The 115343-nt window shown below is 44.7% G+C and carries 89 protein-coding genes and 35 pseudogenes (2 of these 124 running past the window's edge); 57 read left to right on the forward strand and 67 right to left on the reverse strand.

Annotated elements, in window-relative coordinates:
• Together clpB and HFV01_RS05580 are read right to left on the reverse strand one after the other, a co-directional pair.
• Positions 1-2159 carry the 5' portion of an ATP-dependent chaperone ClpB gene (gene clpB, locus HFV01_RS05575; protein ID WP_008052989.1) on the reverse strand. 460 nt of this gene lie to the left of the window's left edge, so only the first 2159 of its 2619 coding nucleotides appear in the window; it begins with the start codon at positions 2157-2159; its stop codon lies off the left edge, out of view.
• A gap of 217 nt (positions 2160-2376) precedes the next feature.
• Complete coding sequence (locus HFV01_RS05580) at positions 2377-4098, reverse strand: sensor histidine kinase (protein WP_006624101.1); 1722 nt, start codon at positions 4096-4098, stop codon at positions 2377-2379.
• 368 nt (positions 4099-4466) lie between these two features.
• Between HFV01_RS05580 and HFV01_RS05585 the strand changes: the two genes are divergently transcribed.
• The 5 genes from HFV01_RS05585 (at position 4467) to HFV01_RS05605 (ending at position 8958) form a co-directional block, all read left to right on the forward strand.
• Positions 4467-4991: a DUF937 domain-containing protein gene (locus HFV01_RS05585; RefSeq protein WP_006624102.1), complete on the forward strand. Its 525-nt coding sequence runs from the start codon at positions 4467-4469 to the stop codon at positions 4989-4991.
• Positions 4992-5012: 21 nt separating this feature from the next.
• Positions 5013-5306, forward strand: coding sequence for a TIGR03792 family protein (locus HFV01_RS05590; protein ID WP_006617175.1), 294 nt, complete (start codon positions 5013-5015; stop codon positions 5304-5306).
• 262 nt (positions 5307-5568) lie between these two features.
• Positions 5569-6384 (forward strand): hypothetical protein, encoded by an 816-nt coding sequence (locus tag HFV01_RS05595; protein ID WP_006617174.1) that lies wholly within the window; start codon positions 5569-5571, stop codon positions 6382-6384.
• Positions 6385-6392: 8 nt separating this feature from the next.
• Positions 6393-7382: a nucleoside hydrolase gene (locus tag HFV01_RS05600; protein WP_006669215.1), complete on the forward strand. Its 990-nt coding sequence runs from the start codon at positions 6393-6395 to the stop codon at positions 7380-7382.
• Between the two features lie 505 nt (positions 7383-7887).
• On the forward strand, positions 7888-8958 hold the full coding sequence (locus tag HFV01_RS05605; protein WP_006669216.1) for an IS4-like element ISAtsp3 family transposase: 1071 nt from the start codon (positions 7888-7890) through the stop codon (positions 8956-8958).
• A gap of 30 nt (positions 8959-8988) precedes the next feature.
• Here the strand turns inward: HFV01_RS05605 and HFV01_RS05610 are convergent.
• From HFV01_RS05610 to HFV01_RS05665, 11 genes and pseudogenes are all read right to left on the reverse strand, one after another.
• A pseudogene (locus HFV01_RS05610) lies at positions 8989-9864 on the reverse strand (IS630 family transposase).
• 271 nt (positions 9865-10135) lie between these two features.
• Entirely contained in the window at positions 10136-10429 is a 294-nt protein-coding gene (gene gatC / locus HFV01_RS05615; RefSeq protein WP_006624110.1) for an Asp-tRNA(Asn)/Glu-tRNA(Gln) amidotransferase subunit GatC, read from the reverse strand.
• A 20-nt stretch (positions 10430-10449) separates the two neighbouring features.
• On the reverse strand, positions 10450-10971 hold the full coding sequence (locus HFV01_RS05620) for a photosystem I assembly protein Ycf3 (protein ID WP_006624111.1): 522 nt from the start codon (positions 10969-10971) through the stop codon (positions 10450-10452).
• Positions 10972-11100: 129 nt separating this feature from the next.
• On the reverse strand, positions 11101-12237 hold the full coding sequence (locus HFV01_RS05625) for an RNA-guided endonuclease InsQ/TnpB family protein (RefSeq protein WP_231296530.1): 1137 nt from the start codon (positions 12235-12237) through the stop codon (positions 11101-11103).
• Positions 12173-12781: pseudogene (locus HFV01_RS05630) on the reverse strand (IS607 family transposase). The gene HFV01_RS05625 and the pseudogene HFV01_RS05630 overlap by 65 nt, the downstream one beginning before the upstream one ends.
• A 272-nt stretch (positions 12782-13053) precedes the next feature.
• Positions 13054-13464: a hypothetical protein gene (locus HFV01_RS05635; RefSeq protein WP_006624113.1), complete on the reverse strand. Its 411-nt coding sequence runs from the start codon at positions 13462-13464 to the stop codon at positions 13054-13056.
• Positions 13465-13558: 94 nt separating this feature from the next.
• A complete protein-coding gene (locus HFV01_RS05640; RefSeq protein WP_006624114.1) occupies positions 13559-14788 on the reverse strand; it encodes an ATP-binding protein in 1230 nt (409 codons plus the stop codon).
• Between the two features lie 36 nt (positions 14789-14824).
• Entirely contained in the window at positions 14825-15127 is a 303-nt protein-coding gene (locus HFV01_RS05645; RefSeq protein WP_006624115.1) for a histidine kinase dimerization/phospho-acceptor domain-containing protein, read from the reverse strand.
• A gap of 12 nt (positions 15128-15139) precedes the next feature.
• The gene (locus tag HFV01_RS05650; RefSeq protein WP_006624117.1) at positions 15140-15460 is read right to left on the reverse strand and encodes a GAF domain-containing protein; all 321 of its coding nucleotides are present in this window, start codon (positions 15458-15460) and stop codon (positions 15140-15142) included.
• Between the two features lie 108 nt (positions 15461-15568).
• A pseudogene (locus HFV01_RS05660) lies at positions 15569-16042 on the reverse strand (GAF domain-containing protein).
• A complete protein-coding gene (locus tag HFV01_RS05665) occupies positions 16043-16552 on the reverse strand; it encodes a response regulator (RefSeq protein ID WP_235720200.1) in 510 nt (169 codons plus the stop codon).
• Positions 16553-16843: 291 nt separating this feature from the next.
• On the opposite strand from HFV01_RS05665, the gene HFV01_RS05670 reads away from it, so the two are divergent.
• Positions 16844-18064: an HhoA/HhoB/HtrA family serine endopeptidase gene (locus tag HFV01_RS05670; protein ID WP_006669221.1), complete on the forward strand. Its 1221-nt coding sequence runs from the start codon at positions 16844-16846 to the stop codon at positions 18062-18064.
• Positions 18065-18231: 167 nt separating this feature from the next.
• On the opposite strand, the gene HFV01_RS05675 is transcribed toward HFV01_RS05670, so the two are convergent.
• From HFV01_RS05675 to lpxC, 7 genes are all read right to left on the reverse strand, one after another.
• Positions 18232-18411, reverse strand: a complete 180-nt coding sequence (locus HFV01_RS05675; protein WP_228116376.1) for a hypothetical protein — start codon at positions 18409-18411, stop codon at positions 18232-18234.
• A 9-nt stretch (positions 18412-18420) separates the two neighbouring features.
• Complete coding sequence (locus HFV01_RS05680) at positions 18421-19053, reverse strand: DUF4435 domain-containing protein (protein ID WP_006624122.1); 633 nt, start codon at positions 19051-19053, stop codon at positions 18421-18423.
• Positions 19054-19097: 44 nt separating this feature from the next.
• Entirely contained in the window at positions 19098-20447 is a 1350-nt protein-coding gene (locus tag HFV01_RS05685) for an AAA family ATPase (protein WP_193520903.1), read from the reverse strand.
• Positions 20448-20465: 18 nt separating this feature from the next.
• On the reverse strand, positions 20466-21623 hold the full coding sequence (gene lpxB / locus HFV01_RS05690) for a lipid-A-disaccharide synthase (RefSeq protein WP_006624124.1): 1158 nt from the start codon (positions 21621-21623) through the stop codon (positions 20466-20468).
• Positions 21620-22432: an acyl-ACP--UDP-N-acetylglucosamine O-acyltransferase gene (gene lpxA / locus HFV01_RS05695; protein ID WP_006617111.1), complete on the reverse strand. Its 813-nt coding sequence runs from the start codon at positions 22430-22432 to the stop codon at positions 21620-21622. The genes lpxB and lpxA overlap by 4 nt, the downstream gene beginning before the upstream one ends.
• A 118-nt stretch (positions 22433-22550) precedes the next feature.
• Positions 22551-23045, reverse strand: a complete 495-nt coding sequence (gene fabZ, locus HFV01_RS05700) for a 3-hydroxyacyl-ACP dehydratase FabZ (RefSeq protein ID WP_006624126.1) — start codon at positions 23043-23045, stop codon at positions 22551-22553.
• Between the two features lie 10 nt (positions 23046-23055).
• Positions 23056-23901, reverse strand: coding sequence for a UDP-3-O-acyl-N-acetylglucosamine deacetylase (gene lpxC, locus HFV01_RS05705; RefSeq protein WP_006624127.1), 846 nt, complete (start codon positions 23899-23901; stop codon positions 23056-23058).
• Between the two features lie 628 nt (positions 23902-24529).
• On the opposite strand from lpxC, the gene HFV01_RS05710 reads away from it, so the two are divergent.
• The 7 genes from HFV01_RS05710 (at position 24530) to HFV01_RS05740 (ending at position 29234) form a co-directional block, all read left to right on the forward strand.
• Positions 24530-26125 (forward strand): sensor domain-containing diguanylate cyclase, encoded by a 1596-nt coding sequence (locus tag HFV01_RS05710; RefSeq protein ID WP_006624129.1) that lies wholly within the window; start codon positions 24530-24532, stop codon positions 26123-26125.
• Between the two features lie 480 nt (positions 26126-26605).
• Complete coding sequence (locus tag HFV01_RS05715; RefSeq protein ID WP_006669223.1) at positions 26606-27718, forward strand: CAP domain-containing protein; 1113 nt, start codon at positions 26606-26608, stop codon at positions 27716-27718.
• Positions 27719-27729: 11 nt separating this feature from the next.
• On the forward strand, positions 27730-28041 hold the full coding sequence (locus tag HFV01_RS05720; RefSeq protein WP_318286179.1) for a hypothetical protein: 312 nt from the start codon (positions 27730-27732) through the stop codon (positions 28039-28041).
• A 127-nt stretch (positions 28042-28168) separates the two neighbouring features.
• Positions 28169-28306 carry a hypothetical protein gene (locus tag HFV01_RS05725; protein WP_193520904.1) on the forward strand — a complete coding sequence of 46 codons (138 nt, stop codon included), beginning with the start codon at positions 28169-28171 and terminating at the stop codon, positions 28304-28306.
• Positions 28303-28638, forward strand: a complete 336-nt coding sequence (locus HFV01_RS30210; RefSeq protein ID WP_318286180.1) for a hypothetical protein — start codon at positions 28303-28305, stop codon at positions 28636-28638. The genes HFV01_RS05725 and HFV01_RS30210 overlap by 4 nt, the downstream gene beginning before the upstream one ends.
• Before the next feature lie 94 nt (positions 28639-28732).
• The gene (locus HFV01_RS05735; protein WP_193520905.1) at positions 28733-28870 is read left to right on the forward strand and encodes a hypothetical protein; all 138 of its coding nucleotides are present in this window, start codon (positions 28733-28735) and stop codon (positions 28868-28870) included.
• A gap of 118 nt (positions 28871-28988) precedes the next feature.
• On the forward strand, positions 28989-29234 hold the full coding sequence (locus tag HFV01_RS05740) for a hypothetical protein (protein ID WP_050786903.1): 246 nt from the start codon (positions 28989-28991) through the stop codon (positions 29232-29234).
• 211 nt (positions 29235-29445) lie between these two features.
• Here HFV01_RS05740 and HFV01_RS05745 read toward each other — a convergent pair whose 3' ends face one another.
• The 4 genes from HFV01_RS05745 to HFV01_RS05760 all read right to left on the reverse strand — a co-directional run bounded on the left by HFV01_RS05745 (position 29446) and on the right by HFV01_RS05760 (position 33086).
• Complete coding sequence (locus HFV01_RS05745) at positions 29446-29964, reverse strand: hypothetical protein (protein WP_006624132.1); 519 nt, start codon at positions 29962-29964, stop codon at positions 29446-29448.
• A gap of 16 nt (positions 29965-29980) precedes the next feature.
• Positions 29981-30154, reverse strand: coding sequence for a hypothetical protein (locus HFV01_RS05750; protein WP_190594005.1), 174 nt, complete (start codon positions 30152-30154; stop codon positions 29981-29983).
• A gap of 72 nt (positions 30155-30226) precedes the next feature.
• Positions 30227-32095, reverse strand: a complete 1869-nt coding sequence (locus HFV01_RS05755) for a 3'-5' exonuclease (RefSeq protein ID WP_193520906.1) — start codon at positions 32093-32095, stop codon at positions 30227-30229.
• A 430-nt stretch (positions 32096-32525) separates the two neighbouring features.
• Positions 32526-33086 carry a hypothetical protein gene (locus HFV01_RS05760; protein ID WP_006624135.1) on the reverse strand — a complete coding sequence of 187 codons (561 nt, stop codon included), beginning with the start codon at positions 33084-33086 and terminating at the stop codon, positions 32526-32528.
• Positions 33087-33947: 861 nt separating this feature from the next.
• Between HFV01_RS05760 and HFV01_RS05765 the strand changes: the two genes are divergently transcribed.
• Positions 33948-35669 carry a glycosyltransferase family 39 protein gene (locus HFV01_RS05765; RefSeq protein WP_006624137.1) on the forward strand — a complete coding sequence of 574 codons (1722 nt, stop codon included), beginning with the start codon at positions 33948-33950 and terminating at the stop codon, positions 35667-35669.
• A gap of 176 nt (positions 35670-35845) precedes the next feature.
• A complete protein-coding gene (gene dxr, locus HFV01_RS05770; RefSeq protein WP_006624138.1) occupies positions 35846-37036 on the forward strand; it encodes a 1-deoxy-D-xylulose-5-phosphate reductoisomerase in 1191 nt (396 codons plus the stop codon).
• 85 nt (positions 37037-37121) lie between these two features.
• Here dxr and glgA read toward each other — a convergent pair whose 3' ends face one another.
• Positions 37122-38549, reverse strand: a complete 1428-nt coding sequence (gene glgA, locus HFV01_RS05775; RefSeq protein WP_006617251.1) for a glycogen synthase GlgA — start codon at positions 38547-38549, stop codon at positions 37122-37124.
• A 483-nt stretch (positions 38550-39032) separates the two neighbouring features.
• Positions 39033-39701: pseudogene (locus HFV01_RS05780) on the reverse strand (group II intron maturase-specific domain-containing protein); the annotation flags it as partial.
• Positions 39702-39763: 62 nt separating this feature from the next.
• Between HFV01_RS05780 and HFV01_RS05785 the strand changes: the two are divergent.
• Positions 39764-40707, forward strand: a pseudogene (locus tag HFV01_RS05785) (IS630-like element ISAtsp7 family transposase).
• Here the strand turns inward: HFV01_RS05785 and HFV01_RS05790 are convergent.
• Positions 40703-41852, reverse strand: a pseudogene (locus HFV01_RS05790) (reverse transcriptase domain-containing protein); the annotation flags it as partial. The pseudogenes HFV01_RS05785 and HFV01_RS05790 sit on opposite strands and share 5 nt — an antisense overlap.
• A 150-nt stretch (positions 41853-42002) precedes the next feature.
• On the opposite strand from HFV01_RS05790, the pseudogene HFV01_RS05795 reads away from it, so the two are divergent.
• Together HFV01_RS05795 and HFV01_RS05800 are read left to right on the forward strand one after the other, a co-directional pair.
• Positions 42003-43069 (forward strand): annotated as a pseudogene (locus tag HFV01_RS05795) (IS630-like element ISAtsp4 family transposase).
• Between the two features lie 18 nt (positions 43070-43087).
• Positions 43088-43357 (forward strand): annotated as a pseudogene (locus HFV01_RS05800) (transposase); the annotation flags it as partial.
• A gap of 20 nt (positions 43358-43377) precedes the next feature.
• On the opposite strand, the pseudogene HFV01_RS05805 reads toward HFV01_RS05800, so the two are convergent.
• Positions 43378-43912 (reverse strand): annotated as a pseudogene (locus HFV01_RS05805) (IS630 transposase-related protein); the annotation flags it as partial.
• A gap of 235 nt (positions 43913-44147) precedes the next feature.
• Between HFV01_RS05805 and HFV01_RS05810 the strand changes: the two are divergent.
• Positions 44148-44564 carry a hypothetical protein gene (locus HFV01_RS05810; RefSeq protein ID WP_193520907.1) on the forward strand — a complete coding sequence of 139 codons (417 nt, stop codon included), beginning with the start codon at positions 44148-44150 and terminating at the stop codon, positions 44562-44564.
• A gap of 214 nt (positions 44565-44778) precedes the next feature.
• On the opposite strand, the pseudogene HFV01_RS05815 reads toward HFV01_RS05810, so the two are convergent.
• Positions 44779-45721 (reverse strand): annotated as a pseudogene (locus HFV01_RS05815) (IS630-like element ISAtsp7 family transposase).
• 889 nt (positions 45722-46610) lie between these two features.
• On the opposite strand from HFV01_RS05815, the gene HFV01_RS05820 reads away from it, so the two are divergent.
• The gene (locus HFV01_RS05820; protein ID WP_039932918.1) at positions 46611-46916 is read left to right on the forward strand and encodes a reverse transcriptase N-terminal domain-containing protein; all 306 of its coding nucleotides are present in this window, start codon (positions 46611-46613) and stop codon (positions 46914-46916) included.
• Here HFV01_RS05820 and HFV01_RS05825 read toward each other — a convergent pair.
• From HFV01_RS05825 to HFV01_RS05855, 5 genes and pseudogenes are all read right to left on the reverse strand, one after another.
• Positions 46893-47963 carry an IS4-like element ISAtsp3 family transposase gene (locus HFV01_RS05825; protein ID WP_006669216.1) on the reverse strand — a complete coding sequence of 357 codons (1071 nt, stop codon included), beginning with the start codon at positions 47961-47963 and terminating at the stop codon, positions 46893-46895. The two genes, HFV01_RS05820 and HFV01_RS05825, sit on opposite strands and share 24 nt — an antisense overlap.
• A 165-nt stretch (positions 47964-48128) precedes the next feature.
• Positions 48129-49279: pseudogene (locus tag HFV01_RS05830) on the reverse strand (reverse transcriptase domain-containing protein); the annotation flags it as partial.
• Positions 49280-49777, reverse strand: a pseudogene (locus HFV01_RS05845) (IS4-like element ISAtsp3 family transposase); the annotation flags it as partial.
• 17 nt (positions 49778-49794) lie between these two features.
• Complete coding sequence (locus tag HFV01_RS05850) at positions 49795-50670, reverse strand: IS630 family transposase (RefSeq protein WP_006669238.1); 876 nt, start codon at positions 50668-50670, stop codon at positions 49795-49797.
• Between the two features lie 63 nt (positions 50671-50733).
• A pseudogene (locus tag HFV01_RS05855) lies at positions 50734-51141 on the reverse strand (transposase family protein); the annotation flags it as partial.
• Between the two features lie 59 nt (positions 51142-51200).
• On the opposite strand from HFV01_RS05855, the gene HFV01_RS05860 reads away from it, so the two are divergent.
• A complete protein-coding gene (locus tag HFV01_RS05860) occupies positions 51201-52076 on the forward strand; it encodes an IS630 family transposase (protein ID WP_006669240.1) in 876 nt (291 codons plus the stop codon).
• Positions 52077-52081: 5 nt separating this feature from the next.
• Here HFV01_RS05860 and HFV01_RS05865 read toward each other — a convergent pair.
• Positions 52082-52264, reverse strand: a pseudogene (locus HFV01_RS05865) (IS4 family transposase); the annotation flags it as partial.
• A 165-nt stretch (positions 52265-52429) separates the two neighbouring features.
• Between HFV01_RS05865 and HFV01_RS05870 the strand changes: the two are divergent.
• The 9 genes and pseudogenes from HFV01_RS05870 to HFV01_RS31950 all read left to right on the forward strand — a co-directional run.
• A pseudogene (locus tag HFV01_RS05870) lies at positions 52430-52771 on the forward strand (HNH endonuclease); the annotation flags it as partial.
• Between the two features lie 107 nt (positions 52772-52878).
• A complete protein-coding gene (locus HFV01_RS05875; RefSeq protein ID WP_006624144.1) occupies positions 52879-53169 on the forward strand; it encodes a hypothetical protein in 291 nt (96 codons plus the stop codon).
• A 306-nt stretch (positions 53170-53475) separates the two neighbouring features.
• Positions 53476-53868, forward strand: coding sequence for a hypothetical protein (locus tag HFV01_RS05880; RefSeq protein WP_006624145.1), 393 nt, complete (start codon positions 53476-53478; stop codon positions 53866-53868).
• A pseudogene (locus HFV01_RS05885) lies at positions 53865-54808 on the forward strand (IS630 family transposase). The gene HFV01_RS05880 and the pseudogene HFV01_RS05885 overlap by 4 nt, the downstream one beginning before the upstream one ends.
• Positions 54809-54869: 61 nt before the next feature.
• The gene (locus HFV01_RS05890; protein WP_006624147.1) at positions 54870-55514 is read left to right on the forward strand and encodes a hypothetical protein; all 645 of its coding nucleotides are present in this window, start codon (positions 54870-54872) and stop codon (positions 55512-55514) included.
• A gap of 12 nt (positions 55515-55526) precedes the next feature.
• Complete coding sequence (locus tag HFV01_RS05895; RefSeq protein WP_006624148.1) at positions 55527-56495, forward strand: OmpA family protein; 969 nt, start codon at positions 55527-55529, stop codon at positions 56493-56495.
• A 4-nt stretch (positions 56496-56499) separates the two neighbouring features.
• Positions 56500-56991 carry a Rab family GTPase gene (locus HFV01_RS05900; protein WP_193520908.1) on the forward strand — a complete coding sequence of 164 codons (492 nt, stop codon included), beginning with the start codon at positions 56500-56502 and terminating at the stop codon, positions 56989-56991.
• 128 nt (positions 56992-57119) lie between these two features.
• Complete coding sequence (locus HFV01_RS05905; RefSeq protein ID WP_006669242.1) at positions 57120-57341, forward strand: hypothetical protein; 222 nt, start codon at positions 57120-57122, stop codon at positions 57339-57341.
• A 186-nt stretch (positions 57342-57527) separates the two neighbouring features.
• Positions 57528-58587: pseudogene (locus HFV01_RS31950) on the forward strand (adenylate/guanylate cyclase domain-containing protein); the annotation flags it as partial.
• A gap of 27 nt (positions 58588-58614) precedes the next feature.
• Here the strand turns inward: HFV01_RS31950 and HFV01_RS05920 are convergent.
• Positions 58615-59604, reverse strand: coding sequence for a hypothetical protein (locus HFV01_RS05920; protein WP_006669243.1), 990 nt, complete (start codon positions 59602-59604; stop codon positions 58615-58617).
• A 410-nt stretch (positions 59605-60014) separates the two neighbouring features.
• Positions 60015-60176 (reverse strand): hypothetical protein, encoded by a 162-nt coding sequence (locus tag HFV01_RS05925; protein ID WP_193520538.1) that lies wholly within the window; start codon positions 60174-60176, stop codon positions 60015-60017.
• 520 nt (positions 60177-60696) lie between these two features.
• Between HFV01_RS05925 and mnmG the strand changes: the two genes are divergently transcribed.
• The 7 genes and pseudogenes from mnmG (at position 60697) to HFV01_RS05960 (ending at position 67614) form a co-directional block, all read left to right on the forward strand.
• On the forward strand, positions 60697-62610 hold the full coding sequence (gene mnmG, locus HFV01_RS05930) for a tRNA uridine-5-carboxymethylaminomethyl(34) synthesis enzyme MnmG (RefSeq protein ID WP_193520909.1): 1914 nt from the start codon (positions 60697-60699) through the stop codon (positions 62608-62610).
• Between the two features lie 173 nt (positions 62611-62783).
• Positions 62784-63278: a DUF1269 domain-containing protein gene (locus HFV01_RS05935; RefSeq protein WP_006624156.1), complete on the forward strand. Its 495-nt coding sequence runs from the start codon at positions 62784-62786 to the stop codon at positions 63276-63278.
• A gap of 82 nt (positions 63279-63360) precedes the next feature.
• Positions 63361-63573, forward strand: a complete 213-nt coding sequence (locus HFV01_RS05940; protein ID WP_006624157.1) for a hypothetical protein — start codon at positions 63361-63363, stop codon at positions 63571-63573.
• A gap of 3 nt (positions 63574-63576) precedes the next feature.
• Entirely contained in the window at positions 63577-64800 is a 1224-nt protein-coding gene (locus tag HFV01_RS05945; RefSeq protein ID WP_006624158.1) for a glycosyltransferase family 2 protein, read from the forward strand.
• 57 nt (positions 64801-64857) lie between these two features.
• Positions 64858-65565, forward strand: coding sequence for a Uma2 family endonuclease (locus tag HFV01_RS05950; protein WP_006624159.1), 708 nt, complete (start codon positions 64858-64860; stop codon positions 65563-65565).
• A gap of 70 nt (positions 65566-65635) precedes the next feature.
• Positions 65636-66029, forward strand: a pseudogene (locus HFV01_RS05955) (hypothetical protein); the annotation flags it as partial.
• Positions 66030-66738: 709 nt separating this feature from the next.
• Positions 66739-67614, forward strand: coding sequence for an IS630 family transposase (locus HFV01_RS05960; RefSeq protein WP_108614760.1), 876 nt, complete (start codon positions 66739-66741; stop codon positions 67612-67614).
• Between the two features lie 18 nt (positions 67615-67632).
• Here HFV01_RS05960 and HFV01_RS05965 read toward each other — a convergent pair.
• From HFV01_RS05965 to crtD, 3 genes and pseudogenes are all read right to left on the reverse strand, one after another.
• Positions 67633-68295: pseudogene (locus tag HFV01_RS05965) on the reverse strand (IS630 family transposase); the annotation flags it as partial.
• A gap of 375 nt (positions 68296-68670) precedes the next feature.
• A protein-coding gene (locus HFV01_RS05970; protein ID WP_108614679.1) for an IS630-like element ISAtsp1 family transposase occupies positions 68671-69547 on the reverse strand; the annotation gives its coding sequence in 2 pieces (ribosomal slippage) (positions 68671-69216 and positions 69218-69547; 876 coding nt in all).
• Positions 69548-69607: 60 nt separating this feature from the next.
• Entirely contained in the window at positions 69608-71173 is a 1566-nt protein-coding gene (gene crtD, locus HFV01_RS05975) for a C-3',4' desaturase CrtD (RefSeq protein ID WP_006624164.1), read from the reverse strand.
• Positions 71174-71535: 362 nt separating this feature from the next.
• On the opposite strand from crtD, the gene HFV01_RS05980 reads away from it, so the two are divergent.
• Positions 71536-71835 carry a hypothetical protein gene (locus HFV01_RS05980; RefSeq protein ID WP_006616243.1) on the forward strand — a complete coding sequence of 100 codons (300 nt, stop codon included), beginning with the start codon at positions 71536-71538 and terminating at the stop codon, positions 71833-71835.
• Positions 71836-71844: 9 nt separating this feature from the next.
• The gene (locus tag HFV01_RS05985; protein WP_006616244.1) at positions 71845-72267 is read left to right on the forward strand and encodes a heavy metal-responsive transcriptional regulator; all 423 of its coding nucleotides are present in this window, start codon (positions 71845-71847) and stop codon (positions 72265-72267) included.
• A gap of 18 nt (positions 72268-72285) precedes the next feature.
• Here HFV01_RS05985 and HFV01_RS05990 read toward each other — a convergent pair whose 3' ends face one another.
• Positions 72286-72480, reverse strand: a complete 195-nt coding sequence (locus HFV01_RS05990; protein ID WP_006669249.1) for a hypothetical protein — start codon at positions 72478-72480, stop codon at positions 72286-72288.
• 157 nt (positions 72481-72637) lie between these two features.
• On the opposite strand from HFV01_RS05990, the pseudogene HFV01_RS05995 reads away from it, so the two are divergent.
• A pseudogene (locus HFV01_RS05995) lies at positions 72638-73082 on the forward strand (IS630 transposase-related protein); the annotation flags it as partial.
• A gap of 84 nt (positions 73083-73166) precedes the next feature.
• Positions 73167-74817: pseudogene (locus HFV01_RS06000) on the forward strand (IS1634-like element ISAtsp2 family transposase).
• 40 nt (positions 74818-74857) lie between these two features.
• Here the strand turns inward: HFV01_RS06000 and HFV01_RS06005 are convergent.
• Positions 74858-75338 (reverse strand): annotated as a pseudogene (locus tag HFV01_RS06005) (IS630-like element ISAtsp1 family transposase); the annotation flags it as partial.
• A gap of 50 nt (positions 75339-75388) precedes the next feature.
• Here HFV01_RS06005 and HFV01_RS06010 point away from each other — a divergent pair.
• Positions 75389-75647, forward strand: a pseudogene (locus HFV01_RS06010) (transposase); the annotation flags it as partial.
• Positions 75648-75733: 86 nt separating this feature from the next.
• Here HFV01_RS06010 and HFV01_RS06015 read toward each other — a convergent pair.
• Positions 75734-76804: an IS4-like element ISAtsp3 family transposase gene (locus HFV01_RS06015; protein ID WP_006669216.1), complete on the reverse strand. Its 1071-nt coding sequence runs from the start codon at positions 76802-76804 to the stop codon at positions 75734-75736.
• A 164-nt stretch (positions 76805-76968) separates the two neighbouring features.
• Positions 76969-77106, reverse strand: a pseudogene (locus tag HFV01_RS06020) (MerR family DNA-binding transcriptional regulator); the annotation flags it as partial.
• Positions 77107-77567: 461 nt separating this feature from the next.
• Here HFV01_RS06020 and HFV01_RS06025 point away from each other — a divergent pair.
• Positions 77568-78194, forward strand: coding sequence for a hypothetical protein (locus tag HFV01_RS06025; RefSeq protein ID WP_006668366.1), 627 nt, complete (start codon positions 77568-77570; stop codon positions 78192-78194).
• Positions 78195-78300: 106 nt separating this feature from the next.
• Here HFV01_RS06025 and HFV01_RS06030 read toward each other — a convergent pair whose 3' ends face one another.
• Positions 78301-78930, reverse strand: coding sequence for a M23 family metallopeptidase (locus HFV01_RS06030; protein WP_006620192.1), 630 nt, complete (start codon positions 78928-78930; stop codon positions 78301-78303).
• A 130-nt stretch (positions 78931-79060) separates the two neighbouring features.
• Between HFV01_RS06030 and HFV01_RS06035 the strand changes: the two genes are divergently transcribed.
• A complete protein-coding gene (locus tag HFV01_RS06035) occupies positions 79061-79483 on the forward strand; it encodes a hypothetical protein (RefSeq protein ID WP_006620193.1) in 423 nt (140 codons plus the stop codon).
• Here HFV01_RS06035 and HFV01_RS06040 read toward each other — a convergent pair.
• From HFV01_RS06040 to trpS, 3 genes are all read right to left on the reverse strand, one after another.
• The gene (locus tag HFV01_RS06040) at positions 79431-79946 is read right to left on the reverse strand and encodes a methylmalonic aciduria and homocystinuria type D protein (RefSeq protein ID WP_006624169.1); all 516 of its coding nucleotides are present in this window, start codon (positions 79944-79946) and stop codon (positions 79431-79433) included. The genes HFV01_RS06035 and HFV01_RS06040 overlap by 53 nt on opposite strands.
• Before the next feature lie 361 nt (positions 79947-80307).
• On the reverse strand, positions 80308-81198 hold the full coding sequence (locus HFV01_RS06045; protein ID WP_006624171.1) for a methylenetetrahydrofolate reductase: 891 nt from the start codon (positions 81196-81198) through the stop codon (positions 80308-80310).
• A 44-nt stretch (positions 81199-81242) separates the two neighbouring features.
• Positions 81243-82253, reverse strand: a complete 1011-nt coding sequence (trpS, locus tag HFV01_RS06050) for a tryptophan--tRNA ligase (RefSeq protein ID WP_111894153.1) — start codon at positions 82251-82253, stop codon at positions 81243-81245.
• 324 nt (positions 82254-82577) lie between these two features.
• Between trpS and HFV01_RS06055 the strand changes: the two genes are divergently transcribed.
• Positions 82578-86753 carry a PAS domain-containing protein gene (locus HFV01_RS06055; RefSeq protein WP_193520910.1) on the forward strand — a complete coding sequence of 1392 codons (4176 nt, stop codon included), beginning with the start codon at positions 82578-82580 and terminating at the stop codon, positions 86751-86753.
• A 20-nt stretch (positions 86754-86773) separates the two neighbouring features.
• On the opposite strand, the gene ilvA is transcribed toward HFV01_RS06055, so the two are convergent.
• The 8 genes from ilvA to HFV01_RS06095 all read right to left on the reverse strand — a co-directional run bounded on the left by ilvA (position 86774) and on the right by HFV01_RS06095 (position 96771).
• On the reverse strand, positions 86774-88285 hold the full coding sequence (gene ilvA / locus HFV01_RS06060) for a threonine ammonia-lyase, biosynthetic (RefSeq protein ID WP_006668368.1): 1512 nt from the start codon (positions 88283-88285) through the stop codon (positions 86774-86776).
• 37 nt (positions 88286-88322) lie between these two features.
• Entirely contained in the window at positions 88323-89231 is a 909-nt protein-coding gene (locus HFV01_RS06065; RefSeq protein ID WP_006624175.1) for a polysaccharide pyruvyl transferase family protein, read from the reverse strand.
• Positions 89232-89326: 95 nt separating this feature from the next.
• Complete coding sequence (locus tag HFV01_RS06070; RefSeq protein ID WP_006624176.1) at positions 89327-90730, reverse strand: ferredoxin:protochlorophyllide reductase (ATP-dependent) subunit N; 1404 nt, start codon at positions 90728-90730, stop codon at positions 89327-89329.
• Between the two features lie 177 nt (positions 90731-90907).
• Positions 90908-92395 carry a DUF5331 domain-containing protein gene (locus HFV01_RS06075; protein ID WP_108614762.1) on the reverse strand — a complete coding sequence of 496 codons (1488 nt, stop codon included), beginning with the start codon at positions 92393-92395 and terminating at the stop codon, positions 90908-90910.
• Between the two features lie 35 nt (positions 92396-92430).
• Positions 92431-93297 (reverse strand): ferredoxin:protochlorophyllide reductase (ATP-dependent) iron-sulfur ATP-binding protein, encoded by an 867-nt coding sequence (gene bchL, locus HFV01_RS06080; protein ID WP_006624178.1) that lies wholly within the window; start codon positions 93295-93297, stop codon positions 92431-92433.
• A 465-nt stretch (positions 93298-93762) separates the two neighbouring features.
• Positions 93763-93951, reverse strand: coding sequence for a hypothetical protein (locus tag HFV01_RS06085; protein WP_193520911.1), 189 nt, complete (start codon positions 93949-93951; stop codon positions 93763-93765).
• A gap of 95 nt (positions 93952-94046) precedes the next feature.
• Positions 94047-95822 carry a ShlB/FhaC/HecB family hemolysin secretion/activation protein gene (locus tag HFV01_RS06090; protein ID WP_006624182.1) on the reverse strand — a complete coding sequence of 592 codons (1776 nt, stop codon included), beginning with the start codon at positions 95820-95822 and terminating at the stop codon, positions 94047-94049.
• 100 nt (positions 95823-95922) lie between these two features.
• On the reverse strand, positions 95923-96771 hold the full coding sequence (locus HFV01_RS06095; protein ID WP_006668371.1) for a DUF928 domain-containing protein: 849 nt from the start codon (positions 96769-96771) through the stop codon (positions 95923-95925).
• 121 nt (positions 96772-96892) lie between these two features.
• Between HFV01_RS06095 and HFV01_RS06100 the strand changes: the two genes are divergently transcribed.
• Together HFV01_RS06100 and HFV01_RS06105 are read left to right on the forward strand one after the other, a co-directional pair.
• Positions 96893-98584: a transglutaminase-like domain-containing protein gene (locus HFV01_RS06100; protein ID WP_035759293.1), complete on the forward strand. Its 1692-nt coding sequence runs from the start codon at positions 96893-96895 to the stop codon at positions 98582-98584.
• A 17-nt stretch (positions 98585-98601) separates the two neighbouring features.
• Positions 98602-98739 (forward strand): hypothetical protein, encoded by a 138-nt coding sequence (locus HFV01_RS06105; RefSeq protein WP_006624191.1) that lies wholly within the window; start codon positions 98602-98604, stop codon positions 98737-98739.
• Between the two features lie 457 nt (positions 98740-99196).
• On the opposite strand, the pseudogene HFV01_RS31955 reads toward HFV01_RS06105, so the two are convergent.
• Positions 99197-100840 (reverse strand): annotated as a pseudogene (locus HFV01_RS31955) (IS1634-like element ISAtsp2 family transposase).
• A 209-nt stretch (positions 100841-101049) separates the two neighbouring features.
• Between HFV01_RS31955 and HFV01_RS06115 the strand changes: the two are divergent.
• Positions 101050-102117, forward strand: a complete 1068-nt coding sequence (locus tag HFV01_RS06115; RefSeq protein WP_006668373.1) for an IS630-like element ISAtsp4 family transposase — start codon at positions 101050-101052, stop codon at positions 102115-102117.
• 79 nt (positions 102118-102196) lie between these two features.
• Here the strand turns inward: HFV01_RS06115 and HFV01_RS06120 are convergent, their stop codons facing one another.
• From HFV01_RS06120 to HFV01_RS06135, 3 genes are all read right to left on the reverse strand, one after another.
• Positions 102197-102424, reverse strand: a complete 228-nt coding sequence (locus tag HFV01_RS06120; RefSeq protein WP_228116374.1) for a short-chain dehydrogenase/reductase SDR — start codon at positions 102422-102424, stop codon at positions 102197-102199.
• 118 nt (positions 102425-102542) lie between these two features.
• Complete coding sequence (locus HFV01_RS06125; RefSeq protein ID WP_006624200.1) at positions 102543-103157, reverse strand: retropepsin-like aspartic protease family protein; 615 nt, start codon at positions 103155-103157, stop codon at positions 102543-102545.
• 1070 nt (positions 103158-104227) lie between these two features.
• The gene (locus tag HFV01_RS06135; RefSeq protein ID WP_008050473.1) at positions 104228-104407 is read right to left on the reverse strand and encodes a hypothetical protein; all 180 of its coding nucleotides are present in this window, start codon (positions 104405-104407) and stop codon (positions 104228-104230) included.
• A gap of 1116 nt (positions 104408-105523) precedes the next feature.
• Between HFV01_RS06135 and HFV01_RS06140 the strand changes: the two genes are divergently transcribed.
• Positions 105524-105937 (forward strand): DUF4278 domain-containing protein, encoded by a 414-nt coding sequence (locus HFV01_RS06140; RefSeq protein ID WP_006616915.1) that lies wholly within the window; start codon positions 105524-105526, stop codon positions 105935-105937.
• A 431-nt stretch (positions 105938-106368) separates the two neighbouring features.
• Here the strand turns inward: HFV01_RS06140 and HFV01_RS06145 are convergent.
• Together HFV01_RS06145 and HFV01_RS06150 are read right to left on the reverse strand one after the other, a co-directional pair.
• Positions 106369-106698 (reverse strand): annotated as a pseudogene (locus HFV01_RS06145) (transposase); the annotation flags it as partial.
• Between the two features lie 17 nt (positions 106699-106715).
• A pseudogene (locus tag HFV01_RS06150) lies at positions 106716-107015 on the reverse strand (transposase); the annotation flags it as partial.
• Positions 107016-107077: 62 nt separating this feature from the next.
• On the opposite strand from HFV01_RS06150, the pseudogene HFV01_RS06155 reads away from it, so the two are divergent.
• Positions 107078-107955: pseudogene (locus HFV01_RS06155) on the forward strand (IS630-like element ISAtsp1 family transposase).
• Positions 107956-107973: 18 nt separating this feature from the next.
• Here the strand turns inward: HFV01_RS06155 and HFV01_RS31960 are convergent.
• From HFV01_RS31960 to HFV01_RS06170, 4 pseudogenes are all read right to left on the reverse strand, one after another.
• Positions 107974-108744 (reverse strand): annotated as a pseudogene (locus HFV01_RS31960) (IS630-like element ISAtsp4 family transposase); the annotation flags it as partial.
• 48 nt (positions 108745-108792) lie between these two features.
• Positions 108793-109350: pseudogene (locus HFV01_RS31965) on the reverse strand (IS630 family transposase); the annotation flags it as partial.
• Positions 109351-109368: 18 nt separating this feature from the next.
• Positions 109369-110312: pseudogene (locus tag HFV01_RS06165) on the reverse strand (IS630 family transposase).
• Positions 110313-110378: 66 nt separating this feature from the next.
• Positions 110379-110576, reverse strand: a pseudogene (locus HFV01_RS06170) (helix-turn-helix domain-containing protein); the annotation flags it as partial.
• A gap of 99 nt (positions 110577-110675) precedes the next feature.
• Between HFV01_RS06170 and HFV01_RS30225 the strand changes: the two are divergent.
• Positions 110676-110942, forward strand: coding sequence for an RRXRR domain-containing protein (locus HFV01_RS30225; protein WP_006668380.1), 267 nt, complete (start codon positions 110676-110678; stop codon positions 110940-110942).
• On the opposite strand, the gene HFV01_RS06180 is transcribed toward HFV01_RS30225, so the two are convergent.
• Complete coding sequence (locus tag HFV01_RS06180) at positions 110830-111705, reverse strand: IS630 family transposase (protein WP_006668381.1); 876 nt, start codon at positions 111703-111705, stop codon at positions 110830-110832. The two genes, HFV01_RS30225 and HFV01_RS06180, sit on opposite strands and share 113 nt — an antisense overlap.
• Positions 111706-111838: 133 nt before the next feature.
• Between HFV01_RS06180 and HFV01_RS06185 the strand changes: the two genes are divergently transcribed.
• The 6 genes and pseudogenes from HFV01_RS06185 to HFV01_RS06210 all read left to right on the forward strand — a co-directional run.
• Positions 111839-112177 (forward strand): hypothetical protein, encoded by a 339-nt coding sequence (locus tag HFV01_RS06185; protein ID WP_162198543.1) that lies wholly within the window; start codon positions 111839-111841, stop codon positions 112175-112177.
• Positions 112178-112420: 243 nt separating this feature from the next.
• A pseudogene (locus tag HFV01_RS06190) lies at positions 112421-112576 on the forward strand (IS1/IS1595 family N-terminal zinc-binding domain-containing protein); the annotation flags it as partial.
• Positions 112577-112656: 80 nt separating this feature from the next.
• A complete protein-coding gene (locus tag HFV01_RS06195) occupies positions 112657-113853 on the forward strand; it encodes an IS4-like element ISAtsp5 family transposase (RefSeq protein WP_006668385.1) in 1197 nt (398 codons plus the stop codon).
• 22 nt (positions 113854-113875) lie between these two features.
• Positions 113876-114205 (forward strand): annotated as a pseudogene (locus HFV01_RS06200) (IS1-like element ISArma2 family transposase); the annotation flags it as partial.
• Positions 114206-114266: 61 nt separating this feature from the next.
• A protein-coding gene (locus tag HFV01_RS06205; protein WP_108614764.1) for an IS630-like element ISAtsp1 family transposase occupies positions 114267-115143 on the forward strand; the annotation gives its coding sequence in 2 pieces (ribosomal slippage) (positions 114267-114596 and positions 114598-115143; 876 coding nt in all).
• 2 nt (positions 115144-115145) lie between these two features.
• Positions 115146-115343, forward strand: a pseudogene (locus HFV01_RS06210) (zinc ribbon domain-containing protein); its annotated part runs 54 nt beyond the window's last position; the annotation flags it as partial.

Raw genomic sequence — 115343 nt, forward strand, 5'->3', positions numbered from 1 at the left:
ATGATAGTATTTTTGAAATCGACAGTACGACCTTGAGCATCAGTCACTCGACCATCATCAAGAATCTGAAGCATGACATTAAAGACATCAGGATGAGCCTTTTCTATCTCATCAAACAGAATGACAGCATAGGGACGGCGGCGGATCGCCTCAGTGAGTTGTCCTCCCTCATCATAACCTACATATCCGGGAGGAGCGCCCAAAAGGCGGGAAACGGAGTGTTTCTCCATGTATTCAGACATATCAACACGCACGATCGCCTCTTCGGTGTCAAATAGGTAGGAGGCTAAAGCCTTAGCTAGTTCGGTTTTACCGACTCCGGTTGGTCCGAGGAAGATAAAACTAGCCACAGGTCGGTTAGGGTCGGACAGACCAGCGCGCGATCGCTGAATAGAGTCAGCGACGGCTGTTACAGCTTCATCCTGTCCCACTACCCGTTGATGTAACTCATCTTCTAAATGCAGTAATTTCTCCTTCTCAGATTCGACTAATTTACTAATAGGAATCCCCGTCCACTTAGAGATAATTTCAGCAATATCAGACTCGGTTACTTCTTCCCGGAGGAGAGTTTTCCCTCCGGTTTGAGTATCTTGTAATTGTGACTCAGCTTGATGGAGTTGTTTTTTGAGAGCTTCCAGGGTCCCATATTTCAACTCAGCAGCGCGGTTGAGATCGTAATTACGTTCGGCTTGTTGAATTTCAATGTTAACCCGATCAATCTCTTCTTTGAGGGACTGAATATGGGTAATTGTATTTTTTTCCGACTCCCACTGAGCGCTGAGGGTGCGTTGTTCTTCCTTCAGGTTGGCTAAGTCTTTTTCCAGTCGTTCTAACCTTTCTTGGGAGGCGGTATCACTTTCTTTTTGCAAAGACAGTTTTTCCATTTCTAATTGGAGGATTTTCCGGTCGATTTCGTCTAGTTCCTCCGGCTTAGAAGTGATTTCCATTTTCAACTTAGCAGCGGCTTCGTCTACCAAGTCGATCGCCTTATCAGGAAGGAAGCGATCGCTAATATAGCGAGTAGACAGAGTAGCCGCCGCCACCAAAGAACTATCAGAAATCTTCACCCCATGATGAACCTCATAGCGTTCTTTCAAGCCTCGTAAAATCGAGATAGTATCAACCACATTAGGCTGATCAACGTAAACCTGCTGAAAACGTCGCTCTAAGGCTGCATCTTTCTCAATATACTTACGATATTCATCTAAGGTTGTGGCACCAATACAGCGCAACTCACCCCTAGCTAACATAGGTTTCAGGAGGTTTCCCGCATCCATCGCACCTTGGGTAGCTCCCGCACCAACAACGGTGTGAATCTCATCAATAAATAGGATGATTTTACCTTCCGAGTCCGTCACTTCTTTCAGGACTGCTTTTAAGCGTTCTTCAAATTCTCCCCGAAACTTAGCCCCCGCAATAAGTGACCCCATATCCAGTGCTATTAGTTTTCTTTCTTGGAGAGATTGAGGCACATCTCCGGCGATAATACGTTGAGCCAATCCTTCTGCGATCGCAGTTTTTCCAACTCCTGGTTCCCCAATTAAAACCGGATTATTTTTAGTGCGCCGACTCAAAATTTGAATAGTGCGACGGATTTCTTCATCCCGACCAATTACCGGGTCTAATTTCCCCATACGCGCCGCTTCAGTTAAATCGCGTCCATATTTCTCCAAGGCTTCATATTTGCCTTCCGGGTTCTGATCTGTCACAGTTTGATTTCCTCGAATTTGGGTAATAATTTGTTGAAGTTTCGCTTCATCTAGTCGAAATTCTTGATAGAGAGTTTTACCAAATCTAGCATCTTTAGTGTAAGCCAATAACAGATGCTCAACCGATATATATTCGTCTCCATATTGTTGGCGGTAGGCTTCAGCGTTGTCTAACAGCGTATCTAAAGTGCGACCTAAATATACGTTGGTGCTGTTTCCTTTAATTTTCGGTTGACGATTAATAAAGTTTTCCGTACTTTCCCGGACCTTAGCTACTGATATTCCCGCTTTGTTAAATAAACTATTAGCCAGTCCATCTTGCTCTAGCAAGGCTTTCATCAAATGCTCAGTTTCGATTTGTTGTTGTTGAGCCTGTTTGACTATATCGGGAGTTTGTGCTAAGGCTTGCCATGCTTTTTCTGTAAATTTACTCGGATCTGTGGGTTGCATAATTTATAACCTCCTATACTGATTTTATCTAATAATTGACTGCTATTAACCATGGGGGACCTTTGGCGGAAGATTTTGATAAGAATGCCATCATTTTCTCAAGGTTTGAGTCTGTCCGACTATTTATAGACTTTAGCTTAATTGACTAGGGGCATTAGTTCTCTATTCCTAACCTTCGGGGTACGGATCACCGAAGTGATCAGCAGAGCTATGGTGGCTACAAATACTGACCAGAGACGTGGACTGGCAGCCAAACGACAAAGGTCGAGCCTACTCCTTCACGGCTTTTGACATAAATGCCGCCGCCTAAAATCTCACACAGTCGTTGGCTGATAGCGAGTCCTAAACCAGTGCCACCAAATCGTTTAGTTGTGGAAGCGTCAGCTTGGATAAAGGCTTTAAAAATGTGTTTAACCTGTTCTTTATTCATACCAATTCCTGTGTCTTTGACCTGAAAAACTAAATACTGAGTTTTAGCACTGGCAAATTTTTCGGCATTCAAGGTGTCTTTTTTCCACTCATTGGGAATTTTGGTTACTCGCTGCACTTGCAGGGTAATGGTTCCTTTATTGGTAAATTTGGAAGCATTACTTAATAGGTTTAATAGCACTTGTCTGACTTTGGGTAAGTCGGCATACATGGTGCCGAGGTCTTTGGCGGTTTTGACTTTCAGAGCGTTATGATTTTTTTCGGTTAAGGGGGTGGCGGTGGCTACGACATCATCAATTAATTGTTGTACGGCAAAATCTTCGAGATACAGGGTGACATGACCTGCTTCGATTTTGGAGATATCCAAAATATCACTAATCATGTCTAAGAGGTGTTTCCCGGCGGTTTGAATCCTCTCTAAATCGGGTAAAAAATCATCGTAGCCTAAATCTTTTGATTCTTCGTGCAGCATTTCGCTATAGCCAATAATGGCGTTTAAGGGGGTGCGAAGTTCATGGCTCATGTTGGCTAAAAATACGCTTTTTGATCGGTTGGCTGCTTCGGCGGCAATTTTGGCTTTTTGGAGTTCTTCGGTGTATTGTGCCACTCGTTTAATTAGTTGGTTAAGGGTGGTTGTGAGTTTGCCGATTTCTGTATGCTGGTCTTCCATTAGGGGAATTCTTAGGGCAAAATCGGAATCTTCTCCTACTTGATCAGCAATGTCAATCATTTTTTCAATCGGATCGGCGATCGCTTTACCTGTATATTTGGCTAGTAACCAACCTAAAACTATAGCGGTTAATAAACTTATTAATATAATGTTACGAGCGATACTTTGTCCGGTTTGTAATTCAACTAAGGCTAAGTCGGCGCGATCGCGGAAATTAACCGCTAACCGCAATGCTTCCCCAGACAAATCATAGAGGTTAGTGGCGGCGGGGCTGTTGTTGAAGTTGTTTAATGATTGTTGGATTATTTGTAGATTTTCTGGGCTATTATTACCAGTTTCTGTAGCTGGAAATATGCGGTTTATTTCCTCTGTATATACAGCGATCGCACTGCTATAATCCTGCAAAATTTCTTGTAATCTTTGATAGTCTGGCTGGATTTTAGGGTCCGTGGTGCTAGGCACTTCCTGCCAATTGTTCAGAGCCAGTTGTAATTGAAAAATTTCTGACCTAATTTGGGAAATTATGATTAATATTTTGTCGGGGTTGTTGATATTATTAACCAGCTTTTTTTGCTGGTCTTTTAGGTCAAAAATATTCGTATCTAAGTTAATTAAAAAATGGGCTTGGTTGTGATTAATCTTAAACTGTTTATTACTGTTATTGGTGAGAACTGTGTTAACTACAAATCCGGTTAACACACCCCCGACGGCTACACCGAGAACAATCATATAGCCACTACTAATTTTTTGCCGAATTCCCAAATTATTGAAAAACGGCAGAGACAACCCCCAAGGAGTTAGGGTATTTGAAGAATTGGGTTTGGGTGAGGTTTGAGGCATCCGTTGCTTTACAATTAGCCAGGAAGGTCTACAAAATACCAGGCGTAACCCTCGGTTCTGATGGCTGTCAGAATTTTAGATTTTGGGGATGTCTGATATTATTATCGGTATCTATAATTCAGGCGGCACATTCAGGATCAAGTTGAGCAGAAGGTGAGAACCTACTGGACAAGTATTCTAGCATTTTAATAAGTCAATTTTGATCAACCTTTGATAAACTTAATGAAGTTGGGAGATGCACGCTCAACAGTGTGCATGGGTCAAGGAACTTTGATAGTCCCCAGGCTATCTGCAAATTTTGGTTTTGGCATGGTGATGGCGCTAGGGGTACACTAGAAGTAAATTTAGTGAATGACGGGTAATTGTCCATGAAACTATTTGATCAAATTGTCGGTGCATTGAATAACCCAGCACTGCAAGCCAACATTAACCAAATTAATGATCTCATAAATACGGCACAACAGCTAGGGGTTAACTTTGGTGGGTCTCCGGAAACCACCCAGGCGGTGATGTCTGTGGTGGGGGACTATGTGCGATCGGCACTCAAGGAAAAGTGCAACCAGGAAGGCAAGGAGTCAGTACAATCCTTTGTTAATCAGTATAGTGGTATCCAAGCGAATCCTGCTGTGGTACAATTGCTATTTTCTCCCCAAACGCAAAATCGACTGATTGAAGCGGTCGAACAGCGCACCGGAGTTAATGCTCAGACTATTAGAAGTTTGCTGCCCCTATTGGTTCCTGTGGTTTTGAACTTTTTGCAAACTGGGACTAATAGCCAAGATCCACAAAAAGGCGAAAATCCGGTTTTGACGAGTTTCTTAGATAGTACCGGTGATGGAGAGGCTGATATTGCGGGTGTGCTGCGACTAGCTAGTAGCTTTTTTAAGCGCTAATCTGATAATTGGTCTAATGATATGGTGATTGAATGGTTACGGTTTAAGGTTCCCCCAACACTGTGGGAAGCCTTTATTCAGAAGGATGAACAGGTTTGGACAGAAGGACTGAAGCAGTTTCCGGGTTTTATTGGTAAGGAAACTTGGGTTGACCCCAAACTCGAAGAGGTGATCCTAGTAATTCGCTGGGAAACTCGCGAACAGTGGAAGTCCATTCCCACAGAAGCCTTAGAAAAGCTAGACCTAGCCATGGGTGATCTGAAAATGCCGATTATTGAAAGCTATGAGTATCAGGTGCGTAAGTTCCTACATTAAGGATTGAGGAAGATTAGCTGAATTTGTCAATGAGGGCAAACATAAGGTTAAGGGTCAGTAAACCTACCCCAATCAGGAGTCCGATAAACGTGGCAATACTCAAAAATGGACGAATTTTGGCGAATCCCTGGTTTGGTTTTGGTTCCATAAAACGGATAACTCCTGCTAGGCAACATATCGGACAATTACGGATTAGACTGGGATTATAACATAATTGCTTGTAGCATAATCGACCTGCTCACTTTTAACCTAAATTGAAATCATGGCTATGTTTTCTCCGATTTCTCACCCAAATCAATCTGTACTTAACCATAATCACAGTGCTGCCATGCCCAAACCTAATTCGTCAGAGTCTGATCTGTTAGCCTCGTCTTTACCTCAGCGCCACTGGTTGGAGTGGGCAGAATATATTTCTTTGGCAAGTTCTGCTATTGGGTCGGTGGTGGTGGCGCTTTCGGGTCAGGCTTTCTATGGGGTTGCGCCTCTGACTGTGGCTCTCTCTCTTAATGTTGCTAACCGACATCGCCTACAACAGTCTATGGGGGAAACTCAGGCTGATGTGGTTGAGGTTCGGGAGTCGGTGGAGGTTTTGGAACAAAAGGCGGTGCGGGCAATTTTGGGGTTGCGCCAACAACTAAGGGGAGATATTGAGGCACTACAAAGCCAATTACCAGAGCCTGTAAGTGAGGATGAATTGATGAGGGTTCGTGGGTCAAAACAGGTGGCTGTGTTAACGGAGTCTGTGGCTTCGTTTCAGAGTGAAATGTCTCAGGCTTTGGATGAGATGGAACAGCAGTTTCACCAGGAAATTGCCCCTTTACAGGGTAGTGTGATTGAGTTACAAAATGCGATCGCATTATTACAAAATCAACAGGGTAAATTGACAACTCCTGTTCAGCGGCAGGCGGGTGATGTGTCTCAAATTCAGGCTGAAATAGAACGCATATCTAATGAAAACGAGACAATTATTAAACCTCATATAAAACGTTTGCTTTTGGTAGTTAAACAAATGCAAAAAACTGAGAGTAATAATTATTTACCTCGTCCACCCAAACCCAATTCTAATAATAAGAATTAGCTGGCAATATGACATTAACAATAAAGCCGAGAAAAATTCTCTTAGATACTGACCCAGGTGGGGATGATGTGTTCGCTTTGCTATGGTTGCAAAGTTTGGTTAGCCAAGGTATGGCTGAATTGGTGGCGGTGACAACTGCAGAAGGAAATGTGGAGGCTCAACGCACTTTTACCACGGCTAGTCAGGTTCTGGCTTGGACTGGAATGGATGGGGTGACGGTGGGTCGTGGGGTGATGGGGGTTAATTCTTTGGTGGGAAATGCTAGTCATATTCACGGGGATGATGGTATCGGGAATTTGTCGGATACTTTACCGCCGCCTACCCATAATTTTGAGGAGGCTTTGGGTTCGCCACAGGTGATTATTGACTGTTTAGAAAAATATCCAGGGGAAATTACTATAGCAGCGATCGCCCCTTTAACTAATTTAGCCGCCGCAGAACAAATACGCCCAGGTATTCTCAAGTTAGCGCGGGAAATTGTGATTATGGGGGGTTCTTTTCATTTGGGGGGAAATGTTACCCCCCATGGAGAGTTTAATATTATTTATAACCCGGAAGCGGCGGCTACTGTTTTCGCCAGTCGTCATGATTTGGTGATGATTTCCTTAGATGTTACCCAGCATTTAATTTTCACCCCAGAAATTAGCGATCGCATAGCCGCAGTTAATCCCCAAAGTGCGATCGCAGAATTTATAGTTGATTTAGTCAAGTTCATGGTAACAACCGCCTTAAAAAACCGCCGCACTCGTGGGATTCCCGGTTTTTTAGTGCATGATGCCGCTACTATCGCTTATATATTCTACCCGGAATTATTCAAGTTTTACCGGGCGAAAGTTGAGATAGAAACCCAAGGAATATCAACTCGCGGTCTCACCTGGTTTGACCGCACCCATAAACCCAAATTAGATGTTAATAGTTGGGTAATTTCCGAGGTAGATGATGATATGTTTTTTGCGATTTTAGTCGAAGACTTGAAACAATTAATAATTAATAATTAATAATTAATAATTGATAATTGATAATTGATAATTAATTACCGATTACCGATTGTCCATGGCCGATTATCGATGGTTGAAAGGATTAATTTTCGTCGCTGAGAATTTGAGGAACTCGGAAGAAATCCCCTAACAATTAATAATTAATAATTAACAATTAATAATTAATAATTAATAATTAATTACCGATTACCGATTGTCCATGGCCGATTATCGATGGTTGAAAGGATTAATTTTCGTCGCTGAGAATTTGAGGAACTCGGAAGAAATCCCCTAACAATTAATAATTAATAATTAATAATTAATAATTAACAATTCATAATGGACAATTTATAATTGATAACTCAGTACAGGACAAAAAAGCTGAAAGTCTTAGCCAAAAGGGAATCTAGCCGAAAATTCTGAAGGGGGCGCTCCGGGCTGAGGTGAAAGTCGAGGGGTGGGGGGGTAGCGCCAAGTTGGGGTGAGAGGGTTACATCGGAATTACCACAAACCAAACTTCCCTCTCATGAACGAGCTTAACCGATTACGAGACACTTTGCGCCCTCACTTGCCCTGGCACGGGGCGAGATTAAACTTTGTCTGCCTGTTCCTGATGGCGCTATTCCAAACAAAGACGGTTAATCTGATGGAAATAGCGACTGTATTCGCAAATCCTGTGCAAATTTCCTCAAATTACCAGCGATTACAACGTTTTTTTCGGCAATTCAAATTTGACCGGGCAGAGATTGCCCGTTTCGTCGTTAGCCTCATTGACATTCCCCAACCTTGGACTCTTAGTCTCGACCGCACCTGTTGGTCTTTCGGTCAAACCCATTTCAACATCTTGATGTTGGCAGTCGTCCACGAGGGGATTGCCTTTCCCCTGCTGTGGACGATGCTTGACAAAAAGGGCAATAGCAACAGTGGCGAACGCATGGACTTATTCGACCGCTTCGAGGCACTATTTCCTGACGTGGAGGTGGCTTGTCTGACCGCTGACCGGGAATTTGTGGGGCGAGATTGGCTCTCGTATCTTCTCATCGACCCCGAGGTTCCTTTCCGCCTACGCATCCGCCACAGCGAGCTGATTAGTCCTAAGTTAGGAGGAACTCGGCGTAGCGGCGAACGAATGTTTGATTCTCTGCGACCCGGAGAATTTCGCCAGCTTTCGGGTCGCCGTTGGGTTTGGGGACGGCAGGTTTACGTCATTGGCTCTCGTCTGGCTGATTCGGGGGAGTTGTTGATTCTCATCACTAACGCTTGCCCCGAAACGGCCCTCCCCGACTATGCTCGGCGTTGGGGTATTGAAAACCTCTTCGGAGCCTTGAAGACTCGGGGCTTCTGTCTCGAATCGACTCACTTTAAGGACCCTGAGCGCTTGAGCCGTTTATTGGCTTTGCTTAGCCTGGCTTTTACTTGGGCTATGAAGGTGGGTTTGTGGATTCACCAAGGTTCACCCATTCCTTTGAAGGCTCACGGACGACGCTCCCAGAGTCTTTTCCGCACTGGCTTCGATTTTCTACGCCGCACTTTCTCTAATCTGCCTTTGTTTTCAGGGCGGTTTCACCAGGCTCTACAACTTTTGTCCTGTACTTAGAATTGATAATTATAGCATTAGTCAAGGTGGTTAGGACGCAGCTTTGAGAACGGAATCCATGGCATCATGGAGAGAATCAAACTGCTCAATGCAGTGGCGAATACGGGCTTTCAGCCACGACCAACATTTCTCTATCTTGTTGAGGTCTGGCGAATAAGGTGGTAGATAGAGTAAACGGCATTGAGCTGCCTCCACCAGTTCAGCAATCCGCCCCCCTTTATGAAACGTTGCATTGTCCAATACTAGAGTCTGACCTGGCTTCAATGTTGGAATTAAGATGAACTCCAACCACAACTCAAACACTGTCCGATTACAACAACCCTCAAAGCTAAAGGGAGCTAAGAGTTGTTGATGACACCATGCGGCTATCATACTTACCCTGCCCTGCCTCTTCCCTGATTTGAGTGCATGGAAGCGTTTTCCTTCCTCGCAGTAACCATAAGGGTAATCCGAGTCCTGACTATTCATGGCGGCTTCATCGAGGTAGACCACTTCTTGTGGCTCCATCTGTTCAATCTGAGCCATAAACTCCTCTCGCTGTTGCTTCCAACGTTCTTGGTAGCCGTAAGTTTTTTTTCTGGTGAAGCCAATTTTCTTCAAGGCTCTGGATATGGTGCGAGGAGAGATGTCGTCATCCCAAAGTTCAGCCATTTGAGCGGAGGTTTTGTGGCCATGCTCTTGGGCAAAAGCCTTGAATTTCTGCCAGTCGGTAATTTTGTGGTTATTGCCAGGTCGGTGATGAGGTTTAGGGAGGAAGTCTCCGGTCTGTGCTTTTCTTTGCAGCCAGAGATTAATGGTGTTCCTGCTGACATGGAAAACTTGACTGGCTTATGTTTTGGGCATACCGTCTAGTTCAATGGCATCAATAACTTTTTGTCTGAGGTCGTAACTATAGGGGGCTGGCATTTTTGGTCTTCTTAGTCATCTCGTCCTCTCCATTATACGTCCTAAGTGTTCTGTCTTGTGCTATAATTACCGATTACCGATTGTCCATGGCCGATTATCGATGGTTGAAAGGATTAATTTTCGTCGCTGAGAATTTGAGGAACTCGGAAGAAATTCCCTAACAATTAATAATTAATAATTAATAATTAACAATTAATAATGGACAATTTATAATTTATAATTAATTACCGATTACCGATTGTCCATTGCCGATTATTGATGGTTGAAAGGATTAATTTTCGTCGCTGAGAATTTGAGGAACTCGGAAGAAATCCCCATCAGGTTCTGGGGCGGCGGCGAGTAAAGCGTCGCGATTTGGATAGGGTTCAAGTTGATCAGGACGGGTGATATTGCTGACATCGATCGCCCGCATAGTAGGGGCGACTTTTTCCGTATCCAGCTCCTTGAGTTGTTCAAAGTAATCCAAAATACCATTCAATTCCTTAGTAAACTTTTCCTCTTCCGAGGGCTGTAGTTGTAAGCGAGCTAAGTGAGCCACTTTGCGGACTTCTTCGCGATCAATCATGCTGGTAATCCAACTCCTATTTAGAAGTAAACATCAATATCACTGCGGCCTGTTGTTTTCAGCCAGTTCTGAGCTTCAATGTAGTTATTAGGAGCGAGACGAATAGCGCGTTTCCAGTATTCTGCCGCTTCCCGATAGGCTTGTTCTGCGGCATCCTCATCTCCCGCTTCTTTGGCGCGATCGCCACGATAGTGGAAAATCACAGCAATATTATTGAGAGCCTGGGGAAGGCGGGGGTTGAGATCAATTGCTTGATGGTAATAATCTAGTGCTTGGTCATGTTCGCCGTTGCTGGTGTGAATCAAACCAATGTTATAGAGGATATAACTGCGATCGTTAGGATCTTGTTCAAGTTTGAGAGCCTCATAATAGTTTTCGAGAGCTTCTGCATATTCTCCATCAGCTTGAGCCGACATTCCATCGCGATAGTAGGCGAAGGCTTCTTTTGCCTCCCGGCTGGTAGGTAGCATTTTCAGAAGCATATCAGCCGCGACCGTAAAAGTCTTATCAATGAAATTATCGTTACGTTGAGTTCTGGGCATATTATAGGAGTCTCCACAGTAGGGGGGCGATCGCTTGGAGTTACCGCATCAGGGGCAAAACCAATATTAAGTTTACACCTTCGTTAATTGCTAGAGCAATCTAACCGGGTATTCTTGTTTCTGATACATTTACGCGACATTTATCCGGCTATTGCCTGACAATGCGACGATAGCACTATTACCCGTTAAGGTAACAGAGGCGGTATCCCGCAAAGCTTTTAGAAAGATTCCAAAAGCACCGTTCCAGTCCCTGGGTAGAGTGAACCCACACTCAGGACATCGGAACACTTTTGAGCCACCTAGCTGGGAATGCACATGACCACAGTGAGTACAGGTTTTGCTGGTGTATTCTTCCGTCACATCTACAACTGTGGTTCCAGTTATTTCCCCTTGATGTCTCAGGGTTAGTTTGAATCGATAATGCGCCCATGTCAGCATGGCGCGGGCAGTCTTGGATTTGATTAGACGCTTCACCTTGGCAACCATGTTGGAAGTCTCGAAGGTCGGCAGAAAAATTATACTGTAGTTGTGAGTCAAGTAGTGAGCAATTTGTTTGTGGGCTTCATCAACTAGATTGCGGATTTTGGTTCTCATTCGTTGATCCGCTTGCCTCATCCGTCGCCTTCTTGAACGACAGGGTTCCTTGGCGATTCGGCTCATCAAATCATCCAAATGTTGACATAGCCTAGTAATGCCTCCAATATCCCCGGAGCCCAATTCCAGAAATCGTGAACCATCAAACCCAGTTATGAAAGTTCGGACGCCCGGGTCTAATGCAATTACGCTAGTAGCGTCAGTTGGGGTAACGGCAACTGGTTCAGGGAAAATCGCCAACCATCGACCTTTGGTAAACACCAACTGAGTCCCTTGCCCGCAAGTTTTAGGGATAGCTTCGGAAACCATGAAAGTTAATCCTTTCGTTAGTCTTGGATACCAACTCCCTGAAGAGAAATTAGCATTGTTAAACTTGATGGCTTGAGAACTATCCCGACAGCTCCTAAACCTGGCGCCTGGACTGGCTGAAAAGGCGAGATAGGCATCAAAGATAGCATTCTGCCGAATATGGCCGGGTGTTTCTTTGACCCATGCAGGCAAGTCGCTCTGCATCACTTTATTGCGTAACTTTAACTTGCTTAGTCGTTTACCACTCCTAGATAATGCAATTGCTTGGTTGTAGCAATACCGACAAGCAGCCAGCCATTTACGCCAGACTTGATTTAGCTCCGGGCTGGGGTAAATCCGGATCTTCTTTGACCTGAGTTTTATATTTACGCAGTCCGTATAATCGGGAACTGAAGCAGTGGAGGATGGCGAGGATGTCCTCAACCATTTCTCGTTCTGGACTGAGACTTGTCTGGTTGAGAACCATGAGTGAGCACCTGTTTTGCTCACAGAGCCATCGAAACAAGTCAAATCCAAACCTTGCCAATCGGTCTTGGTGGGCAATGACAACCATGCGGACATCTCCTGACAAATGATGTCCCAGTCAGGCCAGCATTTTCTTTCCCTTGAAGTTGAGCCCGCCTCCGATTTCTGAGACGACTTCTGCTTCGGGGTAGAGGTTGGACAGTGCGGCCACCTGTCGGTTGAGGTCGGACTGCTGGGCGCGGCTACTAACTCTGGCATAGATAACGACTTTGCGTTTGTCACTGCCTGATTTGGCAGCAGTATATCACTCAACGTTGTATCGTCGTTGCCCAGCGGGGGTTCTGATGGTCTCGATTGAGCCATTGTCGTCCCATCTGCGGAGTGTTCTTTCATGGACTCCAAGGATTTGGGCGGCTTCCTTGGGTTTGACATATCTGGCAATAGGTTTATCCTCAACTCTTCTCGCTTATTATACCCTATTGCCCTAAAATATTAACCTAATTTGAGATTAAATCATGCTCTTTACTGTAGCAATGATTGCCTTGCGATGCAGCCTACACCCATTCGCTTCCAGATCCTTGAGTTACTGGCCCAAATTCATCTTGTCTGCGGGGTGGCGGGAACCGTTTTATATTCCCAAGGTATGGCGGTGGGGGTTTAATCCGGTTCCCAGAAACTGAATTTACGATAACAGGGAGAAAATCGCCAAAATCCCTACGAGTCTGGATTGGCTCGTTTCAACAAATCAGAGCGAATTAAACCACCCATCCAAGTCCAGTTTGTGCGTTCTTCTTTTGGTATAAAATGAGCCATGACAGTATCTGGACTACTTTGATAGAAAGTCTTAATTTCTGCCCGTGCCCACAGTCCCCAAGGCGCTCTGACCAGAATATGATCTCCGACCACAAACACCTCACCCTCAGAATTGTCAGCCTGGGGAAGTTTCACCGCAACTTTCGGCTTATGTTTAATGGGTTTTGAAGGTTTCACGGTGCGACTAGGAATGTGTTTGACAGTCCCAGTAGACCGAGAATGTTCTTGGGTGTTGGTAGTGGGCGATTCGGAACTAGGCTCAGGGGGTTTGTTTGGTCTAGTAACTGCTAAAATTTTGTGATTGCTATTCATTGACACTCCTGGATGCTACATCTCACCATATCCTTTGTTCCTATTTTGGCATCCTTGTTCCGCAAATCCAAGATGATATTTGGAACTTAACCGCTCAAAGATCTGGGTTTCCGGTAATAAAAGCCAAAATTCGGTCAAATTCAAAATTATCAGCCCATCCCTTTAATAAATCAGCCCAAGCGCCATGATACTCTGGAATTTCAGCAATCAAGGCTAGAATTTCCGGTTCGTTGGTACACAAAACCGCTTGATGTAGTTGCTCTATCCAAGTCGTCGGCATCACTTGCAGGGAGTCCCTGTCAAGGGGGACAGCAGGCTGGTTTTGCAGATCGGAAGTTAATGATACATCCTCTACAGGACTTCCTTCGTATAGATAGCGCACCCCTAAGTATTGAGCCATCTTATCAAAAATCACTGCTTCTCGAAAGGGTTTACTGACAAAATCATCACAACCCATAGCTAAAATTTGCGATCGCTCCTCTTCAAAAGCATGAGCTGTCAGAGCGATAATGATAGGGGCGCGATCTGGTGGTATCGTGGCTTTAATCTGTTTAGTAGCTTCCAAACCATCCATAACTGGCATTCTCATATCCATCCAGACCAAATCAGGTTGCCACTGAGCGCACATTTTAATCGCTTCTAAGCCATTCTCAGCCGCCTGCACCTCAAAACCCACCTTAGACAGTAAACAGACCAGTACCTGGCGATTTTCTTGGGCATCTTCTACCACCAAAATCCGATAAGATGGTTGTCCGTCAGCTAAAGCAATCACCCGTTTTTGGATAGGTTGAGCCGGGATTTCTTGAGGGTCTGCTGCTTGTACGAAAATGGTAAATCTGACTATTGTACCCTTTCCCACCTCGCTGATAATCTCAATTTCGCCGCCCATCATTTGTACAAATTTCTGGCTAATTGGTAATCCTAAACCCGTCCCTTCATTAGACTTATGACCCGTTTCAGTTTGCCCAAATGGTTTAAATAGCATATCAATTTCATCGGGAGCAATTCCTAGTCCGGTATCTTCCACCTCAAAACTGAGGACAGTTAGATCAGGGGTTTCATAGTTCTGAGACTGAACTCGCAGGGTCACTCGTCCTGATTCCGTAAACTTAATGGCATTTCCCAATAAATTAATCAAAACTTGTCGCAGTTTATTTTCATCGGTTTTCACATAGGGGACAAAATTATGATGCACCTGAAACTCTAATTTTAAGCCCTTAGTTTTACTTCTTAAACCCAGCATTTCGTGTAAGTTTCTCAGAAGATAGTAAAGGTCAAAACTGATTTGATTAAACGTAATGCGACCCCCTTCAATTTTCGACATTTCTAGGACATCGTTAATCAGTTCTAACAGATGCTCTCACGAACGACCAATAATTTTGATATATTCCTGTTGAGCTAAATTTAACTGTTCATCCCTAGCCAGAATTTGGGTAAAGCCTAAGATAGCATTTAAAGGAGTGCGTAACTCATGACTAATTTTGGTGAGAAATTCACTTTTAGCTCGATTAGCCGCATCAGAGGTTTCTTTGGCTTTATGTAACTGTTTCATCAGTTCTACTTGTTGGAGAGCGACACCTAATTGATTGGCAATTTGAGCTAATAGACTCACTTCTCGATGCATCCACTCTCTGGGGAAATTGTGTTGATAGGCGGCAATCATTCCCCATTGAGTTTAGCCTAAAAATACGGGAGTAATCATATAGGATCTAATCATAAATTCATCGATGAGGACTTGATGAGAATTAGAAAGGGTGGATTTGTAAATATCATTAACTGCCTGTTGATTATAAACTTGATTGAGATTTCCTTGGGTCTCTTTCCAATGCCAAGACAACCAAGTATTAGGGTCAGTCATATTGATAAACTGGGGGCAGTTTGGGGCTACCGACTCAAACAAAAACTGGCCGTTTCCTTGGGGTAAAAGTCGGTAAACCACAACGCGATCGCATCTGAGAATTTGGCGCACAGCTTGAGCAGTAGCCCTCCAAATCATATCCATATCCAGGGTTGGGCGTATGGTTTCAATTCACCTAGATAAAGTCCTTTCCTGTTGAGCGGCTTTGGTTTGTTCTGGGGATTGTTTCTGCGCCTGGGTGAGCAATTATGCTTGTGGCAAAGCCACCACCAATTGTAGGGCTATTTTCTGTACAAATTCGACCTCAGAACTTTTCCAATTGCGAGAATATGAGCATTGATGAATACATAGTAAACCCCAGAGATGGCTCCCTTTTTGCCTGGGAATTACCAAATTTTCTCTCACCTAAAACTTAGCCAAAAGTTGAATATAGCAAGGGTCTAAATTTGCTTCATAAATATCAGCAATGGATTGAATGCGGGAGTTTTTGTATTCCTCCACAAATGAATTGGCGAAACAAGAATCATGAACTTGCCAATTTAAAGCTGATTCAAACTCAGGTAAAACATCTTCCGAGACAAAATTACCATCCCGGTAATTAGAGAGGGGATGAAAGCTAAATATAGCCACTCTGTCGGCGTTCAAAAGTTGACGGACTTCGGCGGTAGCTGTAGCCAAAATTGTGTTAATATCTAAGGTGCGCCTGATTTTATCAATCACTTAGGCTAAGGCTCGTTCTCGTTGGGCTTCCCTGGCTAAGTGTTCGGCTTGGCGACGTATTTGAGTTTTGACTCGCACTAGGACTTCTTCTACCTGAAAAGGCTTAGTAATATAATCTACTCCACCTATAGTAAAAGCCTTGACTTGATCAGGAAGTTCATCTAAAGCGCTCATAAAAATCACCGGAATTTCTGCCGTAATTTCATCAGCTTTCAGTTGCAAACAAACCTCATAACCGTCCATATCAGGCATTTTGATATCTAGTAGCACCAAATCAGGAGGTGACGCTTTAGCCGTAATCAAGGCCATTTTTCCTTTGGTCACTCTCCTGACATTGTAGCCCTGCTCCGTCAACATTTGGGAAAGCAGTCGCAAGTTATCCGGTTTATCGTCAACCAGTAAAATATTGCCAAATTGGGATGTGTTTGGGGGCCGCATCATTAGCGTGTCGGTAAACCGGATAGCTAGAATAGGTAGCCAATAGTCAAGGGAATTGACAAAATGCCTCAAAATCGAGGACAGTTGATATTTTCCCCCAATGGTTGCCTTGAGAGCAACCCTACCATTTACCTAGAAGGTAAGCAGGAGGGCTGTCTTGTTTATAGATATCCCGCCAGGTGAGGTGGGATGTCTCGCAGTTTCCTAGTTTACCATAATTGCTGTCCAGGGATAATTTTTGATAACCGCTCCTGTAGCGGGGTTGGTGCTGGTCGTTCACAGAGATGTCATATCAATGCTACAACTTCGCCAAATCTCTCATTTAATCTAAGAACTATCAAGCGATTAATGGGAGTGTTAACGATGCAAGATTCTCTAAAATCCTCTGTGCGTCCTATTCAGCCTGTGGCTTATTTATCGATGCTTTTGTTGGGTGCGGGGCTTACTTTTGGTGTTGTTTCCCTTACTCCTAATGCTGGTTCTTCCCGTGAAAGTACCGGTGAAACTAACAGTGGAGCGGCAGATATGAACCCTGGGATGGTTTCTCCGGGTCACGTTTTGGCACAAAATCCTAATGTAGTCAGTGCTGTGGTGGAGCGGGTGGGAGCAGCAGTGGTTCAAATTGATACAGCCAGAACTGTAGAAACTCAGATTCCTGATGTGTTTAATGACCCGTTCTTCCGACGGTTTTTTGGCCAACGACTCCCTAGTGGTCCGGGGCGGCGAGTTGTTCAGGGTTCGGGTTCCGGTTTTATTGTGGGTTCTGATGGTCGGATTTTGACTAATGCTCATGTGGTGGAGGGAGCCACCCGAGTGCGGGTGACTTTGCGCGATGGTCGCCAGTTTGATGGGGAAGTGTTGGGAACTGACCCGGTGACTGATGTGGCTGTGGTGAAAATTCCGGCGCAAAATCTCCCAACTGTGAGTTTGGGTAATTCTGACCGATTGAGACCGGGAGAAATGGCGATCGCTATTGGTAATCCCCTAGGCTTAGAAAACACTGTCACCATGGGTATTATTAGTGCTACCGGTCGCTCTAGTGGCTCTATTGGCGCACCGGATAAACGGGTGAGTTTTATTCAAACTGATGCGGCGATTAATCCGGGTAATTCGGGGGGACCTTTACTTAATCAAAATGGTGAGGTCATTGGTATGAACACGGCTATTATCCAAGGCGCACAGGGTTTAGGTTTTGCTATTCCGATTAATCGGGTTGGGAATATCGCTGATCAAATTGTGGCTAATGGTCACGTTGATCATCCATTTTTGGGTATTCAAATGGTGAGTTTAAACCCCGAAGTTAAGCAGAATATTAATAATGATCCCAACAGTGGTTTAAAGGTTGATACAGACCAAGGGGTGTTAGTTGTCCGTGTGGTTCCTAATTCTCCAGCGGCTCAGGCTGGACTCCGAGTGGGTGATGTGATTTCTCAAATTAATGGTCAAATCATTCGGGACGCAGCGGAGGTTCAACAGTTGGTTGAACAAACGGGAGTAGGTCATCAATTACGATTGGAATTACGCCGCAATGGTCAAAATCAAGGTTTCGCTGTTCGCACCGGAACTTTGAGAGAACAAAGTTAGGTTAACTTGACATTAACTACACCTGGGGACAATTAGTTGGGTTGTTGGCAACTCTCCTAAACTGTCCCCTCCATTTTATAATTGACAGGCTGTATTTAATTTCTGGGTTTCCTGTATGATAGTTGTGGGGATATGTCCGATTATATTAAGCACCTAATATCAAGATTTTAGGCTGGTGGTTCTAAAATTCTAAAGGGTTGGTTATCCCTTTCCCAACGGCAAATTTCAGAGTAGAGGTGGGTTTTATAAAAGTAGGCTTTTTCGTAAGCAAGTCGCAGACTGCGATCGATTATCTCAGGTTTAACATCCTGGGAATTATGAGAACCAATTGCTTTGCATAAAGCCAAAGACAATATTTATACTAAATCATGACCACAACAAATTTGCCAAGGATCGTCACTTTGACTATTTAAATTCGTGATTTTAGAGATAATATCTGGAGTGCTTAGATAGGACTTTTGGGATTTATTTTTCACAACATCAATTAGCTTTTTGTAGGCAATCTTGATTTGATTTTTATCAACAAACTTACTAAAATCAATAGCCTGAAAAGTTAAGTTTAATCCTTCCGTCTGGGAAATCCAACGCCAATATCCGACAGGCTTTCCGGCTGCTAGTAAAACCTCCCTAATATCTCCCGGAAAGCTAGATATTTTTGATTCTGAACCAAATTCATCCAAGACTTTATTAAAGGCTAGAGAGTTTAATAACATGGTTTCTAGGTCGTGGGTATCTGTCCTAAGTAAATTAGAACTATAACTGGGTAAATCATCAATTAAGTGATCAAAATCAGCGTCAACAATTGCTACAACTCCTGGAAAATCTGAATTTTCAAGTTTTTGGAGAACATCAATAACAAGCTGCTTGTTAGATGGCTTACCAGCAATGATGACAGATTGACAAACTGATTTATCAATAAGCCAATTATAAAAAATCCTGTCAGTATGACCTTCAACTAACAGAAAAGTACATTTAAAGGTACTTCGCAATAGGCGGACTTTATTAACCTCACGGTCTACGGAAATAAACTATCTCATTTGGGTCCCTGGAGTTCCACTGTCAAATCCCAACGGTCTTGAATGATATCTGGAGAATGAGTAGCCATTACAATATTGAGTTTGGCGAGTTTAGTGATTTCTTGCAAGTCTTTGATAAACTCAACTTGCCAGCCAACATGAAGGGATAATTCTGGTTCATCTATTAATACTAAAGAATCGGGTTTAACTTTAAATAGTAATTCATATATAAGGATTAACTCATGTTGTTCGCCTGATGATAAATCCGTTGGACAAAGTTCATGATTTAAAACTTGTTTATATTCAGATAATGATGATTTATAGGATGATGTAAAAATAAATCCTTGGTCTTTACTAAAGCCAATATTTTTATAAGAATAGGCGAACTTTTTGTTAATTATTTTACGAAACAAATCAATTTTGTCTGCTATATCATCGAAAACACTTAGTTTTTTATCCATGTCTTCTACATAAACAGATAAGATGTTTTTGGTTGTTTCGTCTATAGATGGTGGATGAATATCAACTTCTGAACTTTCATCTTGATTCAACAAACCCACTTCCATAAGTCGCGATCGCATTTTATCAAGATGGTCTAATTTATCATAAAGTTGCTCATCTGTTAAGTAAGTTGATGGCTGCTGCTGAACCACTCTGAGGGGAAAGGTTCTATCGAGAGATTGAGATATTGTGCCATATTCAGTAAATTTGTGTTGCATTTTTTGCGCTAATTCACGGGAATATACGGATACTGTTGATAAATCAGATAATCTTTTATAAGCGATTCTGCGTTCATAATTAGAGGCAATATTGAGGAGTCTTTGTGATTCTATAAGTCTGACATTAATCTGCCTCTGTAAATCTTGTAGCCACTCAGGTTGTTGTTCACATTTAATACCTCTCAATAAATCTGGGAACCTATCTACAATGTCTGATATTGAGAGCATTTCTTCCGTGGGTAAGTATCGCCACCTTTGAGGACCAACCCGCATAAGTTCAGGAATTAGATAGTCCAAGTCACTGATAGAAATTTCATCAATATCATTGATTTGGGACTTGTCTAAAATAAAGGTTTCGGAATTTTTAGAAAAATTAAACCTGATGGTATTTGATTGGTCTTGTCTGCCTGTTTTTTTATCGATTTCCAGAGAATTACCATCATCAAATTCTACTTTAAAAGTTTCAAAGGGAAGATTTATTAATTCTGAATACTGGCAATTAAATAAGCCGTTAAGTAGTTTCAAAATCACGGTTTTGCCAAAGCCATTAGGGCCGTGAATGATGGTCATTCTATCATTTAAATTAACAGGAATTTCGTGGTTAAAAATTCCAAATAAGCCGCCAACATAAACTTTAATGATTTGCATAAATTTACCTCGGATACCTCAAGTTTTACCAGCATTTAAAATTTCTATGGCTGCCCGATCGCCTGCTCCTTCTCCCCCCAATACCTGGCGCATTTGTCGATATTCAGTTAACATTTGTTCTCGTTTGGTGGAGTTGGGAAAAAGTTGGATAACCTGGTTGACAATGGCTTCTGGTGTAACTTCATCTTGTAGCAATTCTGGCACAATTTCCTTCATTTGGACTAAATTGGGAGGAGCCATAAAGGGGATGGAAAAATGGAGAAGGTGACGAGCGACCCAAGCGGTAATTTGACTCACTCGATAAACGACAACTTGGGGAACTTCCAGTAAAGCTAATTCAAGGTTAACGGTACCTGACTTGGCGATCGCCAAATCAGCGCCGGCTAGTACATCAGTTTTATTTTCTACTAAAGAAGCCCGGAGATTATATTGTAAAATACCCCGTTCAATATCTGCCCGATACTTTTCTAAAGATAATGGAATCCAAAAACGCACCAATGGAAACTGAGCCTGAAGAGTGGCGGCGGCTTGAAATATAATGGGCATTAAATAGCGAATTTCCTGCTGTCGGGAAGCGGGAAGTAAGGCGATCGCTATTTCCTCAGTAGCAATACCCAAATTTTCCCGGGCTTGGTGGCGGCTGGGGTAGGCTGTAATCCGGTCAATAAGCGGATGCCCTACCCAGGTCACTTTCGCGCCTTTAGCGGCAAAATAGCGGGCTTCCTGGGGAAAAATGGCAAGGATGCGATCGCTAAAATTGACGATTTGATTAGTATTGCGCGATCCCAGAGACCAAACCCACTCCTGGGGGGCAATATAATAGATAATGGGAATCTCGGGGAATCTGCCTTTAATCAGATTACCGATACCGATATTAGGTCCCATGTAATCAATTAAAATAGCGACATCGACAGGGTTTTCTTGCAGATAACGCCTGACCCTAGCCTGCATTTGCAATGTAGGGATAAAATAGGGCAAAGACTCCCAAATTCCGACCGCACCAATAGCGGTAGTATCCCCCAACAATTGGGCTCCGGCGGCTGCGGTTTGCGGCCCTCCCAAAGCGGTAATTTCCAAGCTATAACCTTTAATTTCGGCTTGTCGGCGCAAGGCTGCTACCAATAGCGCCGCCTGCATATCTCCTGAAACCTCCCCGGTGCTAATAAAAATCCTCATGGCGCTTCTGGTGTGACCCGTTTTCCCGGAATAAGACCGCGCCTTTCCGGTGTGAGTGAGAGACGGACAAAATTAATCAAATGGTCAAGATAGGAATTTTGGGGGAGTTGTTCCAATTGAGCGATCGCTTCTGAGAGACGGTGTGGGGTGCGGTATAAAATCCGAAATGCCTTTTTAATTAGTCCCAACTCCTCATTAGTCAAACCCGCGCGTTTAAGACCGACAGAATTAAGCGATCGCACTCGGGACGGGTTGCCTTCCACTAACATAAATGGTGGTACGTCGCGGTCAATGCGACTCATACCTCCAACCATAGAAAACTGACCAATGCGGACGAACTGATGGACTCCCAAAACGCCGCTCAACCGTGCTTTAGACTCAATATGAACATGACCCGCCAAAGCTACCCCGTTGGCAATTACCACTCCATCCTCAATGGTACAGTTATGGCCCACATGAACATAAGCCATAAGTAGATTACCATTGCCAATTTTAGTGGCTTCTCCGGCATAGGTAGCCCGGTTAATGGTCACATATTCCCGAATGCGGTTGTCGTCGCCAATGGTAACAAAACTCACCGCCCCCTCGTATTTTAAATCCTGGGTTTCCAACCCAATAGCAGCCCCCGGAAATATCTGGTTTCTGGCTCCTATTTCTGTCCATCCTTGAATGACGGCATGGGGGCCAATGGTAGTGCCAGGGCCTATTTTTACGTTTTCTCCAATAACGGCGTATGCACCCACCCGCACGGTCGGGTGCAACTGAGCACCAGGCTCGATCACTGCTGTCGGGTGGATTAAAGTGGTCATGGAAATCAAATATGTTACTGATTGACCAAATTGGTTTGCTGCCGCAATTATACGGAACTGTGGCAATTCCTGAACCTGATCTGGTGTAATTCCATTGGTCCAGTTTAAAGTTTAGGCTTTAGTCTACCAGGGAAAACATTAGTTCTCCTTCACAGGTTCTTAGCCCATCAACTTCGGCGGCTGCTTGCATATAAGCAAAACGACGGCGTTTGACGGACAGTAGTTGTACTCGCATGATTAACTGGTCGCCGGGAACTACTGGGCGGCGAAAGCGGACTTTATCAATTCCCGCAAATAGGAATAGTTTACCTTCCATGTCTGGCAGTTGGGTCAGTACAATGCCGCCGACTTGAGCCATGGCTTCTACGATTAGCACCCCAGGCATAATTGGCCGACCGGGGAAGTGTCCCTGAAAGTGGGGTTCGTTGATGGTGACATTTTTAATTCCGGTTGCTCGTTCTCCGGGAATATACTCGATAATGCGATCGACTAGGGCGAAAGGATAGCGGTGGGGTAGCAGTTTTTGGATTTCTGCGATCGCTAAAGTGTTTTCCGGTGCTAATTGTGAGTTGTTGTTATCCTGAAGATCGGCGGTCGTGTTAACTGTGGACATTCTTTAAATATTAAACGTTGCTGTTGGTAGGGGTTTGGCTAATGCGGCGCACTAACTCGACGTGCAAGTGATGACCAGCTTTATAGGCGAGATAGTGGGCGAGTGGGATAGTTCCCAGTAAACTGAGATCTCCTACTAAGTCTAAGATTTTATGACGCGCTGGCTCATTTGCAAATCTTAGGGGCGGATTTATCCAACCCGAATGGGAACAGACGATCGCATTATCTAGGCTTCCTCCCTTGATTAATCCAGCTTTTTGTAGGGCTTCTATCTGTGAGGCTAGGGTGAAAGTCCGGGCGGGGGCAATTTCTGTGATAAAGTTTTGCTCATCGGGACTCCAACTATGCCACTGGTTCCCGATAGCCGCCACTTCAAAATCAATGCCGTAGGTAAATCGGGTTTCGGTGGAGGGTATAGCCATCACGAAGGCATCTCCCTGACGCACAGAGATTTCTTGATTGAGGGGTGCACTAGGCTGTGGTTCAATTTCTTTCAGCCCGGCTGCTGCTATGGCTTCTGACCACGGTTTGGCGGAGCCGTCTAATAGGGGCAATTCTGGTCCGTTAACTTCTATGCGTGCGTGACTGACTCCCCCTGCGGTGAGGGCAGATAACAGGTGTTCTACGGTGCGAATACTGGCGCTATCACTATTTCCCAGTTCTGTTGATAGGGTGGTAGACCTTACTGATTCACAACTGGCTGTAATTATTGGGCATTCCGGTAGGTCAACTCGGACAAAGTGCCTTCCGCCTCTGGTGGCTGGCAGAATTTTTACGGTGGTGATTTCACCGCTATGGAGTCCGACTCCTGATTGGCTTATGGCTTGGGCTAGGGTGTATTGTTGAGCAAGACTCATGGGACTTTATGAATTTATGGCATTTATGACCGCTCATGATACAGTTTGACGCACCCTAGGCGCGGATCGTTCAGGGTATATGCACAAAATGTCGTTTTTGTCAAGAGGCGGATTTGGGGCGATCGCTTTTTCCTCAAAAACTCGTGCATCGGGATTTTTAAATTTTACTCGGATAATTTTATGAGGGGCGATATAATCAGGGTTTTAGCTGCTTTTTTGGCGTATAGACACAGCAAAGCCTTGGCAGCGATTTATATGATGATACTCTAACCCGCATCCTGTCGTCAAGTTTTTGAGAGAAGTTATCAACAAAAATTTATCAATCTTTGGAAAATCAAAAGTTTTTGCCGAAATACATCAGGGAAACTTAACTAAAGCCGGGATTCGTTGGAGTAGTTATGGCTATGTAGTTTTGTAGAGTCCCTGAAGGGATCAACTGATGGGTGGGCCATTAGCCAGGTAAAGATGGAGATATTTCGTCTAGGGAATAGCCCATCATAGCAGGGCTGTATCTACTGTTATATCAAGATTTGTATCACTAAGGAACAAAGTCGGAAAAACCAACTTATCCTAAAAGAAAGACCGTTTAATAATAACAAAAAGCTAATAAAAATTGAGGTAAACCAGAATGATGGATAAGTATTTGTGTCCGTGCTGTTCTGAGCCGCTTCTCATTCATATTATCGCCCATAAGAAAATTGGCTTTTGTATGAACTGTCATCAGGAAATGCCACTAATTGAGCAAAGTCGGCAAATGGCTACTGTGACCGAACCTGTAGATGTTAGCACCATAAACACAGAGCAACTGAGTCGGGATCAAGTCTCTCGGGGAACCCTCCAGACCACGGCGGCGGGAATTTGGATTTTGGATCGCCAGACGAAGACGGCATTTGTTAATCCGAAAATGGCAGAAATCCTGGGATATATTCCGGAAGAGATGATTGGTAAATCTCTGTGGAAATTTATGGATGAGAGACACCCAGCATTTTCGGCGATCGCTCACCAAAATCACCCAGGCGATCGCGAAGAGAAATATAATCTGAGTCTGCGACACCGTTTAGGAAAATCGGTTTGGGTAACACTGTCGGTGCGTCCCCTATTTGATGAAGAAAACCAGTTTGAAGGAAATCTCTGCATTGCCATTGACACCAGTTCCCAAAAAGTGATGGAAGATGCCATCAAGAAACAATCACAACGGGAAGAAGCCATGGAAAGGTTAACCCAAGTGATCCGAAATTCCCTGAATTTAGAGCGGATATTTCAGATGGCAGTGACTGAACTGGGAAAAATTTTTAAAGTCGAGTCGGTGCAAATTGTGCAGTTTATTGCCCAAGGCAAATCATGGTTAAATAGGGCTGAATATCGACAACCGACTAATTCTATATTGGCTAAAATCCCATCTAATTCGGGTAAAACCTACACTAAACAGGTGGGGTCGGAATTACGGTCAGTGTTGCGATCGCTAACCCTGAAGGTCCCCAATTCCCAAGATGAAGCCACCATTCAAGACTTCCTACAAAGCTGTCCAGGGGGGTGGCTACCAATTCCGCTGTATAGTCGCAGTCGTTTATGGGGAAGTTTAAGCCTAGTGATGACTGACCCCGGTTATCAGTGGCAAGAGTCCGACCTGAAACTGATCCATGGTTTTGCCAATCAACTGTCGATCGCCATTTATCAAGCCGAACTCTACCACCAGCTAGAAGAGTCTAACCGCAAACTCCAGCAACTTGACATCATCGACAGTCTCACCGGACTGGTAAGCCGTCATGGGTTTAATGATTATCTCAGTCGCCAATGGCAGCGAATGATGGAGGAACAAGCGCCGCTATCTCTGATTTTATCGCGCGTTGAAGATTGGGAACAATACCGAGAGCAACAGGGTGACAACGCCGCTGATCAATGTTTGCGTAATGTTGCCAAAATCATTAAACATACTGTCACCCACCCTCACGGTTTGGTTGCTCGTTATCAACAGGCAGAATTTGCGGTATTATTGCCTTCTACCAATACTCGATGGGCGGTGCGCCTAGTGGATACTATCCAGGAACAAATTGGACAACTTAGCCAAGTGTCGATTTATTCCCAAAGATTACTCAGTTTTGGGGTCGCCAGTAGCACTCCGGCGATCGGTTCACAGACTCAAACCCTAACTATGGCTGCAGAACAAGCCCTTAATCGGGGTGCTTCTCGATTTTGTCAGTGTCTGCTTTCCCAAAAAGACTAAAAAAAGAGTTGTTGTCTATTAGGCAACAATTATGAAACCCTCCCATGCCTTCTGATTCGATTGACCACATTTCTGGCTTCCGACAACATATCTGGGCGATCGCGCTCGAAGCGCGATCGCCTTTTTTGTCTATCGCTGCAACCCCCATAAAATAGGAATTTATCCGCGATTTTACCATCTATTTGTCAAAGTATTTGTAGCTTTTAAAAATATCTAAACCCGCCTAGACAATATTACAGCTTGTTCACCAGTCGCTTAATACATTGCCCTCACCCTAAATCCCTCTCCCTCTCTGGGAGAGGGACTTTGAGAAGTGATCAGATGATTTATGAACAGGCTGTAATTGTCTGAAGGGAGTCAAAATTAAAATTAAATTATGCTAAGAATTATCACTATATGTAATTATTTGTAAACTCCTAGCCACTTTCCCAAAAATCATCTACCATAGAAAAAATTGGCAACCATCATCTACATGGAATCATGCTTTTTGACATCATCACCGAAAACGGATTAGACCTAGGTATAGCTACTCCTGGGAATGACAGAATTATCATGTCTGAACTTCCCCCAGAACAGCTTTCCTATTTTAGATCCTCACCTTTTCCAGATGCGATCGCTCTGTTGGCGGGAAATGATTATGCAGTGAATGATAATACCGGACGCATTTTCTACGGAAACCAAGGCAATGACACCATTATTGGAGGCGGTGGCAATGATACCCTTTTTGGTGGTAAGGATAATGACTTATTAGAAGCAGGTGGCGGTAATAATCTCCTATTCGGTAATTTGGGTAATGATACCCTAATTGGAGGGTCGGGAAACGATAGTCTTTATGGCGGCGCTGGTAATGATGTGATTATTGGAGGTCCGGGAAATAGCCTGATATCCGGCGATAAAGGCTTGGATACCTTAACAGGAGGGGGAGGCGCTAATCAATTTATCCTAGCTTCATCAACTGCTGACCGGGACCTAATTACTGACTTCCAGCCGGGAGTTGATAAAATCATTGTTCCTAATGGCGCGAGACAATTAGTAGTTCAAGCCTTAGACCCTTTCACCACCGAAATTCTCGAAAATGGTGGCGTATTAGCCACATTAAATAATGTCAGCATTTCATCTATTAGTACCAATGACTTTATCGGTGGCAGAATATCCATTCAAAACACAACCACAGATCATTCTGATGATGGACATAACCAAGTCTTTGAGCAACAGGTGCTACAACTGGTCAACCAAGAACGCGCCCAGGCGGGTTTACAGCCCTTATCTTTGAACCCCCTATTAAACCAAGCCGCACGAAACCATAGCACCAACATGGCGCGGCAAGATTTCTTTAGTCATACTGGGCTTGATGGTTCTAGCCCCAGTGACCGCGCCCGAGCCGTAGGATTTACATCTGGGGTCGGAGAAAATATTGCCGCAGGTCATCGTACACCAGAATCTGTTGTTGAGGGGTGGATGGATAGCCCAGGACACCGCGAGAATATCCTCAATCCCAGTTATACCCAAATTGGTATTGGTCACTACTTCCTCGCCAATGACACTGGAAGTTTTAATTTGAACAACTACTGGACCCAGAAATTTGCCTTTTAGCAGTAGGTTGGGTGAAACTCCGTGAAACCCAACACCGTCAATTGGGTGGAGGTACGCAACCCAACACCGTAGGTTGGGTGAAACTCCGTGAAACCCAACACCGTAGGTTGGGTGGAGGTACGCAACCCAACACCGTAGGTTGGGTGAAACTCCGTGAAACCCAACACCGTAGGTTGGGTGGAGGTACGCAACCCAACACCGTAGGTTGGGTGAAACTCCGTGAAACCCAACACCGTAGGTTGGGTGGAGGTACGCAACCCAACACCGTAGGTTGGGTGAAACTCCGTGAAACCCAACACCGTAAATTGGGTGAAACTCCGTGAAACCCAACACCGTCAATTGGGTGAAACTCCGTGAAACCCAACACCGTCAATTGGGTGGAAGTACGAACCCAACACCGTAGGTTGGGTGGAGGTACGCAACCCAACACCGTAGGTTGGGTGAAACTCCGTGAAACCCAACACCGTAGGTTGGGTGAAACTCCGTGAAACCCAACACCGTAGGTTGGGTGGAGGTACGCAACCCAACACCGTAGGTTGGGTGAAACTCCGTGAAACCCAACACCGTCAATTGGGTGAAACTCCGTGAAACCCAACACCGTCAATTGGGTGAAACTCCGTGAAACCCAACACCGTCAATTGGGTGGAGGTACGCAACCCAACACCGTAGGTTGGGTGAAACTCCGTGAAACCCAACACCGTAGGTTGGGTGGAGGTACGCAACCCAACACCGTAGGTTGGGTGAAACTCCGTGAAACCCAACACCGTAGGTTGGGTGGAGGTACGCAACCCAACACCGTAGGTTGGGTGAAACTCCGTGAAACCCAACACCGTAGGTTGGGTGGAGGTACGCAACCCAACACCGTAGGTTGGGTGAAACTCCGTGAAACCCAACACCGTCAATTGGGTGAAACTCCGTGAAACCCAACACCGTCAATTGGGTGGAGGTACGCAACCCAACACCGTAGGTTGGGTGGAGGTACGCAACCCAACACCGTAGGTTGGGTGAAACTCCGTGAAACCCAACACCGTCAATTGGGTGAAACTCCGTGAAACCCAACACCGTCAATTGGGTGGAGGTACGCAACCCAACACCGTAGGTTGGGTGAAACTCCGTGAAACCCAACACCGTAGGTTGGGTGAAACTCCGTGAAACCCAACACCGTCAATTGGGTGAAACTCCGTGAAACCCAACACCGTCAATTGGGTGGAGGTACGCAACCCAACACCGTAGGTTGGGTGGAGGTACGCAACCCAACACCGTAGGTTGGGTGAAACTCCGTGAAACCCAACACCGTCAATTGGGTGGAGGTACGCAACCCAACACCGTAGGTTGGGTGAAACTCCGTGAAACCCAACACCGTAGGTTGGGTGGAGGTACGCAACCCAACACCGTAGGTTGGGTGAAACTCCGTGAAACCCAACACCGTAGGTTGGGTGGAGGTACGCAACCCAACACCGTAGGTTGGGTGAAACTCCGTGAAACCCAACACCGTAGGTTGGGTGAAACTCCGTGAAACCCAACACCGTAGGTTGGGTGAAACTCCGTGAAACCCAACACCGTAGGTTGGGTGAAACTCCGTGAAACCCAACACCGTAGGTTGGGTGAAACTCCGTGAAACCCAACACCGTAGGTTGGGTGAAACTCCGTGAAACCCAACACCGTAGGTTGGGTGGAGGTACGCAACCCAACACCGTAGGTTGGGTGGAGTTACGCAACTCTGAGTGTTAGATTAACCGATAAACAATTGACCCATCACTCTCACGATTATCTATGGTAATTAACTGCTGTTTCATCATTTCTTCTAAGGTTTCGCGAACTTGTTGAGAACTTAAACTGGTTTCTATTACACAATCAGCCAGGGTGACTTCTCTGTTTCTTTTAATAAGTTTTAGCAGCTTAAGTTCAACATTATTGTCTGAGGGAAGATTGGCTGAATTATTCTGCTTTAAACCGCCATTCAGTTTTTTAGCTTGATTAACAGCACGGACATTTTCAATAGTAGCACCCACAACATACAAACCTGCTACTAAGTCAAAAAATTCATCATCATCTTCCAAAGATGAATCTATCATGAAGCTCAGAACCATTATCAAAACAAATATTCCAAATCCTTTAAATAAGGCTTTATAACGTCCGGTATAAATATAGCCAATCGGCAGAAAGAAAAAGGTCAATAATCCCGTAGTCCAAGCATTTTTCTTAGCCAATTTGCTAATTCTTTCAGCATCTTGTGAGTCACTCATAATCAATTCCTCAATTTCAGATGATATAGTAGTAGGTTGGGTGAAACTCCGTGAAACCCAACACCGTCAATTGGGTGGAGTAGTAGGTTGGGTGAAACTCCGTGAAACCCAACACCGTCAATTGGGTGGAGTAGTAGGTTGGGTGAAACTCCGTGAAACCCAACACCGTCAATTGGGTGGAGGTACGCAACCCAACACCTCCTCAATTTCAGATGATATGGTTAGGGGGTAGGAAGGGGACTAAGCGATCGCTAAGCGACCACTAAGCGACCACTAAGCGATCGCATATTTTTAACTCTCTCAGGAAATCAAAAGAACCTGATCCAAATAAATATAACAGATCCTGAGCGCGGGTCATCGCTACATAAAGTTCCCGACGACCCTCTGCTTTTGAACCCACACCAAACTGCTGCACCCACGGGATAATTACAGCTTTGAACTCTAAACCCAGGGCGGATTTACCCGTAACCACCCTGACACCAGGATGACTAGAACAGTAGTTATTTTTGTGGTCATTTTTATTATCATTAACCCAAAAAACTCCCATGCCAATATGGTCTAGGGTTTCAATTAGATACTCAAAAGGTTGACGCTCATTTGGTCCTTTATAGCGGTAAATAACAGCAATTTGATGAGGTTTATATCCCTCATTTACCAACTTCTTAATAGTGTCAATCACACCATTAATTTCATCCATACGGTTTTGTTTGATATGAAGCTGTGGCATATTACCATGTCTAACTGCTGCCAAGGGTTCTACTACAGGAAAAGCCTCGTCTTCCAGTTCATCATCTTCTGATGAATATAGATCACGAACCATATCCCATGCTAACTGTAATATTTCCTCAGTATTGCGATAGTTTTGGGTAAGTTTTCGCATTCTCCCCTTTGCTTTCACTCCCACAGATTTCCAGGTAAACTTACGTCGGCGATAAATACTCTGGGAACGGTCGGATACAATTACTAAATCGCCATCTTCTGGGTCTTTGAGAGCGGCGGTACAGCATTCAAACCACTTGGGATGGAAAGTATGACCTTCATCTATTAAGATGGCATCCCACCTGTCATCACTGGGCATTTTTTTCAGTGCATTTAACAGCCTAGTACCCACTTCATAGTCGTATCTATCTTCGTCGTCTTCAAAATATTTAGGATTTGGTAGACCTCCTAGGACTGATTTTGCCCAACCATGGAAGTGAATAACTTGAATGCGTTGGCGATATAAAAGGTTATAGTCTTCTTTGATGAGCGATCGCAAATAAGATGCCAGAGTAATATTATAGCAGAGAATTAAGACTTTGGTATCTGTCCAACCTCCCGCTAAAATTTTGGCGCGGCTGAGAAGAATCAACGTTTTACCACTACCTGCTACTCCCGAAAATAGTCGATGACCGGAATTCAAAGAACGTGCCAATTGTTCCTGGCGATAATCGAGAGTTGTCAGAATAATAGCATCCGGCTTCACCAGTTTACCTGGCGGGACACTGCTAGATTTAGCTGGTTCCTGTCTAACCTGAGCTTCCGGGTGAATTACCCCTCGAATAGTATTAATTTGGTCATCTTCTAAATCAGGAAATTTAAATCGCACCGTAAACATGGCTTCCAGGCGTTTAATCAATGCCCTTTCTCCGATTTCTTGCCATGTCATCAGTTCATCTTTGTAGCAGACCTGTGGCTTTTCTAGTAAGGTATAAATATGATTTTCCCGCGCCTGTGCTTCTGTGATATTAGTCATCACTGCACCGACACCGATAGGACATACCAACTTCCCTTGATAATCTCCATCATCTTCGCACAGGATAGAATAGCCTTTAAGTTTATTAAGGAGAGCATCTAGGTAGCCTTTCGCCTGTCTCAGAGGAGACTGACAATGCTCTAATTGGCCGTCTTGTTCAATATGAAAGAAGTAACTATCTGCTTTGTGGATTTGTTTAACCGACCAACCCTTAACTTCTAGTATCAGTAAACCGAAGCTGGGACTAAGGATAATAAAATCGGGGTAAAATCCGCTGGTAATGGGTTCATAGTAAACAAAGAAGTCGTCAGGTAGTTCATCCCGCAACAAGCGGAACAGCATTTTTTCTCCTTTGCTGGCTTTCGATGGAATTGAATCAGGGATGATTAATGCCATGGTTGATGAGCTAATAGACCAGAATAGCAGCCTTGAGCTTTTGAGTAAATTTGCTTGTCGCCGCACTGATAAACTCAGTATAAAGCAATTCCTACGATTTCACAATGGGTTTACTTAACTTCATGATTGAGTGTTCGTCAGTGTCAGTAATTTAACGGATTAACTACTAACAGCTACCATGGGGAGCCTTTTATCCCCCAGAGAAATGACAGGAGGTTGTTTGGTGAATGTTCTCCGTGAGGCGGTTACATCTGCGATTAAGCAGGAGAATGGGGAGTAAAATTGTAAGTGTCAATTATAAAGAATAGTTTGTTCTCTTGGCGATCGCATCTGAGAGGGAGGGTGGTTAAATAGATAGAATTGACACTCCCCTGATTGGGGTGTGGCACATTCCTCAATAGTGAGGAATGTTAAGCCAAGTTTTCACGGATTAAGAAAGATCGACAATATTTGCCCACTTAGCAAATGACGGGGGAAAGAAATTGACCTCATAGCCTGAATCTTCCCATTCTTTGACCCACAGAGGGATTTTACCCCCATCAGGAGTTGAAGCAAATAGCCGAGCTTTGGTCTCCACGATATAAAATATCTGTTTGAGAGTATCTCCCTTGTCTAAGGCATCACTCAGGACTTCGTCTAACTCCGGGGGGACTCGCTTAACCCTTGTTTTGTCATCTTCGACCCAAACCAGTTTTAAAGATTTGAGGTCGCGCGGACCCAGGTTACTTTTAAAATAAACCCGTTTAAGGGTAGCCACGGGAGCTAAACTTCTTTCTATCCGTCGTATTTGCTGGAGTCTCAGAAAGTGCCATTCTGCTAAACGTAGTCTTTCTTTCGGTGAAATAACTCCTTTACTGGTGGCGTGTTTAAGACCATATCTAGCTTGGGAACATCCGAGGTTAGCCAGCAGATGGATTAACTCTCGTTCTTTGGGTGTGGCTTGTCGCCTCACTAAATTATGGGTCGGTTGCCGTCTTGTTTTAGTATCCATCTCAATTGGTTCTCTGCTGACGATAATAAAATCTGGGTAAAACTATTCAGTTGTCAGTAAGACCGGATTAACTTTGGTGTGTTGAAATCCATATTTCCCATGATGGCGATCGCTCCTAGCTTTTGACAGTGTATCAGTACGGGGGTACGAGATTAATTTTTCAGCCCGAGTCACTTAGCTACCACAGAGAAATAGGATCTTGATTTGGGGGAGTTGGACAGGAACAAAACCAAGCGTGGCGGGGATTTTTCCGGTTAATGGTCTATAAAACAGTTATCCCACTTTCAGAAAAAGCGGGTGATTGCAATAGACCCCTTGAAATCTCCGAAACCGACCTGTAATAATGAATACAGACTCGCAAACCTTGATTGGTCGGTAACACGAATCGGGCTTGTCCGTAGTGTCCGTGAGTTGTCCACTCAGATCCGACTTGATTCCCCTAGTTCAGGGATTGGGACGGATAGGAAATCTACCAAAGTTATCGGAAAGTTCGTCGATCATTAGGGTGTTTTTTTCATCAGGGTGCATTTCCTTTACTCAAAATATCTATCATCATTCTACCTCAGTCTGAGAGGGTTGATCTCATGGTTCGAGGCGATTAGTTTCGATGATCCAATGTTCTCACCGGAATGCTTTTGGCTTCCGGTGCGTTTTTTTGTGTCGATTTGGGTTGCTGGGGGTTTCTTTACAAAATCTTTACAATAGGGGGCTTGACCCCTCATAGCAAAAAGGCTATATTGTGTTATGTAGATGCACCCTGATGGTAGAGAGAGCTGCTCAAGCAGTTCTCTCTTTTTTTTTGTCCCGTTTCCTGGACCGTGAGACAATACTCGTCTGGTAGGCTCAAATCTGGCGGTAAATATGGGAAAGCGAGTTCATCTCTGGGAAAGTTTGGTTAAGCACGATCGCATTAATTTGGTATTACTCCTGGTCTGGTGCGCGATCGCCTTAATTTTGCGTCTGATCAACTTAGACGCTAAACCAATCTGGAGTGATGAATTCGCGACTCTAGCCTTTAGTCTGGGTCATGGTTTCCATAGAGTCCCGTTGGATACAGCGATCGCTCCAGAATTACTGCTGTTTCCCCTACAGTTGGGGGATAATATGGCGATCGCTTCGGTTCCCGAAAGGCTATTTATTGAAAGTAACCATCCCCCCATTTACTTTATGTTGACCCATCTCTGGGTTCACTGGTGGGGAACTCCTGGGGATTTAGTCTCCATTCATATAGCCAGATCCCTTAGTGTTCTGTTTGGGGTCGCTACGGTTCCCGCTATATTTGGCTTGGGGTGGCTATGTTTTAGATCTGTACTCGTCGGACATCTGGCGGCGGGGTTGATGGCCGTTTCACCATTTGGGGTATATTTAGCCCAAGAAGCACGACACTACACTTTGGCAATGTTTTTGGCGATCGCCTCTTTCGCCTGTCTCACCGTTGCTGTTGAACGTCTCAAAGCACAAATCTCCCTCCCGGTCTGGCTAATTTTGGCGACTGTCATAGTTAATAGCCTAGGAATGGCCGTCCATTTCTTTTTTATCTTCCTGCTGATAGCGCAAGGGTTAATCGTTTTCGCATTTTGGATTCAGGATATCCGCTACGATCCTCTACGGTTTCCCAAGCTGAAACTCTGGAAAGGGTTTTATGCGATCGCATTAGGTACAGCTATAGGTGTCTTGGTATGGTTGCCGATTTTTCTGAAAATTTCCACCGGAGATAGCCAGTTAATTGCTTGGACTTCACCGAGTCGGAATCATTTTATTGATCCGATTTTTCGGCTGGTGGCTTGGGTGATTACTATGGTGATTATGTTACCCGTCGAAAAGCAACCTTTGCCGATTATTATAGTTTCTAGTGCCGTCGCTTTGCTAGTTTTATGCCTGTTAGGAAAAGTCTTAATTGATGGTTGGCACTTTGCCAGTCATAGGGAAAGAAAACTAATCAAATTTTGGCTAGGCTTTACTTTGGTGATTATGGCGATATTTATCGCGATCGCTTGGGCGATTGGTTTGGATTTAACCCTAGCAGCGCGATATCAGTTTATCTATTTTCCCGTGGTTTTACTCATCCTAGCCGCCGGGTTAGCTAAAAGTTGGGAGTTGCCCGGAAAATCTCAATGGCGACGATATGCGATCGCTTTTATCGGTTTCATGTCTTTATTGGGTGGGTTGATGGTCGTGTATAACTTAGCTTACCAAAAACCCGATCGCTCCGAACTTGTGGCTGAGGAAATATCCGCTTATTTAAGGTCAGATATTCCCACCTTAATTGCTACAGTTCATAAAAGCCATGAACAAACCGGGGAAATGATGAGCATTGCTGGGGAACTCAAAAATTTAGGGGTCCGGGAAAAATCGCCTTTCTTTCTGCTGGCACATCGCCATAATCGTGATTCTTCCACCGCTACTAATACTTTAGTGACCACCCTTAATCAATGGCCGCAACCCATGAATTTATGGCTGATTAATTTTGCCGCTGAATTTGACCATTCCGGGTCTAATTGTGAGCGAGAATTGGGGATAAAATCTCGGGTTCCTGGTTATTTCTTGCGGATGTATCGCTGTGGGTATAATGAGAGTTTATGAGCGTAAATTTCCACCGTATATATACTGATGATGTCGCGCTTTTGTGGCTATGCTCAATAATCTTCCTAAATCGGGTAATTGTGAATTGGCAATTGTGCTTTAATTTCCCTATCGGGTTTGCATCAGGGTGACAATTACAGATACTATGGTTATTTAATAACATAAGTTACAAAGACATGAAAGCAATTACTCTTCTCGGTTCTACGGGTTCTATCGGTACTCAAACTCTGGATATTGTTGCTCATCACCCCGATAAGTTTAAAATTGTGGGATTAGCCACAGGTAGTAATGTGACTCTCCTGGCGCAACAGGTGCGACAGTTTCGGCCGGAAATTGTCGCTATTTGTGACCAGAAGAAGTTGTGGGAATTGCGGGAGGCGATCGCCGATCTTGACCCCCAACCTATTATAGAAGCGGGAGAGTCTGGTATAGTCGAGGTTGCCCGCTATGGAGACTCCGAAGCTGTCGTGACTGGTATTGTTGGCTGTGCGGGATTATTGCCAACAATTGCAGCCATTCAAGCCGGTAAGGATATCGCCCTGGCTAATAAGGAAACTCTCATCGCCGGGGGACCTGTCGTCAATCCTATGATTGAGAAATATGGCGTTAAATTGTTACCCGCTGACTCCGAACATTCCGCTATTTTTCAGTGTCTGCAAGGGGTTCTGGCTGGGGGTTTACGACGGATTATTCTCACCGCTTCTGGGGGCGCTTTTCGTGATTGGCCTGTGGAAAGGCTAACCGAGGTGACAGTGGCTGATGCAACTACACATCCTAATTGGTCCATGGGGCGTAAAATTACCGTTGATTCCGCTACCATGATGAATAAGGGTCTCGAGGTGATTGAGGCTCATTTTCTCTTTGGTTTGGATTATGATCAAATTGATATTGTCATTCATCCCCAGAGTATTATTCACTCTTTGATTGAGTTGCAGGATACTTCTGTGTTGGCGCAGTTGGGTTGGCCGGATATGCGTTTACCCCTATTATATGCTCTATCTTGGCCTGAAAGAATTTATACAGATTGGGAACAGTTGGATTTGGTCAAAGCTGGTAATTTGACTTTTAAAGCACCAGATAATCAAAAATATCCTTGTATGCAGTTAGCATACGCAGCCGGACGGTCTGGGGGGTCTATGCCAGCCGTGTTAAATGCCGCTAATGAACAGGCTGTGGCTTTGTTTTTAGATGAAAAGATTAGCTTTTTGGATATTCCCAAGGTCATTGAAATGGTCTGCGCGCGCCATGAACAAGATAATTGTCAAAATCCGAGTTTGGATGATATCTTAGCCGCCGACCTATGGGCGCGTCAAGCAGTTATAGAGGCTAGTTCCAGGGTTCATCAAAAAACGGCGATCGCTTTGTAGTTGATTCTATCCCAGAAAAACCCGGTTTCTGTGTCCAGTAGGAACTAGAGAAACCGGGTCTTTTAGCTAATAATGGAGTGTTGCCCTAAGTAGTGACACCAGTTTCCGGTTCTGCTTCAGGGGTTGGGGGTTGGTAGGAATAGTATCCCGCTACTTCCTCATAAACCTTGATGTATTCCCGGGCTGAGTTTTCCCAGCTAAAGTTTTGGTGCATGGCTCGCTGTTGGAGTCGCCGCCAATGGTCTTTATAGCGGAAAGCCTCCGAAGCGCGAACCATAGAGGTAAAGAAGTCCAGAGGTTCGTAGCGGTCAAAACAGTAACCTGTGCCGCCTTCCCCTACTGGGTCGTTATGGGATACCGTATCGACTAAGCCTCCTGTACGCCGCACAATGGGAATACAGCCATAACGCATTGCTAACATTTGGCTAATTCCGCAAGGCTCAAAACGACTGGGCATAATTAAGGCATCCGCACCAGAATAAATCCGCCGTGATAGGGCATCATTAAACAGAATTTGGGTCGTCATTCTCCCCGGATAGCGGGATGCCATTTGCCACATTTGGGTTTCGTAATAGCGATCGCCTGTTCCCAGTAAAATAAATTGGGAATCAGTAAAGGACATAAACTGATCCATAATTTGAATTACTAGATCGAGTCCTTTTTGTTCCACCAGTCGTGTTACCATACCAATCAGGAAGGCACCGGAGTTAACTTCTAGTCCTAACTCTTCCTGAAGGGCAACTTTATTGGTTTTCCGTTTTTCCACGGTATCAGCATTAAAGTTTTCCACGATATAGCGATCGTTTTCCGGGTTATAAGACGACGTATCAATCCCATTAAGAATCCCCGACATTTTGCCACTTATATAGGAGAGCAAACCTTCCATGTTTTCCCCATAGCCAGCCGTTTGAATCTGACTAGCATAAGTGGGAGATACTGTAGTTACCCGGTCAGCAAATTGAACCGCTGCCGCCATGACATTATGACCTTCCATAAACCAAGGACACCAGGTAATCCGTTCCAAAAACCAGCGCCAAGGTCCTTGATAAGCTAAATTATGAATGGTAAAGATAGTACCTATATCAGGGGTTTCTTTCATCCATACGGGAATCATCCCGGTATGCCAATCATGACAGTGAACAATTTGGGGTTTCCAGTAATTCCAACAAAATTCAGCAGCCCCATTCGCAAATAGGGTGAACCGCCAATCCTCATCTTCTCCATAGTAAATCCGACGAGGCATAAACGAAGGATGTCCAAATAAATATAATGGAACATCAGTTTTGGGAAATGTCGTCTCAAAAACCGCAAATTTTTGATACATGGCGGTTCCCCACCATATAGGTTCCTTGGGTATTTTGATTTTGTCTGGTAAAAAGCCATAGTAGGGCATAAATACCCGGACATCATGGCCCATTGCCCGCAAGACCTGGGGCAAAGCACCCACGACATCCCCCATACCCCCGACTTTGGCCAGGGGTGCCGCTTCCGCCGCTACAAATAAAATTCGCATAATTGTATTTTGCGTTCCCTTAGATCGAGATGCGTAACGTGATCATACCGGAGGCCGTTGCAATATTTTTACATTTTTCCGAAAGTACCTAGAATGATCCCACCGGTCAGCCTAGAGCAAGAAGTGATCAACGTTCACACATGAATGCTCCGCCACCTGCGTTCCGCGAGGTGGGGGTGGGGACAAGGATTTATCCCTCGTGACAGGTGGCATTCTCACCGTGTTGCGGGAACTTTTGCCCGCATACACCCCTAAGTCGTTTCCGCTTCGGGCTAATGAATAGTTTTGCCCTGAGTCTGACGTTGATTAACCGACTACAGAGGACTTATAGGCCGCTTTACCTTTCTCAACCAATCGTGTCTCTGGGGAGTTCGGGTTCTATGCCCGCCCATTACCGTGCCAGTTGATTAGGGGTCGAGAGTGAAGTCACCTTCACCCCCTCCCATTCAGAACCGTGCATGAAAGTTTCCCTTCACACGGCTCCTAGTTTGATTGCTCCATTGTTATTGTTAAGGACACAGCATCGGCTTCATCTAGTGCCGTTTTATCATCATGACAGTGGCGGTGCAATAGTTGAAGATTCTTGTACTCCTCTTTACCACCTTGGCTTCGAGGTACTATGTGGTCTACTTCAACTAAATCTGATGGGGTAAAGTATTGCCCACACCAGGCGCACCTACCTTTTTGCTTTTTAAGTAGTTTTGCTACCCTTGTTGGTGTATCGATTGCCTGACCTTTCCTGGTTGCCCAATAAGTCCAATTTCCGTCGTATGGTGTTGCATCCGGGCGCACTAGGGTATGTCTGACAATTGGCGTCCAGCTATGCTTGTGGAGATGTAACCCATCTTTGGTTTGGAACATCCAACTTTCTTGTCTTTCTTTCCCATTACTGAGTTTAACTTTTCCAGGTCTGAAATAATTACTCAGTTTTTCGTAGTTTGCCTTTCCGCATCTTGAGACTGTCCATGCCCTTAACATTTGCCAAATTATGTGGTCTAGCTTAGAGAAGGTTTCTATTGAAACGACCCCTGAATAGTAATTTGACCATCCCCGTATTATCGGATTTAGCTTGCTAATCAAGGCTGATTGGGGTGCTGTCTTATGTTGTTTTATTACACCCTTAATCACTTCTATCTGGGCTTTACAGCCTTTACACAAAACACACAGTACGGTATAATGTATGGCTATTGTATAAGTTATCACAACCAACTACCATGAGCCGTTACTCTTTAGATTTTCGGAAAAAGATAGTAGAAGCCTATGAAAAAGGAGACACTTCTATCCGAAAAGTAGCGAAACGCTTTTTGGTGAGTCCAGACACGGTAAGGCGACTGGTCAAACAGTATCGATTAACGGGAGACTTATCTCCTCGTAAGTGTGGCACTAAAAAGAAAAGCATTTGATCTAAGCATGAGGAAGCCGTGATAGATATTGTAGAAGCCCACCCCGACCTGACCTTATGGCAATATAGTGATAAGCTCAGAGACAAGCTGGGCATAAATGTCAGTACGACCATGATAGATAGATTTTTAAAGCAGCACGATATAAGTCTCAAAAAAAAACATACAGGAGCGAAAAAGTAGTAACTGAAGAAGTACAGAAAGCGCGAGTAGATTATTGGTAAAGAATTAGAGATGTGGCTCCTGAAAAGCTTGTGTTTATTGATGAAAGTGGGTTATGGGTAGGGATGAGCAGACCGTTAGCCAGAGCTACGAAAGGGAAAAAAGTCTATGAACTGCGGAAATCCTATCGAGGTCAAAAAATGACAATAATTGGTGCAATTAAGCTCTCCGGAGTGGTAGCGACTCAAACATTAGAAGGGTCCATGAAAAAAGAGGATTTTCTCCAATTCATCAAGTTAGATTTATTGCCAAAATTAAAAAAAGGAGATGTAGTGGTAATGGATAACTGAAATTCTCATCATCGAGAAGAAGTCAAAGAAATGATAGAGTCAGTAGGAGCCAGGGTAGAATATCTGCCGGTGTATTCCCCTGAGTTTAACCCGATAGAGATGATGTGGTCACAGCTCAAAAGTTTAGTGTGCAAGTTCAGGACGGAGACCATGGAATTATTAGTGAGATTGGTAGAAGTGGCGGTAAGCCTTGTGGATTTACAGTGTTTGAATAACTGGTTTACCAAGTGTTGTTACTGTGCTTAATGATTGAGATAAAGGCTGTAACTGCCTTCTTACTGGGTTTGATGTGGGTTAAAAAGGTTTTCCTTGTGTCCCTATTTATCTTCCCCACTCTATGTTTTCCTGCTGGGTATTGCCTAATATTGAATCCCAAGAAATCGAAACCCGGTTCTTCTGTTTTCCCTTCATATTGTATGGGGTTAAGTGTATGACACACTCTGGTCTTTTCCGGTTTAATCTCTAATCCTATAGGTTTTAACCAACGGGAAATAGCAGTTTTGCACTGTTCAATGATGTCCAGTGACGGTGATATCACTACAAAATCATCAGCGTATCTTATGAGGGTGGCTTTAACTTTACCCCCACTTGCTTTTGGATACATTGTTTCAATTAACCTAGCCATTCCATCCAGTGCAATGTTGGCGAGTATTGGACTTATTACCCCTCCTTGTGGTGTCCCGGCTTCTGTATCCTCGAATACGCCATTGTCTAGCACTCCTGCTTTTAACCATTGTTTCAGGTCGCGTTTAATTACGCTAGGACAATGAATTTTGGACAGTAGGTAATCATGGTTTATTCGGTCGAAGCATTTCGCTATATCCGCATCAAGGACATAGTATTGACCCTGATTTATGGCCGTGTATATTCTACCAATCGCGTCATGGGCTGACCTGCCTGGTCTGAACCCGTAGCTTGTGCCTTCAAATCTCCCTTCCCATTCGGGTTCGAGAGCCGATTTCACCAAGGCTTGCCTGGCTCTATCTTGGATTGTGGGTATCCCTAGAGGACGTTTCTCATCCCTTCCAGGTTTTGGAATCCACACCCTTCGTAGTGGTTTTGTTTTGAGGTTTCCCTTGATTTTCTCAGCCATTTCTAACCTTTGCTTAGGGGATATTACGACCATCCCATCTACTCCAGCCGTCTTTTTGCCTTGATTGTCTTGGGTCACCCGTCGCACCGCTAAGAGCCGGGCATAATATGATTTCACCAATAGACGTTGCCACCTTCTAACCTTCGCGTCCTGTCCCGATTTAGCTGCTTGGAATATCCTCTTTTGGAGCTTAAAGACGTATCGCTGAACCTTAGTCCAGTTGATACTTCTCCATACAAACGCACGTCTTGATTGGTCTGGTTTTCCCAAATCCGTTCTTTAAACTCGATTTCGTCATATTAACCCTTAATCGACTCTATCCTTGCAATCAAACCGTGACCCGTTGGCATATCCCGTCCATTACAGCCGGGCGTTAGCTTCTGGTCACATCTCATATCAAGTTCGCTTAATCGGTTATAATATCAGTGACCAATGCCAAACTTGCGTTATGCCCAGACGAATTAGTATAGCTCCCCACTTAAGTACCGAAGAACTTGGCCGGGCTGATCACCAAGCCCAAGAGGGCTTGGAAAGTCGCCAATATCAAATTATTTGGTTGTTGGCTAAGGGGAAGACCACGGAGGAAGTCCAAGAAATTACGGGCTACAGTCGCATCTGGATTTATGAATTGGTAAAGAGATACAACCAATTGGGATTAAAAGGGCTGGGTGCGCGCCGAAAAGGAAATCCCGGACATCCACCGTTAATTGATGATGTGACTCAAGCTCAGTTATGGCAAGCCCTGCAAGGAACAGCGCCGGATGGGGGACTGTGGAACGGTCGCCAGGTGGCAGACTGGTTGACAGGAGTAACTGGACGAAAAATTAGCCGACAAAGGGGATGGGAGATTCTGCGACAAATGACATTTCGGCTTCGTGTACCGAGACCGGCTCACATCGAAAGTGACGAAGACGAGCAGCAAGCCTGGAAAAAAAACTGGTAACGGAGTTAGAGGGACTTCGCCGGAGATACCCTGATGCACAGGTGCAATTGTGGAGCGAAGATGAACACCGTCTGGGACTCAAACCGGTGATGCGACGTATTTATGTAGCGGAAGATTGTCAACCACTCGCCCATATTAATTGGAAATTCGAGTGGTTATGGCTATATGGTTTTGTGAGACCGGAAACGGGAGAGACTTATTGGTGGATTATACCTTACGTCAATACAACTCTATTTAGTCGAGTGTTACAGGAGTTTGCTGCCGAATTTAAATTAGGTCCAAATCAACACATTATGTTAGTGGTTGATCAAGCCGGATGGCATATCAGTAAGAATCTGAAAGTACCCGAAGGACTGCATTTAATGTTTCTACCGTCCCATTCCCCGGAACTACAACCGGCAGAAAGACTGTGGCCTCTGGTAGATGAACCCATTGCCAATCGTTCATTTGAGAATCTTGATCAGCTAGAGGAACTCTTGTGTGCTCGCTGCCGAAGTTTGTGGAAACAGCGCGAATTAATTCGAGGCTTGACCAGTTTTCATTGGTGGCCTCAAACCGAGACTTTACTATAATTGATTATCCGGACTTGATATGAGTTGTGGTTGGAGTTCATCTTAATTCCAACATTGAAGCCAGGTCAGACTCTAGTATTGGACAATGCAACGTTTCATAAAGGGGGGCGGATTGCTGAACTGGTGGAGGCAGCTCAATGCCGTTTACTCTATCTACCACCTTATTCGCCAGACCTCAACAAGATAGAGAAATGTTGGTCGTGGCTGAAAGCCCGTATTCGCCACTTCATTGAGCAGTTTGATTCTCTCCATGATGCCATGGATTCCGTTCTCAAAGCTGCGTCCTAACCACCTTGACTAATGCTATAGCTCACCCTGCCCTGCCTCTTCCCTGATTTGAGGGCATGGAAGCGTTGTCCTTCCTGGCAGTAACCATAAGGATAATCGGAGTCTTGACTATTCATGCCAGCTTCATCGAGGTAAACCAACCCTTCCGGCTCCATCTGTTCAATCTGAGCCATAAACTCCTCTCGCTGTTGCTTCCAACGTTCTTGGTAGCCGTAAGTTTTTTTTTCTGGTGAAGCCAATTTTCTTCAAGGCTCTGGATATGGTGCGAGGAGAGATGTCGTCATCCCAAAGTTCAGCCATCTGAGCGGAGGTTTTGTGGCCATGCTCTTGGGCAAAAGCCTTGAATTTTTGCAAGTCGGTAATTTTGTGGTTATTGCCAGGTGGGTGATTAGGTTGAGGGAGGAAGTCTCCGGTCTGTGCTTTTCTTTGCAGCCAGAGATTAATGGTGTTCCGGCTGACATGGAAAAGTTGACTGGCTTATGTTTTGGGCATACCGTCTAGTTCAATGGCATCAATAACTTTTTGTCTGAGGTCGTAACTATAGGGGGCTGGCATTTTTGGTCTTCTTAGTCATCTCGTCCTCTCCATTATACGTCCTAAGTGTTCTGTCTTGTGCTATATCTCGCCACGCTAACCCTCAACCCCCCGAGAACCGCCCTAGGGGAAAAAGCCCAAAAATTATCAATCATAGGGTCTGGGAAATGTCCCCCTTTATCCACAGGGCTAAGTCGGGAGGATAGCCCAAAATATTCCGTAACCAGGATAACTGCTACAACTACCAGGAGAAATTATGTCCGATATAACTAAAGAAGAAATGCGCGAAAAATTAGCTAATATTGAGCAAATTCGCGATATTATTTTTGGTTCTAATATCCGGGAGTTTAATAACCGCTTCGAGAAAATGGAGTCGGATTTATCTAGGCTTCAGCAAGAATTTCATGATTATGCGCAACAGCTAAAAAGTTTTTTTTCGACTGACATTAGGGCGACTAACGAAGCCTTTGATAAAAAGTTTAAATCTCTAAGTACAGAGAGTAAAGAAGAAGCCACGGAACTGCGACAGCATCTTGAGAGAATCAATCGTAAGTTTTCTAACAGTATTGAATCTTTGGATCAATCTCTGGATACTCAAACTAACCTGCTCCGTGATGAATTCAACCAAACTAGCAAACTAGAGATAGGTTGCAAGAAGACTTTAGGAATTTAACAAGTGAGGTATTTTAACAACTTTATCAACGTTTGTCGATGAGGGGAAATGACAAAGTTTCTAAACATGATATGGCATAAATACTGTGGGAAATGGGGATGAAGCTAAAGGGGACGGAGTTTGTGCCACAGCTTCAAGATGCGGCGGATACTAATATGTATACTGATATTTAATTGCTGGAATCTAATGATAATTACAGCCTTTATCTCAATCATTAAGCACAGTAACAACACTTGGTAAACCAGTTATTCAAACACTGTAAATCCACAAGGCTTACCGCCACTTCTACCAATCTCACTAATAATTCCATGGTCTCCGTCCTGAACTTGCACACTAAACTTTTGAGCTGTGACCACATCATCTCTATCGGGTTAAACTCAGGGGAATACACCGGCAGATATTCTACCCTGGCTCCTACTGACTCTATCATTTCTTTGACTTCTTCTCGATGATGAGAATTTCAGTTATCCATTACCACTACATCTCCTTTTTTTAATTTTGGCAATAAATCTAACTTGATGAATTGGAGAAAATCCTCTTTTTTCATTGACCCTTATAATGTTTGAGTCGCCACCCCTCCGGAGAGCTTAATTGCACCAATTATTGTCATTTTTTGACCTCGATAGGATTTCCGCAGTTCATAGACTTTTTTCCCTTTCGTCGCTCTGGCTAACGGTCTGCTCATCCCTACCCATAACCCACTTTCATCAATAAACACAAGCTTTTCAGGAGCCACATCTCTAATTCTTTACCAATAATCTACTCGCGCTTTCTGTACTTCTTCTGTTACTACTTTTTCGCTCCTGTATGTTTTTTTTGAGACTTATATCGTGCTGCTTTAAAAATCTATCTATCATGGTCGTACTGACATTTATGCCCAGCTTGTCTCTGAGCTTATCACTATATTGCCATAAGGTCAGGTCGGGGTGGGCTTCTACAATATCTATCACGGCTTCCTCATGCTTAGATCAAATGCTTTTCTTTTTAGTGCCACACTTACGAGGAGATAAGTCTCCCGTTAATCGATACTGTTTGACCAGTCGCCTTACCGTGTCTGGACTCACCAAAAAGCGTTTCGCTACTTTTCGGATAGAAGTGTCTCCTTTTTCATAGGCTTCTACTATCTTTTTCCGAAAATCTAAAGAGTAACGGCTCATGGTAGTTGGTTGTGATAACTTATACAATAGCCATACATTATACCGTACTTTGTGTTTTGTGTAAAGGCTGTAATCGGGTAATTAATCAGTATTGCTGATTGAATTTTAACGGATTTTGGGGTGAGGTTGGTTTGGTTATACTGTTACTAAGGGTGCGAAACGTTCAGGCATCAAATAGGGCTGCAATGCCCGAAATGACTGCCTAGTAGGGATTTCAACCCTTTGGTTGAATATAAGGAGCGTACTCCTGACCATCCCTATAACTGTTTATATGTCCCAAAGCGAAAGCAAGGCAGGGAACTCAAGGTCAATTCCACAAAGAAAATCGCAATACTCAATTATATAACATGGAGGATTAAAACCACTTGGGCGATTGTGGAAAAGAGTAACGGCGATAGCCACCCCCAGATTCAGGAATCATACCCCGTCAGATTGAAGCGGGGAACGGAAGGCGTGAGGGAAAACCTATTCCCAAAATTCCGACCACTGCCAACCATCCATGACTAAGGAAATCTGAATGTCCGACTTGAACCATCGTCAACAGCAGGCAGCGAAATAGGTTGATACACTGCGCTCAAAAGAGTAAGGGGAAAAGTAGGAGGCTCTTTGAACTACCTACACAGACCTTTAAAAGTACCCCGGTGGAAAGGACAAGTCTAAAGATGGAATGCCCATATAAACGGAACGTTTTAACCCCTTCTAGGCTCTGACAATCTGGTCGAGAAAGTCAGTAGTGAAAGTGTAAGCGCAAGCCTATTAGGGGGTGAGATGTGACCAGAAGCCAAAGCCATACTGTAATGGTAAGGATATGCTAACGGGTCACGGTTTGATTGTAAAGAATAGAGTCTAGTAGGAGTTACTATGACGAAAGCGAGTTTAAAGAAAGGATTTGAGAAATCAAAACCAATCAAGACGTGCGTTTGTATGGAAACAAATCCCATGGGCGAAAGTCCAGAGGAAAGTTTTCAAGCTCCAAAAGAGGATATTTCAAGCAGCTAAATCGGGACAGGACGCGAAGGCAAGAAGGTGGCAACGTCTATTGGTGAAGTCATATTATGCCCGACTCTTAGCAGTGCGGCGAGTGACTCAAGATAATCAAGGCAAGAAAACAGCCGGAGTCGATGGAATGAAAGCAATTTCGCCAAGACAAAGGTTTGAACTTGTTAAGAACCTAAGTACAGGACAAAAGTTGTAGAGCCTGGTGAAACCGCCCTGAAAACAAAGGCAGATTAGAGAAAGTGCGGCGTAGAAAATCGAAGCCAGTGCGGAAAAGACTCTGGGAGCGTCGTCCGTGAGCCTTCAAAGGAATGGGTGAACCTTGGTGAATCCACAAACCCACCTTCATAGCCCAAGTAAAAGCCAGGCTAAGCAAAGCCAATAAACGGCTCAAGCGCTCAGGGTCCTTAAAGTGAGTCGATTCGAGACAGAAGCCCCGAGTCTTCAAGGCTCCGAAGAGGTTTTCAATACCCCAACGCCGAGCATAGTCGGGGAGGGCCGTTTCGGGGCAAGCGTTAGTGATGAGAATCAACAACTCCCCCGAATCAGCCAGACGAGAGCCAATGACGTAAACCTGCCGTCCCCAAACCCAACGGCGACCCGAAAGCTGGCGAAATTCTCCGGGTCGCAGAGAATCAAACATTCGTTCGCCACTACGCCGAGTTCCTCCTAACTTAGGACTAATCAGCTCGCTGTGGCGGATGCGTAGGCGGAAAGGAACCTCGGGGTCGATGAGAAGATACGAGAGCCAATCTCGCCCCACAAATTCCCGGTCAGCGGTCAGACAAGCCACCTCCACGTCAGGAAATAGTGCCTCGAAGCGGTCGAATAAGTCCATGCGTTCGCCACTGTTGCTATTGCCCTTTTTGTCAAGCATCGTCCACAGCAGGGGAAAGGCAATCCCCTCGTGGACGACTGCCAACATCAAGATGTTGAAATGGGTTTGACCGAAAGACCAACAGGTGCGGTCGAGACTAAGAGTCCAAGGTTGGGGAATGTCAATGAGGCTAACGACGAAACGGGCAATCTCTGCCCGGTCAAATTTGAATTGCCGAAAAAAACGTTGTAATCGCTGGTAATTTGAGGAAATTTGCACAGGATTTGCGAATACAGTCGCTATTTCCATCAGATTAACCGTCTTTGTTTGGAATAGCGCCATCAGGAACAGGCAGACAAAGTTTAATCTCGCCCCGTGCCAGGGCAAGTGAGGGCGCAAAGTGTCTCGTAATCGGTTAAGCTCGTTCATGAGAGGGAAGTTTGGTTTGTGGTAATTCCGATGTAACCCTCTCACCCCAACTTGGCGCTACCCCCCCACCCCTCGACTTTCACCTCAGCCCGGAGCGCCCCCTTCAGAATTTTCGGCTAGATTCCCTTTTGGCTAAGACTTTCAGCTTTTTTATCCTGTACTGAGATGTTGCCATAATGTGAGTCCATCCTTAGTCTGGAACAACCAAGATTCATGCCTTTCTTTCCCATTACTAAGTCTAACCGTTCCATGACTGAAATAGTTTCTTAGCTTCTTGTAACTTGTCTTTCCGCATCTTGATACTGTCCATGCCCTTAACATTAACCAGACTGTGTGGTCTAGCTTAACGAAGGTCTCTGATGAGACTACCGCTGAATAATAGTTTGACCATCCCCTTATGATTGGGTTTAGTTTGCTTATCAGGGCTGATTGGGGTGCGGTTTTAAGATGTTTTATTGCATCCTTAATCACTTCTGTGTGGGCTTTAACTGCTTTGTTGCTGGGTTTGATGTGAGTTTTGTGACCGATTGGACGGCTTGCTGCTCCACCAGTTTTCCCAGTTTTATATTTTCCTGCAGGATATTGCCTAATATTGAATCCTAGAAAATCAAATCCGGGTTCTTCAAGTTTTCCATCATATTCAATAGGATTGAGTGTATGACAGATTCGAGTTTTTCCCGGTTTAATCTCTAACCCAATAGGTTTTAACCATTCAGAAATAGCAATCTTGCACTGTTCAATAATCTCTAGTGATGGTGATATCACTACAAAATCATCGGCATATCTTATTACGGTGGCTTTAATTTTAACCCCTTTTACTTTTGGATACGTTGTTTCAATTAATCTAGCCATGCCATCCAGTGCAATGTTGGCGAGTATTGGACTTATTACCCCTCCTTGAGGTGTCCCTGTTTCAGTATCCTCAAATACACCGTTATCTAGTACACCTGCTTTGAGCCATTGTTTTAGGTCTCTTTTCAGGCTGCTTGGACAATGAATTTTGGACAGTAGGTAATCATGGTTCACGGTAAGAGCATTTTGCTATATCTGCGTCCAATACATAATAACTACTATGCTTAATACATAGATAGATTCGTTCTATTGCATCTTGGGCAGACCGACCAGGTCGGAACCCATAGCTTGTGTCTTCAAATCTCGATTCCCATTCAGGTTCGAGAGCCGATTTAACCAAGGCTTGCCTTGCTCTATCTTGGATTGTAGGAATGCCTATTCCAGCTTTTTTCATCCCTACCAGGTTTTGGTATCCATACTCTCCTAAGTGCTTTTGCTTTGAGGTTTCCTTTAATGTTCTTAACCTAAGTACAGGACAAAAGTTGTAGAGCCTGGTGAAACCGCCCTGAAAACAAAGGCAGATTAGAGAAAGTGCGGCGTAGAAAATCGAAGCCAGTGCGGAAAAGACTCTGGGAGCGTCGTCCGTGAGCCTTCAAAGGAATGGGTGAACCTTGGTGAATCCACAAACCCACCTTCATAGCCCAAGTAAAAGCCAGGCTAAGCAAAGCCAATAAACGGCTCAAGCGCTCAGGGTCCTTAAAGTGAGTCGATTCGAGACAGAAGCCCCGAGTCTTCAAGGCTCCGAAGAGGTTTTCAATACCCCAACGCCGAGCATAGTCGGGGAGGGCCGTTTCGGGGCAAGCGTTAGTGATGAGAATCAACAACTCCCCCGAATCAGCCAGACGAGAGCCAATGACGTAAACCTGCCGTCCCCAAACCCAACGGCGACCCGAAAGCTGGCGAAATTCTCCGGGTCGCAGAGAATCAAACATTCGTTCGCCGCTACGCCGAGTTCCTCCTATAGCATTAGTCAAGGTGGTTAGGACGCAGCTTTGAGAACGGAATCCATGGCATCATGGAGAGAATCAAACTGCTCAATGCAGTGGCGAATGCGGGCTTTCAACCACGACCAACATTTCTCTATCTTGTTGAGGTCTGGCGAATAAGGTGGTAGATAGAGCAAACGGCATTGAGCCGCCTCCACTAGCTCAGGAATCCGTCCCCCTTTATGAAACGTTGCATTGTCTAGCACTAGAGTCTGACCTGGCTTCAGTGTTGGAATTAAGATGAACTCCAACCACAACTCAAACACTGTCCGATTACAACAACCCTCAAAGGTAAAGGGGGCTAAGAGTTGTTGATGACACCATGCCACAATCATGCTCACCCTGCCCTGCCTCTTCCCGGATTTGAGGACATGGAAGCGTTGTCCTTGCTCACAGTAACCATAAGGATAATCCGAGTCTTGACTATTGATGCCAGCTTCATCGAGGTAAACCAACCCTTCCGGCTCCATCTGTTCAATCTGAGCCATAAACTCCTCTCGCTGTTGCTCATCACGTTCTTGGTAGCCGTAAGTTTTTTTTCTGGTGAAGCCAATTTTCTTCAAGGCTCTGGATATGGTGCGAGGAGAGATGTCGTCATCCCAAAGTTGAGCCATTTGAGCGGAGGTTTTGTGGCCATGCTCTTGGGCAAAAGCCTTGAATTTTTGCCAGTCGGTAATTTTGTGGTTATTGCCAGGTGGGTGATTAGGTTTAGGGAGGAAGTCTCCGGTCTGTGCTTTTCTTTGCAGCCAGAGATTAATGGTGTTCCGGCTGACATGGAAAACTTGACTGGCTTCTGTTTTGGGCATACCGTCTAGTTCAATTGCATCAATAACTTTTTGTCTGAGGTCGTAACTATAGGGGGCTGGCATTTTGGGTCTTCTTAGTCATCTCGTCCTCTCCATTATACGTCCTAACTTTCCTGTCTTGTGCTATAACTTAGGACTAATCAGCTCGCTGTGGCGGATGCGTAGGCGGAAAGGAACCTCGGGGTCGATGAGAAGATACGAGAGCCAATCTCGCCCCACAAATTCCCGGTCAGCGGTCAGACAAGCCACCTCCACGTCAGGAAATAGTGCCTCGAAGCGGTCGAATAAGTCCATGCGTTCGCCACTGTTGCTATTGCCCTTTTTGTCAAGCATCGTCCACAGCAGGGGAAAGGCAATCCCCTCGTGGACGACTGCCAACATCAAGATGTTGAAATGGGTTTGACCGAAAGACCAACAGGTGCGGTCGAGACTAAGAGTCCAAGGTTGGGGAATGTCAATGAGGCTAACGACGAAACGGGCAATCTCTGCCCGGTCAAATTTGAATTGCCGAAAAAAACGTTGTAATCGCTTGTATAGCACAAGACAGAAAAGTTAGGACGTATAATGGCAAGGATATCTACAGAAGACCCAAAATGCCAGCCCCCTACAGTTACGACCTTAGACAAAAAGTTATTAATGCAATTGAACTAGACGGTATACCCAAAACCGAAGCCAGTCAAGTTTTCCATGTCAGCAGGAACACCATCAATCTCTGGCTGCAAAGAAAAGAACACACCGGCGACTTCCTCCCTAAACCTAATCGCCCACCTGGTCATAGCCACCAAATTACCGACTGGCACAAATTCAAGGCTTTTGCCCAAGAGCATGGCCACAAAACCTCCGCTCAAATGGCTCAACTTTGGGATGACGACATCTCTCCTCGCACCATATCCAGAGCCTTGAAGAAAATTGGCTTCACCAGAAAAAAAACTTACGGCTACCAAGAACGTTGGAAGCAACAGCGAGAGGAGTTTATGGCTCAGATTGAACAGATGGAGCCGGAAGGGTTGGTTTACCTCGATGAAGCTGGCATGAATAGTCAAGACTCGGATTATCCTTATGGTTACTGCCAGGAAGGACAACGCTTCGGTGCCCTCAAATCCGGGAAGAGGCAGGGCAGGGTGAGCTATATAGCCGCATGGTGTGATCAACAACTCTTAGCTCCCTTTAGCTTTGAGGGTTGTTGTAATCGGACAGTGTTTGAGTTGTGGTTGGAGTTCATCTTAATTCCAACATTGAAGCCAGGTCAGACTCTAGTATTGGACAATGCAACGTTTCATAAAGGGGGACGGATTGCTGAACTGGTGGAGGCAGCTCAATGCCGTTTACTCTATCTTCCGCCTTATTCGCCAGACCTCAACAAGATAGAGAAATGTTGGTCGTGGTTGAAAGCCCGCATTCGCCATTGTATTGAGCAGTTTGATTCTCTCCATGATGCCATGGATTCTGTTCTCAAGGCTGCGTCCTAACCGTATTGACTAGTGCTATAATTTGAGGAAATTTGCACAGGATTTGCGAATACAGTCGCTATTTCCATCAGATTAACCGTCTTTGTTTGGAATAGCGCCATCAGGAACAGGCAGACAAAGTTTAATCTCGCCCCGTGCCAGGGCAAGTGAGGGCGCAAAGTGTCTCGTAATCGGTTAAGCTCGTTCATGAGAGGGAAGTTTGGTTTGTGGTAATTCCGATGTAACCCTCTCACCCCAACTTGGCGCTACCCCCCCACCCCTCGACTTTCACCTCAGCCCGGAGCGCCCCCTTCAGAATTTTCGGCTAGATTCCCTTTTCGCTAATACTTTCAGCTTTTTTGTCCTGTACTGAGTGGCAACATAATTGGACTCCGATTGTCAGACACACCCTGATACGCCCTGACGCAACACCATATGACGGAAATTGGACTTACTGGGCAACTAGGAAAGGACAAGCAATTGACACGCCAAATAGGGTAGCAAAACTACTCAAAAAGCAAAAAGGCAGATGTACCTGGTGCGGACAGTATTTTGCACCATCGGATTTAATTGAAGTAGACCACATTGTACCTCGAAGCTTAGGCGGAAAGGATGAATACAAAAATCTTCAACTACTACATCGCCACACCCACGATGATAAGACGGCATTAGATAATGTCAACGCTGTATCCCTAACAATGGAGCAATCAAATTAGGAGCCGTATGAGGTGAAAGTCTCAAGTACGGTTTTGTATGGGAGGGGGAGATGGCGACATCTCTCTCGACCCCTACTTGACTGAATTATCTATCAGGGGTGGCATTTATGACTAGATCGCAAGAAACTCCCAAGAGCATAAATCAATCACAAGAGGTTGAGTTAGAATCTGTTGAGTCTGAACCACAACTGGATGAGTTGGTTGATATTTTGATTGATGTGTTGCTTGGGAAGCCTAATGATGAATCTATCACTAACTCACCTCAAACTCCCAAAGTTGATAATTATCCATCTCAAAATAGCAATATTAAGCATGAACACAAATCCTCATATTCTCGGAAAAGTAATTCACAAAATCTGGGTGTGAAAAGGGAGGATCTACTTTCTGCTCAACCATAAGATTTTACCCAGGTAGAGACTAAGAAGGTAGAGACTACTAAGAAGATAGAGACTCAGGTAGAGACAGCATTCTCTGAGTTAATCCCAGAGGATGAGGAAGTGGTGACTAAGGCGGTTCGATTAATTTAAATTTCCCCAAATGAGTTTAGTAAGTATTTTGATGATCCAGTGTCTGTCCAGTCTGGAGAAACTGCTAAATCTCATGCAAATAATAATAATGGTTATGATTTGGAGGAGGAGAAAACCTCTGTTTCTGCGCCGCCATAAAACCAAACCAGCGATACAGAAGTAGATCTAAGTCAGGACTTGTCCGACCCTTTCGACCCATTACAGGATCTGCTGCTAGGTTCCAAATTCTCGGAGTTTGAAAAAGTCACTAAAAGTTATCTTGAGACTGAGTTACCGAGGCTACAGAGCCCAATTCAGTCAGCGGAACAGAAACTGCAAGCGGTTCAGGATAAATTTGATGATCCTGACCAGATTTTTAACCTATTACTCCCGGCTCTAACAGCTATCATTAATGATAAAATGGTTCTGTCTAAACAAGACGTTATAGACTCAATTGTGCCGATTATTGATGAAATTATTGCGGGGAAAAAGCGACAAGACAAGTCGGGGATGATTACAGCCTTTACACAAAACACAAAGTACGGTATAATGTATGGCTATTGTATAAGTTATCACAACCAACTACCATGAGCCGTTACTCTTTAGATTTTCGGAAAAAGATAGTAGAAGCCTATGAAAAAGGAGACACTTCTATCCGAAAAGTAGCGAAACGCTTTTTGGTGAGTCCAGACACGGTAAGGCGACTGGTCAAACAGTATCGATTAACGGGAGACTTATCTCCTCGTAAGTGTGGCACTAAAAAGAAAAGCATTTGATCTCAGCATGAGGAAGCCGTGATAGATATTGTAGAAGCCCACCCCGACCTGACCTTATGGCAATATAGTGAGAAGCTCAGAGACAAGCTGGGCATAAATGTCAGTACGACCATGATAGATAGATTTTTAAAGCAGCACGATATAAGTCTCAAAAAAAAACATACAGGAGCGAAAAAGTAGTAACTGAAGAAGTACAGAAAGCGCGAGTAGATTATTGGTAAAGAATTAGAGATGTAGCTCCTGAAAAGCTTGTGTTTATTGATGACAGTGGGTTATGGGTAGGGATGAGCAGACCCTTAGCCAGAGCGACGAAAGGGAAAAAAGTCTATGAACTGCGGAAATCCTATCGAGGTCAAAAAATGACAATAATTGGTGCAATTAAGCTCTCCGGAGTGGTAGCGACTCAAACATTATAAGGGTCAATGAAAAAAGAGGATTTTCTCCAATTCATCAAGTTAGATTTATTGCCAAAATTAAAAAAAGGAGATGTAGTGGTAATGGATAACTGAAATTCTCATCATCGAGAAGAAGTCAAAGAAATGATAGAGTCAGTAGGAGCCAGGGTAGAATATCTGCCGGTGTATTCCCCTGAGTTTAACCCGATAGAGATGATGTGGTCACAGCTCAAAAGTGTAGTGTGCAAGTTCAGGACGGAGACCATGGAATTATTAGTGAGATTGGTAGAAGTGGCGGTAAGCCTTGTGGATTTACAGTGTTTGAATAACTGGTTTACCAAGTGTTGTTACTGTGCTTAATGATTGAGATAAAGGCTGTAGTGCGATCGCTGATTTATTACCTGGGGCTATTTCTCAGCACATGAAAAACTGCCCGGAAGAAGTGGCGAAGGCTTTAGCGCAGGAAATAGCGATCGCTCTTCGTGAGCAAAGAAAATTAGATCAAAATGCCATAGCTAATGCTTTAGCGCCAGAAATGGGTAAAGCTATTAAGGAGCAAATTCGCCTAGAAAGTGATGCGATGGTAGATGCTTTATATCCGGTGATTGGTAATACCATCAGTAAATATCTAGCCGAGGCTGTTCAGAATATTAACGACAAAGTAGCTAATGCTTTTAGTGTGGAGGGAGTGGCGCGGAAAATTAAAGCTAAAGTTAAGGGGGTTTCGGAAGCAGAATTAATCCTTCAAGAATCTATACCTTTTGCAGTTCAAGCCATATTTTTAATTCATAAAAACTCAGGGTTAGTGATTTCGGAGGTGCAGGCTTCTGGTAGCTATAGCCTTGAGTCAGAAATGGTGGCAGGGATGTTAACTGCTATTCGCAGTTTTGTGAATGATTGCATTGTCCAAATTAATAATTATTCAGAACTAAATGAGATTGAGTATGGGAATTCTAAAATCATCCTAGAGGTGGCAGGTTACTGTTATTTCGCTGTGGTAACTAAAGGGGAACCCAGCCCAGAATTTATCACAAAAATGCGACAAACTATGGGTATAATTGTTTGAGATTACGGAGAATTGATCGAGAATTTTGATGGCGATCGCGACAATATTCCGATTGCTGTACATCAGTTATTAGAAAGTTTAATTCAATTTGTAAGTGAACAAAGACTGAAGCGAGTACCTGTGGCTCTAATCAGTTTAGGGGTATTGAGCGGGTTGTTAATTTTAATTCCCTGGGGATATTTTTCTTATCAAGAATACCTACAAAGACGCATAGCAGATAAAACCGCCCAAACCCTAGCGGCAACTCCTGAGTTAGCGATTTATAAGATTGCTGTCTCAGTGGAAGGTGAGCAATTAAGACTGAGTGGAAAGGTTCCTAATGAAAGATTACGGGAATTAGCGGAAAACTTAGCTGTATATACGGCTTCTGACTTGCAGATAGATAACCAAATTATCGCTGTTGATGTACCGCCAGAGCCTATAGTAACGGCTGGAGAAGTGGAACGCATGACGGGGATTTGCAATGAAATGGCTTGCGTTAATATTGAAAGCAATTATAGCGATCGCCAAGTTATTATTAGTGGTCAAGTCAGACACATGAGAGATGCTCAAATAATTCCCGCTGCCTTTGATAATATTCCCGGCGTCAAATCAGTTTTTAGCACCTTAAAAATAGATCCAGTCCGCATAGAAAATCGCATCTACTTTAATTTCGGTTCAGCACAAATTAACCCCCAGGATATGAAAATCATAACCAGAATAACAGAATTTTTGGATCAGTATCCAAAACTGTCGCTGAGAATTATTGGTCATACAGATCTCAGGGGAAGTGCTGCTATAAATCAGCAATTAGCCCTCAATCGAGCGACAGCAGTTCGCGACGCTTTGACCAAACAAGGAATCGACCCCAAGCGCCTAGAGATAGTAGGTAACGCCCAGCCACCTACAGATGTTATATCTCATCAGCCTTTCTTATTGGGGAGAACTGTGGTATTTGAAATAATAGACAACCCAGACGATAACCAGGGAGAACAACCTTAATCAAATGTCTACAATTTCTAAAAAAATGTGTATGGTTGGTGATTTCAGTGTGGGAAAAACCAGCCTAATTCGGCGTTTTGTAGATCGTCAATTCAGCGACCAATATCTGTCAACAGTGGGGGTGAAAATTTCCCGCAAAGCGGTTGAATTACAGAACGTCAAACAGCAAGAAACGGTTAATTTACAGTTGTTAATTTGGGATATAGAAGAGCACACCAAATTTAAAGCCATTGCGCCTTCTTACCTACAGGGAGCCAGTGGGGTGATTTTGGTAGCCGATCTCAGTCGCCAAGAAACTATTGAGCGGTTAATTGAACACTTGAATTTGTTTTCATATATGAACCCGAAATGTGAAATAATTGTAGCCTTAAATAAGGCTGACTTAGTGGCGGAAAAAGACCTGGAAAAATTGACTCAATATGTACCCCAACCGGTTGCCGAAAAAGCCCTGGGTATTTATCAAACTTCGGCTAAAACCGGTGATTATGTGGATTAAATATTCCAAAAATTGGCTTACAGTATGGTGGTTAAAATTTAATCATTCCCAATTTTAGGAGGGCGCGAATCAGGTATAATTAGTGAAAATCAGGGTCTCAAACAAGATTGAATATACCAGAGGATTATATGAAGCAACTTGGCTCCCAAATTGTAGTTCCCCATCACTTAGAATATTTAATTGTTGATGCTAATTTAACCATCTGTGAAGTGTCAACCAACGTGGATCGTTTTTCTGAGGAACCGGAGCAATTTAAACCGGGTGAAGATATCCGCAATGGTTTACCAGAACTATTCGGAACTGAGGAGATGTTAATAGAGGTATTGCGGGGAGAGTTACCATCTTTTTAACTAAAAGCAATTGGTCGTTTTCCTGACCCCAACTCCCCCCTTTACTTAGATTTTTTTGTCAATCGCTATTATGATGATCAGAAACAAGAATATCAGCTAATTATCTTTTTTTCTAATGTGACAGATAGAATGGTTTTAGAGCAGAAATTAGTTCAAAGTACGAACGAAACTATCCTGTTATTACTAGCGTTAGCGGAAAGTGAAGGAAAATATCGAGATTTATTTGAAAATGCTAGTGATTTAATTCAGTCTTTTGGGATGGATGGTCATTTTATCTATGTCAATAGAGCTTGGAAAGAAACCCTGGGATATACTGAATCTGAAATATCTAATATCACTATTTTTGATATGATTCATCCTGATAATAAATTTCATTTTTTGCAGATTTTAGCTCGCATAATGGCGGGAGAGTTGGTCAATTATATTAAAGCAGAATTAATTACTAAAGATGGTCAGAAAATTTCCGTAGAAGGTAGTATTAATTGTAAATTATAAAATGGTAAAGCGATCGCCACATGAGCCATTTTACGGGACATTACGGAACGCTTATTAACAGAAGCAGCTTGACAGCATGAGCGAGAACAAACGGAACGTCTTTTACTTAATATATTGCCTAAAAAAATTGCTGATAAGCTGAAACAACAACCGGGTAGCGGAAATTTTTGCGGAAGTTACAGTATTATGTGCTGATATTGTCGGTTTTACCCAGTTAGGATCGGAACTTTCTCCTGTGGATTTAGTCAACTTTTTAAACAAAATTTTTTCGGCTTTTGATATGCTTACAGAAGCCTATGGATTGGAAAAAATTAAAACTATTGGAGATGCTTATATGGTAGTGGGAGGACTCCCACACCGTCGAGATGATCATGCTATTGCTATTGCGGAAATGGCTATTAATATGCAAAAAGTTATGGCTGAATTAAATAAGACACAAAGCCGAACATTAAGTATCCGCATCGGTATTCACAGCGGACCAGTAGTGGCGGGTGTGATTGGTTTGAAAAAATTTATTTATGATTTATGGGGTGATACGGTTAACACTGCATCTCCCATGGAGTCCCATGGCGTACCTGGTAAAATTCATGTTTCTGAGGATACTTATCAACTCCTACAACATCAGTATTTATTTGAAAAGCGAGAGATGATAGATGTCAAAGGGAAAGGTAAAATGATTACCTATTTTTTGTTAGTACCCAAAAGAAATACGAGCCTTAATCATAGTGAAGCCACAACTAATGTGAATTGATAACTTGTCACGGTTAACTATTTACTGTTATGTATCATCTGGTTTTTTGCCCCCGTTGCGAACATTAATCAATCGGTTGAGGAGATCAAACCAAAATGAAGAACCCATGGATATAGCGATCGCTGTTAATAGCCAACCACCAATGACTCTAAGAATTGTCAATCCCGAAATTTCACCGCCGAATTGGTAGGCTAAATTAGCGGAACTCCAACCCAAAGGAAGAGCTAAGAGTTTCTCTTGTGCTATCTTGATAAAATCGCGACTGACAATGGTTTCACAGTCGTTTTTATCTAAGGAATTTTGACTTAAACAATTGATATAGTTTTGCCAGGACTCACTATCACTTAAAATTATCTGAATATCTTGGCTAACTTGTTGGCGAATGACAGGTTCTAAAGAGAGGCGGTTAGCAATATTTATGCTATCCACATTCATGATGACAGCCACACCAAATCCGAGTGCTAAAATCATCAAATTAACGCGACGCTTAAATACACCAGAAGCGCGTTCCATTGATTGATTAAACCATGCCATTATTTGATTTTCTAAAGCCTTAATAAAATCATTTTCAAAGCAATTAATTTGTGCTTGATTAGCGAGCGATCGCATTAATCCTATATGTTCCGGCTTGAGAATTTTGGCGACGGGTTGAGAAGCGATCGCCTCCTTAAAATCATCCACAGATAAAGTGACAATTTTTGATTCTTGTCCCGCCGTTTCCATCAACACACTAATCAACGCCAAAGAAAAGGTATCATCAGGAATATAAGAAGGACCCACACCCCGGTTAAATCTATCAATTTTATAATCTTGTAAAGACCCGATTAAAGGATGATTATAAATCTTTTCGGTCATGGGTTCCCCCAAAATACTCTGAATAGATGCTTTCAGATTTTTGGCGCGCCAGTCAAACAAATAAGAGGCAATAAGTTCCTGTAAATTTGAGACGAAAAGACTAAAAATCAGGTAAATAAAAAACAGACCGATAGCCACATTCACTAAAGCGGGTATATTCATAATTTGGGTGGGTGATTAAATCAGCATTTAATTAATCAATTATACCTCTGGGACACAATTAATTAGGGTGATGCCCCCAATTATCTATAGGATAATCCCCAATCAATGTTAAAATAACTATAATGTGCGAGACGTTTAGGAGTCAAATAAGGCTGCAATGCCTGAAATAACCTCCTAGAGGGCAATTAGACCTTCAACCAGTCTAACCCCTTAACTGTATATATGTCCCGACGCTTAGAGTGCTTAGAGTATAGAATAAGCATAGACTAAGCAAGGCAGGGAACTCAAGGTCAATCCCATATAAGAAATCACAGAATACACTATTTATCCTCCAAGTATACTATAAGGAGGAGTATTTAACCCACTTGGGGTGATTTGGGAAAGAGTAAAGGCGATAGCCACCCCCAGTTTCAGAAATCACAAATCTGGGATTGAAGCGGGGAACGGAAGGCGTAAGGGAAACCTATTCCCAATCCGACCACTGCCAACCATCCATGATTAGGGAAACCAAATGTCTGGCTTGAACCACCGTAAGTATTAAGTAGCGAAATAGGTTGACACGCTACGCTCAAAAGAGTAAGGGGAAAAGTAGGGTACTGTTATCAACACCTACACAGACTTTTAAAATGTACCCCGGTGGATAAGACAAATCTAAAGATGGAATGCCCATATATACGGAACGTTGAAACCCCTGTTGGGCTCTCTACGAGTACATCTCGTAGAGTAGTGAAAAGTGTAAGCGCAAGCTCATAAGGGGAAGGGATGTGACTGAAAGCCAATGCCTAACTGTAATGGTTGGGATATGCCCACTAGTCACGGTGTGGATATAGAGACTGCGATAAGTAAGAGTTTAATGGCGAAAGCGAGTTTAAAGACTAACGCAAGCATATAGCTCCCAAAGTTGAAGTCATAAAGCAGGGGGTCGTAACCTTGTTCCTTTGACAAAGAGGGTATCCACATCAGGAGCCGTGTGCTGGGAAACTCGCAAGCACGGTTTTGAATTGGAGTTGGGAAAGGTGACTTTCCCTTCGACCATAACATCATTAGATATCCCTAAAATCAAATAGAGCGACATTGTAAAATATCCCAACTATGACAGTAAATTCACCCGTAGACTTTCAAGAAGAATTTGAGATCATCGTAGTCGGTGGCGGACACTCAGGCTGCGAAGCGGCTTTAGCCTCAGCGCGTTTGGGTTGTCGCACGTTGCTGCTGACCCTAAATTTAGATAAAATTGGCTGGCAACCCTGTAACCCGGCTGTGGGGGCTCCGGCGAAGTCTCAACTCACCCACGAAGTCGATGCACTGGGGGGAGAAATTGGCAAAATGGCCGATCGCACCTACCTGCAAAAACGGCTACTTAACAACTCTCGCGGACCGGCTGTTTGGGCGTTACGGGCGCAAACGGATAAGCGCGAATATGCAGCAGTAATGCGACAAATAGTCGAAAACCAAGAAAATCTATCAATCCGGGAGGGAATGGTAACGGATTTAGTCTTAGGATTAAATGACGAAATCATAGGAGTAAAAACCTATTTTGGTGTAGCATTTGCCTGTAAAGCGCTCATCCTAACTACAGGGACTTTTTTAGGTGGAATTATTTGGGTGGGTAACAAATCCATGCCAGCGGGACGAGCCGGAGAATTCGCCGCCGTAGGACTTACAGACACCCTGAACCGCTTAGGGTTTGAAACGGGACGACTAAAAACCGGAACTCCCGCGCGAGTCGATAAGCGATCGGTTGATTATAGCAACTTAGAACCTCAGCCCGGAGATGAACGAGTGCGATGGTTCAGTTTTGACCCTGAAGTGTGGGTTGAAAGGGAACAAATGAACTGTTATTTAACCAGAACTACGGCGGAAACCCATCGATTAATTAGGGAAAATTTGCATTTATCCCCCGTTTATGGCGGTTGGGTGGATGCCAAAGGACCCCGTTATTGTCCGAGTATTGAAGATAAAATTGTGCGGTTTGCTGACAAGGAAAGTCACCAGATTTTTATTGAACCAGAAGGCCGTCATATTCCTGAACTTTATATTCAGGGATTTTCTACGGGTTTACCGGAAAAATTACAGTTAGAAATGTTACGGAGTCTTCCGGGTTTAGAAAACTGCGTGATGCTACGACCTGCTTATGCGGTGGAGTATGACTATTTACCGGCAACTCAGTGTTATCCTACGTTGATGACTAAGAAAATTGAGGGATTATTTTGTGCGGGTCAAATTAATGGTACAACTGGATATGAAGAAGCAGCCGCACAGGGAATTGTAGCGGGAATTAATGCGGTTAAATTGGTGCGCGGTGAAGATATGATTGTGTTTCCTCGGGAACAAAGTTATATCGGTACTTTAATTGATGATTTGTGTACGAAGGATCTGCGAGAACCCTATCGAATGTTAACCAGTCGGTCGGAGTATCGGTTATTATTGCGATCGGATAATGCCGATCGCCGCCTAACTCCCTTGGGTCGGGAAATTGGTTTAATTGACGATCGCCGTTGGGAATTATTCCAACAAAAACAGGCTAATATTATCGCGGAAAAGCAGCGGCTAGACCAGACCAGAGTTAAGGAACGCGACGAAATTGGTATAGCGATCGCCTCTGATACTCAACAAAAAATTAAAGGGTCAATTAGTCTGGCGGAATTGTTGCGTCGTCCCGGTTTCCACTATGGTAATTTAGAACATTATAACCTAGGTAATTCTCAGTTATCCTTAGAGGAAAAAGAAGGCGCAGAAATTGAGATTAAATATTCCGGCTATATGGAACGCCAGCAAAACCAAATTGATCAGATCAGCCGTCATGCTAACCGCCAACTCCCTCGAGACTTAGACTATCTTACCATTGAAACCCTATCTATGGAGTCACGGGAAAAATTAAACCGGATCAAACCTTTAACTATTGGTCAGGCTTCCCGTATTGGTGGGGTCAACCCCGCAGATATTAACGCCTTGTTAATTTATCTGGAAGTGCGCCACCGTCAACCGGCGATCGCCATTAAATAAGGGTTGATGATTAACTATCTATTCGCCGGGTTTCTATTGATTCAGAAATCCGGTTTTTATTTTCAATATAACCACATTGCCATCTACGAATCATAAAATTTTTCTTAAATTTGTACAATTTTATACAATTATCATTATACTACCCTCATACAATTATCACCAGATTGATAACAATGGCAACTCTAACAGTTTGGAAATACAATAGCGCTGATGGTGCTAAAAATGCTCTGGCTAAACTCGCTGAACTCCAGAAACAACGTTTAATTCAAATCGAAGATGCGGCTATAGTATTCTGGCCACAAGGTCGCAAGAAGCCCAAAACCACCCAAGCCGTTGACCTAGTGGGTTCTGGTGCATTTGGCGGCGCTTTTTGGGGTCTATTATTCGGCTTGATTTTCTTTGTTCCGGTATTAGGAATGGCGGTCGGTGCATTAGCCGGAGCATTGTCAGGATATTTCACTGACTACGGCATTGATGATGAATTTATCAAAGATGTCCGAAATCAAGTAACTGAAGGTACTTCCGCACTATTTTTACTAACCAGTAGTGTGACTTTAGATAAAGTAGAGGAAGCCTTCAAAGATGAAGAAAAAGGTGAGTTGATTAAATCCAACTTGACCAATGAACAGGAAGCTAAGTTACGGGAAGATTTCGGCGCAGACGAGTAATTTTTCCCTAATTTAGCTTGGTAAAATGTGGGGGATAAGCTGGAATTATTCCCCCAAATATACCCCCCAATAAGGCAATTAAATGATGTGGATTAAAGTTACAGATAAAGCTACCTACTTAATGAATTCAGATATACATATTGAGAAAGTAAGCGGCAATGTGAAAATCGAAAGAGATGGTAAAAAGATTACTATTCAAGGTGTGCCGCGTCAATGGTTCATTTCCCAATCTCTCAATGTTGTAGTTGATTTAGATGCGCCAGAAGCCGATGTGCCTGAAATGGAGCCTATGTAAAAAATGATCACTATCTGGGTTGGTTTCACGCTGGGATTAATAGCTTTTGGTTGGGCAATTCCGATCATGGTTCTGTTCGTTGAATGTTTGGCAGCCGGGTTTAATTTCCCAGGTTTTATATCAAATGACGACCTACCAGAACCGACAATTTCTGTATTAATTCCGGCTCATAATGAAGGGTTAGTTATTGGTCAAACTTTGGCTAATATTTTACCTCAACTGAAACCGGACGATGAAATAATTGTAATTGCGGATAACTGCACAGATGAAACTGTAGCGATCGCCACTGAAAACGGAGTGCAAGTTCTGGAAAGGCAAGATCCAGACAACCGAGGAAAAGGATATGCTCTCGATTATGGATTACGCCACCTAGCGCCAAACCCGCCAGAGGTGGTAGTTATGATTGATGCTGATTGTTTAGTGGAACCAGGAGCGATCGCCACTATTGCTCAACAAGCATTAATCACAGCCAAGCCAGTGCAAGCATTATATTTAATGGAAACACCCCCCAATCCATCTGTCAAGAACTCCATTTCTGCGTTGGCATTCTTAGTCAAAAATTGGGTGCGTCCCCAAGGATTAGCGAAACTAGGGGGACCTTGTTTATTAACCGGAACTGGGATGGCTTTTCCCTGGTCAATTATTCAAAGCATATCCTTAGCGAGTAGTAATATAGTCGAAGATATGCAGCTAGGTGTCGATTTAGCGATCGCTGGTTATTCCCCCCAATTTACAGCCAAAGCCAAAGTAATTGGATACCTTCCCCAAGACGAAACCGCCAGCACCAGTCAACGCACCCGTTGGGAACACGGTCATTTACAAACCCTGAAAACTCAAGTGCCGCGCCTGCTCAAAGCCTCCCTAAGCCAAAGACGTTTTGAACTGTTACAAATGGCATTAGATCTATGTGTTCCCCCCCTCTCCCTTCTGGTAATTTTGTGGGTCGGTGCATCCGCCATATCCTTAATCGCTAGTAGCCTAGGAGTCTCTGCTATTCCCACCATCATCATAGCCCTAGAGGGGCTGCTGCTAACTACTGCCATTGGTATGGCTTGGGCAAATTTTGGGCGATCGCTTATCCCCCTCAAAACCCTCTTAGGTATCCCCCTGTATATACTGTGGAAAATTCCCCTATATTTAACCTATTTCATTAAACCCCAAAAAGAATGGGTAAGGACTCAAAGAGAACCCCTGGATAAATCTTCGCTAAATTCCGATAAAATATAGATCCACTTTCTCAAATTGTGATATCATCAAAGTGTTCAAATACCTGCAAGGTTAGTCATGTTAGCCACTTCCCCAACTTACACTATCACTTGGGAAAAGTTGCCAGATGATTTTGTGTTACCCGATGACCCCGTGGATAATATATATCAACCAGCCCTAGCAGCAGCCGTTACCGAAAGTTTAAGGTTAGCCGGAAAACTGCCAGAAACATCGCTCACTCCGACCAACTACGGCATTTGTGCCACCATAAACGGTAAAATAAGCATAAAAGCGCCAGATTGGGCGTATATTCCGCAAATTACCGTCAATCGGGAAGAGGTAGTTCGTAGTTATACCCCCCGACTACAAGGGGATATTCCCGCACTGGTACTAGAATTTTTATCAGATCCAGGTGGGAGTGAATATTCAATAAAAGAAACCTATCCTCCTGGAAAGTTCTTTTTCTATCAACAGATTCTGCAAGTACCTAATTATGGCATTTTTGATACAGACACAGGCACATTAGAACTCTACCGTTTAGACGAGAACCAACGATATCACCTAGAGTCACCTAATGAACAGGGCAGATTTTGGATACCAGAAATGCAGCTTTTCTTAGGTGCAGAGCAAGGAACCCGCGAAAATCTCACTGGCTACTGGCTACGTTGGTGGGATCAACAGGGAAACCTACTCCTATGGGCGACTGAACTATTAGACCAGGAACGTCAACGATCTGAAAAATTAATCGCCCAATTGCGGGCGGCGGGTATTGAACCTGATACATAGCCTATAACCCCCATTCTACTGTTACTTAGGTGTTACTCAAAACCGTAGTAGAGTAACAAGTGAGTAAAAAATGAGTAGTGCTACTAAACTCCCTACAGTGGGGGGAAAGGGTAACTATGATGAGAGCTATAGCAGATTCCTGAAAGCCTATCAAGACTTTAAAGGGGAATGTCCCAAAGGAGTGACACTCAAGTTACAAAAGTCCGGGACTAGGTATAATTTGCTATTGCAGTTTAAGCAGCCACCTACCGGAAAACGGCTACCCAAGACAGCTAATCTTGAGTGTACACCCCAAGGGGTGATAGACGGGGTTAAGAAAGCCAAGTTAGTGGCACCAAGCCCTGGGAACTATCAGCAGCGATAGTGAATTCTGGGACTGGTACGATGCGACTATCTTAGGAAAGAACCAGATTGAGGATAATCTGATAACCTATCGGGAAATATTCCAACAACTAGAGGATGAGGTGCGAGACGTTTAGGAATCAAATAAGGCTGCAATGCCTGAAATAACTTCCTAATGGGACTTTCACCCCTTGGTGGAATATAAGGGATTCACATTCCTGACCATCCCATAACTGTTTATATGTCCCGACGCTTGGAGAAATCTAAGCAAGGCAGGGGACTCAAGGTCATAAACAAACTGAGAAATCAGGGCGTTGAGAGTAACGGCGATAGCCACCCCCAGTTTCAGGATTCACAACCCGTGAGATTGAAGCGGGGAACGGAAGGCATGAGGGAAACCTAATCCCAACAATCCGACCACTGCCAACCATCCATGACTAAGGAAATCTGAATGTTCCGGCTTGAACCATCGTAATCTAGAAGCAGCGAAATAGGTTGATACGCTGCGTCCAAAAGGGCAAGGGGAAAAGTAGGGTAATCTTGTTATCACCTACACAGACCTTTAAAGGTACCCCGGTGGAAAGGACAAGTCTAAAGATGGAATGCCCATATAAACGGTGCGTTTAAACCCCTTTTAGGCTCTCGGCAGGTACATCTTGTTGAGTAGTGAAAGTGTAATCGTATGCCTTTAAGGGGAAGGGATGTGACTGAAAGCCAATGCCTAATTGTAATGGTTAGGATATGCCCACTAGTCACGGTGTAGATATATAGCACAAGACAGAACACTTAGGACGTATAATGGAGAGGACGAGATAACTAAGAAGACCAAAAATGCCAGCCCCCTATAGTTACGACCTCAGACAAAAAGTTATTGATGCCATTGAACTAGACGGTATGCCCAAAACAGAAGCCAGTCAAGTTTTCCATGTCAGCAGGAACACCATTAATCTCTGGCTGCAAAGAAAAGCACAGACCGGAGACTTCCTCCCTAAACCTAATCACCGACCTGGCAATAACCACAAAATTACCGACTGGCAGAAATTCAAGGCTTTTGCCCAAGAGCATGGCGATCAAACCGCAGCTCAGATGGCTCAACTTTGGGATGACGATATCTCTCCTCGCACCATATCCAGAGCCTTGAAGAAAATTGGCTTCACCAGAAAAAAAACTTACGGCTACCAAGAAGGTGATGAGCAACAGCGAGAGGAGTTTATGGCTCAGATTGAACAGATGGAGCCACAAGAAGTGGTCTACCTCGATGAAGCCGGCATGAATAGTCAGGACTCGGATTACCCTTATGGTTACCGTGAGGAAGGACAACGCTTCCATGCCCTAAAATCCGGGAAGAGGCAGGGCAGGGTGAGCTATATGGCCCCATGGTGTCATCAACAACTCTTAGCCCCCTTTAGCTTTGAGGCTTGTTGTAATCGGACAGTGTTTGAGTTGTGGTTGGAGTTCATCTTAATTCCAACATTGAAGCCAGGTCAGACTCTAGTGCTAGACAATGCAACGTTTCATAAAGGGGGGCGGATTCCTGAGCTAGTGGAGGCGGCTCAATGCCGTTTGCTCTATCTACCACCTTATTCGCCAGACCTCAACAAGATAGAGAAATGTTGGTCGTGGTTGAAAGCCCGCATTCGCCATTGTATTGAGCAGTTTGATTCTCTCCATGATGCCATGGATTCCGTTCTCCAAGCTGCGTCCTAACTACCTTGACTAATGCTATAGAGTCTGACCTGGCTTCAGTGCTGGAATTAAGATGAACTCCAACCACAACTCAAACACTGTCCGATTACAACAACCCTCAAAGCTAAAGGGGGCTAAGAGTTGTTGATGACACCATGCGGCTATATAGCTCACCCTGCCCTACCTCTTCCCTGATTTGAGGGCATGGAAGCGTTTTCCTTCCTCGCAGTAACCATAAGGGTAATCCGAGTCCTGACTATTCATGCCGGCTTCATCGAGGTAGACCACTTCTTCCGGCTCCATCTGTTCAATCTGAGCCATAAACTCCTCTCGCTGTTGCTCATCACCTTCTTGGTAGCCGTAAGTTTTTTTTCTGGTGAAGCCAATTTTCTTCAAGGCTCTGGATATGGTGCGAGGAGAGATGTCGTCATCCCAAAGTTCAGCCATTGGAGCGGAGGTTTTGTGGCCATGCTCTTGGGCAAAAGCCTTGAATTTCTGCCAGTCGGTAATTTTGTGGTTATTGCCAGGTGGGTGATTAGGTTTAGGGAGGAAGTCTCCGGTCTGTGCTTTTCTTTGCAGCCAGAGATTAATGGTGTTCCGGCTGACATGGAAAACTTGACTGGCTTCTGTTTTGGGCATACCGTCTAGTTCAATTGCATCAATAACTTTTTGTCTGAGGTCGTAACTGTAGGGGGCTGGCATTTTTGGTCTTCTTAGTCATCTCGTCCTCTCCATTATACGTCCTAACTTTCCTGTCTGGTGCTATAATTACTTGTTTTGGGCGTGGTGGCCGTCAAAAAGCGGCTCCTAACAAGAGGCTTCCGATTCGCCATAACCCATTAAAGCCAATTAAGGGATGGCTTACCGGGGATATAGCCAAGCATAAGACACATGGAATCGGTAGAATCACCCCGTCGAGTCGCGGCAGTTTTGTTTTAACCAAACCTGACCAAACTCAGTTTTCAGTCAAGCCAATAGATTTGAAACCTGTTTTTAGGAGAGATGGCTATTTGTATAAATTTTCCTGAGTTGTCCGGTAATTACCAGGTTATAGATATATAGCATTAGTCAAGGTGGTTAGGACGCAGCTTTGAGAACGGAATCCATGGCATCATGGAGAGAATCAAACTGCTCAATGCAGTGGCGAATACGGGCTTTCAGCCACGACCAACATTTCTCTATCTTGTTGAGGTCTGGCGAATAAGGTGGTAGATAGAGTAAACGGCATTGAGCTGCCTCCACCAGTTCAGCAATCCGTCCCCCTTTATGAAACGTTGCATTGTCCAATACTAGAGTCTGACCTGGCTTCAATGTTGGAATTAAGATGAACTCCAACCACAACTCAAACACTGTCCGATTACAACAACCCTCAAAGCTAAAGGGAGCTAAGAGTTGTTGATGACACCATGCGGCTATCATACTTACCCTGCCCTGCCTCTTCCCTGATTTGAGTGCATGGAAGCGTTTTCCTTCCTCGCAGTAACCATAAGGGTAATCCGAGTCCTGACTATTCATGCCGGCTTCATCGAGGTAGACCACTTCTTCCGGCTCCATCTGTTCAATCTGAGCCATAAACTCCTCTCGCTGTTGCTCATCACGTTCTTGGTAGCCGTAAGTTTTTTTTTCTGGTGAAGCCAATTTTCTTCAAGGCTCTGGATATGGTGCGAGGAGAGATGTCGTCATCCCAAAGTTCAGCCATTTGAGCTGCTGTTTTGTCGCCATGCTCTTGGGCAAAAGCCTTGAATTTTTGCCAGTCGGTAATTTTGTGGTTATTGCCAGGTCGGTGATGAGGTTTAGGGAGGAAGTCTCCGGTCTGTGCTTTTCTTTGCAGCCAGAGATTAATGGTGTTCCTGCTGACATGGAAAACTTGACTGGCTTCTGTTTTGGGCATACCGTCTAGTTCAATGGCATCAATAACTTTTTGTCTGAGGTCGTAACTATAGGGGGCTGGCATTTTTGGTCTTCTTAGTCATCTCGTCCTCTCCATTATACGTCCTAAGTGTTCTGTCTTGTGCTATACTGCGCCGCCCTCATGTTTTGGAGGGGTGAACTGGTTTTCGAGTTGTCGGACTACGGTTAAAGCTGAATAGGATACCCCTGCTGTTCCCTCTCCGGGGTGGGTACAGTCTCCCACTAGCCATAATCCATTAATGGGGGTACGATTGGAAAAGCCAAAGGGTCCAAAGGTGGAAATCCGCTGACCTACACCACCGACAACGCCTTGGTCACGCGCGGTATAACGGGCGAAAGTGCGGGGGGTGGCAGCACAGGAATAAATGATTGTTTCTGGGGTAAGCTGAAAGTAGGAACTTAGACGATTAATGGCCTGTTGGGTGTATTCGTGTTTGAGTTTCTGATAATCTGGGTTATGCCACCATTGCTGCGTATCTGTGAAACTAGAAGCAATAATGGTGGCTTGTCCGTGGGGGGCGCGTCCGTCCCCTGGGTGGCTGACGGAAACAAATAGGGAATTGTTTTCGCCAATGGGTCGGTTATAGTCGTAAAGAAATTGGAGATGGGGGGGGCATTCGGGGGGAATGGCTGACTGATCAACTCCTAAATAAATGACGAAAGCCCCAGAAGCTGGGGGGAGTTTATTAATACGGTGGTGGTAAATGCGATCGAGGGGATTGGTGGAAATGTGGTTTTCCCAAGCTAATAGCTTAACTATGTTCTGAACTGTGACGTTAGCAACTACTAGATCGGTGGTTTCTCGCCACACTTTCCCGGTTTTTTGATCGCGAATTTTGACCGCTACGACTTGACGGTTTTCGGTTTCGATCGCTTCTACGGTATGACCCATTAATAGGGTTCCTCCGTCCCGTTTCAGGCTGGCTACTAGGCGATCGCTTAATACTTGCATACTCCCCTGTAAATGATAGAGTCCTTGGGGTGATTGGGATACTCCCAACGCTGTGGCTGCATACAGTAATGCCGTTTCATCGGCGTTCACCTGGGAGTATAATTTTAATTGTAAATCCAGAAAGGTTTTCAGACGGCGATCGTTGTCTATTCCATAGATCCGCAATAGATCCCCTACCGTCAATAGGGTAAAAGGTAGGGTAATCATGGTATCGAGACGCAAGGCTTTCACCAGTTGCACTAAATCCCACCAATTCCGAGGAGGTAAAATCGGATCGCGACTTTGAAACCGCCAACTAGCTTCAAATAGAGTTCCCATTAATTGCCAAAACTTTTCACTCCCTGGGAACTGTTCTTGTCGTTCCTGCTGCCATTTTTCTGGGTCTCGCCAAACTCGAATCGGCTGGGTTTCTCCGGGTAAAAATACCGCACAAGCAGGGTCGCAGAAGGTGGCGGCTGGTAAGTCTATTTCTAATTCCGAGAAAATCCGATGATGAATGCCGCCGGGTTCTAAACCAGCCACTTGGGTCGCCCCTACATCAAAGGTAAAACCTTTACGTTTAAACGTGGAAGCACAGCCGCCCGGAACTATGGCTTGGTCGAGGACTAACACGGAATATCCTCGATGAGCCAGTAGTGCGGCGGTGGTTAATCCGCCTATACCAGCACCAATTACAATTACCCTATTTGGACGGGGAAGGTTATCAATTTCTTTCATTAATTATTAGGTGGGAATGCTGGTTTTGGATTATAGCAAATTTTGGGGAATCTTAACTACCTATTTTGGCTCTGTATTGTGTTAAAATCTAATCGGGCGGGTGGTGAGTAGGTTTGTCAAACTATCCCGGTTTCCAGTTCACCGAGACTGAAGTTATAATCGTATTGGGGAAGGGTAAGGGTGAGGGTCGGAGGAGTAGGGACCAGTAGGGACGAGTAGGGGGGTGATCAAAAAATTGATACCTAAGCGACTTTTCAAGTTGACCTAGCTGCCCTACAATTCACAAGGAGCCTAAATGCTGTAGCAACCTGGTTGAGTCTGATTCCGTCTAAACTAATACTAAACAGCAGAGTCAAAGTAATATGAACGCTTTGTTACCGAGAATTTTAAAGTCTGCTTACCGCAGAGAACCAATTGTCAGTTTTGTGATTACAGTTGGGGCGGTTGATACTGTAATTGGTGGTGTAACTGCGAGTTTACCGCTGTTGAGTCTCGGTCTGGGAACCGTGGGAGTAGCGGTAGCCTGGCGTTGGTGGCTTATACAGCGATCGCCAGTGGAACAACAAACCGAAACCGCGCCGGAATACTATTTACCGCCGAGTGGTTCCCGTCCTTCCTTACCTATGCTGACTCAGAATAAAAAGCCTCGTCCTCCCTACTAATGAGTTAGGTTGGGGGTTGATAAGTTGCTGAAAATTGGAGAGGTAGCGGCCGAAAGTGGTTTATCGGTGAAAACAATTCGCTACTATGATGATATTGGGTTACTCTGGCCGACTGTTGATCGTAGCAGGTCGGGTTATCGGCTATTTGCTCCGGAAGTATTGACCCGACTGGCATTTATTAAACGCGCGCAAGGGTTGGGGTTGAGTTTGGCGGAAATTGCGGAAATTCTGAAAATTCGCGATCGTGGTGACATTCCCTGTGACCAAGTGAAGCAGCGTTTACAAGCTAAGGTAGCGGATATTAATCAACAAATTATCGCCCTAGAAGGCTTGAAGGGAGAACTTCAGGAGTTACTGAGTCAGTGGGAAGATCAGCCGTCAGCGAGTCGCATGGCTGATACTATTTGCCCCAATATTCAACTGAAACCCTAAAATCAAAAGAGGGAAGGATCATTTATCCTTCCCCTGAATTGGTGATTTTGGGTTTTGGTGTTGGTGTTGGTCTTTGGGTTGGTTGGTTTGGAGTTGTTTACGCAACTGTTGCTGTTGTTTTTTTAGCTGTCGCATTCTAGCCGCACCACCTTTACCTTTGTGGTTGCGCCCTTGGCGACGCGGGGACTCCCAGCGCTTTAGTTGTTGTGCCATGGGGTTATATTATTATTTTTAGGATAATACCTATAGTGTAACTGAGTTGTGCGAGACGTTCAGGCATCAAATAGGGCTGCAATGCCCGAAAATATAGCACAAGACAGAACACTTAGGACGTATAATGGAGAGGACGAGATGACTAAGAAGACCCAAAATGCCAGCCCCCTATAGTTACGACCTCAGACAAAAAGTTATTGATGCCATTGAACTAGACGGTATGCCCAAAACAGAAGCCAGTCAAGTTTTCCATGTCAGCAGGAACATCATTAATCTCTGGCTGCAAAGAAAAGCACAGACCGGAGACTTCCTCCCTAAACCTCATCACCGACCTGGCAATAACCACAAAATTACCGACTGGCAGAAATTCAAGGCTTTTGCCCAAGAGCATGGCCACAAAACCTCCGCTCAAATGGCTGAACTTTGGGATGACGACATCTCTCCTCGCACCATATCCAGAGCCTTGAAGAAAATTGGCTTCACCAGAAAAAAAAACTTACGGCTACCAAGAACGTGATGAGCAACAGCGAGAGGAGTTTATGACTCAGATTGAACAGATGGAGCCGGAAGGGTTGGTTTACCTCGATGAAGCTGGCATGAACCTACATTCCGCAGGTTGACAGGGAATAAAAGATATGGTGCTAGTCTAGGCTAGAAAGGGTTCCTTCGAGCGGTAGGCTCTGGCGATGCAGATTAAAAATTTAGACCATCTGGGTTTAGTGGCTGGAGTGATTGACGAACTTGGCCTGGTCGAGTTGACGGATAAGCGGATTGAACCTCATAGCTTGGAGCATGTGAGTGCCGGACAAGTGGTTAAAGCCATGATTTTGAACGCCCTAGGCTTTCTCAGTGCACCGTTGTATTTATTCAGCGAGTTTTTTGAGAGTAAAGCGGTGTCTCATCTGCTCGGGGAAGGGGTAGAGGCTCGTCACTTGAATGACGACCGCTTAGGTCGAGTGTTGGATGAACTCTACGCAGAAGGGACGACATCATTTTTTCTCCAGGTGGCGCTCCAGGCTGTGGAACGATTTGGAATTGATATTCAACAGCGTCATCTCGATGCCACCTCGATCTCAGTAGAAGGGAAGTATCAGCGGTGCTCGAAGGGGAAATCCGAGGTAGGACTTGAGTCAGCTCCCCCCGGTGAGACATCAGCAGAACCCAGCCCAATTCGGCTGTGTCGAGGCTATTCCCGAGACCATCGTCCAGATTTGAAACAGTTTTTGATGACTCTAGTCTGTGCCGCCGACGGTGGCGTGCCGCTATGGTTGCAGTTGGGCCAGTGGCAATGAACAGGACACTCAGCAGTTTGCAGAGGTGCTCAAGGCGTTTGGTGACCAATGGACTAGCGACGGTATCGTTGTGATGGATGCCGCCTTTTACACAGCAGCCAATCTGCAGCAGATGGAGACCACGGGGTGGCTATCACGGGTGCCGCTGACCCTAAAAGCGGCTCAAGAGCTGGTGCACAGCGATGTCACCCGACTGACTGAAGTCCCCTGCAACTCCAAGGATTACCGGATGTGGGAGATTGAGCAGACCTATGCCGGAGTGCGCCAGCGCTGGCGCCTCGTCGAAAGCCAAACCCGCAAAGCCAATGCCGACCTCTGGCAACCCGAATTAGAGAAGCTCGAACACCGCCTCAACCGCCAATTGAAAAAGCTGACCCAGCGGGTCTTTGCTTGCAAACCCGATGCCCTCGAGGCCTTGATGCAGTTTCAAGATGGACTCGAGGTGCATCAGCTCACTCAGGTCTCCCTGGAGACGGTGCGGGCCAAGCGACCCCCCGGTCGTCCCGCCAAATCCGCCGAACCCACCCCAGTTCAGGGCTATCGGCTCCAGGCCACGTTACAGCAGACCGCCACGGCGGAAGACCGCTTTAGCCGTCAGCGTAGTCGCTTTATTCTAGCCACCAATCAACTGGAGCAATCCCTCTGGCCGGCTCAGACCTGCTTGAGCGAATATAAAGGGCAACAGACCGTCGAGAGAGGCTTTCGCTTCCTCAAAGACCCCCTCTTCTTTGCCAGTAGCGTCTTTGTCAAAAAGCCGCAGCGGGTCGAGGCCTTAGCTCTCATCATGGCCCTAACCCTTATGGTGTATACCCTCGCCGAACGCCAACTGCGACAGGCGCTAGATGCTCAGAAGCAAACGGTGCGCGACCAACGCCAACAACCCACCGCTAAACCGACCTTTCGCTGGATTATGCAGAAGTTTCAAGGAATCCACTGGGTTAATCTCGATGGGCAAAGGCAGATTAGCAATCTCAATGATGAACGGCGATTGATTATTCACCTCTTCGGTCCACCCGTTGAGCGCTATTACTACGCATCCGGTTAATTACCTATCAACCTGCGGAATGTAGGATGAATAGTCAAGACTCGCAGTAACCATAAGGGTAATCCGAGTCCTGACTATTCATGCCGGCTTCATCGAGGTAGACCACTTCTTCCGGCTCCATCTGTTCAATCTGAGCCATAAACTCCTCTCGCTGTTGCTCATCACGTTCTTGGTAGCCGTAAGTTTTTTTTTCTGGTGAAGCCAATTTTCTTCAAGGCTCTGGATATGGTGCGAGGAGAGATGTCGTCATCCCAAAGTTCAGCCATTTGAGCTGCTGTTTTGTCGCCATGCTCTTGGGCAAAAGCCTTGAATTTTTGCCAGTCGGTAATTTTGTGGTTATTGCCAGGTCGGTGATGAGGTTTAGGGAGGAAGTCTCCGGTCTGTGCTTTTCTTTGCAGCCAGAGATTAATGGTGTTCCGGCTGACATGGAAAACTTGACTGGCTTCTGTTTTGGGCATACCGTCTAGTTCAATGGCATCAATAACTTTTTGTCTGAGGTCGTAACTATAGGGGGCTGGCATTTTTGGTCTTCTTAGTCATCTCGTCCTCTCCATTATACGTCCTAAGTGTTCTGTCTTGTGCTATAATTCCAACATTGAAGCCAGGTCAGACTCTAGTATTGGACAATGCAACGTTTCATAAAGGGGGGCGGATTGCTGAACTGGTGGAGGCAGCTCAATGCCGTTTACTCTATCTACCACCTTATTCGCCAGACCTCAACAAGATAGAGAAATGTTGGTCGTAGCTGAAAGCCCGTATTCGCCACTGCACGTGAGCAGTTTGATTCTCTCCATGATGCCATGGATTCCGTTCTCAAAGCTGCGTCCTAACCACCTTGACTAATGCTATAACTCTGGCATAGATAACGACTTTGCGTTTGTCACTGCCTGATATGGAATCAGAATATGACTCAACGCTAAGTACAGGACAAAAGCTGTAGAGCCTGGTGAAACCGCCCTGAAAACAAAGGCAGATTAGAGAAAGTGCGGCGTAGAAAATCGAAGCCAGTGCGGAAAAGACTCTGGGAGCGTCGTCCGTGAGCCTTCAAAGGAATGGGTGAACCTTGGTGAATCCACAAACCCACCTTCATAGCCCAAGTAAAAGCCAGGCTAAGCAAAGCCAATAAACGGCTCAAGCGCTCAGGGTCCTTAAAGTGAGTCGATTCGAGACAGAAGCCCCGAGTCTTCAAGGCTCCGAAGAGGTTTTCAATACCCCAACGCCGAGCATAGTCGGGGAGGGCCGTTTCGGGGCAAGCGTTAGTGATGAGAATCAACAACTCCCCCGAATCAGCCAGACGAGAGCCAATGACGTAAACCTGCCGTCCCCAAACCCAACGGCGACCCGAAAGCTGGCGAAATTCTCCGGGTCGCAGAGAATCAAACATTCGTTCGCCGCTACGCCGAGTTCCTCCTAACTTAGGACTAATCAGCTCGCTGTGGCGGATGCGTAGGCGGAAAGGAACCTCGGGGTCGATGAGAAGATACGAGAGCCAATCTCGCCCCACAAATTCCCGGTCAGCGGTCAGACAAGCCACCTCCACGTCAGGAAATAGTGCCTCGAAGCGGTCGAATAAGTCCATGCGTTCGCCACTGTTGCTATTGCCCTTTTTGTCAAGCATCGTCCACAGCAGGGGAAAGGCAATCCCCTCGTGGACGACTGCCAACATCAAGATGTTGAAATGGGTTTGACCGAAAGACCAACAGGTGCGGTCGAGACTAAGAGTCCAAGGTTGGGGAATGTCAATGAGGCTAACGACGAAACGGGCAATCTCTGCCCGGTCAAATTTGAATTGCCGAAAAAAACGTTGTAATCGCTGGTAATTTGAGGAAATTTGCACAGGATTTGCGAATACAGTCGCTATTTCCATCAGATTAACCGTCTTTGTTTGGAATAGCGCCATCAGGAACAGGCAGACAAAGTTTAATCTCGCCCCGTGCCAGGGCAAGTGAGGGCGCAAAGTGTCTCGTAATCGGTTAAGCTCGTTCATGAGAGGGAAGTTTGGTTTGTGGTAATTCCGATGTAACCCTCTCACCCCAACTTGGCGCTACCCCCCCACCCCTCGACTTTCACCTCAGCCCGGAGCGCCCCCTTCAGAATTTTCGGCTAGATTCCCTTTTGGCTAAGACTTTCAGCTTTTTTGTCCTGTACTGAGGACTCAACGTTGTATCGTCGTTGCCCAGCGGGGGTTCTGATGGTCTCGATTGAGCCATTGTCGTCCCATCTGCGGAGTGTTCTTTCATGGACTCCAAGGATTTGGGCCGCTTCCTTGGGTTTGACATATCTGGCAATAGGTTTATCCTCAACTCTTCTCGCTTATTATACCGTATTGCCCTAAAATGTTAACCTAATTTGAGATGAAATCATGCTCTCTCATTCTATCCTTAGCCACCATTCCCCTGAACTCGCTATGATATTACCTCAAAACCACCGTCTCGCCACCATTTTTCCGCTCAATATTGATTGCCGGCTTCCCCTTTATCCCCAAAACCCTAGCCACTTTTTCCGTGAAAATACCGACTTGACAGCAGATTTTAAGTAGACACTTACCCTCAACCACCTTTACATAATTTTCTCAGATTTTACAACATCTTTACACAACAAATATTGACATCAACACCTATCTTTAGCTATGCTGGAGGAAAGTTAAGCGACTTCAGCAACCCATAATTGTCTTGATTTTTTGATGGATTCAGACCCCGGCTATTAACTGTGAAATTCCCTCACCAACTGATTCTAAATTATAACTAACTATGAAAAAATTACTAACAACCATCGGCACCGTCTCTTTCTTGGTAGTAGGCTGGAGTGTGTCTCCCGCCGCCGCCTTTCCCCCTTGGGCAATGCCACCAGAAGAACCAGATGAGGAATTAATCTTTAATGGCGAAGTCCTCAATGATGACCAAACAGAGTTTGTCTATGATGTAACAGATTTCCTAGGAATTACCACCGAAGATTTACTCAATGATCCTAGCCAAATGGATGGCTTGCACACTGGCAGTAAACAAGAAATCAACAGAGACAGCTTCGGTGTCTTCCACAAAAACGGCTGTAGTGTGAATGCCGACTGCGCCTTAAAAGCCATTGGTTTAGGTCTCAGTCTCCAATGTATCGGTTCAGGTTACGATCCTGAAGCCTGGGCGAGATGTCTGAAAAGTCGAAATGAGGATGCTTACTATGCAGCCCTTGAGTGTACTTGGCAACAGTCCAACCCAAGTCAACCTTGTAATTTCCTCACCCACGGCGATACTGACAACACCTACGCCTGCAACGCCACTAACCCAGTAGCAGCATTGCGTCAGAATTCCGTAGAATTGCCCACCTTTTCCCAAAGCAGTCCATCGGAACGGGTATCCATTGATCTACTTTCCCAGGGCTAAATTGACCTCTGTTAGCAATCCTAACTAAGACCACAAAAAACAAAACAACCGGGCGCACAGTACAAACCTGTACTCTACGCCCCACAACACCTAACCAGCTATTTGTTCAACGTTGAGACAAACGCTGGTTTTGTTGATGATACATAGCAATCAGAACACGGGCTGGATCAACCCACCGATTACTATACTTGAGTCCCCAGTGCAAGTGAGGTCCGGTAGTTCTCCCGGTCATCCCAACCCGCGCAATTCTAGTCCCGGCTGCCACAATTTGACCTTTGCGAAGTTCCAGACCGCCGCCACGGTCAATAAAGTAAGTACCATTAGCATTACTTTGTACATGACCCTGAACGTGGCAATAGATATGTTCCCACTGTCCTGACTGGATAATAATTCCCGTGCCGCAGCGATTATCCTCCCAGAGTTCGACTACCTGTCCGCTCCACCAATTGCGGATATAACTCCCCATAGGTGCGGCTAAGTCTAAACCATAGTGAAACCCACCAGCACGATAGCCAAAAGGTGATGTATACTGCTGGAAATTTTCCACCGGAAAAGAAGCATTACCCCAATCGACCCCTACCGCTACTTGGGAGGCTGATGCCTTAGTTGCACCTATATCTAACTGTTGTCCCCCCCAAGGAATTAGAGTCAGACACACGAAACCGACCAGAACCCATAGCATTCGTTTCAGGAGGGTCGGACGCTTGAAAACTTGCAGGGGGTTGAGTTTTGCCATGATTATTGATTCCTCAATCACCAAAATCTATTAATGAATTACCGGATGCACCCACAAGGGTTATATTTAAATCAATTCCCGTATAGCACACATTTGATATTCTGCCACCATTAGGCATAAACAGAACATAATGTTAACTGATTATTTTTCATGGGCGATGGAAACCCCTGTTATATCGATATTTCTGGGTTGGTTCCCGTTGAATACAACGGCTATGGCTGGGACGGCGTTATGGTCGCTGGCATTAAGTTTGGGGTTTTCCCCCCTCAGTGAATTACTCATGGAAAAACTCACGGGTTGGCTAGATTGGGCTGAACGTCCCTTTTATGGGTCAGATGAACAATTTGAGGAAACGCGCACTAGCAGGGAGTCGGGAAATATTTTTTTTGCTTCTATCTTCAGCGTTGTACCGTTTCTAATGGTGGGGGGATTATTGAATTGGGGAGTTGAATTGGGGTTGGGACCTTCTTGGTCTATCAGTGTGGGAGTCATTGCGGCGGTTACCTGTGGGGTTTATGAGTTGGGGCGACGCGATAGCCAGCAAAATCGATAGCTTTGTTGATTTCATCTGGCGGCGCAGAGGATATCAACACACTGGGATAAACGGCGGTTCCCCATTGGGGATGAATTACGATGGTACAGGGTCCCTTTTGCAGAGAAAGGTTTAAGGATGTGGCGACAGTTAAAGCATCGCTATGGTTGATTTCTCCGGGTTGGGACAGCAACGGATAACCGCTGGGAGGGTAGATGATATCGGTCATCCATCCCTGGGAATTGAGTTGTTGGGCTACGGGTTGGGCGAATTCTAAAAAGCGATCGCATAATCTGTTTTTCTCCTGCTCAATGATATCATTAGTTGTGGTTAAGGGGAACTGCGATCGCTGTAAAAAAATCACTATCCAAATATCATCAGAGTGCCAATCTGGTAGAATCCGCCTTAAATTAGCGGCTACAAAAGCGGTGGGGGGATGGATGGAAATATCAGGCGATCGCACCTCGGTTATATTGTCGCTCATGGTAATTTGGGGGGAATTATGGCAAAAGTTAGATTTTGGTCACATTGAAGCTAAGAATCTCTTGATTGGCTTGGGATAATTTCTCAGTTCTGAGGGCTATGATAATGTATTGAATAAATCCTTGAGTTGCTTTACCATTTGATTGAATTATTGCGCCCAAATGCCAACTTCATCTACTCGGTTAGTCAGACCTGATTCAAATCACCTTCACCAGTTTTGGTAACAGCTTCGCCTTCTCTAGCCATCAAGTACATTCTGAAGCCCCTCCCCCAGGGGGAAAGGGGTGTAGACGCGCGGTGGCTTCTCCTGGAGTTGGCTGTATCCCATCATATCAAAAACTCCATGGTTCTACCCTCCGCTATTATGGTAATGGGGGGATATTGGCTGCATCTAATATTTTCGGGATGAGGTCTTCTCGTTTAACCGCCATAAGGTGAACACCTCGGCAAATTTGACGTGCAATTTGTACTTGTTCCGCCGCAATTTTAATGCCTTCTTCCAGGGGATGTGATGATTTTTCTAAACGGTGGATAATGTGGTCGGGGATGTTAACACCGGGAACATATTTGTTAATAAAAAGGGCATTTTTCGCGGATTTCAGGAGGAAAATTCCCGCCAAAATCGGTTTATCCGTATCAGAAGCGACTTGATTCATGAATTTATAGAGCCTTTCAAAATCCGTGATTAATTGACTTTGAAAGAAACAAGCCCCGGCTTTTAATTTGCGATAAAAACGACTTTGTAACCCGGAAAAACTGGGAGATTGGGGGTCTACTGCGGCTCCGGGAAATAGGTCTGTCCGACCATGGGGCAGCTTTTTATCATTCCAATCCATGCCATTATTTAGCTTATTAATAGCTTGTAATAGGCGCACGGATTCAAAATCAAAAACTGGTTTAGCATTAACATGATCTCCGGCTTTGACTGGATCACCTGTGAGGGCGAGAATATTCCTAATTCCTAGGGCGTGCGCTCCCAGGAGGTCTGCTTGTAAACCAATCCGATTGCGATCGCGACAAGCGACTTGTAAAATCGGTTCAATGCCATGATGTTGGAGAATGACGCAGGAAGCTAGGGAACTCATCCCTAAAACAGCCCGACTGCCATCAGTAATATTAACCCCATGGACGCGATTTTTTAGACCCCGCGCCATCTCGATCATGTGAGTGGGATCGCCGCCTTTTGGGGGTGCTACTTCGGCGGTGATCACAAATTCTTTGGGGTTCAAACAAGCAGTCCTAAATCGGTTCATTATGGCGGTTTTAGATGTAAAAATTAAAGGTAAATTCAGGGAGATTACAAAGGTTTGGAATAACCTAGGGCATCTTTAACGCGGCTTAAAGTTTGATTGGCTACAGCCTCGGCTTGTTCGCGACCTGTACGCAATATGGACTCTAAATAACCACGATCGCTCATAACTTCCTTGTAGCGTTCCTGAATAGGCTTGAGGGCGGCGATCGCCGTTTCCGTCAGCAGGGGTTTAAACTGTCCCCACCCCATATCTGCACATTCAGCCGCCACTTGTGCTTTAGTTTGGTTAGAGAGCAAAGCATATAGACTCAGCAGATTATGACATTCGGGGCGGTCTGGAACATCAAAAGCTAACCCTCGCACCGAGTCAGTTTTGCAGCGTTTAATTTTCTTAACGATCGCATCTGGGGGGTCTAACAAATTAATCCGGCTTAACTCGGAGGGGTCAGACTTAGACATTTTCCTAGTCCCGTCGGTTAAACTCATCACCCGTGCGCCTTCTGTGCGAATGAGAGGTTGGGGAATTTTGAGAATTTCCTGATCTGGTTGACCGAATAAATGGTTAAATCTGCCAGCAATATCCCGTGTCAGTTCCAAATGTTGTTTTTGGTCTTCCCCAACCGGAACGCGATCGGCATCATAAAGCAAAATGTCGGCAGCCATCAATACGGGATAATCCAATAAACCCGTACTGACATTTTCCCCCTGTTTAACGGCTTTTTCCTTAAACTGGATCATATCTTGCAGCCAGTTAATGGGGGTCAGACAGTTGAGAAGCCAGGTTAACTCACTGTGGGCGGAAATATGGGACTGTACAAAAATAGTTGAATCTTCTGGGTCGATACCACAGGCTAAATAAAGGGCTGCGATCGTGTAGGTATCCGCCGCCAGAGTCGCGGGGTTGTGGGGAACGGTGATCGCGTGTAGGTCTACCACACAGAAAAAGTTATCATACTGTTTCTGACCTTCTACCCAGTTGCGGATCGCGCCCAGATAGTTACCTAGGTGTAGGTTTCCCGTTGGTTGTACTCCTGAGAGAATTCGCTGCTTATCCATGATTGCTGCTGTGAACTTAACTTAAAACTCTATTTTAGACAATAGAAAGCGGGGTTTTGAACTGGATCAGCAATTGTACCAGAATTGTGGTCCTGTCCCCATAGACCCCATAGACCAGGTTCAACCCACTAGGCGGAGATTTTACCATAGTTTATTTGGGGGGTAGATATTTCGTTGGCAAATCTGGCAAAATGGAATTATAGGCGTTGATAATTTTTAGGGGTTCAGTCAACAGTATTTGATACGGGGGCGGGAATATAACTCTACACTGTTAATTTTCCGAGTTAATTTGTCCTAAGATGATTCAGACAGGGGATCAATCAAATGAATGCACAGATTTTAGCACACTCACGGGAACTTACTACGGCGACTCCTAGAGAAAACTTGCTTTTCAAAATAGCTAACCAGATGGTTGAGTTGGCTAATTTAAACACGATTTTTGATACGGTAGTCACGGAATTATCTGAGTTGTTGCAAAGCGATCGCACTTTGATTTGTCCGTTAGAAGCTGATGGTATCGTCCACATAAGGGCAGCATCTTTTAGTGATATTCGCACTGTAATCAGTCAGGAAGATATCGCGGAAATATTCTGGAAGTATCATGAATTGATCGACGATGTAATGGCGATCGCTGATATTTATCAGACCCATCTAGGAGATGATTATATAGAATTTCTGGCTCGGCTGCAAGTGCGGGGGATTTTGATAGTTCCTATTTGGTTGAGTGGAGATATTTGGGGATATTTGATGGTTCATCAATGTAGTGATAGCCGGAACTGGCTACCAGAGGATATAGATCTGGTGAATATGATATCTGTACATTTGGCGATCGCGATTCAACAAGCCAACTTGGTAGCCAAAGCACAAACTTTCAACGCCAATACACTCAATCCTCAATATTCGGAAGTCTCATTTCGTGCTTTACTTGCTAATCTTCCGGGTGCTATTTATCGCTGTGCTTGTGACGAGTTTTGGACGATGAAATTTATCAGCAATGCCATTGAAGATATTTGCGGTTATCGACCTGATGAAATCATCAACAATCGAGTTATCTCCTATAATGACATCATTCATCCTGATGACCAAAAAACTGTCACAGCCAAGATTTTACCGGCTTTAGATGCACAGGAATCATTTATTGTAGAATACCGGGTTATTCATAGGGATGGCAGTATTCATTGGGTTTATGAAAAGGGGAGGGGTAAGTTTGATAATCAGGGAAACTTAATCGGTCTTGATGGCGCAATTTTTGACATAACAGAGCGCAAAAATATCGAGCTGGCTTTACACCAGAAAACCGAAGAATTAGATAGATTTTTTTCTATTGCTCTGGATTTGCTTTGTATTGGTGATGTAGAAGGACGACTTTTGCGATTAAATCAACAGTGGGAAATCAACTTAGGGTATTCGCTAGAAGAGTTAGAGGGTCGATTGTGTATAGAATTGGTGCATCCTGATGATGTTAAACCTACTCTCGACAAACTATCGGATTTAGCCCAACAAAATTCGGTGCTTAATTTTGTGAATCGCTATCAGGCTAAGGATGGTTCTTATCGTTGGATAGAGTGGCGATCGACTCCTGTAGGCGATCGCATTTATGCAGCCGGGAGGGATATTACCAACCGCAAAAAAGCCGAAATTGCCTTACAAGAAAGTGAAGAACGTTGGCAATTTGCTTTAGAGGGAAATGGTGATGGCGTTTGGGATTGGAATGTAGAAACCAATCAGGTTTATTTCTCTCGACGTTGGAAAGAAATTCTAGGTTTTAGGGCTGAGGAAATTAGCGACAATCTTGAGGAGTGGGAAAAACTAATACATCCTGATGATAAACTGCAAGTTTTCGATATATTACATAAGCACCTAAATGGTGAAACGGAGCAATATATTAGTGAACATCGTATTAAGTGCAAAGATGGTCATTATAAATGGATTCTTGATCGGGGTCGGGTGATGTATCGCAGCCTCGACGGAAAACCGCTGCGGGTGATCGGGACTAAAACGGATATTAGCGATCGCAAAAAAAACGAACTAGCTTTAAAAGAGAGTGAAGAAAAGTTTCGTCAGTTAGCAGAAAATATCCATCAAGTCTTCTTTATTAATAGCGCTACCGGAGAAATGATTTATGTGTCTCCAGCCTATGAGGAAATTTGGCAACAAAGTCGAGATAGTTTATATAAAAATCCTAGTTCCTGGTTAATGTCTGTTCACCCAGAAGACCGTGACGGTATGGCTGAGGCTTTAAATAAGCAAATTAGTCTAGGTATTCCTTTTAATCAAACTTACCGAATTGTGAGACCAAATGGCTCAATTCGTTGGATTAATTGTCATGCTTTTCCGGTGCGAGACAGCCAGGGAAAAATTTATCGATATACTGGTATTGCGGAAGATATTACCCATCGTAAAAGAATTGAAAATACTCTGCATAATCAACTACACAAAACCCTAATTATCCAGAGAATTACCGACAATATTCGTCAGAGTTTAGATGTTCAAGAAATTTTTACAACCGCAGTCGCAGAAATTGGCAAAGCATTTAAAGTCAACTGTTGTCTAATTCATACTTACCAAAAATATCCTTTTCCCCATGGCAATTTGGTAGCCAAATATTCTCAGCATCCATGTAATTTACTGGGGAATTTAAAGGAATCAGTAACCTTTGATAATGACCCTTATATTGAATACTTGGTTGAGCAAGAACGGGCAATTTCCTACCATAAAAATGATTGCTTAATTCAGCTATCAGAAATGAAAATCACCTCTCCTTTTTTGCAAACCAATCAATATTTTGAAGAGTCAGATAATCTGAAATCCATGTTGGCGATCGCCACTTTCTATCATGGTCAACCTAATGGTATTATTAGCCTGCATCAATGCGACCATAACCGAGTCTGGACTATTGATGAAATCGAACTAATAGAAGCTGTAGCACGCCAATTAGGAATTGCGATCGCTCATGCACAACTACTCTCTCAAGAAAAGGAGCAACGCCAAGAATTAACCTATAAAAACATTAAACTTAAAAAGATGACGGAGGAAGCCGAAGCGGCTAACCGTGCTAAAAGCGAATTTTTAGCTAATATGAGCCATGAAATTCGGACACCCATGAATGCAGTTTTAGGCTTTGCTGATTTATTACAATCTACAATTACCGACCCTAAAGCCACTTCTTATATTAAAGCGATCGCCTCTAGTGGTCGCACTTTATTAGCATTAATAAATGACATTTTAGACCTATCGAAAATCGAAGCTGGTAAATTACAATTACACTATGAACCCGTTAATATCCGCACCGTAATTAATGAAATCGAGCATATTTTTGAACAAAAAGCCAGCGAAAAAAACCTAAACCTAGAAGTTGAGGTAGACCCCAAACTACCCTATAGTATTATGACCGATGAAGTCAGGCTGCGACAAATTCTATTTAATATTGTCGGAAATTCCATAAAATTCACCGAATTTGGGTCAGTGAGAATCACAGCATCTTGTTCACAACTCAAACCCAATCATCCCTATAATTCTATTGACCTCAAAATTGCCATTACTGACACAGGTATTGGTATTTCTCGCGAAGACCAACACAAGATTTTTGACTCATTTACCCAAAGCGAAGGTCAAAGTAACCGCAAATACGGAGGGACAGGTTTAGGTTTAACTATTACAGAAAGGTTAGTCCATCTCCTAGGTGGTTCAATTCATCTGGAAAGCGAACGCGACCAGGGAAGCACATTTACCGTTGATTTACCCGATGTCAAAATAGCCACAGAAACCACAATATTATCGCCTCTAATAGCCCTTGATGAGAATTTACAACCATTTGAACCTGCTACTATTTTAGTGGCTGATGATGTCCGTTCTCATCGGGATTTACTAGCCGAATATTTCGCCAATACATATCATAAAATTCTCAGCGCCAAAGATGGAGAAGAAGCCATTAGGTTAGCCCAAATTTATCAGCCAGATATTATTTTTATGGACTTACGGATGCCTCGTATGGATGGACGAGAAGCCACCCAGTTTCTCAAACACAACGAACTCACTAGCCATATTCCCATTGTCCTATTAACCGCATCTCCCCAACATCGTAATGAACAAGATTTGCGGCAATTGTGCGATGGTTTTTTATCAAAGCCAGTGACCAAATCACAGATTGTGGCTGAACTCAAGAAGTTCCTAAATCATGCTGAATTAACCGACAAAATAGATGAACAGCCCTCAGAGAAAGTCTCCTTAAAACCCGTGAGATTAACAGAATTAGCCGCTAAATTGCGTCAGGAAGTAGAAGTGAATTTACCCCATTTACAAGAAACTTTAGTAGCCAGAGAGATTAAGCAATTTATGCAAAATCTAGAGATGTTAGCAGAGGAACATCAATCTACAGTTTTACTCGATTATGTGGAAACCCTCAAACAGCAACTTCAGGATTTTGATTGGGATAACATTCCTAAAACTGTGGCTAAATTTGCCGAAATTCCCGAACAGTTAATCAGAGACAATGGTTAATGGACAATTATCAATTATCCTTAACCCAAAAATAGCTTATAGGCAGGATTTTGATTTTCATCCCAATAGCGATATCCGAGGGTGTCTAAAAAATCTTGCCATTTCTGCATTTCCTGGGGGGGAACTTGCATTCCGACCACAATACGGCCGTAGTCTGAACCATTGTTGCGATAGTGGAATAAACTAATATTCCAAGTGTGACTCATAGACTCGACAAACTTCATTAATGCGCCTGGACGTTCGGGAAACTCGAAACGATATAATAACTCATCATGAGCCAGAGGAGAACGACCGCCTACCATGTGGCGCAAGTGCATTTTAGTTAATTCATCATCTGTTAAATCCATGGCGATTAAATCATGTTCTGCAAAGGTTTCCGTTAACTTTTGGGCATCTTCCCGGTTTTTAATTTGAACACCGACAAAAATATGGGCTTCTTTTTCGTCGGCAATGCGATAGTTAAATTCAGTGAGATTACGTTTTCCTAAGCAGTTACAAAACTTGCGTAAACTTCCCGGTTGTTCAGGAATTGTGACGGCAAAAATCGCCTCGCGCCGTTCTCCCAATTCGGCCCTTTCTGCCACAAATTGCAGACGGTCAAAGTTCATATTTGCGCCACAGGCTACAGCAATTAATGTACGATTGTGCATCTGTTCCCGTTCGACATAGGCTTTCATGCCAGCGATCGCTAATGCACCAGCCGGTTCTAAAATTGATCTAGTATCCTCAAACACATCCTTAATCGCCGCACAAATATCATCAGTTCCCACTAAAATAATATCATCTACATAAGTTTGACAGAGGCGAAAAGTTTCTTCTCCCACCTGTCGCACCGCCACCCCATCAGCAAATAATCCCACCTCGGATAATTTCACCCTATGTCCAGCTTTCAAAGATTGAGACATAGCATCAGCGTCAACAGGTTCCACCCCAATAATTTTAATTTCTGGTCGCAGTCGTTTCACATAAGCAGCAATACCAGAAATCAAACCGCCGCCTCCTATAGCCACAAAAATAGCATCAATAGGCTGTTGATATTGCCTTAATATTTCCATAGCAATAGTTCCCTGTCCAGCAATCACGTCTGGGTCATCGAAGGGATGAATAAAAGTTAGGTTTTTTTCGACTTCTAATTGGCGCGCGTAAGCATAGGCATCATCAAAGGTTTCTCCATATAAAACTACCTCCCCGCCTCTAGCTTTAACCGCCTGTACTTTCACATCTGGGGTAGTAGTTGGCATCACAATAATTGCCCTACTTCCTAGGCGACTGGCTCCCAAAGCTACCCCCTGGGCGTGATTTCCCGCTGAGGCGGCGATTACTCCCTGGGCGAGGCTTTCCGGGGTTAATTGGGCTATTTTATTATAGGCTCCCCGCAGTTTAAATGAGAACACAGACTGCATATCTTCTCGCTTGAGGAGGACTTGATTATTTAACCTTTCGGATAGTCTGGGGGCTAATTCTAGGGGGGTTTCCTGGGCGACATCATAGACCCGGGCGGTGAGGATTCGTTTTAGGTAGTCGGAGTGCATAACTTTGGGCAAAAGGGGAAAATTGCATGAATTTAGATTATACTGTACTTAGGTGATTCATGACTTGCTGATCAAACCAATTATTGCGATCGCGACATTCTGGCAAACTTTCGGGATAAGATTGGCAGTTTTTAAGATGCGATCGCCAATTATCCGTACCGCACAAAAATTTACTTTCATCAAATCGCTGATATAGAGTTTTTCCCAAGATTTGAATCTCCCGTTTTGGTTGCTTCCAATGAATCCCTGGATACATAGCAACTGGGTGTTTTAGGGTCAAAAATTTACTGGTAAATGGGAACGCTAAAACCTTACGTCCTAGCAGTGTTCCCCAATAGGCTCCGTGGAAAGAACTGGTTAAAATAGTTTCCCCTGAAGCCAAAAAACTAATAATTTCCTCAAAGTTCTTATCTTCATTAGTCATCCGAGGAAATGAATCAATTTTAATTTGAAACTTTTTGTGCGAAAATACTACAAAATCATGTTGTATCGAGTAGTCCTTATCAAAAACTTTATCCATGCAGCTCACACAGGGAACCCAATCATAGCCTTGGTTATAGTCTCTAATTCCCATGAGATTAAAATCTTTTAAATAAGGCTTATAGTCAAAATCACTACCATGATAAGATGAGGAATTATCACCAGAATTTTTAATTTTATAAACCTGCTGTCCGGCTCCCCATAAAATCAAACTATTACCATTTTTACCAGCTTGTAAACGTTGGAAATTGTGCAAAAAGCGGTCAAACATTAACCCACCACCACCAACGATCGCATGATGATTTAACAAACTTTCCGGGTCTTCTGGTGCTGGGGAATTATCCAGAGTCCGAATATCTCGCTTAATAACCTCATAACCCGGAAACTCAAAGTAATTGACTGGGGACGAGAACAAATCCCCAATATTCTTAGGGTCAATCACATGATAATTAACAATAGTTTTCATAGCCAATATCTGCTGGATAATTTCTCAAAAATCCTCATCCCACGCCAAGAGAGCGACCAAAAGCGATCGCTCTCCTTTCCCACACAAGTAATTGATTAGACCTTAGCTTCCTTAACCAAATTACTCCAACCCAAATCTTTCAGGTTATTGTTACGACGGAGGGGACGAGTCACCAACTCCAGAATATCACGAGCATTAGTAAACCCATGAATTTGAGCAAAAGTAAACTCAACCGACCACTTAGTATTAATACCGCGCGCCTCCAAAGGATTCGCATGAGCCATACCCGTAATTACCAGATCTGGCTGAAGTTCATAAATCCGTTGAATCTGATTATAATTATCCGGCTTTTCCATAATTTTCGGAGCCGGAACCCCCATTTCCTGACAGGTTTTTTCCAGTAGGTCTAACTCCGCCTTTTGATAGCGCTTATCCATATAAGGAATGCCAATTTCCGAGCAAGTCATCCCACAGCGAATCAGGAAACGTGCTAGGGAAATTTCTAACAAATTATCCCCCATAAAGAACACCGACTTACCCCGGATCAACTCAAGATAATCCTCTAAATTCGCCCAAATTTGAGCTTCTCGTTCATCTAATCCCTGGGGTTCAATACCGAATACAGAGCAAATTTTTTCAATCCAAGCTCGTGTTCCATCAGGTCCAATGGGGAACGGTGCGCCAATCAATTTACACTTACGACGACGCATTAAAGTAGTTGCGGTACGCGAGAGAAACGGATTCACTCCCGATACATAATAACCTTCTTCTAAAACCGGAAGTTCCGTATAACGCTTCGCGGGAAGCCATCCAGATACCTTAATCCCCTGTTTTTTCAACTCCAAACTGAGATTAGTTACTACCGGGTCGGGGAGAGAACCAAATAACACTAAGGGGGGATGGTCTACATATTCTGACTCTTCCTTAGTCACATCCTCATTTTTTTTGCCAAAACTCAGTAATTTCTGAATCGCATTGCGATCGCCTGAAGTCCCCGTAGTCGCATCTTTTTCAGGTTCTTTCGGACAGCGATTAGCCATCGCGGCTAGAACCGTATCTTCTCCCTGGGTAAAAGCATAATCTAAACCATTGGCTCTCGCCACCACAATAGGAATCCCAATTTCACCCTCTAATTTCGGAGCCAACCCCTCCAAATCCATTTTAATGATTTCAGTCGTACAGGTTCCAATCCATACAATTACACTAGGATTGCGATCGCGTTTAATTTGCAAACACAGTCGCTTTAATTCATCATAATCATTAAGTTGAGCCGAAATATCCCCTTCTTCTAACTCAGCCATTGCATAACGAGGTTCTGCAAAAATCATCACCCCCATCGCATTTTGCAAGAAATAGCCGCAGGTTTTTGTACCAATTACTAAAAAGAAACTATCCTCAATTTTCTGGTACAACCATGCCACACAACTAATCGGACAAAAGGTGTGATAATTACCAGTTTCACATTCAAAGTTAAGTGCTTCAGGTTGAGCAACAGTCATATATTTCTCCTTATAATTAAGCCAGTTTTCGTGTCATTTTTTAAGCTGTTGACACCCAGCCATTTATGAGATGACAACCTGGCAGAAATTTAGACATAATCAACTGTTGACTTTGGCTACTAACTTCCAAAATCATAATGAGTACACCAGCCTGTTAGATGTTAAGGAATGATTGACTTATTTAAAGTCTGATATTGAGATATCATCATCATTTGATTCGGTCAGGCTGTCCAGATCTAAATCAAACTTATCTGTATCTCCAGTCGTTACCTCTCCTAGCTCTTCTAAACTGATTTCCTCTAAATCTCCTAAGTCTCCTAAGTCTCCTAAATCGCCTAAATCGCTGTCGTCATCATTCAAGTCTCCTATATCTAAATCATCATCAGAGGAACTACCAAAGTCTCCTAAATCATCATCTCCATCTAGGCTAAGATCTAGCTCTCCGATATCATCTGAGGAATCATCTTTAAATGGATTACTTTCCTCTAAATCTAAATCATCCGTAGCTAGATCATCCCCAGCATCATCTAGGTCTAAACCTAAATCCATGTCATCGGTGGCTAAGTCATCCCCAGCATCATCTAGGTCTAAACCTAAATCCATGTCATCGGTGGCTAAGTCATCCCCAGCATCATCTAGGTCTAAACCTAAATCCATGTCATCGGTGGCTAAGTCATCCCCAGCATCACCGAGACCTAAATCCATGTCATCGGTGGCTAAGTCATCCCCAGCATCACCGAGACCTAAATCCATGTCATCGGTGGCTAAGTCATCCCCAGCATCACCGAGACCTAAATCCATGTCATCGGTGGCTAAGTCATCGGTAGCATCATCACCGAGACCTAAATCCATGTCATCGGTGGCTAAGTCATCCCCAGCATCACCGAGACCTAAATCCATGTCATCGGTGGCTAAGTCATCCCCAGCATCACCGAGACCTAAATCCATGTCATCGGTGGCTAAGTCATCGGTAGCATCATCACCGAGACCTAAATCCATGTCATCGGTGGCTAAGTCATCCCCAGCATCACCGAGACCTAAATCCATGTCATCGGTGGCTAAGTCATCCCCAGCATCACCGAGACCTAAATCCATGTCATCGGTGGCTAAGTCATCGGTAGCATCATCACCGAGACCTAAATCCATGTCATCGGTAGCTAAGTCATCGGTAGCATCATCACCGAGACCTAAATCCATGTCGTCGCTGGCTAAGTCATCGGTAGCACCATCAAGGAGGTCTAATTTTTGCTGAGCATCATCTAAGCCATCGCTAACTAATTCTTCCTCTGGCTCTGGTTCAGGTGTTATAACTTGGGGAGGATGGTCTCCCGGCGCAGCCTTTACAGGTTCTTGAGACACCGGAGGCTGATCAGGTGAATCAGAAATCCTAACCAGCTCATGATCTGGGTCAAAATGTAAACCCAGAACCTCAATCAACTTTTCTGGATCTGGATTAAGTTTGGAAAAGGGGAACATCAACAGAGCCGCTTCTGGGTCCAAGGCGTTGATAGTCCCCAAGATTAGGGCTGAGGATGGCCTTCTACCTCCATCCGGGGTGGGAATGGAACTGATGTCCATTTGTAAAACCAACCATTCACGATTAGCCTGATAGTAGTCTAACCATTTTTGTTTCAGGGCAGTAGTAAACTCCTGGAAGAAAGCCATAACCTCTTATTCCTTATCCTGAGTAGCTAGACTTATTAAACCATCATCAGGTCTAGCTCATCTTCCTGAGTTTGAACAGAAGGCTTGGTTGGATTGAGGTAAAAATCAGACAGAAGAGAGAACAATTCCCGATCTGGCGCATCTTTGGGAACTACACCCTCCGGCTGAGACAAGATTTGATCAGCAATATTCAGATAGTAATCGCAGACATAACTTAGGGATGGGTCAGTTTCCGCCATCTCAAACAGGGTTTTCCCCTTAACCCGAGATACCCGGATATCTTCAATTAGCGGCAATACCTCCAAAACTGGCATAGGGACCGACTCAACATATTTATCAATCAGATCCCGCTTAGAAGTCCGGTTTCCGATCAAACCGGCTAACCGTAGGGGGTGAGTCCGAGATTTTTCCCGCACAGAAGCGGAGATGCGATTAGCCGCAAATAAGGCATCAAAGCCATTGTCGGTGACAATCATGCAATAGTCAGCATAATTTAGGGGGGCGGCGAAACCACCACAAACCACGTCCCCAAGAACATCAAACAGGATGACATCGTATTCATCAAAGGCATTTAGTTCTTTGAGAAGTTTAACGGTTTCTCCCACTACATAGCCACCACAGCCAGCACCAGCCGGGGGACCACCTGCTTCTACACAATCAACGCCGCCATAGCCTTTATAGATGACATCTTCGGGCCATACATCCTCATAGTGATAGTCTTTTTCCTGCAAGGTATCAATAATGGTAGGAATTAGGAACCCTGTGAGGGTAAATGTGCTGTCGTGTTTGGGATCGCAGCCAATTTGCAGGACTTTTTTACCCCGTTTGGCTAGGGCCACGGAAATATTGCAACTGGTTGTTGATTTGCCAATTCCACCTTTCCCATATACTGCGAGTTTCACGATTTTTTCTCCTGCGGCGTGGTTTTTCCATAATGGGGCTGAGTAGTTGGGACTAACTCAGCATCCCAAGTTTTTTATCTTTGGTTTTGTCGGGGTGGCGATCGCTATTTCAGGTAGTACGGTTTTTGTCTCACCCGATCACATCGCTGTCCCTCTTGATTGCCATTATTGATGAATTTTCCCCAAATGGAAAGAGGCTATCAATTCATTTATGCTCGAAAAACAGAGTATGGCAGTCTATGAGTTATATATGAATTTTTTATCGTTTCTCATCAAAGCTCAAGTCTATTTATGAACTTTTATCAAAATTTATGCCTTTTTTATATAAAAAGAGTTACAATAAACAAATTAGTAGGGTGCGTCATATAGGGATAGTTATGATGGGAAACGGGATAATTGACTTCTGACCCACCATTACCCCGCAATGATGATGGGAAAACGGGATAATTGACTTCTGACCCACCATTACCCCGCAATGATGATGGGAAACGGGATAATTGACTTCTGACCCACCATTACCCCGCAATGATGATGGGAAACGGGATAATTGACTTCTGACCCACCATTACCCCGCAATGATGATGGGAAACCGGGATAATTGACTTCTGACCCACCATTACCCGGCAATGATGATGGTTGAGTGAGGGTAGACATAAATCAGCGGGTAGCATTTGTAAAAAGTTATTAATTTTTTCGGTTGGGTCAGAGGGGAGAATAATCAGGGTTGAGGGGACATAGGTAAGGATTACCTAGTTAAGGGTATAAACTAGATTGAAGTAGATGCCATGATCCTGAAGATTGTCGCCACGATCGCGAAGTTGTATGAGGGGGAAACCATAATCTAAACGGATATTCAGATGAGGGATAGGTTCCCATAGTAACCCCAGACCCCCTCCCACCAAAAAGGTCTGACTGGGTAAACTATTAGGGTTGTTGGGATGATTCCAAACCTGGCCCATATCGAGAAAAGGTGCTAACTGTAAAGTAGGTAAATTCAAGCGATCGCGTTTAAGGGTAATTCTGTCCTCAATAGAGAATCGAAAGCCATTATCCCCGGCGCGGACATTCTGACGGTAGCCACGCAAAGACTGCGCGCCACCGATAACAAACTGTTGAGAGGGAAATAGGGGGTTAGCGGCTAACTGTAGATCTCCCTGAAGAATCAAAAGGTGATTGTCACCGATACGCTGTAGCCGTTGTATCTGTCCTAGCCAACTGACAAAATCGCTATTGGGCAGAAATTTGGTATTAGTAGCATTTAATATCCCCAAGCCTAAACTAAACTGCGATCGCAAAGCCCAAACTCCCAGGCGATCGCGTCGGATATAGTCTTGTCCCAACTTGAGAACCACCAGACGGGTCACACCATCATCATCTGGACCAAAGCCAAAGCGCAACCCCTGATTATCCACCAAAGTTTGACTTTCCTGATAACTCAACCCCGCAGATAAAGCGAACTCCTCCCAGGGAGTCCTCACCAAAGGCTGACGATAGCTAATTTCGTAAAGCTGAGAGTTCCCCTGAATATTGAGGTCTGCAAACTCTTCGGTAATCACCCGATTGCGATAAGGAGGAATCCGCAGTTGAATCGTACCATCCATGGCATTAACCGGGATAGAGTAGATAAAATCTAAGATATCCGACTCCCCCCCAGTAATTAGGCGAGTAGTTTTATAGGAAACCAAGAGGAAATCACCCCTTCCCGTGAGGTTCAGGTGACTAAAATTAACCCCCAAACGTTGGCTACCAATACTGGGGGGGGAATAGTTATCTAAGCTAAAACTAAGCTGTATGGGATTAGCTTCTGTGACTCGGACCACTAAAATACTCTGTCCCTCGCCACCTCCTGGACGCAGACTAGCCTCTACAGAGTCAAATAGGGGATTAAGTCGCAATAGTCGCAGTTGATTTTCCAGTTGTAGGGTATTTAGGGGAGTTTTTGCGCCCAAATTCACCCGACTGATAATGTAGTTAGGATTAAGGCGGCGGGTTCCTTCGACCTCGATTTTTTCTAAACTTCCCTCTATGACCAGAATTTCCACGACCCCATCTGTGATAGTCTGTTGGGGAACCACAGCCCGGGAAGTCATATAACCCCGTCTCAGATAGATTTCTGTAATCTGATCGGCTATATTTTGCAGTTGGTTGAGGGTGATGGTCTGGTTTGATACGGTAGAGGCGATCGCATTAATTTCCTCAGTCGATAGAATACTACTGCCAATTATTTGAATTTCACTAATGGGGAAGGGAGTATCATCACCGGGAATTGGCGGGGACGAGGGGGGTGGTGTTTCTATTTCCGGTTCCCCGTTGGGTGGTATTTGGGGGGGTGACGGGAGGGGTTGTAAAAAGCGATCGCGGTTAGGGTCGCTTTGGGGTGGTAGGGGGAAACTTTGAGAAAGTCCTAAACACTCTGCGGAATTACAGTTAGGGGAAAATAAAGCCTGGGCTGAAACGAGGGGGGAAAACAGAATCAACCCAACGGTAGTCATTTGACAACCTATCAATCGAATATGTAAACTCATAGGGGTTATGGGGGGGGCTTCAAGTGTAGCCCCAGCTAGTGGCACTACCAGCAGGTTAATTTCTCGCTTACTTGATTGACGGGGGGGTTGGTGGGGATACTTAGTCAGAACGGAGTTGATTGCGTAACCCGCCACTACCCGGAATAAAAGGTTGTTCATACAGACGCACCTGGTTACGACCTGCTTGCTCGAGATTCTCCGATCTTAACAATTCTAGCCAAGCCTGCTGGACCTCAGTATCTCTTCGATTATCTGAAAGTAATTCCGAAAAGGCGGCGACCATATCATACCAAAGGGTCTTTTCTGTATAAAATTTTAGGCGATCGCTCCCATTGAGTCCTTCTAATGTCTGAATTTGATCAGAGTCTAAGTCGATCCTTTTGATCCAACCATCCACAATTGGGTTCACCGATTGATTGACTGGATCACATAAAATTGTCAGGTACCAGTGATAATATTGGTTCACTTCCAAACCCGGAAAGCCATCGAGATCCGCCAGATCTATGCCCACAATGCCAGGATTTTCCATATCCAGTTGAAATTCGGTCCTATAAATCACTATTTCTTCTGTTTCGGGAGACTCTGAATCTGGTAACTTAGTCACAAGTAACTTAATGGGGGTATCCCGACTAGCTACCGGGAGATAAAAGAACAATTGGGGTTTCTCATGGGCGGTCAAACCCATCGTGGAAACGGGAATTAGACTGATGAGGCTTGCATAGTCAGCACATACCTCCCCTCTGGTTCCTCCCCCGTACCGTCTTCCGGGAACTCCCCGCTGGGGTGGGTCGAAGGCTATTAACCATGGAGATGGTTGATTTTGAATGATTACATCTCCGTTGGATGGGTAGGCGATCGCTGGTCGCACTAGGCTACCCCAGACAATGGTTTGGGTACACAGCGCACCCAACAGAGTTGTCCACAAAATAGTAGGGGTTGTCTTAACCATAGGATTCAACTCAAAAACTCGTTAACATACAGGTTATCAAGATAGCTAAATTGTATCCAATGTTTCCGTAATTGACTGTCAAAAATTGTTGTATTTGGAAAGTGGGAGTGTCAAAGTTAGCATGAATCTCAATTTAACGAATGTTGGAACAACTAGCAATTATCGGCACAGAACTATCAGACCCATGGGGGTTTCCTCGCTCTATGGTATCACTTTTGTTGGCAAAAATTGTTTGGCGATCGATTCCTTGCGGGGGTTCTTGTTGAGGATAGACCCGGAAACTGATAATGCTACGGTGGTGAATCCTTATCAGACTTCTGAGTTTGCTGATGTAACGGGTTTGGCGGTGTGGTCTAATGATTTATGGTTTACTCGCTACAATACGGTTTATGTTTGTCGAGAGGCTTTGGTCGGTGAGAATATCGCTAGTCTGAAACCGGAACCTTTGGTAACTCTCCCCTATAATCTTGATGGGATTGCCGTTTGGAACTCTACCCTTTATATTAGTTCTCAACAGGGGGGGTGCATTTTTGTTTATAGTCTCATTAGCGGTCGGGAAATTACCCGGTTTTATGCTCCCGGAATTGGGGTCGAAAATTTGACGGTGCGAGATGAGGAATTGTGGGTATGCGATCGCCTCGAACAAACCGTTTATTGTCTCGAACGTGGTACCGGGGAAACTAAGTTTAATGTGTTAACTCCCTTTGAGTATCCCACGGGTTTGGGGTTCTATACTGACCCGGAAACCGGAGAAGAAGTGCTATATGTCGCCTATGCGGGAGATGAATTATTTATCCGAGATGACCCTAACTCCTATGAACAATATCAACTAGCTAAACGCGATCGCACTTTTATTCATCCCCTCTATTTTCACTACAATGAGTCCCAAAGATATGCCACATCTAACGGATATCTGATTGAGATGTCCTATGTAGAGGAAATCGAACCTTTAGAAGAGATTTACCTAGAAGATGTAGAATGGCGTATCGCCCTACCCTCCGAGACTGATCGCCAAAAAGTTCGGGAAATTTCCTATATTGGGACTCCCTTCACCGAGGAAATAGAAGCCGGAGAAAGGGTAGCCGTTTTTAAGTTTAAACCCCTCAACTCCGCCGAAAGACGTATCTTTGGCTGGAAAGCATTATTAGAAGTCCGAGGAATTAAATATCAAATCCATCCTTTAGATGTGGAAAAAATCCAGCCATTAACTCAGGAATTTAAGGATAAATATCTAGTAGATAATGATAACCTCGCTATGGAATCATCCATAGTCCGTCAAGCCGCTGAAGAAGCCGTGGGGACAGAAACTAATATTCTGCGGAAATTATTAAGTGTTCGGAATTATGTTTACGATCGCCTTGACTACAGCCTTACCGCTAAAATTGAAACCCCAGACGTGGTACTAGACCGGGGGATAGGGTCCTGCGGTGAGTATGTGGGGGTATTGCTGGCTTTGGGACGGCTAAATGAAATACCCTGTCGGACGGTGGGACGCTACAAATGTCCGGCTTTTGCTGATCGCCGGGGCGTTCCCCTAGAACCAGAGTATAATCATGTTTGGCTGGAGTTCTATATTCCTGGCTTTGGCTGGGTTCCTATGGAGTCTAACCCTGATGATACTGGTGGTAGTGGACCTTATCCTTTACGGTTTTTTATGGGCTTGGCTTGGTATCATATAGAAATAGGTAAGGGGCTGAAGTTTCAACGCCTGACTAACCAGGGGCTTCCTGTCGATAAGGAAAAAGTCTCTCTAGGGAATTTGGCGATTAACCATGTTCGGTTTACCATTTTGGATGAACTGCCAGCCATTTAGGGGAAGATACAGCACTCATGGAGTTTACTACGGTTAATATTCTGTTTCTCATGGCGATCGCTCTGTTGCTTCTGGTAACCGGTGGTGTCGCCTATTTGACTTTTGCTGATTGGCGCGATCGCCGCCGCCGAGAAAAGGAACGTCGCGGTCAATAACCCCATTTTTCTTGACCCTCCCCGGACTCCCCCCACAACTCTTTTAACTCCTCTGAGGGGTGGAAAGACTTAATCACCCCGTCAGCATAAAAAAGTTATTTTGTCAAGGGGTGGCAAGTTCGAGCAGTGGCCAAAGGCGAAAAACTCGTGATTCGTGAGATTAAAAACTTGACCAGAGAATATTTTTAACTGCCATAAAATAGGGGTTACAGCCAACTTTTTTGCGTGTAGACATAGCAAGCCCTTGGGTGCGATTTATATGATGAAAGCAGAACCCCTATAATCTCGTCAAGTGTTTACGAGAAATTATCAATAAAAATGTATGAATTCTTAACATACTTGGGAAAATTAAAACCATTTCCACGGAATGATTAGTAAAACTTAACTATTTTCCGTAATGTAAGGGGGGTGATAGTGGAGGTTTTTAAAAACCTACATTCCGCAGGTTGATAGGTAATTAACCGGATGCGTAGTAATAGCGCTCAACGGGTGGACCGAAGAGGTGAATAATCAATCGCCGTTCATCATTGAGATTGCTAATCTGCCTTTGCCCATCGAGATTAACCCAGTGGATTCCTTGAAACTTCTGCATAATCCAGCGAAAGGTCGGTTTAGCGGTGGGTTGTTGGCGTTGGTCGCGCACCGTTTGCTTCTGAGTATCTAGCGCCTGTCGCAGTTGGCGTTCGGCGAGGGTATACACCATAAGGGTTAGGGCCATGATGAGAGCTAAGGCCTCGACCCGCTGCGGCTTTTTGACAAAGACGCTACTGGCAAAGAAGAGGGGGTCTTTGAGGAAGCGAAAGCCTCTCTCGACGGTCTGTTGCCCTTTATATTCGCTCAAGCAGGTCTGAGCCGGCCAGAGGGATTGCTCCAGTTGATTGGTGGCTAGAATAAAGCGACTACGCTGACGGCTAAAGCGGTCTTCCGCCGTGGCGGTCTGCTGTAACGTGGCCTGGAGCCGATAGCCCTGAACTGGGGTGGGTTCGGCGGATTTGGCGGGACGACCGGGGGTCGCTTGGCCCGCACCGTCTCCAGGGAGACCTGAGTGAGCTGATGCACCTCGAGTCCATCTTGAAACTGCATCAAGGCCTCGAGGGCATCGGGTTTGCAAGCAAAGACCCGCTGGGTCAGCTTTTTCAATTGGCGGTTGAGGCGGTGTTCGAGCTTCTCTAATTCGGGTTGCCAGAGGTCGGCATTGGCTTTGCGGGTTTGGCTTTCGACGAGGCGTCAGCGCTGGCGCACTCCGGCATAGGTCTGCTCAATCTCCCACATCCGGTAATCCTTGGAGTTGCAGGGGACTTCAGTCAGTCGGGTGACATCGCTGTGCACCAGCTCTTGAGCCGCTTTTAGGGTCAGCGACCCGTGATAGCCACCCCGTGGTCTCCATCTGCTGCGAGATTGGCTGCTGTGTAAAAGGCGGCATCCATCACAACGATACCGTCGCTAGTCCATTGGTCACCAAACGCCTTGAGCACCTCTGCAAACTGCTGAGTGTCCTGTTCATTGCCACTGGCACTGCAACCATAGCGGCACGCCACCGTCGGCGGCACAGACTAGAGTCATCAAAAACTGTTTCAAATCTGGACGATGGTCTCGGAATAGCCTCGACACAGCCGAATTGGGCTGGGTTCTGCTGATGTCTCACCGGGGGAGCTGACTCAAGTCCTACCTCGGATTTCCCCTTCGAGCACCGCTGATACTTCCCTTCTACTGAGATCGAGGTGGCATCGAGATGACGCTGTTGAATATCAATTCCAAATCGTTCCACAGCCTGGAGCGCCACCTGGAGAAAAAATGATGTCGTCCCTTCTGCGTAGAGTTCATCCAACACTCGACCTAAGCGGTCGTCATTCAAGTGACGAGCCTCTACCCCTTCCCCGAGCAGATGAGACACCGCTTTACTCTCAAAAAACTCGCTGAATAAATACAACGGTGCACTGAGAAAGCCTAGGGCGTTCAAAATCATGGCTTTAACCACTTGTCCGGCACTCACATGCTCCAAGCTATGAGGTTCAATCCGCTTATCCGTCAACTCGACCAGGCCAAGTTCGTCAATCACTCCAGCCACTAAACCCAGATGGTCTAAATTTTTAATCTGCATCGCCAGAGCCTACCGCTCGAAGGAACCCTTTCTAGCCTAGACTAGCACCATATCTTTTATTCCCTGTCAACCTGCGGAATGTAGGTTAAAAACGGAAATCTTACTAATAAACACGCCCTAATTTAGCAGTAGGTAAGGAATGAAATAACCAGTAATATCAAGTTCGCTTAATCGGTTATAATATCAGTGACCAATGCCAAACTTGCGTTATGCCCAGACGAATTAGTATAGCTCCCCACTTAAGTACCGAAGAACTTGGCCGGGCTGATCACCAAGCCCAAGAGGGCTTGGAAAGTCGCCAATATCAAATTATTTGGTTGTTGGCTAAGGGGAAGACCACGGAGGAAGTCCAAGAAATTACGGGCTACAGTCGCATCTGGATTTATGAATTGGTAAAGAGATACAACCAATTGGGATTAAAAGGGCTGGGTGCGCGCCGAAAAGGAAATCCCGGACATCCACCGTTAATTGATGATGTGACTCAAGCTCAGTTATGGCAAGCCCTGCAAGGAACAGCGCCGGATGGGGGACTGTGGAACGGTCGCCAGGTGGCAGACTGGTTGACAGGAGTAACTGGACGAAAAATTAGCCGACAAAGGGGATGGGAGATTCTGCGACAAATGACATTTCGGCTTCGTGTACCGAGACCGGCTCACATCGAAAGTGACGAAGACGAGCAGCAAGCCTGGAAAAAAAAACTGGTAACGGAGTTAGAGGGACTTCGCCGGAGATACCCTGATGCACAGGTGCAATTGTGGAGCGAAGATGAACACCGTCTGGGACTCAAACCGGTGATGCGACGTATTTATGTAGCGGAAGATTGTCAACCACTCGCCCATATTAATTGGAAATTCGAGTGGTTATGGCTATATGGTTTTGTGAGACCGGAAACGGGAGAGACTTATTGGTGGATTATACCTTACGTCAATACAACTCTATTTAGTCGAGTGTTACAGGAGTTTGCTGCCGAATTTAAATTAGGTCCAAATCAACACATTATGTTAGTGGTTGATCAAGCCGGATGGCATATCAGTAAGAATCTGAAAGTACCCGAAGGACTGCATTTAATGTTTCTACCGTCCCATTCCCCGGAACTACAACCAGCAGAAAGACTGTGGCCTCTGGTAGATGAACCCATTGCCAATCGTTCATTTGAGAATCTTGATCAGCTAGAGGAACTCTTGTGTGCTCGCTGCCGAAGTTTGTGGAAACAGCGCGAATTAATTCGAGGCTTGACCAGTTTTCATTGGTGGCCTCAAACCGAGACTTTACTATAATTGATTATCCGGACTTGATATAAATCCCACGACGGCGCAATACCTTTGTGTTGACATAACGACTAGGAAAAGGAGACATTCAAAAAGCCACAGTCCCGGCGATATCTAATGGTTCACCAAAACGCCGGAAAGGAATTTCTGCGGTCATTTTATCGCCGACTTGCTCAGGGATTTTTTGAGTCATTTCGGTATAGCCGTCCTTGCAGTAATCATGGCTTACCTGTCGCTGGTCTCTCCCCCCCAGGGATTCTGATTTAGGGTGAGGGTAATGTTTAGCGAGATTTCCCGGATGTAACAGCCAGGACATGAACCGCATCTAAAGATAGTCGATGTGTTCAACTAGGTTTAAATCGTGCGATCGCTCTTTATTACCCACTAAAAAATCTGTAGGTGTAGGTGGGGGGGTGGGAATGGCAGCTTAGGGATTATCCCCTCGTCCGAAACTCGATCACATCTTCTCTAATAGTCACATCATACTGACCAAAAAAGTCCTGCCCTAACAATCCTACTTCTAAAGCAGGTGCGATCGCCACTGTCAAATTACTAGCCATTGCGCCGCCAACTTCAATAGAGATAATTTCACCCAGGTCAAATTCAACATTTTGCTCGCTGGGGGTATTCGCCAAACCTCGCCCCGTCCGAACCACACCCAATACCTCCGCCATCAGCGGCGTGATGACAGTTCCACTGGCCCCCGTATCAATCATCATTGGAAACGGTTGGCTATCATTAAAAGTAGCCAATACGACTGGGATGCCTTGGTGTCGCCGAATAATGGGTGCTTGGTAAACTCCGGCGGCTGCACCGGGAAGGACAGCAGTACCACTGGGGGGGGTCACAACTTCGGGAAAATTACAAATTTGATTCAGATTAATCAACCGACCTGATCTTGTCCGAGCAAAACAGCCTGGTTGTTCTTGTGCTGTAGCCAACCCTTGGGGATAGAATGCGGCACTTACCACCAGTAAACCTACTGTAATAGGTATAGTCTGCACTAAACTAGGAAAATGGGATTTACCATTGATACTGTGGTTATTCATAATTCGACTTTCCTTGGAAATGAGCTTTAGTTATATCTCGTTTCTATAGGGTTTGATTGTCGCCTTTTATGGGGGTCTAAGATTAATCTCGATGGTACTTTGACATTCCCAGACCCATTTTGACCCGTCTACCACCATTATAGCTTTATGTTTGGGGACACAGTTGATGTTTTCGTCAATTTTACAAAAATGTTCGGCCAAATTGCCGCCGGGGGTTGACAACTGCCAAGAATTAATGGTATCGTTTAATTTAACAGTTTTATAATTAAAGTTTATCTAATTTTTAAATAATAGCAAATATTTCAATTATATGTGCGAGACGTTTAGGAGTGAAATAGGGCTGCAATGCTCGAAATAACCTCCTAGAGGGGAATAAACTGATTCAACCCAGTTACCCCTTAACTGTTTATATGTTCCAACGCTCGGGCTGAAAACGAGCAAGGCAGGAAACTCAAGGTCAATCCCATTTTAAGAAATCGCCAAATTTACCGTCCAGGTGAACTTAGGAGGAGTAAAATCCACTTGGGGCGATTATGGGAAAGAGTAAAGGCGATAGCCACCCCCAGTTTTGGGAATCACAAACCCAGGATTGAAGCGGGGAACGGAAGGCGTGAAGTAGAACCTACTACCAGATGCGACCACTGCCAACCATCCATGATTAGGGAAACCGAATGTTCGGCTTGAACCATCGTTATAAATAAGCAGCGAAATAGGTTTGATACGCTGCGCCCAAAAGGGTAAGGGGAAAAGTAGGAGTTTGTATTTACTACCTACACAGACCTTTTTAAGTACCCCGGTGGATAGAACAAATCTAAAGATGGAATGCCCATATAAACGGAACGTTTAAACCCCTGTTAGGCTCTCAGTAGTGTTGTGTCTATTGAGTAGTGAAAAGTGTAAGCGTATGGTGCGAGACGTTCGGGTATGAAATAGGGCTGAAATGCCCGAAATAACTACCCGGTGAGGATTCCAGCTCCGAATCTGGATATAAGGAGACCTCTCCTGACCATCCTCATAACTGGTTATATGTCCCGACGCTTAGGGAACTAAGCAAGGCAGGGAACTCAAGGTCATAAACGAACTGAGAAATCAGGGAGTAGAGAGTAACGGCGATAGCCACCCCCAGTTTTGGAAATCATAACTCCAGGATTGAAGCGGGGAACGGAAGGCGTGAGGTAGAACCTACTACCAAGACGCGACCACTGCCAACCATCTATGATTAGGAAGACCGAATGTCCGACTTGAACCATCGTAATACACTAGCAGCGAAATAGGTTGACACGCTGCGCTCAAAAGGGCAAGGGGAAAAGTAGGGGGTTCGTCCGACTACCTATACAGACCTTTAAAAGTACCCCGGCGGAGAGGACAAATCTAACGATGGAATGCCCATATAATCGGAACGTTGTAACCCCTCTAATGCTCTGCCTATAAACCAGTGAGTAATGCTATTCACAAGGCAGTAGTGAAAAATGTAAGCGCATGCTTAGAGGGTGAAGGATGTGACCAGAAGCTAAAGCCCAATTGTCATGGTTGGGATATGCCCACAGGTCACGGTGTGGATATAGATACTGCGGTCAGTAAGAGTATAATGGCGAGGACGAGTTTAAAGACTACGTGGTGCATATAGCTCTGAACATCGAAGTAGAAAGCAGGTCTCTTGATTCTGCTCCTTTGACAAATAGGGTATCCACACCAGGAGCCGTGTGATGGGAAACTATCAAGCACGGTTCTGAATGGGAGAGGGTGAAGGTGACTTCACTCTCGACCCCTAACCCTTTAAGGGGAAAGGATGTGACTGAAAGCCAATGCCTAACTGTAATGGTTGGGATATGCCCACTAGTCACGGTGTGGATATAGAGACTGCGATAAGTAGGAGTGTTATGACGAAAGCGAGAGTAATGGAGAAATCCATGAGACTACGTGTTGTATATAGCTCCCAAAGTTGAAGTCACAAAGCAGGGGGTTGTAACCCTGTTCCTATTGACAATAGGGTGTCCACATCAGGAGCCGTGTGATGTGAAAGTATCAAGCACGGTTTTGAATTGGAGTTGGGGAAGGCGACTTCCCTTTCGACCATAACAAAATAATAGCACGGGTGAACCCCTAATGCAACCCACCCCCTCAAAAAATTTTTTGTAATATTTCTTAACTTTTGTAACAAAAATTTACATAATCGGGGCGGAATCAGGTTGTGTGGGGTAGCCGGGGGGAAGGTTCAGTGAGTGGCCTAGGTAGAATGGTTGCTGGGACTGTTATGGGAAAGATGTAAAGTTTTGTAAAATATTGGGGATCACCCGGAAAAAATGTAACAATGAATACAGAATAACCAAGTAGACTTTAAAAATTACCCTTTCGGAGAAACAGATATGAAACTAGCCTATCGTGGCGTTAACTATAACCATGAATTTCAACCAATGGATGTGGTAGAATCAGAGGTTTGTGGAAAATATAGGGGCCAAGATTGCCATTTCCATTACCCTCGCCATATTCCTGTCCCCCAACCCCACGGAAACCTGAAATATAGGGCTGTTTCCTACTCTGTGGGTGAACCTAGAGACCAAAACACTATGATGGTGGCTGTAGCGACAAGTGATGCTAAACCTGAGCCACCCCCGGCGACGAGTGGGGATACCTGTGCGATCGCTCCTGAAGAATTAGCTAAAGTACATTCGGCTAATTTGTGCCGTCTTCTGGAACGGAGACAGAAAGCAGCCCGGGAACGAGGCGACCAAAGATTGTTGAGTTTGTTAGAGGCAGAAGCTCAACACATAGCCTGCTAGATTTTACAGCATATTTGACGGAAAATCAATGTCTGGGGTGGTGTAGACAGCAATTCTCATTTTGACCCGCATCCTGTCCAAAATGCCCGATGATGCCCAATCTTGAACGAAAGAATGGGGCTTTCAAGAATAGCTCTTGAGATGATTCTCAATAAGCTGGGGCAAAATTTCCATAATGAGAATTGCTGGTGGTGTAGAAGTGTCTCTTGCATAAAATCCGGTAATTTCTGGCAGGAGCCGGAAATTACTCCTCAAAGGAGATGTAAGATGCAGGTCCAGGATTAGACCTACGTTAAGGGGGTGATGACACCCACAGGTGAACGCCAGCCTGTGGCTCTGTCGTCTATCTTTAAGGAACGAGATGAGTGGATTGGCAATCTCGAGTGAGCTAGACGTAAAAAGCCCCTTTAATATCAAGTCCGGATAATCAATTATAGTAAAGTCTCGGTTTGAGGCCACCAATGAAAACTGGTCAAGCCTCGAATTAATTCGCGCTGTTTCCACAAACTTCGGCAGCGAGCACACAAGAGTTCCTCTAGCTGATCAAGATTCTCAAATGAACGATTGGCAATGGGTTCATCTACCAGAGGCCACAGTCTTTCTGCTGGTTGTAGTTCCGGGGAATGGGACGGTAGAAACATTAAATGCAGTCCTTCGGGTACTTTCAGATTCTTACTGATATGCCATCCGGCTTGATCAACCACTAACATAATGTGTTGATTTGGACCTAATTTAAATTCGGCAGCAAACTCCTGTAATATCAAGTCCGGATAATCAATTATAGTAAAGTCTCGGTTTGAGGCCACCAATGAAAACTGGTCAAGCCTCGAATTAATTCGCGCTGTTTCCACAAACTTCGGCAGCGAGCACACAAGAGTTCCTCTAGCTGATCAAGATTCTCAAATGAACGATTGGCAATGGGTTCATCTACCAGAGGCCACAGTCTTTCTGCTGGTTGTAGTTCCGGGGAATGGGACGGTAGAAACATTAAATGCAGTCCTTCGGGTACTTTCAGATTCTTACTGATATGCCATCCGGCTTGATCAACCACTAACATAATGTGTTGATTTGGACCTATAGCACAAGACAGAACACTTAGGACGTATAATGGAGAGGACGAGATGACTAAGAAGACCAAAAATGCCAGCCCCCTATAGTTACGACCTCAGACAAAAAGTTATTGATGCCATTGAACTAGACGGTATGCCCAAAACAGAAGCCAGTCAAGTTTTCCATGTCAGCAGGAACACCATTAATCTCTGGCTGCAAAGAAAAGCACAGACCGGAGACTTCCTCCCTAAACCTCATCACCGACCTGGCAATAACCACAAAATTACCGACTGGCAAAAATTCAAGGCTTTTGCCCAAGAGCATGGCGACAAAACAGCAGCTCAAATGGCTGAACTTTGGGATGACGACATCTCTCCTCGCACCATATCCAGAGCCTTGAAGAAAATTGGCTTCACCAGAAAAAAAAACTTACGGCTACCAAGAACGTGATGAGCAACAGCGAGAGGAGTTTATGGCTCAGATTGAACAGATGAAGCCGGAAGAAGTGGTCTACCTCGATGAAGCCGGCATGAATAGTCAGGACTCGGATTACCCTTATGGTTACTGCGAGGAAGGAAAACGCTTCCATGCACTCAAATCAGGGAAGAGGCAGGGCAGGGTAAGTATGATAGCCGCATGGTGTCATCAACAACTCTTAGCTCCCTTTAGCTTTGAGGGTTGTTGTAATCGGACAGTGTTTGAGTTGTGGTTGGAGTTCATCTTAATTCCAACATTGAAGCCAGGTCAGACTCTAGTATTGGACAATGCAACGTTTCATAAAGGGGGACGGATTGCTGAACTGGTGGAGGCAGCTCAATGCCGTTTACTCTATCTTCCGCCTTATTCGCCAGACCTCAACAAGATAGAGAAATGTTGGTCGTGGCTGAAAGCCCGTATTCGCCACTGCACGTGAGCAGTTTGATTCTCTCCATGATGCCATGGATTCCGTTCTCAAAGCTGCGTCCTAACCACCTTGACTAATGCTATAATTTAAATTCGGCAGCAAACTCCTGTAACACTCGACTAAATAGAGTTGTATTGACGTAAGGTATAATCCACCAATAAGTCTCTCCCGTTTCCGGTCTCACAAAACCATATAGCCATAACCACTCGAATTTCCAATTAATATGGGCGAGTGGTTGACAATCTTCCGCTACATAAATACGTCGCATCACCGGTTTGAGTCCCAGACGGTGTTCATCTTCGCTCCACAATTGCACCTGTGCATCAGGGTATCTCCGGCGAAGTCCCTCTAACTCCGTTACCAGTTTTTTTTTCCAGGCTTGCTGCTCGTCTTCGTCACTTTCGATGTGAGCCGGTCTCGGTACACGAAGCCGAAATGTCATTTGTCGCAGAATCTCCCATCCCCTTTGTCGGCTAATTTTTCGTCCAGTTACTCCTGTCAACCAGTCTGCCACCTGGCGACCGTTCCACAGTCCCCCATCCGGCGCTGTTCCTTGCAGGGCTTGCCATAACTGAGCTTGAGTCACATCATCAATTAACGGTGGATGTCCGGGATTTCCTTTTCGGCGCGCACCCAGCCCTTTTAATCCCAATTGGTTGTATCTCTTTACCAATTCATAAATCCAGATGCGACTGTAGCCCGTAATTTCTTGGACTTCCTCCGTGGTCTTCCCCTTAGCCAACAACCAAATAATTTGATATTGGCGACTTTCCAAGCCCTCTTGGGCTTGGTGATCAGCCCGGCCAAGTTCTTCGGTACTTAAGTGGGGAGCTATACTAATTCGTCTGGGCATAACGCAAGTTTGGCATTGGTCACTGATATTATAACCGATTAAGCGAACTTGATATAACACTCGACTAAATAGAGTTGTATTGACGTAAGGTATAATCCACCAATAAGTCTCTCCCGTTTCCGGTCTCACAAAACCATATAGCCATAACCACTCGAATTTCCAATTAATATGGGCGAGTGGTTGACAATCTTCCGCTACATAAATACGTCGCATCACCGGTTTGAGTCCCAGACGGTGTTCATTTTCGCTCCACAATTGCACCTGTGCATCAGGGTATCTCCGGCGAAGTCCCTCTAACTCCGTTACCAGTTTTTTTTTCCAGGCTTGCTGCTCGTCTTCGTCACTTTCGATGTGAGCCGGTCTCGGTACACGAAGCCGAAATGTCATTTGTCGCAGAATCTCCCATCCCCTTTGTCGGCTAATTTTTCGTCCAGTTACTCCTGTCAACCAGTCTGCCACCTGGCGACCGTTCCACAGTCCCCCATCCGGCGCTGTTCCTTGCAGGGCTTGCCATAACTGAGCTTGAGTCACATCATCAATTAACGGTGGATGTCCGGGATTTCCTTTTCGGCGATCACCCAGCCCTTTTAATCCCAATTGGTTGTACAGCCTTTATCTTAATCATTAAGCACAGTAACAACACTTGGTAAACCAGTTATTCAAACACTGTAAATCCACAAGGCTTACCGCCACTTCTACCAATCTCACTAATAATTCCATGGTCTCCGTCCTGAACTTGCACACTAAACTTTTGAGCTGTGACCACATCATCTCTATCGGGTTAAACTCAGGGGAATACACCGGCAGATATTCTACCCTGGCTCCTACTGACTCTATCATTTCTTTGACTTCTTCTCGATGATGAGAATTTCAGTTATCCATTACCACTACATCTCCTTTTTTTAATTTTGGCAATAAATCTAACTTGATGAATTGGAGAAAATCCTCTTTTTTCATGGACCCTTATAATGTTTGAGTCGCTACCACTCCGGAGAGCTTAATTGCACCAATTATTGTCATTTTTTGACCTCGATAGGATTTCCGCAGTTCATAGACTTTTTTCCCTTTCGTCGCTCTGGCTAACGGTCTGCTCATCCCTACCCATAACCCACTTTCATCAATAAACACAAGCTTTTCAGGAGCCACATCTCTAATTCTTTACCAATAATCTACTCGCGCTTTCTGTACTTCTTCAGTTACTACTTTTTCGCTCCTGTATGTTTTTTTTTGAGACTTATATCGTGCTGCTTTAAAAATCTATCTATCATGGTCGTACTGACATTTATGCCCAGCTTGTCTCTGAGCTTCTCACTATATTGCCATAAGGTCAGGTCGGGGTGGGCTCCTACAATATCTATCACGGCTTCCTCATGCTGAGATCAAATGCTTTTCTTTTTAGTGCCACACTTACGAGGAGATAAGTCTCCCGTTAATCGATACTGTTTGACCAGTCGCCTTACCGTGTCTGGACTCACCAAAAAGCGTTTCGCTACTTTTCGGATAGAAGTGTCTCCTTTTTCATAGGCTTCTACTATCTTTTTCCGAAAATCTAAAGAGTAACGGCTCATGGTAGTTGGTTGTGATAACTTATACAATAGCCATACATTATACCGTACTTTGTGTTTTGTGTAAAGGCTGTATCTCTTTACCAATTCATAAATCCAGATGCGACTGTAGCCCGTAATTTCTTGGACTTCCTCCGTGGTCTTCCCCTTAGCCAACAACCAAATAATTTAATATTGGCGACTTTCCAAGCCCTCTTGGGCTTGGTGATCAGCCCGGCCAAGTTCTTCGGTACTTAAGTGGGGAGCTATACTAATTCGTCTGGGCATAACGCAAGTTTGGCATTGGTCACTGATATTATAACCGATTAAGCGAACTTGATATAACATGACCGAGGCAAACATTACCCCATCTGGGAGATAGCTTAAATGCCAAATTACCAAAATTACGTTTTTGTGGTTGACACATTGGGGCAACCGTTAAGTCCCACTCATCCGGCCAGAGCCAGAAAGCTTTTGAAGCAGGGTTTGGCCGCAGTCTTTAGGACTTATCTATTTACAATTATAGCATTAGTTAAGGTGGTTAGGACGCAGCTTGGAGAACGGAATCCATGGCATCATGGAGAGAATCAAACTGCTCAATACAATGGCGAATGCGGGCTTTCAACCACGACCAACATTTCTCTATCTTGTTGAGGTCTGGCGAATAAGGTGGTAGATAGAGCAAACGGCATTGAGCCGCCTCCACTAGCTCAGGAATCCGTCCCCCTTTATGAAACGTTGCATTGTCTAGCACTAGAGTCTGACCTGGCTTCAGTGTTGGAATTAAGATGAACTCCAACCACAACTCAAACACTGTCCGATTACAACAACCCTCAAAGCTAAAGGGGGCTAAGAGTTGTTGATGACACCATGGGGCCATATAGCTCACCCTGCCCTGCCTCTTCCCGGATTTGAGGGCATGGAAGCGTTGTCCTTCCTCGCAGTAACCATAAGGGTAATCCGAGTCCTGACTATTCATGCCGGCTTCATCGAGGTAGACCACTTCTTGTGGCTCCATCTGTTCAATCTGAGCCATAAACTCCTCTCGCTGTTGCTTCCAACGTTCTTGGTAGCCGTAAGTTTTTTTTCTGGTGAAGCCAATTTTCTTCAAGGCTCTGGATATGGTGCGAGGAGAGATGTCGTCATCCCAAAGTTCAGCCATTTGAGCGGAGGTTTTGTGGCCATGCTCTTGGGCAAAAGCCTTGAATTTCTGCCAGTCGGTAATTTTGTGGTTATTGCCAGGTGGGTGATTAGGTTTAGGGAGGAAGTCTCCGGTCTGTGCTTTTCTTTGCAGCCAGAGATTAATGGTGTTCCGGCTGACATGGAAAACTTGACTGGCTTCTGTTTTGGGCATACCGTCTAGTTCAATGGCATCAATAACTTTTTGTCTGAGGTCGTAACTATAGGGGGCTGGCATTTTGGGCCTTCTTAGTCATCTCGTCCTCTCCATTATACGTCCTAACTTTCCTGTCTTGTGATATAATTGGAATTGCGAAGCAGCCGGGCAGCTTATTCGCCCGGTCATCGTCAACGGCGGGCAGGTTTTTTACGTGTGGGACCGCAACGCCAATGGCAGCCACGAGACTGGTGACACGGTCACTTTCTCTGGCGACACCGGCCTTGCGGCCTTTATGGGCAAGGGCGCGCCATCGAACGTGACCGAGGATGTCAACAGCCGCAGCTTTACCCTCAACGGCGTTGACTTGCGATTGCCGACCGTCGGCATCCCAATCGTTGACAACCATTTTCAGTTTGCAGATGCTAATAATCAGGTGTACATCCCCGGCGTCACCACGGCGGAGGAAGATGCTGGGGGGTCTTGGCTCGTATTTCGCTCAAAGCACGCCCATAGGCAACGCCAGCAACCGTTTGCTCGGCGATACCAGTGAAAATCCGCACTACACCGACCTGCTGGCTATATGGGATGCTTTCAATGGCACAGCTCAGAACCACAATGCAAACGGTACGCCGCAGGGCTGGGATTCCAGCACCGCTCACTGGTCCGCGACACCGTCTGGCAGTGGTCGCGCCATTGTCCTTCTCACCGTTGGTCTCGCCGCCAACGATGGTGGCAACACTAACCGTCACACGGGTGTTGCATAATAGAAAATGATATTCTCAAATAAATCAAGATGGATTGTCCTTATTGCCAAAGCCATAAAGTAGTCAAAAATGGTCATCGTCAGGGAAAACAGAGTTACCTGTGCCGTGAATGTGGTCGCCAATTTCGAGAAAATCCCTGTCCTGGAGGTTACAGTTCTGATGCTGAGAGGGTGACAACGGAGGTCAAACCCAGACAGGGCAATTGTTTGAGATAATGGAGATATCGTCAAAAAGCGGGTGGCCTTGGGAGCCACCCTGACAAAAAATGCTAAGGACATTATACCAAAAACTATTACGAATCAATTTGAGCGAGAGTCAAGCACAGACGTTAGAACTCTTAGTGTTGATGCTTCAAAGTTATCGGCAAGTCAGATTATCAACCCTCGCCAACGTTTTTCCACAACCCATTCAATACAGTAGTCGCCTCCGAAATATCCAACGATTTCTGAAACTCCCCCAACTTTCGGCTAAGTTGCTGTGGTTCCCAATAATCAAGGCCGCTCTCAAATCTGAATTTAGAGAAAAACATTTAAATAGAGAGCAACGGAGAAAGCGCTCAAAATTCAGATTGAAAACCAAAAACTATGTAGCGGTTGCTCTCGACCGCACTCAATGGAGAGACCGAAATCTCCTGATGGTCACGATAATTTGGGGACATCATGCTTTACCAATATATTGGGAGCTACTCCCAAAGTTAGGCAGTAGCTCTTTCCGGGAACAGAAACGGGTATTAGGGCCGGTGTTGGCTCTTTTAAAACCTTATCCGGTTGTAGTGATAGGAGACCGTGAGTTTCATAGTGCTCAACTCGCGGACTGGCTCAGAGTAAGGGGTGTAAATGTTGTATTTCGTCAGAAAAAGAGTGCTTTTGTAGCTACCTCATGCCAGCCAGGTAAGTCTTTAAAAACTCAAGGATTTAAGTCGGGCGAATCCCATTTTTTTAAAAATGTAACCTTGCAAAAATTTGCACCTATTCATGGATTTAACCTAGGAGTTTATTGGCAAAAAATTCACCGAGGAAAAAAGGTAAAAAAACCTTGGTATTTACTAACTACGCTTGATAACCCCAAGCTGGTTAAGCAACTTTATCAAGCGCGGTGGGGTATCGAAATGATGTTTAGAGATTGTCAAAGTGGGGGCTATAATATGGAATCTACTCGGGTGGATTCAACCCGATTTTTAGCCTTGGTTTTGTTGATTACTTTTGCTTATTGGCTGGCGACACTAGGAGGTCATGAGTGGGAAGCTAATCACTTAGTAGCTTACCTCGGTCGAAGCGAAAAAACTCCTAATAATTTTCCCCATCACAGTATTTTTGGGCTCGGATTATCGGGTTATGCTTGGAGCCAGTCGCTAGTTTTCTGGCAAGAAGAGATGTTAGCATTGATGGCCCTCAAGCCTCATAAAGCTCATAATTTTCGGCAAGGACTAAATGCTCTATCCCTTGTACAGCAATCAGTCTAGCTCTATTGTCACCCTCTCAGGTTCTGATGTCAAAGAGCTTTGTGTGAAAATGTCCCTCAATGGCATGGGATTTCGAGCCATTGAGAGAGTCACTGGTATTTCTCACAACACAATACTTAACTGGGTTAGAGTTGCAGAAACCCACATTGATGAGGAAAACTATGAAATTCCTGAAATAGCTCAAATTGATGAGCTTCAGACTTTTGTGGGTTCAAAAAAAACCATCTGGGTCTGGACAGTTGTGAATACCAAACTGCCTGGAATTCTGAAGTTTGTCATAGGCGACCGCTCATTGCTGACTTTTACCACATTATGGCAAATGATTCAGGGCTGGGCTTGTTTTCTATATATAGCACAAGACAGAATACTTAGGACGTATAATGGAGAGGACGAGATGACTAAGAAGACCAAAAATGCCAGCCCCCTATAGTTACGACCTCAGACAAAAAGTTATTGATGCCATTGAACTAGACGGTATGCCCAAAACAGAAGCCAGTCAAGTTTTCCATGTCAGCAGGAACACCATTAATCTCTGGCTGCAAAGAAAAGCACAGACCGGAGACTTCCTCCCTAAACCTCATCACCGACCTGGCAATAACCACAAAATTACCGACTGGCAGAAATTCAAGGCTTTTGCCCAAGAGCATGGCGACAAAACAGCAGCTCAAATGGCTGAACTTTGGGATGACGACATCTCTCCTCGCACCATATCCAGAGCCTTGAAGAAAATTGGCTTCACCAGAAAAAAAAACTTACGGCTACCAAGAACGTGATGAGCAACAGCGAGAGGAGTTTATGGCTCAGATTGAACAGATGAAGCCGGAAGAAGTGGTCTACCTCGATGAAGCCGGCATGAATAGTCAGGACTCGGATTACCCTTATGGTTACTGCGAGGAAGGAAAACGCTTCCATGCACTCAAATCAGGGAAGAGGCAGGGCAGGGTAAGTATGATAGCCGCATGGTGTCATCAACAACTCTTAGCTCCCTTTAGCTTTGAGGGTTGTTGTAATCGGACAGTGTTTGAGTTGTGGTTGGAGTTCATCTTAATTCCAACATTGAAGCCAGGTCAGACTCTAGTATTGGACAATGCAACGTTTCATAAAGGGGGGCGGATTGCTGAACTGGTGGAGGCAGCTCAATGCCGTTTACTCTATCTACCACCTTATTCGCCAGACCTCAACAAGATAGAGAAATGTTGGTCGTGGCTGAAAGCCCGTATTCGCCACTGCATTGAGCAGTTTGATTCTCTCCATGATGCCATGGATTCCGTTCTCAAAGCTGCGTCCTAACCACCTTGACTAATGCTATAGATGTGACGGAAGAATACACCAGCAAAACCTGTACTCACTGTGGTCATGTGCATTCCCAGCTAGGTGGCTCAAAAGTGTTCCGATGTCCTGAGTGTGGGTTCACTCTACCCAGGGACTGGAACGGTGCTTTTGGAATCTTTCTAAAAGCTTTGCGGGATACCGCCTCTGTTACCTTAACG

Source organism: Limnospira fusiformis SAG 85.79 (genome assembly GCF_012516315.1).
Classification (GTDB): domain Bacteria; phylum Cyanobacteriota; class Cyanobacteriia; order Cyanobacteriales; family Microcoleaceae; genus Limnospira; species Limnospira fusiformis.

What these genes read in the sequence shown, in the direction of transcription:
- HFV01_RS05580 (WP_006624101.1), bottom strand. Translation starts at nt 4,098, where the DNA reads ATGCCTCAAACCTCACCCAAACCCAATTCTTCAAATACCCTAACTCCT.
- HFV01_RS05585 (WP_006624102.1), top strand. Translation starts at nt 4,467, where the DNA reads ATGAAACTATTTGATCAAATTGTCGGTGCATTGAATAACCCAGCACTG.
- HFV01_RS05590 (WP_006617175.1), top strand. Translation starts at nt 5,013, where the DNA reads ATGGTGATTGAATGGTTACGGTTTAAGGTTCCCCCAACACTGTGGGAA.
- HFV01_RS05595 (WP_006617174.1), top strand. Translation starts at nt 5,569, where the DNA reads ATGGCTATGTTTTCTCCGATTTCTCACCCAAATCAATCTGTACTTAAC.
- HFV01_RS05600 (WP_006669215.1), top strand. Translation starts at nt 6,393, where the DNA reads ATGACATTAACAATAAAGCCGAGAAAAATTCTCTTAGATACTGACCCA.
- HFV01_RS05605 (WP_006669216.1), top strand. Translation starts at nt 7,888, where the DNA reads ATGAACGAGCTTAACCGATTACGAGACACTTTGCGCCCTCACTTGCCC.
- gatC (WP_006624110.1), bottom strand. Translation starts at nt 10,429, where the DNA reads ATGATTGATCGCGAAGAAGTCCGCAAAGTGGCTCACTTAGCTCGCTTA.
- HFV01_RS05620 (WP_006624111.1), bottom strand. Translation starts at nt 10,971, where the DNA reads ATGCCCAGAACTCAACGTAACGATAATTTCATTGATAAGACTTTTACG.
- HFV01_RS05635 (WP_006624113.1), bottom strand. Translation starts at nt 13,464, where the DNA reads ATGAATAGCAATCACAAAATTTTAGCAGTTACTAGACCAAACAAACCC.
- HFV01_RS05640 (WP_006624114.1), bottom strand. Translation starts at nt 14,788, where the DNA reads ATGTCGAAAATTGAAGGGGGTCGCATTACGTTTAATCAAATCAGTTTT.
- HFV01_RS05645 (WP_006624115.1), bottom strand. Translation starts at nt 15,127, where the DNA reads ATGATTGCCGCCTATCAACACAATTTCCCCAGAGAGTGGATGCATCGA.
- HFV01_RS05650 (WP_006624117.1), bottom strand. Translation starts at nt 15,460, where the DNA reads ATGATTTGGAGGGCTACTGCTCAAGCTGTGCGCCAAATTCTCAGATGC.
- HFV01_RS05670 (WP_006669221.1), top strand. Translation starts at nt 16,844, where the DNA reads ATGCAAGATTCTCTAAAATCCTCTGTGCGTCCTATTCAGCCTGTGGCT.
- HFV01_RS05685 (WP_193520903.1), bottom strand. Translation starts at nt 20,447, where the DNA reads ATGCAAATCATTAAAGTTTATGTTGGCGGCTTATTTGGAATTTTTAAC.
- lpxB (WP_006624124.1), bottom strand. Translation starts at nt 21,623, where the DNA reads ATGAGGATTTTTATTAGCACCGGGGAGGTTTCAGGAGATATGCAGGCG.
- lpxA (WP_006617111.1), bottom strand. Translation starts at nt 22,432, where the DNA reads ATGACCACTTTAATCCACCCGACAGCAGTGATCGAGCCTGGTGCTCAG.
- fabZ (WP_006624126.1), bottom strand. Translation starts at nt 23,045, where the DNA reads ATGTCCACAGTTAACACGACCGCCGATCTTCAGGATAACAACAACTCA.
- lpxC (WP_006624127.1), bottom strand. Translation starts at nt 23,901, where the DNA reads ATGAGTCTTGCTCAACAATACACCCTAGCCCAAGCCATAAGCCAATCA.
- HFV01_RS05710 (WP_006624129.1), top strand. Translation starts at nt 24,530, where the DNA reads ATGATGGATAAGTATTTGTGTCCGTGCTGTTCTGAGCCGCTTCTCATT.
- HFV01_RS05715 (WP_006669223.1), top strand. Translation starts at nt 26,606, where the DNA reads ATGCTTTTTGACATCATCACCGAAAACGGATTAGACCTAGGTATAGCT.
- HFV01_RS05745 (WP_006624132.1), bottom strand. Translation starts at nt 29,964, where the DNA reads ATGAGTGACTCACAAGATGCTGAAAGAATTAGCAAATTGGCTAAGAAA.
- HFV01_RS05755 (WP_193520906.1), bottom strand. Translation starts at nt 32,095, where the DNA reads ATGGCATTAATCATCCCTGATTCAATTCCATCGAAAGCCAGCAAAGGA.
- HFV01_RS05760 (WP_006624135.1), bottom strand. Translation starts at nt 33,086, where the DNA reads ATGGATACTAAAACAAGACGGCAACCGACCCATAATTTAGTGAGGCGA.
- HFV01_RS05765 (WP_006624137.1), top strand. Translation starts at nt 33,948, where the DNA reads ATGGGAAAGCGAGTTCATCTCTGGGAAAGTTTGGTTAAGCACGATCGC.
- dxr (WP_006624138.1), top strand. Translation starts at nt 35,846, where the DNA reads ATGAAAGCAATTACTCTTCTCGGTTCTACGGGTTCTATCGGTACTCAA.
- glgA (WP_006617251.1), bottom strand. Translation starts at nt 38,549, where the DNA reads ATGCGAATTTTATTTGTAGCGGCGGAAGCGGCACCCCTGGCCAAAGTC.
- HFV01_RS05810 (WP_193520907.1), top strand. Translation starts at nt 44,148, where the DNA reads ATGTCCGATATAACTAAAGAAGAAATGCGCGAAAAATTAGCTAATATT.
- HFV01_RS05825 (WP_006669216.1), bottom strand. Translation starts at nt 47,963, where the DNA reads ATGAACGAGCTTAACCGATTACGAGACACTTTGCGCCCTCACTTGCCC.
- HFV01_RS05850 (WP_006669238.1), bottom strand. Translation starts at nt 50,670, where the DNA reads ATGCCAGCCCCCTATAGTTACGACCTCAGACAAAAAGTTATTGATGCA.
- HFV01_RS05860 (WP_006669240.1), top strand. Translation starts at nt 51,201, where the DNA reads ATGCCAGCCCCCTACAGTTACGACCTTAGACAAAAAGTTATTAATGCA.
- HFV01_RS05875 (WP_006624144.1), top strand. Translation starts at nt 52,879, where the DNA reads ATGACTAGATCGCAAGAAACTCCCAAGAGCATAAATCAATCACAAGAG.
- HFV01_RS05890 (WP_006624147.1), top strand. Translation starts at nt 54,870, where the DNA reads ATGAAAAACTGCCCGGAAGAAGTGGCGAAGGCTTTAGCGCAGGAAATA.
- HFV01_RS05900 (WP_193520908.1), top strand. Translation starts at nt 56,500, where the DNA reads ATGTCTACAATTTCTAAAAAAATGTGTATGGTTGGTGATTTCAGTGTG.
- HFV01_RS05905 (WP_006669242.1), top strand. Translation starts at nt 57,120, where the DNA reads ATGAAGCAACTTGGCTCCCAAATTGTAGTTCCCCATCACTTAGAATAT.
- HFV01_RS05920 (WP_006669243.1), bottom strand. Translation starts at nt 59,604, where the DNA reads ATGAATATACCCGCTTTAGTGAATGTGGCTATCGGTCTGTTTTTTATT.
- mnmG (WP_193520909.1), top strand. Translation starts at nt 60,697, where the DNA reads ATGACAGTAAATTCACCCGTAGACTTTCAAGAAGAATTTGAGATCATC.
- HFV01_RS05935 (WP_006624156.1), top strand. Translation starts at nt 62,784, where the DNA reads ATGGCAACTCTAACAGTTTGGAAATACAATAGCGCTGATGGTGCTAAA.
- HFV01_RS05940 (WP_006624157.1), top strand. Translation starts at nt 63,361, where the DNA reads ATGATGTGGATTAAAGTTACAGATAAAGCTACCTACTTAATGAATTCA.
- HFV01_RS05945 (WP_006624158.1), top strand. Translation starts at nt 63,577, where the DNA reads ATGATCACTATCTGGGTTGGTTTCACGCTGGGATTAATAGCTTTTGGT.
- HFV01_RS05950 (WP_006624159.1), top strand. Translation starts at nt 64,858, where the DNA reads ATGTTAGCCACTTCCCCAACTTACACTATCACTTGGGAAAAGTTGCCA.
- HFV01_RS05960 (WP_108614760.1), top strand. Translation starts at nt 66,739, where the DNA reads ATGCCAGCCCCCTATAGTTACGACCTCAGACAAAAAGTTATTGATGCC.
- crtD (WP_006624164.1), bottom strand. Translation starts at nt 71,173, where the DNA reads ATGAAAGAAATTGATAACCTTCCCCGTCCAAATAGGGTAATTGTAATT.
- HFV01_RS05980 (WP_006616243.1), top strand. Translation starts at nt 71,536, where the DNA reads ATGAACGCTTTGTTACCGAGAATTTTAAAGTCTGCTTACCGCAGAGAA.
- HFV01_RS05990 (WP_006669249.1), bottom strand. Translation starts at nt 72,480, where the DNA reads ATGGCACAACAACTAAAGCGCTGGGAGTCCCCGCGTCGCCAAGGGCGC.
- HFV01_RS06015 (WP_006669216.1), bottom strand. Translation starts at nt 76,804, where the DNA reads ATGAACGAGCTTAACCGATTACGAGACACTTTGCGCCCTCACTTGCCC.
- HFV01_RS06025 (WP_006668366.1), top strand. Translation starts at nt 77,568, where the DNA reads ATGAAAAAATTACTAACAACCATCGGCACCGTCTCTTTCTTGGTAGTA.
- HFV01_RS06030 (WP_006620192.1), bottom strand. Translation starts at nt 78,930, where the DNA reads ATGGCAAAACTCAACCCCCTGCAAGTTTTCAAGCGTCCGACCCTCCTG.
- HFV01_RS06035 (WP_006620193.1), top strand. Translation starts at nt 79,061, where the DNA reads ATGTTAACTGATTATTTTTCATGGGCGATGGAAACCCCTGTTATATCG.
- HFV01_RS06040 (WP_006624169.1), bottom strand. Translation starts at nt 79,946, where the DNA reads ATGAGCGACAATATAACCGAGGTGCGATCGCCTGATATTTCCATCCAT.
- HFV01_RS06045 (WP_006624171.1), bottom strand. Translation starts at nt 81,198, where the DNA reads ATGAACCGATTTAGGACTGCTTGTTTGAACCCCAAAGAATTTGTGATC.
- trpS (WP_111894153.1), bottom strand. Translation starts at nt 82,253, where the DNA reads ATGGATAAGCAGCGAATTCTCTCAGGAGTACAACCAACGGGAAACCTA.
- HFV01_RS06055 (WP_193520910.1), top strand. Translation starts at nt 82,578, where the DNA reads ATGAATGCACAGATTTTAGCACACTCACGGGAACTTACTACGGCGACT.
- ilvA (WP_006668368.1), bottom strand. Translation starts at nt 88,285, where the DNA reads ATGCACTCCGACTACCTAAAACGAATCCTCACCGCCCGGGTCTATGAT.
- HFV01_RS06065 (WP_006624175.1), bottom strand. Translation starts at nt 89,231, where the DNA reads ATGAAAACTATTGTTAATTATCATGTGATTGACCCTAAGAATATTGGG.
- HFV01_RS06070 (WP_006624176.1), bottom strand. Translation starts at nt 90,730, where the DNA reads ATGACTGTTGCTCAACCTGAAGCACTTAACTTTGAATGTGAAACTGGT.
- HFV01_RS06075 (WP_108614762.1), bottom strand. Translation starts at nt 92,395, where the DNA reads ATGGCTTTCTTCCAGGAGTTTACTACTGCCCTGAAACAAAAATGGTTA.
- HFV01_RS06085 (WP_193520911.1), bottom strand. Translation starts at nt 93,951, where the DNA reads ATGTCTACCCTCACTCAACCATCATCATTGCCGGGTAATGGTGGGTCA.
- HFV01_RS06090 (WP_006624182.1), bottom strand. Translation starts at nt 95,822, where the DNA reads ATGAGTTTACATATTCGATTGATAGGTTGTCAAATGACTACCGTTGGG.
- HFV01_RS06095 (WP_006668371.1), bottom strand. Translation starts at nt 96,771, where the DNA reads ATGGTTAAGACAACCCCTACTATTTTGTGGACAACTCTGTTGGGTGCG.
- HFV01_RS06100 (WP_035759293.1), top strand. Translation starts at nt 96,893, where the DNA reads ATGAATCTCAATTTAACGAATGTTGGAACAACTAGCAATTATCGGCAC.
- HFV01_RS06105 (WP_006624191.1), top strand. Translation starts at nt 98,602, where the DNA reads ATGGAGTTTACTACGGTTAATATTCTGTTTCTCATGGCGATCGCTCTG.
- HFV01_RS06115 (WP_006668373.1), top strand. Translation starts at nt 101,050, where the DNA reads ATGCCCAGACGAATTAGTATAGCTCCCCACTTAAGTACCGAAGAACTT.
- HFV01_RS06120 (WP_228116374.1), bottom strand. Translation starts at nt 102,424, where the DNA reads ATGTCCTGGCTGTTACATCCGGGAAATCTCGCTAAACATTACCCTCAC.
- HFV01_RS06125 (WP_006624200.1), bottom strand. Translation starts at nt 103,157, where the DNA reads ATGAATAACCACAGTATCAATGGTAAATCCCATTTTCCTAGTTTAGTG.
- HFV01_RS06135 (WP_008050473.1), bottom strand. Translation starts at nt 104,407, where the DNA reads ATGGTTCAAGTCGGACATTCGGTCTTCCTAATCATAGATGGTTGGCAG.
- HFV01_RS06140 (WP_006616915.1), top strand. Translation starts at nt 105,524, where the DNA reads ATGAAACTAGCCTATCGTGGCGTTAACTATAACCATGAATTTCAACCA.
- HFV01_RS30225 (WP_006668380.1), top strand. Translation starts at nt 110,676, where the DNA reads ATGCCAAATTACCAAAATTACGTTTTTGTGGTTGACACATTGGGGCAA.
- HFV01_RS06180 (WP_006668381.1), bottom strand. Translation starts at nt 111,705, where the DNA reads ATGCCAGCCCCCTATAGTTACGACCTCAGACAAAAAGTTATTGATGCC.
- HFV01_RS06195 (WP_006668385.1), top strand. Translation starts at nt 112,657, where the DNA reads ATGCTAAGGACATTATACCAAAAACTATTACGAATCAATTTGAGCGAG.